The 115,343-nt window shown below is 45.1% G+C and carries 101 protein-coding genes, 4 tRNA genes and 1 other RNA gene (2 of these 106 cut by a window edge); 54 read left to right on the forward strand and 52 right to left on the reverse strand.

Going from position 1 to position 115,343, the window contains the following annotated elements; all coding sequences use genetic code 11:
• On the forward strand, positions 1–298 hold the 3' portion of the coding sequence (locus tag N4A56_RS03300; protein ID WP_295545039.1) for a hypothetical protein. Its footprint begins 5 nt before the window's first position; the window shows 298 of its 303 coding nt (coding positions 6–303); its start codon lies off the left edge, out of view; its stop codon occupies positions 296–298.
• A gap of 119 nt (positions 299–417) precedes the next feature.
• Here the strand turns inward: N4A56_RS03300 and N4A56_RS03305 are convergent, their stop codons facing one another.
• Complete coding sequence (locus N4A56_RS03305; RefSeq protein WP_293668954.1) at positions 418–930, reverse strand: hypothetical protein; 513 nt, start codon at positions 928–930, stop codon at positions 418–420.
• A 404-nt stretch (positions 931–1,334) separates the two neighbouring features.
• On the opposite strand from N4A56_RS03305, the gene N4A56_RS03310 reads away from it, so the two are divergent.
• Positions 1,335–2,237: a hypothetical protein gene (locus N4A56_RS03310; RefSeq protein WP_295545040.1), complete on the forward strand. Its 903-nt coding sequence runs from the start codon at positions 1,335–1,337 to the stop codon at positions 2,235–2,237.
• 69 nt (positions 2,238–2,306) lie between these two features.
• Here the strand turns inward: N4A56_RS03310 and N4A56_RS03315 are convergent, their stop codons facing one another.
• The 4 genes from N4A56_RS03315 to N4A56_RS03330 form a co-directional block, all read right to left on the reverse strand.
• Positions 2,307–2,786 carry a CBS domain-containing protein gene (locus N4A56_RS03315; protein WP_293668957.1) on the reverse strand — a complete coding sequence of 160 codons (480 nt, stop codon included), beginning with the start codon at positions 2,784–2,786 and terminating at the stop codon, positions 2,307–2,309.
• Between the two features lie 318 nt (positions 2,787–3,104).
• Positions 3,105–3,542, reverse strand: a complete 438-nt coding sequence (locus N4A56_RS03320) for a hypothetical protein (protein WP_293668958.1) — start codon at positions 3,540–3,542, stop codon at positions 3,105–3,107.
• A gap of 360 nt (positions 3,543–3,902) precedes the next feature.
• The gene (locus N4A56_RS03325) at positions 3,903–4,295 is read right to left on the reverse strand and encodes a hypothetical protein (protein WP_295545043.1); all 393 of its coding nucleotides are present in this window, start codon (positions 4,293–4,295) and stop codon (positions 3,903–3,905) included.
• Between the two features lie 332 nt (positions 4,296–4,627).
• Complete coding sequence (locus tag N4A56_RS03330; protein WP_295545045.1) at positions 4,628–5,869, reverse strand: HD domain-containing protein; 1,242 nt, start codon at positions 5,867–5,869, stop codon at positions 4,628–4,630.
• 224 nt (positions 5,870–6,093) lie between these two features.
• Here N4A56_RS03330 and rplM point away from each other — a divergent pair, with 224 nt between their 5' ends.
• From rplM to N4A56_RS03350, 4 genes are all read left to right on the forward strand, one after another.
• Positions 6,094–6,528, forward strand: a complete 435-nt coding sequence (gene rplM / locus N4A56_RS03335) for a 50S ribosomal protein L13 (protein WP_293668962.1) — start codon at positions 6,094–6,096, stop codon at positions 6,526–6,528.
• Positions 6,529–6,548: 20 nt separating this feature from the next.
• On the forward strand, positions 6,549–6,941 hold the full coding sequence (rpsI, locus tag N4A56_RS03340) for a 30S ribosomal protein S9 (protein ID WP_290925507.1): 393 nt from the start codon (positions 6,549–6,551) through the stop codon (positions 6,939–6,941).
• Between the two features lie 155 nt (positions 6,942–7,096).
• Complete coding sequence (gene thrB / locus N4A56_RS03345; protein WP_293668964.1) at positions 7,097–7,615, forward strand: homoserine kinase; 519 nt, start codon at positions 7,097–7,099, stop codon at positions 7,613–7,615.
• A 2-nt stretch (positions 7,616–7,617) separates the two neighbouring features.
• Positions 7,618–8,229 carry a hypothetical protein gene (locus N4A56_RS03350; RefSeq protein WP_293668965.1) on the forward strand — a complete coding sequence of 204 codons (612 nt, stop codon included), beginning with the start codon at positions 7,618–7,620 and terminating at the stop codon, positions 8,227–8,229.
• Positions 8,230–8,398: 169 nt separating this feature from the next.
• Here the strand turns inward: N4A56_RS03350 and N4A56_RS03355 are convergent, their stop codons facing one another.
• From N4A56_RS03355 to N4A56_RS03370, 4 genes are all read right to left on the reverse strand, one after another.
• On the reverse strand, positions 8,399–8,797 hold the full coding sequence (locus tag N4A56_RS03355; protein WP_293668966.1) for a MucR family transcriptional regulator: 399 nt from the start codon (positions 8,795–8,797) through the stop codon (positions 8,399–8,401).
• 406 nt (positions 8,798–9,203) lie between these two features.
• Positions 9,204–10,631, reverse strand: coding sequence for an Asp-tRNA(Asn)/Glu-tRNA(Gln) amidotransferase subunit GatB (gatB, locus tag N4A56_RS03360; protein ID WP_293668967.1), 1,428 nt, complete (start codon positions 10,629–10,631; stop codon positions 9,204–9,206).
• 101 nt (positions 10,632–10,732) lie between these two features.
• A complete protein-coding gene (locus N4A56_RS03365; protein WP_295545048.1) occupies positions 10,733–12,481 on the reverse strand; it encodes an ARMT1-like domain-containing protein in 1,749 nt (582 codons plus the stop codon).
• A gap of 194 nt (positions 12,482–12,675) precedes the next feature.
• On the reverse strand, positions 12,676–13,527 hold the full coding sequence (locus N4A56_RS03370) for an NAD(+)/NADH kinase (RefSeq protein ID WP_293668971.1): 852 nt from the start codon (positions 13,525–13,527) through the stop codon (positions 12,676–12,678).
• Positions 13,528–13,825: 298 nt separating this feature from the next.
• On the opposite strand from N4A56_RS03370, the gene N4A56_RS03375 reads away from it, so the two are divergent.
• The 4 genes from N4A56_RS03375 (at position 13,826) to rsgA (ending at position 17,128) form a co-directional block, all read left to right on the forward strand.
• A complete protein-coding gene (locus tag N4A56_RS03375) occupies positions 13,826–14,446 on the forward strand; it encodes a D-sedoheptulose 7-phosphate isomerase (protein ID WP_293668973.1) in 621 nt (206 codons plus the stop codon).
• A gap of 79 nt (positions 14,447–14,525) precedes the next feature.
• Positions 14,526–14,753, forward strand: coding sequence for a zinc ribbon domain-containing protein (locus N4A56_RS03380; RefSeq protein WP_019999761.1), 228 nt, complete (start codon positions 14,526–14,528; stop codon positions 14,751–14,753).
• Between the two features lie 44 nt (positions 14,754–14,797).
• Entirely contained in the window at positions 14,798–15,742 is a 945-nt protein-coding gene (gene hemC / locus N4A56_RS03385; protein WP_295545051.1) for a hydroxymethylbilane synthase, read from the forward strand.
• Between the two features lie 291 nt (positions 15,743–16,033).
• Positions 16,034–17,128, forward strand: coding sequence for a ribosome small subunit-dependent GTPase A (rsgA, locus tag N4A56_RS03390; protein WP_295545053.1), 1,095 nt, complete (start codon positions 16,034–16,036; stop codon positions 17,126–17,128).
• 124 nt (positions 17,129–17,252) lie between these two features.
• On the opposite strand, the gene N4A56_RS03395 is transcribed toward rsgA, so the two are convergent.
• Positions 17,253–18,773: a YifB family Mg chelatase-like AAA ATPase gene (locus N4A56_RS03395; RefSeq protein ID WP_295545056.1), complete on the reverse strand. Its 1,521-nt coding sequence runs from the start codon at positions 18,771–18,773 to the stop codon at positions 17,253–17,255.
• Between the two features lie 288 nt (positions 18,774–19,061).
• Here N4A56_RS03395 and N4A56_RS03400 point away from each other — a divergent pair, with 288 nt between their 5' ends.
• A complete protein-coding gene (locus N4A56_RS03400) occupies positions 19,062–20,795 on the forward strand; it encodes a bacteriohemerythrin (RefSeq protein ID WP_295545058.1) in 1,734 nt (577 codons plus the stop codon).
• Between the two features lie 141 nt (positions 20,796–20,936).
• A complete protein-coding gene (locus N4A56_RS03405) occupies positions 20,937–23,096 on the forward strand; it encodes a methyl-accepting chemotaxis protein (protein ID WP_295545060.1) in 2,160 nt (719 codons plus the stop codon).
• A gap of 297 nt (positions 23,097–23,393) precedes the next feature.
• Here N4A56_RS03405 and lepB read toward each other — a convergent pair whose 3' ends face one another.
• Both lepB and lepA read right to left on the reverse strand, forming a co-directional pair.
• Positions 23,394–24,053: a signal peptidase I gene (gene lepB, locus N4A56_RS03410; protein WP_293668981.1), complete on the reverse strand. Its 660-nt coding sequence runs from the start codon at positions 24,051–24,053 to the stop codon at positions 23,394–23,396.
• A 45-nt stretch (positions 24,054–24,098) separates the two neighbouring features.
• A complete protein-coding gene (gene lepA, locus N4A56_RS03415) occupies positions 24,099–25,904 on the reverse strand; it encodes a translation elongation factor 4 (RefSeq protein ID WP_295545063.1) in 1,806 nt (601 codons plus the stop codon).
• Positions 25,905–26,228: 324 nt separating this feature from the next.
• Here lepA and N4A56_RS03420 point away from each other — a divergent pair, with 324 nt between their 5' ends.
• Positions 26,229–27,194 carry a hypothetical protein gene (locus N4A56_RS03420; protein ID WP_295545065.1) on the forward strand — a complete coding sequence of 322 codons (966 nt, stop codon included), beginning with the start codon at positions 26,229–26,231 and terminating at the stop codon, positions 27,192–27,194.
• A gap of 209 nt (positions 27,195–27,403) precedes the next feature.
• Here N4A56_RS03420 and N4A56_RS03425 read toward each other — a convergent pair whose 3' ends face one another.
• Positions 27,404–28,954 carry a SpoIIE family protein phosphatase gene (locus tag N4A56_RS03425; protein ID WP_295545067.1) on the reverse strand — a complete coding sequence of 517 codons (1,551 nt, stop codon included), beginning with the start codon at positions 28,952–28,954 and terminating at the stop codon, positions 27,404–27,406.
• A gap of 437 nt (positions 28,955–29,391) precedes the next feature.
• Between N4A56_RS03425 and N4A56_RS03430 the strand changes: the two genes are divergently transcribed.
• Genes N4A56_RS03430 through N4A56_RS03440 form a run of 3 tightly spaced genes read left to right on the forward strand, consistent with a single transcriptional unit; the run spans position 29,392 to position 31,629 of the window.
• Positions 29,392–30,300, forward strand: coding sequence for a hypothetical protein (locus tag N4A56_RS03430; protein ID WP_293668986.1), 909 nt, complete (start codon positions 29,392–29,394; stop codon positions 30,298–30,300).
• A gap of 28 nt (positions 30,301–30,328) precedes the next feature.
• Positions 30,329–30,685, forward strand: coding sequence for a PqqD family protein (locus N4A56_RS03435; protein ID WP_295545070.1), 357 nt, complete (start codon positions 30,329–30,331; stop codon positions 30,683–30,685).
• Positions 30,685–31,629 (forward strand): hypothetical protein, encoded by a 945-nt coding sequence (locus N4A56_RS03440; RefSeq protein WP_295545072.1) that lies wholly within the window; start codon positions 30,685–30,687, stop codon positions 31,627–31,629. The genes N4A56_RS03435 and N4A56_RS03440 overlap by 1 nt, the downstream gene beginning before the upstream one ends.
• 117 nt (positions 31,630–31,746) lie before the next feature.
• Here N4A56_RS03440 and N4A56_RS03445 read toward each other — a convergent pair whose 3' ends face one another.
• Positions 31,747–32,808 (reverse strand): hypothetical protein, encoded by a 1,062-nt coding sequence (locus N4A56_RS03445; RefSeq protein WP_295545074.1) that lies wholly within the window; start codon positions 32,806–32,808, stop codon positions 31,747–31,749.
• Positions 32,809–32,998: 190 nt separating this feature from the next.
• Positions 32,999–34,555, reverse strand: a complete 1,557-nt coding sequence (locus N4A56_RS03450) for a cobyric acid synthase (RefSeq protein WP_295545076.1) — start codon at positions 34,553–34,555, stop codon at positions 32,999–33,001.
• A gap of 204 nt (positions 34,556–34,759) precedes the next feature.
• Here N4A56_RS03450 and N4A56_RS03455 point away from each other — a divergent pair, with 204 nt between their 5' ends.
• The 7 genes from N4A56_RS03455 to mnmA all read left to right on the forward strand — a co-directional run bounded on the left by N4A56_RS03455 (position 34,760) and on the right by mnmA (position 45,840).
• Entirely contained in the window at positions 34,760–36,904 is a 2,145-nt protein-coding gene (locus N4A56_RS03455; protein WP_295545078.1) for an AsmA family protein, read from the forward strand.
• 467 nt (positions 36,905–37,371) lie between these two features.
• Positions 37,372–37,929 (forward strand): nucleotide exchange factor GrpE, encoded by a 558-nt coding sequence (locus N4A56_RS03460; protein WP_293668994.1) that lies wholly within the window; start codon positions 37,372–37,374, stop codon positions 37,927–37,929.
• Between the two features lie 386 nt (positions 37,930–38,315).
• Positions 38,316–40,253 (forward strand): molecular chaperone DnaK, encoded by a 1,938-nt coding sequence (dnaK, locus tag N4A56_RS03465; RefSeq protein ID WP_295545080.1) that lies wholly within the window; start codon positions 38,316–38,318, stop codon positions 40,251–40,253.
• 133 nt (positions 40,254–40,386) lie between these two features.
• Positions 40,387–42,582, forward strand: a complete 2,196-nt coding sequence (locus tag N4A56_RS03470; RefSeq protein WP_295545082.1) for a penicillin-binding protein activator — start codon at positions 40,387–40,389, stop codon at positions 42,580–42,582.
• A 15-nt stretch (positions 42,583–42,597) separates the two neighbouring features.
• Positions 42,598–42,882 (forward strand): Asp-tRNA(Asn)/Glu-tRNA(Gln) amidotransferase subunit GatC, encoded by a 285-nt coding sequence (gatC, locus tag N4A56_RS03475; protein WP_293668999.1) that lies wholly within the window; start codon positions 42,598–42,600, stop codon positions 42,880–42,882.
• An 18-nt stretch (positions 42,883–42,900) separates the two neighbouring features.
• Complete coding sequence (gene gatA / locus N4A56_RS03480) at positions 42,901–44,364, forward strand: Asp-tRNA(Asn)/Glu-tRNA(Gln) amidotransferase subunit GatA (RefSeq protein ID WP_295545084.1); 1,464 nt, start codon at positions 42,901–42,903, stop codon at positions 44,362–44,364.
• A 435-nt stretch (positions 44,365–44,799) separates the two neighbouring features.
• Positions 44,800–45,840, forward strand: coding sequence for a tRNA 2-thiouridine(34) synthase MnmA (mnmA, locus tag N4A56_RS03485; RefSeq protein WP_295545086.1), 1,041 nt, complete (start codon positions 44,800–44,802; stop codon positions 45,838–45,840).
• A 125-nt stretch (positions 45,841–45,965) separates the two neighbouring features.
• Here the strand turns inward: mnmA and N4A56_RS03490 are convergent, their stop codons facing one another.
• Positions 45,966–46,253, reverse strand: a complete 288-nt coding sequence (locus N4A56_RS03490) for a phage regulatory CII family protein (RefSeq protein ID WP_293669003.1) — start codon at positions 46,251–46,253, stop codon at positions 45,966–45,968.
• Between the two features lie 527 nt (positions 46,254–46,780).
• A complete protein-coding gene (uvrC, locus tag N4A56_RS03495; protein WP_295545088.1) occupies positions 46,781–48,631 on the reverse strand; it encodes an excinuclease ABC subunit UvrC in 1,851 nt (616 codons plus the stop codon).
• A gap of 145 nt (positions 48,632–48,776) precedes the next feature.
• Between uvrC and N4A56_RS03500 the strand changes: the two genes are divergently transcribed.
• The 9 genes from N4A56_RS03500 (at position 48,777) to N4A56_RS03540 (ending at position 55,564) form a co-directional block, all read left to right on the forward strand.
• On the forward strand, positions 48,777–50,204 hold the full coding sequence (locus N4A56_RS03500; protein WP_295545090.1) for a hypothetical protein: 1,428 nt from the start codon (positions 48,777–48,779) through the stop codon (positions 50,202–50,204).
• A 107-nt stretch (positions 50,205–50,311) separates the two neighbouring features.
• The gene (hisD, locus tag N4A56_RS03505; RefSeq protein WP_295545091.1) at positions 50,312–51,619 is read left to right on the forward strand and encodes a histidinol dehydrogenase; all 1,308 of its coding nucleotides are present in this window, start codon (positions 50,312–50,314) and stop codon (positions 51,617–51,619) included.
• Between the two features lie 20 nt (positions 51,620–51,639).
• The gene (locus tag N4A56_RS03510) at positions 51,640–52,536 is read left to right on the forward strand and encodes a phosphoribosylaminoimidazolesuccinocarboxamide synthase (RefSeq protein WP_295545093.1); all 897 of its coding nucleotides are present in this window, start codon (positions 51,640–51,642) and stop codon (positions 52,534–52,536) included.
• 65 nt (positions 52,537–52,601) lie between these two features.
• Entirely contained in the window at positions 52,602–53,375 is a 774-nt protein-coding gene (locus N4A56_RS03515) for an enoyl-ACP reductase (protein WP_293669011.1), read from the forward strand.
• Between the two features lie 738 nt (positions 53,376–54,113).
• Positions 54,114–54,208, forward strand: a tRNA-Ser gene (locus N4A56_RS03520).
• Positions 54,209–54,229: 21 nt separating this feature from the next.
• Positions 54,230–54,325: signal recognition particle sRNA small type (ffs, locus tag N4A56_RS03525), an RNA gene on the forward strand.
• Between the two features lie 37 nt (positions 54,326–54,362).
• Positions 54,363–54,457 (forward strand) — tRNA-Ser (locus tag N4A56_RS03530).
• A gap of 160 nt (positions 54,458–54,617) precedes the next feature.
• A tRNA-Ser gene (locus N4A56_RS03535) sits at positions 54,618–54,712 on the forward strand.
• Between the two features lie 213 nt (positions 54,713–54,925).
• Complete coding sequence (locus tag N4A56_RS03540; RefSeq protein ID WP_293669012.1) at positions 54,926–55,564, forward strand: TetR/AcrR family transcriptional regulator; 639 nt, start codon at positions 54,926–54,928, stop codon at positions 55,562–55,564.
• Between the two features lie 57 nt (positions 55,565–55,621).
• On the opposite strand, the gene N4A56_RS03545 is transcribed toward N4A56_RS03540, so the two are convergent.
• Positions 55,622–56,374, reverse strand: a complete 753-nt coding sequence (locus tag N4A56_RS03545; protein WP_295545096.1) for a hypothetical protein — start codon at positions 56,372–56,374, stop codon at positions 55,622–55,624.
• Positions 56,375–56,765: 391 nt separating this feature from the next.
• Here N4A56_RS03545 and N4A56_RS03550 point away from each other — a divergent pair, with 391 nt between their 5' ends.
• The 6 genes from N4A56_RS03550 (at position 56,766) to N4A56_RS03575 (ending at position 62,532) form a co-directional block, all read left to right on the forward strand.
• On the forward strand, positions 56,766–57,497 hold the full coding sequence (locus tag N4A56_RS03550; RefSeq protein WP_293669016.1) for an amino acid ABC transporter ATP-binding protein: 732 nt from the start codon (positions 56,766–56,768) through the stop codon (positions 57,495–57,497).
• A 93-nt stretch (positions 57,498–57,590) separates the two neighbouring features.
• The gene (locus N4A56_RS03555; protein ID WP_293669017.1) at positions 57,591–58,415 is read left to right on the forward strand and encodes a transporter substrate-binding domain-containing protein; all 825 of its coding nucleotides are present in this window, start codon (positions 57,591–57,593) and stop codon (positions 58,413–58,415) included.
• A 121-nt stretch (positions 58,416–58,536) separates the two neighbouring features.
• Positions 58,537–60,321 (forward strand): amino acid ABC transporter permease, encoded by a 1,785-nt coding sequence (locus N4A56_RS03560; protein WP_295545097.1) that lies wholly within the window; start codon positions 58,537–58,539, stop codon positions 60,319–60,321.
• A gap of 234 nt (positions 60,322–60,555) precedes the next feature.
• Positions 60,556–61,005, forward strand: coding sequence for a DUF1499 domain-containing protein (locus N4A56_RS03565; RefSeq protein ID WP_295545098.1), 450 nt, complete (start codon positions 60,556–60,558; stop codon positions 61,003–61,005).
• A gap of 34 nt (positions 61,006–61,039) precedes the next feature.
• Positions 61,040–62,035, forward strand: coding sequence for a serine/threonine protein kinase (locus tag N4A56_RS03570; RefSeq protein WP_295545100.1), 996 nt, complete (start codon positions 61,040–61,042; stop codon positions 62,033–62,035).
• Positions 62,032–62,532: a universal stress protein gene (locus N4A56_RS03575; protein ID WP_293669025.1), complete on the forward strand. Its 501-nt coding sequence runs from the start codon at positions 62,032–62,034 to the stop codon at positions 62,530–62,532. The genes N4A56_RS03570 and N4A56_RS03575 overlap by 4 nt, the downstream gene beginning before the upstream one ends.
• A 105-nt stretch (positions 62,533–62,637) precedes the next feature.
• On the opposite strand, the gene purT is transcribed toward N4A56_RS03575, so the two are convergent.
• The 3 genes from purT to N4A56_RS03590 all read right to left on the reverse strand — a co-directional run bounded on the left by purT (position 62,638) and on the right by N4A56_RS03590 (position 66,171).
• Positions 62,638–63,822, reverse strand: coding sequence for a formate-dependent phosphoribosylglycinamide formyltransferase (purT, locus tag N4A56_RS03580; RefSeq protein WP_295545102.1), 1,185 nt, complete (start codon positions 63,820–63,822; stop codon positions 62,638–62,640).
• A 202-nt stretch (positions 63,823–64,024) separates the two neighbouring features.
• Complete coding sequence (locus tag N4A56_RS03585) at positions 64,025–65,473, reverse strand: diguanylate cyclase (protein ID WP_295545104.1); 1,449 nt, start codon at positions 65,471–65,473, stop codon at positions 64,025–64,027.
• 431 nt (positions 65,474–65,904) lie between these two features.
• Positions 65,905–66,171 (reverse strand): hypothetical protein, encoded by a 267-nt coding sequence (locus tag N4A56_RS03590; RefSeq protein ID WP_293669030.1) that lies wholly within the window; start codon positions 66,169–66,171, stop codon positions 65,905–65,907.
• Between the two features lie 262 nt (positions 66,172–66,433).
• Between N4A56_RS03590 and N4A56_RS03595 the strand changes: the two genes are divergently transcribed.
• Positions 66,434–66,607, forward strand: coding sequence for a MarR family transcriptional regulator (locus tag N4A56_RS03595; protein ID WP_290918832.1), 174 nt, complete (start codon positions 66,434–66,436; stop codon positions 66,605–66,607).
• Between the two features lie 119 nt (positions 66,608–66,726).
• On the opposite strand, the gene N4A56_RS03600 is transcribed toward N4A56_RS03595, so the two are convergent.
• From N4A56_RS03600 to N4A56_RS03660, 13 genes are all read right to left on the reverse strand, one after another.
• A complete protein-coding gene (locus tag N4A56_RS03600) occupies positions 66,727–67,455 on the reverse strand; it encodes a TIGR04282 family arsenosugar biosynthesis glycosyltransferase (RefSeq protein ID WP_293669032.1) in 729 nt (242 codons plus the stop codon).
• Between the two features lie 5 nt (positions 67,456–67,460).
• On the reverse strand, positions 67,461–68,189 hold the full coding sequence (locus N4A56_RS03605; protein ID WP_295545108.1) for a TIGR04283 family arsenosugar biosynthesis glycosyltransferase: 729 nt from the start codon (positions 68,187–68,189) through the stop codon (positions 67,461–67,463).
• 90 nt (positions 68,190–68,279) lie between these two features.
• The gene (locus N4A56_RS03610; RefSeq protein WP_295545110.1) at positions 68,280–70,709 is read right to left on the reverse strand and encodes an ATP-binding protein; all 2,430 of its coding nucleotides are present in this window, start codon (positions 70,707–70,709) and stop codon (positions 68,280–68,282) included.
• Between the two features lie 395 nt (positions 70,710–71,104).
• Positions 71,105–73,102 carry a transketolase gene (gene tkt / locus N4A56_RS03615; protein WP_295545112.1) on the reverse strand — a complete coding sequence of 666 codons (1,998 nt, stop codon included), beginning with the start codon at positions 73,100–73,102 and terminating at the stop codon, positions 71,105–71,107.
• Between the two features lie 114 nt (positions 73,103–73,216).
• Positions 73,217–73,873 carry a ribulose-phosphate 3-epimerase gene (rpe, locus tag N4A56_RS03620; RefSeq protein WP_295545114.1) on the reverse strand — a complete coding sequence of 219 codons (657 nt, stop codon included), beginning with the start codon at positions 73,871–73,873 and terminating at the stop codon, positions 73,217–73,219.
• An 87-nt stretch (positions 73,874–73,960) separates the two neighbouring features.
• Positions 73,961–74,368 carry a MerR family transcriptional regulator gene (locus N4A56_RS03625; protein WP_293669041.1) on the reverse strand — a complete coding sequence of 136 codons (408 nt, stop codon included), beginning with the start codon at positions 74,366–74,368 and terminating at the stop codon, positions 73,961–73,963.
• Positions 74,369–74,394: 26 nt separating this feature from the next.
• Positions 74,395–76,803, reverse strand: a complete 2,409-nt coding sequence (pheT, locus tag N4A56_RS03630; RefSeq protein WP_295545117.1) for a phenylalanine--tRNA ligase subunit beta — start codon at positions 76,801–76,803, stop codon at positions 74,395–74,397.
• Between the two features lie 17 nt (positions 76,804–76,820).
• Positions 76,821–77,858: a phenylalanine--tRNA ligase subunit alpha gene (pheS, locus tag N4A56_RS03635; RefSeq protein ID WP_293669044.1), complete on the reverse strand. Its 1,038-nt coding sequence runs from the start codon at positions 77,856–77,858 to the stop codon at positions 76,821–76,823.
• A gap of 15 nt (positions 77,859–77,873) precedes the next feature.
• Positions 77,874–78,227: a 50S ribosomal protein L20 gene (gene rplT / locus N4A56_RS03640; protein ID WP_066856710.1), complete on the reverse strand. Its 354-nt coding sequence runs from the start codon at positions 78,225–78,227 to the stop codon at positions 77,874–77,876.
• Positions 78,228–78,315: 88 nt separating this feature from the next.
• Positions 78,316–78,513 (reverse strand): 50S ribosomal protein L35, encoded by a 198-nt coding sequence (gene rpmI / locus N4A56_RS03645; protein ID WP_290918801.1) that lies wholly within the window; start codon positions 78,511–78,513, stop codon positions 78,316–78,318.
• Positions 78,514–78,698: 185 nt separating this feature from the next.
• Complete coding sequence (gene infC, locus N4A56_RS03650; RefSeq protein ID WP_293669048.1) at positions 78,699–79,205, reverse strand: translation initiation factor IF-3; 507 nt, start codon at positions 79,203–79,205, stop codon at positions 78,699–78,701.
• Between the two features lie 25 nt (positions 79,206–79,230).
• On the reverse strand, positions 79,231–81,165 hold the full coding sequence (gene thrS, locus N4A56_RS03655; protein WP_293669050.1) for a threonine--tRNA ligase: 1,935 nt from the start codon (positions 81,163–81,165) through the stop codon (positions 79,231–79,233).
• Positions 81,166–81,239: 74 nt separating this feature from the next.
• Positions 81,240–81,314: transfer RNA gene (locus N4A56_RS03660), tRNA-Val, on the reverse strand.
• A gap of 445 nt (positions 81,315–81,759) precedes the next feature.
• Here N4A56_RS03660 and hcp point away from each other — a divergent pair.
• Together hcp and N4A56_RS03670 are read left to right on the forward strand one after the other, a co-directional pair.
• Complete coding sequence (hcp, locus tag N4A56_RS03665; RefSeq protein ID WP_293669159.1) at positions 81,760–83,355, forward strand: hydroxylamine reductase; 1,596 nt, start codon at positions 81,760–81,762, stop codon at positions 83,353–83,355.
• 380 nt (positions 83,356–83,735) lie between these two features.
• Positions 83,736–84,398 carry a class I SAM-dependent methyltransferase gene (locus tag N4A56_RS03670; protein ID WP_295545121.1) on the forward strand — a complete coding sequence of 221 codons (663 nt, stop codon included), beginning with the start codon at positions 83,736–83,738 and terminating at the stop codon, positions 84,396–84,398.
• 206 nt (positions 84,399–84,604) lie between these two features.
• Here the strand turns inward: N4A56_RS03670 and N4A56_RS03675 are convergent, their stop codons facing one another.
• The 3 genes from N4A56_RS03675 to N4A56_RS03685 all read right to left on the reverse strand — a co-directional run bounded on the left by N4A56_RS03675 (position 84,605) and on the right by N4A56_RS03685 (position 88,166).
• Positions 84,605–85,399, reverse strand: coding sequence for an AAA family ATPase (locus tag N4A56_RS03675; RefSeq protein ID WP_295545122.1), 795 nt, complete (start codon positions 85,397–85,399; stop codon positions 84,605–84,607).
• A gap of 92 nt (positions 85,400–85,491) precedes the next feature.
• The gene (cooS, locus tag N4A56_RS03680) at positions 85,492–87,381 is read right to left on the reverse strand and encodes an anaerobic carbon-monoxide dehydrogenase catalytic subunit (protein ID WP_293669056.1); all 1,890 of its coding nucleotides are present in this window, start codon (positions 87,379–87,381) and stop codon (positions 85,492–85,494) included.
• 113 nt (positions 87,382–87,494) lie between these two features.
• Entirely contained in the window at positions 87,495–88,166 is a 672-nt protein-coding gene (locus N4A56_RS03685; protein ID WP_293669058.1) for a Crp/Fnr family transcriptional regulator, read from the reverse strand.
• A 392-nt stretch (positions 88,167–88,558) separates the two neighbouring features.
• On the opposite strand from N4A56_RS03685, the gene N4A56_RS03690 reads away from it, so the two are divergent.
• Complete coding sequence (locus N4A56_RS03690; protein WP_293669060.1) at positions 88,559–89,296, forward strand: 4Fe-4S binding protein; 738 nt, start codon at positions 88,559–88,561, stop codon at positions 89,294–89,296.
• Between the two features lie 145 nt (positions 89,297–89,441).
• Here the strand turns inward: N4A56_RS03690 and N4A56_RS03695 are convergent, their stop codons facing one another.
• Both N4A56_RS03695 and N4A56_RS03700 read right to left on the reverse strand, forming a co-directional pair.
• A complete protein-coding gene (locus N4A56_RS03695; RefSeq protein ID WP_293669061.1) occupies positions 89,442–89,837 on the reverse strand; it encodes a hypothetical protein in 396 nt (131 codons plus the stop codon).
• Positions 89,838–90,254: 417 nt separating this feature from the next.
• A complete protein-coding gene (locus tag N4A56_RS03700) occupies positions 90,255–90,938 on the reverse strand; it encodes a Crp/Fnr family transcriptional regulator (protein ID WP_293669062.1) in 684 nt (227 codons plus the stop codon).
• 219 nt (positions 90,939–91,157) lie between these two features.
• Between N4A56_RS03700 and N4A56_RS03705 the strand changes: the two genes are divergently transcribed.
• Positions 91,158–91,412 carry a hypothetical protein gene (locus tag N4A56_RS03705; RefSeq protein WP_293669064.1) on the forward strand — a complete coding sequence of 85 codons (255 nt, stop codon included), beginning with the start codon at positions 91,158–91,160 and terminating at the stop codon, positions 91,410–91,412.
• 187 nt (positions 91,413–91,599) lie between these two features.
• Here N4A56_RS03705 and gltX read toward each other — a convergent pair whose 3' ends face one another.
• The 5 genes from gltX to N4A56_RS03730 form a co-directional block, all read right to left on the reverse strand.
• A complete protein-coding gene (gene gltX / locus N4A56_RS03710; protein WP_293669065.1) occupies positions 91,600–92,991 on the reverse strand; it encodes a glutamate--tRNA ligase in 1,392 nt (463 codons plus the stop codon).
• Positions 92,992–93,165: 174 nt separating this feature from the next.
• Positions 93,166–93,399, reverse strand: coding sequence for a NifU family protein (locus tag N4A56_RS03715; protein ID WP_290922780.1), 234 nt, complete (start codon positions 93,397–93,399; stop codon positions 93,166–93,168).
• Between the two features lie 203 nt (positions 93,400–93,602).
• Complete coding sequence (locus tag N4A56_RS03720; RefSeq protein WP_295545127.1) at positions 93,603–94,505, reverse strand: phosphatidylglycerol lysyltransferase domain-containing protein; 903 nt, start codon at positions 94,503–94,505, stop codon at positions 93,603–93,605.
• A gap of 9 nt (positions 94,506–94,514) precedes the next feature.
• Positions 94,515–95,909: an MATE family efflux transporter gene (locus tag N4A56_RS03725; protein ID WP_293669068.1), complete on the reverse strand. Its 1,395-nt coding sequence runs from the start codon at positions 95,907–95,909 to the stop codon at positions 94,515–94,517.
• A gap of 154 nt (positions 95,910–96,063) precedes the next feature.
• Positions 96,064–97,050: a biotin--[acetyl-CoA-carboxylase] ligase gene (locus tag N4A56_RS03730; protein WP_293669069.1), complete on the reverse strand. Its 987-nt coding sequence runs from the start codon at positions 97,048–97,050 to the stop codon at positions 96,064–96,066.
• A gap of 212 nt (positions 97,051–97,262) precedes the next feature.
• Here N4A56_RS03730 and bioB point away from each other — a divergent pair, with 212 nt between their 5' ends.
• The 9 genes from bioB to bioD all read left to right on the forward strand — a co-directional run bounded on the left by bioB (position 97,263) and on the right by bioD (position 104,852).
• A complete protein-coding gene (gene bioB / locus N4A56_RS03735) occupies positions 97,263–98,243 on the forward strand; it encodes a biotin synthase BioB (protein WP_295545129.1) in 981 nt (326 codons plus the stop codon).
• A gap of 9 nt (positions 98,244–98,252) precedes the next feature.
• Entirely contained in the window at positions 98,253–99,614 is a 1,362-nt protein-coding gene (gene bioA / locus N4A56_RS03740; protein WP_295545131.1) for an adenosylmethionine--8-amino-7-oxononanoate transaminase, read from the forward strand.
• A gap of 323 nt (positions 99,615–99,937) precedes the next feature.
• Positions 99,938–100,249, forward strand: coding sequence for a hypothetical protein (locus tag N4A56_RS03745; protein ID WP_295545133.1), 312 nt, complete (start codon positions 99,938–99,940; stop codon positions 100,247–100,249).
• Entirely contained in the window at positions 100,242–100,991 is a 750-nt protein-coding gene (locus N4A56_RS03750) for an SDR family oxidoreductase (protein ID WP_295545134.1), read from the forward strand. The genes N4A56_RS03745 and N4A56_RS03750 overlap by 8 nt, the downstream gene beginning before the upstream one ends.
• A gap of 9 nt (positions 100,992–101,000) precedes the next feature.
• On the forward strand, positions 101,001–101,372 hold the full coding sequence (locus tag N4A56_RS03755) for a hypothetical protein (protein ID WP_295545136.1): 372 nt from the start codon (positions 101,001–101,003) through the stop codon (positions 101,370–101,372).
• 6 nt (positions 101,373–101,378) lie between these two features.
• Positions 101,379–102,596 (forward strand): beta-ketoacyl-[acyl-carrier-protein] synthase family protein, encoded by a 1,218-nt coding sequence (locus tag N4A56_RS03760; RefSeq protein ID WP_295545158.1) that lies wholly within the window; start codon positions 101,379–101,381, stop codon positions 102,594–102,596.
• A 3-nt stretch (positions 102,597–102,599) separates the two neighbouring features.
• Positions 102,600–103,037, forward strand: coding sequence for a hypothetical protein (locus N4A56_RS03765; protein WP_295545138.1), 438 nt, complete (start codon positions 102,600–102,602; stop codon positions 103,035–103,037).
• Positions 103,019–104,161 carry an aminotransferase class I/II-fold pyridoxal phosphate-dependent enzyme gene (locus N4A56_RS03770; RefSeq protein ID WP_295545140.1) on the forward strand — a complete coding sequence of 381 codons (1,143 nt, stop codon included), beginning with the start codon at positions 103,019–103,021 and terminating at the stop codon, positions 104,159–104,161. Before N4A56_RS03765 ends, N4A56_RS03770 begins: the two co-directional genes overlap by 19 nt.
• On the forward strand, positions 104,148–104,852 hold the full coding sequence (bioD, locus tag N4A56_RS03775) for a dethiobiotin synthase (RefSeq protein ID WP_295545141.1): 705 nt from the start codon (positions 104,148–104,150) through the stop codon (positions 104,850–104,852). Before N4A56_RS03770 ends, bioD begins: the two co-directional genes overlap by 14 nt.
• 125 nt (positions 104,853–104,977) lie before the next feature.
• On the opposite strand, the gene lysA is transcribed toward bioD, so the two are convergent.
• Both lysA and N4A56_RS03785 read right to left on the reverse strand, forming a co-directional pair.
• Positions 104,978–106,276, reverse strand: a complete 1,299-nt coding sequence (lysA, locus tag N4A56_RS03780; protein ID WP_295545143.1) for a diaminopimelate decarboxylase — start codon at positions 106,274–106,276, stop codon at positions 104,978–104,980.
• Between the two features lie 15 nt (positions 106,277–106,291).
• The gene (locus tag N4A56_RS03785) at positions 106,292–106,981 is read right to left on the reverse strand and encodes a TrmB family transcriptional regulator (RefSeq protein WP_295545145.1); all 690 of its coding nucleotides are present in this window, start codon (positions 106,979–106,981) and stop codon (positions 106,292–106,294) included.
• A gap of 433 nt (positions 106,982–107,414) precedes the next feature.
• On the opposite strand from N4A56_RS03785, the gene N4A56_RS03790 reads away from it, so the two are divergent.
• Entirely contained in the window at positions 107,415–107,840 is a 426-nt protein-coding gene (locus N4A56_RS03790) for a peptidylprolyl isomerase (protein ID WP_295545146.1), read from the forward strand.
• A 102-nt stretch (positions 107,841–107,942) separates the two neighbouring features.
• Here N4A56_RS03790 and N4A56_RS03795 read toward each other — a convergent pair whose 3' ends face one another.
• The 5 genes from N4A56_RS03795 to N4A56_RS03815 all read right to left on the reverse strand — a co-directional run bounded on the left by N4A56_RS03795 (position 107,943) and on the right by N4A56_RS03815 (position 113,419).
• Positions 107,943–110,036, reverse strand: a complete 2,094-nt coding sequence (locus tag N4A56_RS03795; protein WP_295545148.1) for a methyl-accepting chemotaxis protein — start codon at positions 110,034–110,036, stop codon at positions 107,943–107,945.
• A gap of 239 nt (positions 110,037–110,275) precedes the next feature.
• Complete coding sequence (gene feoB / locus N4A56_RS03800; protein WP_295545150.1) at positions 110,276–112,462, reverse strand: ferrous iron transport protein B; 2,187 nt, start codon at positions 112,460–112,462, stop codon at positions 110,276–110,278.
• A 44-nt stretch (positions 112,463–112,506) separates the two neighbouring features.
• On the reverse strand, positions 112,507–112,743 hold the full coding sequence (locus tag N4A56_RS03805; RefSeq protein WP_295545152.1) for a FeoA family protein: 237 nt from the start codon (positions 112,741–112,743) through the stop codon (positions 112,507–112,509).
• 91 nt (positions 112,744–112,834) lie between these two features.
• Positions 112,835–113,023, reverse strand: coding sequence for a FeoB-associated Cys-rich membrane protein (locus N4A56_RS03810; protein ID WP_293669098.1), 189 nt, complete (start codon positions 113,021–113,023; stop codon positions 112,835–112,837).
• Positions 113,024–113,134: 111 nt separating this feature from the next.
• Positions 113,135–113,419 (reverse strand): FeoA family protein, encoded by a 285-nt coding sequence (locus tag N4A56_RS03815; protein WP_366519889.1) that lies wholly within the window; start codon positions 113,417–113,419, stop codon positions 113,135–113,137.
• A 433-nt stretch (positions 113,420–113,852) separates the two neighbouring features.
• Here N4A56_RS03815 and N4A56_RS03820 point away from each other — a divergent pair, with 433 nt between their 5' ends.
• Complete coding sequence (locus N4A56_RS03820; protein ID WP_295545154.1) at positions 113,853–114,851, forward strand: ABC transporter ATP-binding protein; 999 nt, start codon at positions 113,853–113,855, stop codon at positions 114,849–114,851.
• A gap of 84 nt (positions 114,852–114,935) precedes the next feature.
• On the opposite strand, the gene N4A56_RS03825 is transcribed toward N4A56_RS03820, so the two are convergent.
• Positions 114,936–115,343: part of a DUF642 domain-containing protein coding region (locus N4A56_RS03825; protein ID WP_295545156.1), annotated on the reverse strand (this coding region is incomplete at its 5' end). Its footprint extends 3,964 nt past the window's final position; the window shows 408 of its 4,372 annotated nt.

Here is a 115,343-nt window from a genome sequence, read left to right on the forward strand (position 1 = left end):
CACGTACGGTTACGACAATGACAATGGCTACAGACCCGAAATAGCACCGGAATACCCACAGATGTTCCAAGCTCCGGCGGGCTTTCCGAACAAATCGGGAGCATCTATTCCAAATGGACAAATAATTCTGGTGGGACTTGCAGCAATCTGCAAGGCGGTGGGCGCTGGTCCAAGTACTATTAAAAAATGGATCAGAGAAGAAGACTTTCCGGTACGCAAGTGCTCTGACGGCATTTATAGAGCTTCGCCGGAATCCATTCGGGACTGGTTTGCAATGTCCCGTCCACACAAAATGTAAACATCAAATTCGAGCTTTGCGGTGAATGCTTCGACCACTCTTAAAAGCCCTCTATTCCAGCCTTTAGACATAAAAAAACGGGGATGAATACATCATCCCCGTTTTTTTACGAAATATACCTACACACGGCAGCGCAAAACTTTAACACCATCTTCGAACAAAACTTCCATTTTGTTCGGCTTGGTTACGGTCTGCACTTCCCCCATACCAAAGGTAGGATGCTGTACAACATCGCCTTTAGTAAAAGTGTCGTTCATGCTGTATGTACGAGCTCCGTCAGAACCCTTAGCGACCATTGCAGTTTTCCATGCAATCATAACAGCTTCTGCTTCCTGTTTTGCACGCTGTGCAGCACGGGTCTGAGCAGCTTTTTTAGCAGCAGCAGAACGAGCAGCGGAAATTGCTTCTTTACGGGAATCGCCATTGCGAACTTTCTTCACAGTGGAAACCTGTGCTTTGCTCTTAGGGGCACGAGCTTCACGGTATTTGTGCACACTACCGCAAGCCTGACATTCCACCTTAACAATTTCGCTTCCAACCATTGCCACAATCACATGCCCTGTAATGTCACTACAGCGCGTACATTTAGTATCAATACGATCACCTGCAGTGAGGCTGCCTGTTTTGCTCATATCTAATCTCTATTTATTGCAACGTTATATCTAATCTTATAATTCAGGAAGAAAAAAGCCACAGGGCTGAGCCTGCGGCGTGTTTTCTGCCAATAGGAAGGTGCGCACCATACAGCTTTGACTATCTGATGGCAAGAACTCAAACAGAACTTCAGCAAGTTTTATCTTTTTTTCACTCAAGTTATTACAAGTTCAACACCTTCATCCCCCCTAAAGGCATGCTGCATAACAAGCCGTAATTCAATAGTAAATCATAAAATTTTTTCTATTTCAATTTTATTCCATACTATATCCATCCAGAATTCGATCCGGTTATTTTTTATCCCTTACAATTCCTACTTGCAGGGAACCGCTTGTCGAGGTAGGCAAGAGCGCACAAACTACTTTGCTATAACGGAGCATCCATGAAAATTACTGTTGAGATTGGAAACAGCAAACAACGTAAAGATATTGTTGATGAACTTGGAATAATCGGTGAAGCTGCAAAGCACGCCACAATGGCGTTTCGCATTCAGGAAGTCATCGTTCCACAAGATTTTGACGCAAAAGTGAACGAGCTTCAGGGCACAAATGACTTCAGGTCTATTCCGGGTGCAGAGCCTGTTGCACGTAGCATCTTTCACGAAAAAGGCTACTACCTGCTGTTCCATCCCAACCTGTTTACAAAGCATTATGACAATCAGGTTCGCTTTTCTATCTACTGGCACGAGTTTACTCTTATCGTAAACAAGGGGCGCTTCCCTGTGCTTACTCGTCATAAACTGGATCGCTACGCGAACTACTTTATGAACCTGTATCAACTGTTCGACCAGTACGACGCAGTACGCAAGTCATTTGAATTCCGTGATGCTATAGTCAAAAATGTACTTCAGTCAGAACTTTCAGACACAGCGCGAACCGATCTTGAAACATCCCTTATGGGCAACCTTGCCCTGATTAATAATAAACCTGAGTACTATGACTGGATTAAATTCCAGCAGCAGGAATTTGCGACACACAAAAATGTTTCTCAGTTCCTTGCTCAGATTCAAGGTAAAATTTCTCAGCTTTCGTTCTCCATTATTTTTGCCTACGCAACAATGGATCATTACGAATACCTGCGCGAAAAAGAACAGCTTATCAGTGAAGCGCCAATGCTGGATAACAATACACGAGTTCTGCTTGAGTACTTCCGCTTGAAGTATGAAGAAGGCAGCCCTGACCTTTCCGACGGCGTTGATATTATGGAAGCATTCTGGGCAAACTTCGGCATTCGTTTTGTTGACGGCAGCCACTCCCTGCAATGCGAAGTCGTTCCACTGGGCTAAGCATATCTTTTGTTTTTCCACAAAAAAAGACCCTCTGTTTTTTGCAGAGGGTCTTTTTTCTATTCTCAATTAACCGCGAGCCAAAATTTGGTCACTGATCTCTTTGTAGATATCGTTAATCATAATTACGCCGATAACATGACCGCCTTCCATCACAACCGCATAGCTGCGACCTTTTTTGACAAAGTCTTCCAGCACAAGCAGTAACGGTTCATCAGGACGTATTACCGTCATTTCCTTATCCATAACGTCTTTTACAGAAATGGAACCAGAAACCTTGCAAGCATTTGTAAACATCTGCTCATAACGGTTTTCATCAAGGCACTTCATGCCGTCGCCATGCAACAACGTATCTTCCATAAAACGCATTGTGTCCCATATTGAAACTGCGCCTTTCACCCGACCGTTTCTATCTTTGACCAAAGCACACAAACACCCTTCGGAAGCACAGGCATTCAATTTCCGAATAGCCTCTGCGAGTGGATCATCTATTTTTACAACAGGATAATCATCACGTAAAATATCCCACGCACGTCTACGTAATAGCATAATCGAAACTCCTAATATTCCAGAGTACGGTTAGTCTCTCACACTGAGCGAATAACTGGCAAGCTGCGATAATTTGCTGCCGCTATTCAACAATGCACTTAATAGGCTGCAATTCAGGTGGTTATGACTGTATTGCGTTAGAGTAACGGTAAACATTTGTGAGCAGGACGTAAAGCTGATTCGAAAACTTTTTGTGAAAAAAATAACAAACGCACTATTCGTACCTGTACAACGCGCTGGTTGTACCATTTTTTTCAATTACGACAACCTATTCCACATACATAAAAAAAGATCATCACTACGAATGCATCGTTATTTTTACAGCAAACTGATAACCAGAGCAGGCATCAAAACTTCAATTTCAACTTTCGGAGTACGCTTGCGCTCAGGGCTATATTTAAGCTTCTTTACATTTCGGGCTAAAATATACCCATACTTATTTCTGCTTGGAATGCGCACCTCGTAAACAACAGCATCGAGATGGTCGAGCATAATTGAACGCATACGAATGACACGTCGCCCTTTTCCTAAATGAGAAATCTGATTGCGACGCATGAAGCGGTTAACTTTTTTGGGGTGATACGCAGCAACTTTAAAAAATTTTTCAAGTGTTCGTAGGTCGGGATAAACCTTGCTTAGTCGCTTTGTAACAAATACATCTTTATAGCGCGTTGCTTCTGCCTTTTTTTCCATTGCCATAGTCACGAGTGCACCAGCCATTACCAGTACTAAAAGTACCTTCGTCAGCGTGTTCATTACTCATCCTCTCTTTCTATGCATGAAATCACATGCGATACGGAATATTACCCTTCACACAGTGCAGCCTCAGCTCCCCCAAAAAGCTACCGTTACAAATCGATAACAATTCGAATGCTAATTGCAGTTGTGCATATCCCTTCGCAACGCACTATCATACTAGCTAGTTAGACATATTTGCCCCCCAAATACTGCCTTTACATATACTTCAAAACCAATTTTTTAACGTGCCGAAAAGAGGCGAGGCATTTCTGCAACTTGCATAGTACATTACCACCCTGTGCAGGCACCGATTCCCCCTTTCCGGCACGACATCACCTAATTTGCAGTCAACTTCTTACACCAAGTATACTTTACGGCTTATTGCTTACCTTCGGAACTCATTCCAACTTTATCACGCAATTCACTTACAGCCTTATCAAATTCCTGCATTTGCGTGGAATCGAGAACTTTTGCCACATCGGCTCGAACTGAATCTTTTAATTTATCTAACTCAGTACGAACTTCCTGCAACGATTCCTCTGTCTTAGTTGGTTCATGAAGGCGAGCCATAAGAAGACTGCGATCCTCCCTAGCTTTAGCCATAATCTTTTTAATTTCAGTATGCTGTGCTTCTGTCAACTGTAGCCGCTTAACAATTTTATTTTCAAGCTGGGCATAGTATCCAGAGCACCCACACACATCTGCAAAAGAAATAGTAAAAAAGCTTAAAAGAATCCCTAACATTACCGTCAAATTAAGTAAACGAGTCATAATAACAACCTTATTTTTATGATGTGCAAAGACCATCAGTTAAAAATGCATCCTATTCAGGACAAAAAATGGTGTAGCAGCTCATATATTACATCGTTTCACAACACTTGGCGGTTACAATTTTTACTATTTACATCCACATAAAAAAACTCCCCTTTTTATCAAGAGGAGTTTTTGAAAATATGATCCGCTCTTAACGGTATCAAAAAAAACAGCGCTTGCGCTCCAAGAGCGCACCCACATTAAGTCTATTCATCTACAAGAACACGTTGCGTTTTAATTTGCAGAAAACAACGCTGTTGCATTACAAATAGCCGCTGAATAATACCCACTTAATCAAAATCAGACATTAAAGCGCCTATATGAATGTTACCAATGGATATTTTGCGGTACTTATCACGCAGCCGCCACATAGCTTGATTTAATTCATTTATAGAAATTCCATTGCGCACTGCTGTATATGCTTCAATATATGCAGCAAGCTCGTCGCATACTTTTAGCATTTCCCCATCTTTAGGATTTACAGAGTTATCATTATATATTGATTGAAGCTCATCAAATGTAACGCGCTGGACTTTACCGTTTTGTTCAATGCAATCATGAAACTCTGAACCTGTTTCTGTTCCTAAGAAATATCCAAGCCTGTCTGCTATGTCGGTGTACCCTTCGTCACGCAACGGCTGAAAGACTCGGCGCTCAAGTTCTTCATCCTCATACGCTTTAATCAGTACATCCAATTCCTTAACAGATTTTTTTACTGGAGAGATAATATCCCGTGTCAGCATCTCCGGTAGGTCATGGAACAGTCCGCAGAAAAAGTTATTCTGTCTACGTGCTGGACAAGCATCCTGCACAACAGAAAAGAAATAGCTGTAGCAACCGACCAAAAACATGTGTCCCATAACGGAGGTTTCTGGAATCCTAGGCATCTGTGACCAACGCTTTTGGAATCGCAGTTGACCGCAAAGATTGGCAAGTTTACCCAGCGCATGGGTTTTCGGGTTCATTAACTCTGGAAATCCTTTAAGAGCCTGAAATTCTTTTTGCTGATCTAAAAACGATTCACGAATTTCATCCAGTTCATCATCAAAGGCATTTAGCCCTTCAATAAGCTTAAATTCCCAGCTGCTGGCGTAACAATGAGCAGCAGCAAGAATATCATCAGCAAGTTCATGCTTTCGATCTGAATCAAAATAGGCAAGAAAACGCATCCAAAAATCAGCACCCAAGGTGCTCAACACTGGCTCCAATTCTCCCTGTACCCATGCAACCAACTGACGGTAGTGCTCCGGATTTTCTTTAATACGATAGTAAACAGGTGGCTTAATATCGGTAATAACAAGTCGGAAAAGATAATCAAAAATTCCCCATTCAACAATTCTATCACCAAGGACAAGCCGCTCTTCAGCAGTCATATCACGCGAGTTTTCCTGTAACAACAACCACGCAATGATCATTTTATGAGCTTGCTTATCTACCTCATATAACTCTGCGGGACGTAATTTATCATTCCAGCGTTTCATATATGCACCAGAGAAAACAGTTTGCAGCAGTCCCTTACGAATACTTGACATAATAAAAAATCCTCATATTTTCAGAAAAATCACTTGGCAACGAAACAGTCATGGTATAAGAACGTTGTTTCCGCACGAAGCCGGAGGTCTTTTCCAGGATTTTTCACGAATCCGGATCCCCCCGTACAACCGCCGACTTTGGGCTGACCGATCTTATTGTTATATTGACATGGAAACAAGAACTCCATAAGAGCCAACGTGTTTCGACACTAGGAGTAATATAGATGAAAACTTTCAGCCCTAAGCCTGAAGATATCACACGCGAGTGGTTTGTAGTTGACGCTGAGGATCAGATCCTCGGTCGCCTCGCTACCCAGATCGCTCACCGCCTTCGTGGCAAACATAAGCCAGAATTCGCACCTCACGTTGACAACGGTGATTTCATCGTAGTCGTGAATTGTGAAAAAATCAAAGTTACCGGTAACAAGATGGCAGACAAAATGTACTACCGTCACACCGGTTTCCCAGGTGGCCTCAAAGAAGCTAACCTTGAGACTATGCTTGAGAAGAAACCTGAAGATGTTATTCGCAAAGCTGTTCAGGGTATGCTTCCTAAGAACCGTCTCGGTCGCGCTATCATGAAGAAGCTCAAAATTTATGTTGGTAACGAGCACCCACATGCTGCTCAGAACCCTCAGGCTCTTGAGCTTAAGTACTAGATTAGAGGTAGGAGATTACTATGTCCAACGAATTTGATTACGGCACAGGCAGAAGAAAGAACGCTACTGCTCGTACCCGCCTCTACGCTGGTAGCGGTCAGATCACTGTTAACGGTCGTCCTTACGATGAGTACTTCCCTCGTAAGACTCTCCAGATGATCATTCGTCAGCCTCTTGAGCTTGTTAAAATGCTCGAGAAATTTGACGTTAAAGTAAACGTAGCTGGTGGCGGTATGTCCGGTCAGGCTCTCGCAGTACGTCACGGTATTTCCCGTGCACTTCTCGAAGTTGATGCAGACATGCGTCCAGCACTCAAAAAAGCAGGCTTCCTGACTCGTGACGCTCGTAAGAAAGAGCGTAAAAAATACGGTCAGCGTGGCGCTCGTGCTCGCTTCCAGTACTCAAAGCGTTAATTTCGCTTCGAGTTTACTGCTCGATCTTCAAGGCAGGTTCTTACGAACCTGCCTTTTTTTGTATCCATGCACTTAGCGCCTGCCCCTCAACATTGACAGTACTTGTCTGTACAGGCAGAACAAAAGGCGATAACCAGATTAGCAAGGAAATACTCATGGCAGATTACCCGAACGAAACTGATTGTATTACCCTTATCGGTATGGCAAGTGCTGGAAAATCCACATTAGGGAAGATTCTTGCTCGTCAGCTGGGCTGGGTGTTTATTGATACCGATCATCTAATCGAAGGTCAGTACGGAACAAACTTGCAGGCTGTAACGGACTCCATGACTAAAGAAGAATTTCTTGATGTGGAGTGTTCCGTTGTAAGTGCAGTACGCGCAAAACGTTGCGTTATTGCCACTGGCGGCAGTGTTGTGTACCGCGAACAAGCCATGGTGCATTTACAATCGTTAGGCCCTGTTTGTCATCTGGATGTCGGTTTACCGAATATCCTCAAGCGCATTGCGGAAAAACCGGATCGTGGACTTGCCATTGCTCCGGGGCAAACTATTGAAGACCTCTACAGCGAGCGTGCTGCGTTATACAAAAAGTATGCAAGCATCAGTGTCCCGTGTGATAATAAAACACCCGACGAATGTGTAACGGCTCTGCTAAAAACGTTGGGATTATAAACATGAAAAAGAAGAACAAACGTACTGCAACAGTCGGCACATTTGGCAAGCTGGCAAAACTTTACAAAAACATGGCAGATGCATACGCAAAAACAGCTGCTGATGCAGGACTCTCCTGTGCAGGCTGCCAAGATAACTGTTGCTACAGCTATTTCCAGCACCACACATATATTGAGTGGGCATACATGTGGAAAGGGCTAAACGCGCTGCCTGAAGAAAAACGTGAATATTTCATCCAGCGAGCTAAAGATGTTGTGGCACAGTATGAAGCTGCCATTGCTAAAAAAGAGCGCCCGCATGTTATGTGTCCACTAAACGAAGATGGTTTATGCGGATTATATGAGCACCGCTTAATGATCTGTCGCATGCATGGCACAAAGAACTTGATGATCTTCCCTAACGGTGAACAACGCTATTTTCAGGGGTGCTATCGCTTCCGCGAAAAAGTTGAAGGCATGGATGAATTCATGATTCCAATGCTCAACCGCACCCCTTTCTATCAGGAGCTGGCACAGCTGGAGATGAAGTACGCCGGGGCTGCATTAAAAAAAGTTCCACGCGTAAACCTGACTCTCGCTGAAATGATAGTTCAAGGTCCTCCTGACCTTTCATAAAATAAAAAAAAACGCCTCATAGAGGCGTTTTTTCGTGTGTCACATAATCCCGCATTTGAGCAGATACTGCGAAGAATGTATCTGCATCATTACAATTACGGACAAAGAGAAAGCGACATAGATGTAGTGTATCTACAGTACGACGTACATACACTAAAAAAGAATATTTCTATTCTTCATTTTTGCGTCTTCTTTCCCATAATTTCATATTGTTCATTTTTTTACGTCGTTCACGTTGTAATGCTTTACAAACCAACGGCGTATTCTTTTTCAGCCCCCACTTCTCGCGGTAAGAGATTGCATCAAGGTCATGCAGTGCGAGATGCCTTTTAGTTAAAATCTTAAAAGTCTTACCACATTCAAGACATGTAACAGTCTTTTCTTTAATAGACTTTTTAGGATCAACTGCAGCTTCTTGCGTTTCTTCAGCAAGAGCATCTTCTTCACTAATAACTCTGATTCCAGACGCAAGTGTTTTTACCATTGAGGTAATTTCTTCCTCTGCCATGGTCCGCACACTAGCTTGCGCCTTCACAATTTCCAACGCTTCTTTTAAGTAGTCTTCCATTTAATGCACCTCATGAAATACTATTGCTCAACGACTAGGCACAACTCTTTTGCGTTATGTAAAAGCTATTCATTAAATGAATACATGTTCTTTTAACCCTCGTCAAATAAAGCACTTTTTATTTTTGCTACTTTTTTTCTGAGTCTATTTTACTATGCCACTACAGAGATGAAAGGACATTCTTATTTAATTAATATTCCCTTATTTACAAAATGAATATCATCATGTTCCTTTCATATATTTTTTTTTTATTTTTACTTAGCATGTTGTATTGTGCTACTTACAATCATTTTTCATGCAATATAGAAGCACCTACACCGTATTTTGCTTGTCTAATCGATTTTTTCTTTTGAACAAAAAAAAGGACGCCGGTTCCGGCGTCCTTACTTATACTTTTCTGTATGTGCTACAATTTCTTCTGTAGTAACTGATTTACAAGAGCAGGGTTGGCTTTTCCGCGTGTTTTACGCATAACTTGACCAACGAAAAAGCTTTGTAATTTATGCTTACCACCGCGATAAGCTTCTGCTTCTGAAGGGTTTTCTGCAATAACTTCATCCACAACTGATTCCAGTTCGGACGAATCAGAAATCTGAACCATGCCTTTGGCTTTTACATACGCTTCAGCAGAGCCACCCTGCTCCATAAGTTCAGGTAAAACATCATTCCCGATCTTGGTAGATATTATTCCTTCTTCAACTATGCGAACAAGTTCTGCAAAGTGCTGTGGCTCAAGTGCAACATCTGCAACTGTAATATTGCGCTCATTCAGTTCACGCATGAACTGACCCATCATAAAGTTACTTAATTTTTTAGGGTTATTAAAGGCAGCAACAGCAGCTTCATAGTATTCAGCAATAGCTCTATCTTGCGTCAGCAAGTTAGCATCATATTCAGGCAACCCGAATTCTGATTCAAAACGAGCACGTTTTTCAAGCGGCAGTTCCGGTAACTCACTCTTCCATTGTGCAACCTGATCTTCAGACAACATAACCGGAATCAGGTCAGGATCAGGGAAGTAGCGGTAGTCATGTGCCTCTTCTTTTCCGCGCATAGAAGCAGTAATATTTTTTTCCGCATTATACAAACGGGTTTCCTGAACTACCTTTTCACCATCAAGAATAAGATCTTCCTGACGTGCAATTTCGTATTCAATACCGCGCTGAACATTGCGGAAGGAGTTCATGTTCTTCAACTCAACACGAGTGCCGAATTCTTCCTGCCCACGAGGACGCAGAGAAACGTTTGCATCACAACGGAAGCTGCCTTCCTCCATGTTGCCATCGCAGATATCAAGGTACAGCAAAATAGAGTGTAATGTTTTTAGGTAGGAAACAGCCTCTTCCGCGCTACGCATATCAGGATCGGATACAATCTCAATAAGCGGCACACCTGTCCTGTTAAAATCTACGTATGAAAGATTTTCTGCCTGAGAATGAATAGATTTACCGGCATCGTTTTCAAGCTGGATACGGGTAATGCCCACACGCTTTGTAGACTCACCAACAGGAATTTCAATGTGCCCAGTCTGGCAGATTGCATTATCCAGCTGTGATATCTGATAGCCATTAGGAGAATCTGGGTAGAAGTAGTTTTTGCGCTCAAAAATAGAATCAAGACTCACAGTGCAATTCATTGCAAGTCCCATTTTAGCAGCAAATTCAACAGCTTTAGCATTTAATACCGGCAGTGCACCCGGCATACCGGAACAAACTTCACAAACGTTTTCATTCGGCTCAGACCCGAAACGGGTTGAACAGGAACAGAATAATTTTGATTCCGTCTTGAGCTGAGCATGAACCTCAAGCCCGATGACAACTTCAAAATCAGCCATAACACTCTCCTTGCATCTATCTTCCGGAAAAACACCGAAGAACAGCTACCCTGTCCAACAGACACAAGGTAGCCTTTGATTTTTATTTATTACAATTTTACTTACATAGAGGTAATACCGGCATCGTAATATTTACCGACACCATATTCCGCTCTACGGAAAAACTTCTCTGAACTCGGTCCAATAATCTGCAATTCCGGATTTCTCTTCTGCACATCCAGGGCAATACGCATTTCCTTTGTGCAGCCAGTTGAGAATGTGGAATCTTTACCAGACCAGATTGATGGAACTTTGCGGTCAAGCAAAGCAAAGCTTGTTTCTATATCTTCAACTGTCTGAAAACGCCAGACGTCCAGCATGCCGCTTCGCTGCACCTGTTCCCACATAAACATCAAGTCATCCCCGTCCATGCCCTCTTCAAAGTGCTCAGCGGGGTTAATAATAAAGGTACTGTCGAGCCGCGACCGTAAATGCGCCACAAAGGTATTCACAACTTTAATGGCAGTGTCTGTTTCACCCGGAATAGAGCCGATGATCGCGCTATAGAACATAACACTGCGACCCTTTTCTTTTTCCTTGCGCATACTTTCAATAATTCTGCTTGCCATAGCATTAATGGCTTCTTCACTAAATTTACGCACACTTCCAGCTCTCGGTTTTGCTTCCAAAACAAAAGTGCCATCCTTTTTCCTGTAGAAACCGATGACATCGCGAGTAAAGCTGTGTCCGCAATTTAATAAATTATCATAGTTTGCTGCGCCCTTTGCAAAAACAATATCGCACTCTTTCCACGCACGGGAGAACGTTACATTTGTTTTATACAGATTCAACTTCTCACGCATGCCGTCCGAAATAATTAAGAAGCGATGGGAACGCAGCAGCGCAAGTAAAAGATTTTTAGATATAGTGTCGTTTGCCACCATCTTGGCACTTTTGCACAACTCCACCAAAACAGGATCTTGCATAGCATCCCAGTAGGTCGGGGAATCGAACAAAAAGCCTTCTTTCAGTGCCAGAATTACTTTATGCCCCTGCCTGAGTAACGCCCGAATAAAGTAGAGGTCAAATACAATTCCACCACTGCTTTCAGGAAGGAACAAAATTGTTTTTCTATCATCTTTTTCCGAACCCAAAAGCACATCCAGCGAATGGGCTGTCGGGCACGGCTTGTTGATCTCCGCTTCGACATCAAGATACGAAGGAGTACTGCTGCTCCACAATTCGGGAATAGTGGACAGATACATAAGCCGCACCAGTTCAATAGAATCAAGCTCGGAACGTAAATTCCGCAAATCAGGATTATACATGCATTCTGACGGTGTTGCGAACAACAACCTGTCGATGGATGGTGTGTTGAAATAATCAAATGCGCGACGGTTCGCAGCAACTTTATCACCGCTAGACGGGTCTACCAGAGAGCACTGTGTAAGAACAATGCTGTTCATGCGTTTCAACAAACGGGAAGGAATCATGATTCGTGAGGACAAATGAGTCTGGAACCGTAAGCGGCAAAACCCCATTACTTTACGTTCATGATATTTGTTGAATGCATGTTTGCGAATCAAGCGCACAGTATGAAGCCAGATTCGACCATACTCACGCATCAAATCGCCCGAAGGCTTTTCTTCCATCAAGCAAATCAAAGTTTCATCTGAACAAGGGATAAAAACTTGCTGGTCATCCAGCGCAACCATGAATCTAAGTTGCTCATCCGAAGCAACATTTTCAGGATTCATGAGGTGCTCAATATTATTTTCTGTCTTAAAGTGATGCAACCATGCGTCCATAGCGGCATCTTGTCCCCAGCAAACATCTCTGGCAGACACAATCTCAGGCAGTTCTTTTCCCATTTCTGTTCTCCCTCATTCAAAATCACTGGTCTAGGGTGTCTGCATGCACAACAAGTTGAGACAACGTATTCTTCTTACAAAGCAACAGTAAAATATGTTGAAGAGCAACGCTTCAGTGAAACACGTTTTTTGCTGATAGCGTAGTAAGAAGAACGAAATAGCAGCAGCACAAAGTTACAATGCAGAAACAGACCCTAACAATTTTCGCGAATAAAACCTCTTTTTAGAAGTTTATCGTAGTACGAATTATCATCAAATTCAGCGTACAGCAGTCCACCTTCGGCTTTGGAAATGGAAACTACATCATCAGATTCCAGCAGTATGCCTTCCTGACCATCCTGAGTCAGAAATAGATCAGCGTCATGGCTCCGCACAGCAGCAGAAAAGACATGCGCACCCGGCAGCACCATTGGATATAAACTGCGTAAAAAGGCACAGACAGGCGTTACAGAATATGCATCCATATCAGGATGGACTAATGGTCCCCCAGCAGAAATAGCGTATCCGGTTGAGCCTGAAGGTGAAGCAATAATAACACCATCAGCACGCACTATTCCCATAGGGCTGCCATTCACAGAAAGCTCTAGGCGAACAACACGGGCAAGCGCCCCTCTGTTGATAACAAAATCATTAGCAGCTACTCCGCTGAAAACAATTTCATCCCCGCGAGTTACAGTGCAGGACAAGGCAAGTCTTCTGCGAAACTGTACTTCACCGTCAATAATAGCCTGTAGGCGCTCTTCCCATGCATCACTAGGAATTTCGGCAAGAAAACCGACTTTCCCCATATTGATACCCACAAGCGGCACTTCGCAGCCCACCAGCCTTCTGGCAACGCTGAGCAAAGTGCCATCACCACCCAGCACAATCACAAGATCGCATTTGGCAGCCTCACGGATATGTGACCATTCCGGAGTGCCGTTCTCACAAATAACTCCCTGAATATCGCGCGCAGCAAACCAGTCGAGCAACTTCTGCCCGAGAGTGGCGGCATCGCCATAGGAAGCCTTTGTTACAATACAAATAGTAGAAATTTTATGGTGCATTGCAGTTCTCTAGTAAAAAGCGGCTATGACTTCAAGAAATGGATGATAAAACGTCGCATAATTCCAACTGTACCACCAGCTTTTTTCGGACAATATGAATCTCGCCGACTAAGTATTTTTTCCTTTACGGGAATACAAAGACTCATCGAATTTGACACTTATTATACCCAAATAACATATCCTTTTGTGTATATTTTCTCACATTGTCACTCCTGCGTATATAGTGTACTTCCATTCCGTCAGGTGGTACCTGACCTGTATACATTATCGTACGCAAAACACTGCGTCTGGAGAATTGATGACCCAACAAGCAATAGACACTATTTTAGAACATGCACGTGAAGGTGCACGCCTGCGTGAAGAATATTTTGCGGCTCACGCTGAAGATGTAGACGCCGTTGCTCGTAAGTTTGCCGTTTGTCTGGCAAAAGGTGGCAAAATTTTATTTTGTGGTAACGGTGGCAGCGCCGCAGATGCGCAACATCTCGCAGCAGAATTTGTAAATCGCTTTCTTATCGAACGCCCTCCGCTTCCGTCCATTGCCCTGACAACTGACACTTCCATTCTCACAGCCATCGGCAACGACTATGGCTATGATCTTGTATTCTCAAAACAGGTTCAAGCATTGGGTAATAAAAACGACATTCTCGTCGGCATATCCACTTCCGGTAATTCAACCAACATTATCAATGCTTGTAACGCCGCCCGCGAACGCGGACTGGTTACTGTTGGGTTCACCGGCAACGGCGGTGGAAAAATGACTGAACTGTGCGACTTTTTATTAGATGTACCACACACTCACACGCCGCTCATTCAGGAAGTACAACTTACTATCGGTCATCTTCTCTGCCAGCTTACTGACTACTACCTGTTTGAAGATGCAGCCGCTCTTCAGGCAGATTTAGAAGCAGCAGAATAAAAATTTTCATCTGGTTATATTGACCTTTTTCAATTTCGCACTATCTATTCGCCAAATAGATAGTTAAGGAGCAACGGCTATGCCTTTGTATGAATACGCATGCGAAGATTGCGGCAAAGAGTTTGAAGAACTCGTTTTTGGTGACGAAACTCCAGAATGCCCAGAGTGTAAATCTTCCAACACCCACAAGTTACTTTCTGCAACCAAATTTAAAATGTCCGGAGGCAGCATCTCCGCCCCTACCGGTTCTTCCGGCGGCTCAAGCTGTTCCGGCTGCTCCGGCGGCAATTGTTCTACCTGCGGCTAACCCGTAGACTCACACTCGAACTACCAAGCACTTTCGGACACGACATGAAGAAAATCGTTATTGCTACCCGCGGTTCCAAGCTTGCTTTATGGCAGGCTAACCATATCAAAGACTGTATTGAAAAAGAGCACGAAGGCACTACTGTCGAGCTTTTAATTCTCAAAACAAAAGGCGACATCATCCTTGATGTTCCGCTTGCCAAAGTTGGCGGCAAAGGACTTTTTGTTAAAGAAATTGAAGAAGCACTACTCGACGGACGCGCAGACATTGCAGTTCATTCCATGAAAGACGTTCCTATGGAACTTCCGGAAGGATTAATTCTCGGCTGTATTCCTGAGCGTGAAAACCCTTCAGATACGTTCCTCTCCGTTCAGTACGATTCTCTTGATGACCTTCCAGAAGGTGCTACCGTAGGAACAAGTTCCCTGCGTCGTCAGTCACAGTTGCTGGCTCTTCGCTCCGATCTTAATATTGTTTCCCTGCGCGGTAACGTTGACACCCGTTTACGTAAGCTCATTGATGGAGAGTTTGACGCTATCATCATGGCTACTTCCGGTCTCAAGCGTCTCGGTCTTTCTGCACCAAAAAATGAAATTCTCGGCGCACCACGCTTCCTACCTGCTGTAGGTCAGGGTGCACTCGGTATTGAGTTCCGTGAAGACCGCAAAGACCTGCACGAAATGCTCGCTTTCCTTGAACACCGCCCAACCCGTATCTGTGTTGAAGCAGAACGTGGTTTCCTTTTTGGCTTACAGGGTGGCTGTCAGGTTCCTATCGCCGGTTTTGCAACCATGAAAGACGACGACAATTTCGAAATGGTAGGCTTTGTTGCTGACCTTGAAGGTGTCCGTCAAATCCGTGAAGAAGCTGCCGGTTCCGAAGCAAATGCGCGTCAGGTAGGTCTTGATCTCGCAGAAGTTGTAAAAGAAAAAGGCGCAGACGCCATTCTCGAAGAGGTATACGCTTCTGAAAACGCTGTTAAAAACTAGACAGTGTAGTATTAGTAAATCAAATAGCGGATGAACCACTTGGCTCATCCGCTATTTTTATGCCGTACAGCTACAAGCTGTTGGGTGTTGGCGCTTGCTCTGCTATACTGCAAGCACAACCAACTATATGGCAACTCTGATTTCACTTGCGAATATACTATAAATTGACCGTACCCTACGCTCTTAACGCCAACATTTTTCCAAGTGTTTTGACAGAACCTTTTTTCGCAATATCAAAACACATAAAAACGTATTGTAACTATGGAGACACCCCACTTGCAGCCTGAAGACATGCAAAAAAAAGATATTCTCAGCACTCTCGGCTGGTCTGACAATTTCAGCCAGCAGCTTTCCGAAGACGAAACCACAGAACATATTGGTCGCGTCTGTAGTATTCATGCTGTTCTCATGAACGTGTGGGGTTCATTCGGCAAAGTCCAAATGCCATTACCGGGGAACTGGCTGGGCGGCAAAGCAGAAGCTAAGCCGACAGTCGGAGATTGGCTCGTTCTTGATAAAAATAAGCAGTACCCAGTACGTATGCTTGAACGTAAAACAGTATTTGTCCGCCGTTCTCCACAAAATGAAAAGACTGTCCAGCTGGTTGCGGCAAACCTAGATACTGTCTTCATTGTCTCTTCTTTGAACCATGACTTCAGCTTATCCCGCCTTGAACGTTACTTAGCACTCGCGCTTCAATGCGGCGCAGAGCCTGTTATTATTCTGACTAAAGCTGATGAGGCAGATACCTCTTTTGTTGAAGGCTGTGTAGCGGATGCAAAAAAGCTCTACAAAAACGTTCCCGTTATTGCTATAGATGGGCGAAAAGAACAGACAGCGGCGCTTTTGAAAGACTGGTGCGGGCATGGTCATTCTATTGCTCTTGTAGGTTCATCCGGTGTCGGTAAATCCACATTGATTAACACTATGATGGAAGAAGAGGTAACGCTCACAGGTGCAATTCGCGATGCCGACAGCAAGGGACGACACACCACCTCAAGCCGAACACTGTACGTAATGCCGTGCGGCGGCACTATCATGGATGTTCCGGGTTTTAGAGAACTTCAGCTTCCCGCGTGTGAAGACGCAGTAAAACAGGTCTTCCACGATATAGAGGAACTCATCGATCAATGTGCATTTGTAGACTGTCAGCACGATCAGGAGCCGGATTGCGCTGTCCAACAGGCAATCGCAGCGGGCAAACTGACTCAGCGAAGGCTGGACAACTACCATAAGCTTATTGAAGAGCAAGCACGTACAGGCACTGAGCGAACCTATACGAAACGTCAGGAACGCCAGATGGCACCGCGTCCTAAAACGGGTGGAAGACCTCGTCGCCGCTCTGGTGGAGGGAAAAAGGGTGGCAAGAAGAAAAAGAAAAAATAGTGGCTAGTAACGCTCTGCTTCTATCAAGCAGAGCGATGACCATCATACTATCTTCAAAAAAGCTGGATTCAGGCAGAATCTATCTCGAAAAGCGATAGATATACCATCTAGATAAACATCAAAGTTACGACCTGTCCAAGGTTCTACAGTTAATAGCCTCTGCAATATGCGGAACAGCTATATACTCTGCCCCTTCCAGATCGGCAATAGTTCGCGAAATTCGAAGCACACGGGTGTACGCTCTGGCAGAAAGCCCGAGGGCGTCTACTGCATTCCGCAGAAACGTACTCTCTGCATCTGTTATGGATATAAATTTTTCAAGCCAGCGTCCGGAAAGGTCTGCATTCGTTTTGAGCGGAGTCCCTCTATAACGCTCACTCTGAATGTTTCGTGCAGCCTCAATCCTATCGCGCATTTCTTCAGAACTGACACCTTCTGTTGACTGTAGGTCTTCATACTTTACAGCGGGAACTTCTACATGCAGGTCAATTCTATCCAACAATGGACCGGATAGCTTCGACCTGTAATTTGCTACCTGCCTGCTGTTGCAAATGCATGGGTGTCTGTCGTCAGTCAGATAGCCGCATGGACACGGATTCATAGCTGCCACCAGCATAAAGTCTGAAGGAAAAGACAATGAGATGCTGGAACGGCTGATTGTGACATTGCCGTCCTCAAGAGGTTGGCGCATAACTTCCAGCACGGACTTTTTGAATTCAGGAAGCTCATCCAAAAAAAGAACACCACGGTGGGCTAATGAAACCTCACCAGGTTTGGGGTATGTACCACCACCAACAAGTCCGACATCGGAAATAGTATGATGTGGAGATCGATATGGACGCTCTGTTATGAGTGATCGTTTTTTGCTGAGTAAGCCGGACACTGAATAAATTTTGGTTACTTCGAGAGTTTCATCGAAAGTCAATTGGGGCAGCACTGTTGGGATTCGCTTTGCAAGCATGGTCTTGCCGCTTCCCGGAGGTCCCACAAATAACAAGTTGTGATTACCCGCAGCGGCAATTTCAATCGCACGCTTTGCATGCTCCTGCCCTTTCACTTCGGAAAAATCATGCATCCATTCTGATGCAACGCTTCTTCCTGCCTGCGGCGGACTTGCTGGTTCAAAAATTGTCGTGCCTGCAAGATGCTCTAACACCTCTCCAAGCGTTGCCATAGAGTATACAGGAAGCCCTTCGACAACCGCAGCTTCTGCTGCATTATCCGGCGCAACAATGAGTCCTTTTGCGCCCATCTCCCGCGCATGAATAGCTATGGGCAACACACCAGAAACAGGTTTTAATTCTCCAGAAAGTGACAGCTCTCCTACAAAGAACCACCCCTGCAAAGATTCTGGTGCAAGCGCACCTGAAGCCCCAAGCAACCCTAAAGCAAGTGCCAAGTCATACCCGCTCCCTGCTTTCCGCTTATCAGCTGGCGCAAGGTTAACTGTTATGCGCGACGGAGGCAGCTTATGCCCCGTATTTTTTAATGCAGCCATCACACGTTCCTTTGCTTCGCGCACGGCTCCTTCTGCAAGACCAACCATAGTAAACGCTGGTAACCCTGCTCGGGTTAAGTCTACTTCCATCTCAACAGTAAACGCATCAATTCCTGCCAAAGCAGCACAGGAAACAACAGTAATCACAGCCACCCCGCATTTTCGTTCAAAATATATCTTTTTTTCAATATCCTTAGATAAAAGAGTATAGATTTTTAAAGAGCAACGCAATATTGCCGATTTACTACTCTAAGCACACTTTTATGTTTTGACCTCCTCCTATTATTTACGGTAACACCACCCTCCCGTGTGGGAGAAATGGGAACACCATGTCACACAGAAGAGTTGCTTTAAAAAAAAATTTACTTTATCTGCATAAATACGGTGCATAGAAGTAATTCAAAGAATTATGAATGCTCTACAGAGGAAGTGCATATGACAATACGGAATAGATTACTGCTATCTGTTACTTTGCTTTTCATCAGTACTGTTTTAATTTTATTTTCAAACAGTATATTTTCTGGTTCAGAAGATGATTTCATACGGCATATTATTCAAGGAATTCTCCTTGTTTTTTCTTTTTCTATTGTAGTTACGACTACAATAATGCTGCAAAAGCTTTTTTCTGATCCACTTAGTAGTATTCATGCCTATGCACAGCAGATTAAAAAAGGAAATTTTGAAGCACAGCTCAATGGTACATTCAGTTATGAATTGAATGATCTACATAATTCATTGTTAGACATTGTTTCTAGCTTCAAACACTATGCTTCTGAAGCGCAAAAGAATAATGACTACAATAAAATTGCAGAAGAGCAGGCACAGCGCGCATTAGACAACGCTAAAAAGCAAGAAGAAAAAGTGCAGAACATGCTCGAATCTATGCGCGAAGTCGCAAGCAGAGCGCACAATCTTTCAAATAATGCTTTCAAGGCAGTCCATGAATTATCAGCGCAAATTGAACAAGTGAATAACGGTGTAGATGTTCAGCATGAACGCATGACGGAAACTGCCACCGCCATGGAAGAAATGAACTGCACTGTTATTGAAGTTGCGCATAGCGCTTCCAGCACAGCAAATTCTGCGGCAAGTTCCAAAGAAAATGCCAAGACTGGTGCAGACGGAGTCCGCAGCGCTGTAGGATCCATCCTGCAAATGGAAAAACGTATTTTAAATCTGAAAGAAACGATGGGACAGCTTGGAATGCAGGCTGATGCCATCAGTCAGATTATGACTACCATCTCTGACATTGCAGATCAGACAAACCTGCTTGCTTTGAACGCAGCGATTGAAGCTGCCCGTGCTGGTGAAGCAGGACGAGGATTTGCAGTAGTTGCAGATGAAGTCCGTAAGCTTGCCGAAAAGACCATGCATGCCACCCAAGACGTGGGCGGTGCAATAACCCGCATCCAAACGCACGCCCAACAAAACGTGGAAGCTGTTGAACTTGCTGCACATGATATTGCGCTTTCAACGAAGGCGGCGACAGAATCCGGACATTTCATGGAAGAAATTGTTACCATTATTGACGAAACAGCAATTCAGGTAACTTCCATTGCTACAGCTTCTGAAGAACAATCCGCTGTATCCGAAGAAATTAACCGTGCAATTTCTGACGTAACTCGTATTGCTTCCGAAACTGCTACAGGAATGACCAGCGCAGCAAACGCTGTTGTAGAACTGTCGAGCCTTGTTGAAGAGCTGGACTCCATGATCTCCAGCCTTGCGCAGGGAGATGTCGATAGTGCAGCCGCCAGTGATGGTCCTTTATTCATTTGGAGCGATGATCTATCCGTAGGGCTCAACTCCATTGATAAGCAGCATAAGATGCTGGTCTCGTTAATTAACGAACTCCATGCCGCTATGAAATCACGCCGGAGCCAAAACGAGCTTCTTAGCGTAATCGATAATTTGAAAAACTACACTGTTACACATTTCGGATACGAAGAAGAACTCTTTGCAAAACACGGATATCCCGACACTATTGCACACAAAGAACAGCATCGGAAATTTGTAGCAGAAGTTGTTGATTTTGAAGCTGGAGTTCGCTCTGGCAAGCTGACAGTAACTATGGACGTTATGAAATTCCTCAAAGACTGGCTCACTCATCACATTAAGGGGACAGATAAGCAGTATAGTAAATTCCTTTCATCAAAAGGTGTTAACTAGCTGCACCAGCGCAGCTGAAAACACCGCATCAGTTTGTGACCTTCGGGGGAAGTGTCCCTTTTTTGCAACACCACGACTACTAATTTCAGTCAAAAGCCCAACACTAACTCGTTACTAAACGAGTTACAGGAGTAGAGACAAGTGTCACTCACCATCAAGCAAAAACTCATTCTACTCATCGCATCTGGATTGCTTGCTATCACTATCATTAGCGGCATCGGGGGGAGAACAGCGTCCAACATTTTCTCTTCCGTAGAGTCGGTAAACACTTACCAGGACATAACAAAAGGTCTTGCAGATTTTAAGTCCATTGCAAACGAATCGCTCTATCTTGCAATGAACTCATTTATCGATAAAGACCAAGGCGACATTTCTGCTGACCGCCTTAGAAGAATCGAAGAACTTTTCGACGCCAATGACGCTGCCTACGACTTTTTATTACCTTTCGTCGGCAACGTTAACTGGCTCCCACAAACGAAGCAGTCTATCGCGACTCTTCTTCAAATGACTAAGACTGACTTACGCAACATTATTGTCAATCTCACAACAACACAGAAGCGCCTGAATAGCGAACTTAAAACAGTTCAAGATAGAATTAACCAGCGCGCCATGCTTCTTATGAAGCTAGCTGATGATGTTTCTGTAAAATTTGCAAAGCGTGATGCACTCCCAAGCATTCAGCGCAAAGTTGCCCAGTTAAAGCTTGCAACCAACAAGTACACCCTTACCACTATGGAAATACTTCTCCATAAGGATAAAGGGGTATCTCCAGAAGAAAAAGCAGTGCTGACAGCACAGCTCAAGATTATTAATTCAAACATTGCATTCATTTCAGAGCGCTGCGCCCTTTTAAGTGAGCGTAAAGCTTGTTCCGCCATGAAGGACACTGCAAAGCAATTAAATACTGATGGAGCAAAAGAACTTACTGCACTTGTTACGGAATGGACAACAACGCTGCAAAATCTTGAACAACAGTTCCAAAATATTGGTGGCAAGCTGGACAATAGAGGAAACGAAGTCTTAACCCTCATTCAGCAACATATTGATGACATAACAGAAAAGGCAACCATCCTGACGCTGGAATCGCAAGAAGTATACGAAAGTAGCTTATGGGGTTACGGTATTACTTTTGGCGTTACTACTCTGCTTATTCTTGGACTTGGCATTATCGTAATTAAAGGCATTACAAAGCCAATGTTGCGTACTATTAACTACGCAAACTCCATTTCACGCGGTAATCTGGATGCAACTATCGACTATGCGCAGAACGACGAAATCGGCGAAGTTGTATCCGCAATCCAGCACATGGTTTCCATGCTCAAAAAGCTGATTGCCGAAGCAGATGAAATGAAACAGCAAGCAGATGAGAAAACAAACCTTGCAGAAAAAGCCTTGAATCAAGCTCAAGCTGCAAACGAGCAGGCAGAAAAAGCTAAGCGCGAGGGTATTGCAGAAGCAGCGTCTCGTCTTGCAAATGTTGTTTCATACGTGACAGGCTCTGCTAACGATCTGCAACAGTTGGTTCAAAAAACTTCTGAGCAGATTGAAGTACAGAACTCCCGTCTCACCGAGACTGCTATTTCAATGGAGCAAATGCACTCTACCGTCTTTGATGTTTCACAGAATGCTGCAAGCACTGCCCAGCACACTCAAGATGCTAAAGATACAGCCACACACGGGGCAGATACTGTTCACAAAGTAACCGATGGTGTTGCGACAGTTCAGAATAACTTTAACATCATGCAAAAAGAACTGGATGAGCTTAACACGCACGCTGACGGAATTGATGAAATCATGGGCGTGATTACAGACATTGCAGATCAGACAAACTTGCTGGCTCTGAACGCAGCTATTGAAGCTGCTCGTGCTGGTGAGGCTGGACGTGGATTTGCAGTAGTAGCAGACGAAGTCCGTAAGTTGGCTGAAAAAACTATGCAGGCAACACACGAAGTAGGCAGTGCAGTTAACGCTATTCAATCTGGAACTCACAGCACTGTTCGAGGCATGCACAATACAACCTCAGCTGTTTCTGAAGTAACTGTACTTGCGAATGAAGCTGGAGAAAACCTGAACAGCATTGTATCCCTTGTTCAAACCTCCAGCGAACAGGTTGCCTCTATCGCAGCCGCAGCAGAAGAACAGTCGACTGCCAGCGAAGAGATCAACGGCGCTGTTGCAAATGTTTCCCGTATTTCACAGGAAGTATTTGAAGCAATGCAGGCGGCACAAAGCACTCTCGGTACGCTGGCAAATCAGGCAAATGAACTTCAGGATATTATTACTGATCTGCAAAACAGCTAATCCTTTGTGCACCTGAGTATAAGAACGGTATTTGTATCAAGAAATTGCATATCGAGTTTCATAAAAAACATGAAACCATTGCAGGTTATTAATCACTATATCAGCCCCGAAAGTGACATAACACTAAATGCTGCAAGCAAGTGTTTTTATACATTTGCACAATACGGTACAGATACAATACAAAGATAACGACAGCTCTGCTTGTAACACGCACAACTACTTGCTGCGTGTTACGGCAGAGCATAAAAAAAATCTCCTGCCAGTTTCCTGACAGGAGATTTTTTTTATTAGCTTCCTTTACTGCTGAACTAACATGCCTAATCTATCCCAACGAATAGATCGCATACCGTCCATCGACCAGTAAATAATCAAAGCATTGCCGACTATTGCATCACGGTCAACAAATCCCCAAAAGCGGGAATCGTATGATTCGTCACGGTTATCGCCAAGCATGAGGTACTTACCTTTCGGGACAATTACAGGACCGTAGTTGTCACCGGGACCCGGCATCATTTTTGTGTGCTGCACATATGGTTCGTTAATTTTTCGACCATTTCTGTATAGCACCTTGTTGCGAATTTCGATGGTGTCACCCGGAATACCAATGACACGCTTTATGTAGTGAACGGAAGGATTTTTCGGGTATTCAAATACCACAATATCTTCTCGTTCAGGGTCGCCTACTGAGATCATCTCTCCACCCTGCACTACAGAGTAGCGTGCCCACATAGACGGTGCATCCGGATTCGTTTCTTTGATTGAAAACGGAAAACGGACACCGTACGCAAACTTATTAACCAGCAGATAGTCACCAATCTGCAATGTCTGGAGCATGGAGCCGGACGGAATAGTAAAAGCCTGCACAACAAAAGAGCGGATAATCAATGCCAGAATAAGTGCTACCCCGAGGGCTTCAATATATTCCCGCAATCCACTTTTACTTGATGTATTACCCATGTATTCAATACCTGCTTAGTTAGCCCGCAGCGCGGGCAGTCACATCTAATCGTCGCCAATTTTGAGAGCCGCAAGGAACGCTTCCTGAGGTAACTCAATATTACCCATGCGTTTCATGCGCTTTTTACCCTCTTTCTGCTTCTCAAGCAGCTTACGCTTACGTGAAATATCACCACCGTAACATTTAGCAGTAACGTTTTTACGTAACGGCGCATTACGTTCTCGTGCAATAATCTTCTGCCCGATGGCAGCCTGCACAACAACTTCATATAACTGACGCGGAATGCTGCGTTTTAATTTAAGCGCTACCGCACGACCATGATAGTATGCTTTATCTTTATGAACGATAGTCGCGAGAGCATCTACCGGATCACCGTTGATAAGCATATCGAGCTTAACAAGATTGGCTTCGCGATAGTCGACAATCTCGTAGTCCATGGAGGCGTAGCCTTTAGTGTATGATTTTAATTTATCGAAGAAGTCATACACAATCTCTGCAAACGGCAGTTCATATGTAATGATAACACGGTTTGTTGTTAGATACTTCATATCTTTTTGAATACCGCGTTTTTCTTCGCAAAGTTTTAATACGTTTCCGACATATTCGTCTGGAACGTGAATTTCGCAACGTACAAATGGCTCGAACAACGCTTCTGTCTTACTTGGATCAGGAAGCTTTGCAGGGTTATCCACTTCGTGCGTTATGCCATCTGCTGTTTGAACCTTGTAGATAACAGATGGAGCCGTTGCGATAAGATCAATATTAAATTCTCGCTCAATGCGCTCTTGAATAATTTCCATGTGCAACAGCCCAAGGAAACCACAACGGAAACCGAAACCCAGCGCTTGCGAAGTTTCTGCTTCATACTGGAACGCAGCGTCATTCAGCTGCAATTTTTCAAGCGCATATTTCAGGTTCTCATAATCCTGAGAATCTGAAGGATACAAGCCGCAGTACACCATTGGCTGTACTTCTTTAAAACCCGGGATGGCTTCTTCCGAAGGGTTGCTTGCAAGAGTAATGGTATCACCGACTTTCGCATCGCCCAGCTCTTTAATAGTCGCACAAAGGAAACCTACCTCACCGGCAGACATTTCCTTCATTTCAACCATCTCAGGACTAAACACACCAAGACGGGTAATATCGTATTCTTTCTCGGTAGCCATAAGGCGAATTTTATCACCCTTCTTAACGGTACCGTCAACAATACGGAACATGACAATAACACCCTGATATGAATCATACCAAGAGTCAAAGATAAGTGCTTTGAGAGGTGCGTCTTTATCACCTTTAGGAGCAGGCAGACGCTCTACGATTGCTTCAAGAACCTGATCGACGTTCAGACCGGTTTTTGCGCTGACGCCGACAGCCTCAGTAGCATCAAGACCGATACTTTCTTCAATCTCAGATCCAACACGGTCTACATCTGCACTTGGAAGATCGATTTTGTTCAGCACAGGAACAATCTCGTGATCGTGATCCAGTGCAAGATACACGTTGGCTAGTGTCTGCGCTTCTACGCCCTGTGTGGAATCCACAACAAGCAATGCGCCTTCACATGCAGCAAGAGAGCGGGATACTTCGTACCCGAAGTCAACGTGACCCGGAGTATCAATAAGGTTCAAAACGTATTCTTCACCGTTTTTTGCCTTGTACGGAATACGTACCGCCTGTGCCTTAATGGTAATACCGCGCTCGCGTTCAAGCTCCATGCGGTCGAGATACTGCTCACGCTGGTCTCTCTCACTTACCAGACCGGTAATTTCAAGAATACGGTCCGCAAGAGTTGATTTACCATGATCGATGTGTGCAATAATGCTGAAATTTCGAATATTATCCAGTTTCGCCATATAGTCTCGGACGGCCGTTTCCGGCACTCCTCCTGTAAAAAGCTAATACATGAAAAAGCTACAACCGCTATAACGCTTGCAACTCCATTGTTTTCGTAACTTGTTGAACGTACTTACATACGCCATTCTGTCTGTAAAGTCTAACTCTGACAAGCAGGAAAAACCGGACTGCTGACAAGGTAACGTTACTTTTGTGAGCCACTGTATTTAATAGCGCAACAGTAGATACGTGAGCCGATAATACTGTAATACATACCGCAAATGCGTTTTACTTTCTCTAGGGTCTTAGATTTGAAACACACACAACCATGAGGAGTTTCTACCATGAGAATGGTAAAGATTTGCATGTTCATATTCTGCGCAGCTATGCTCTTTGCACCACAGGCTGCCCAGTCTGAAGAAATGTCGCAACATAGCAGCATCATGAGACACCAGAATCCACAACACCAGACAATCATGCGGCATGGCACAAATCAGCCGCATATGATGCATCACGATACGATGACACAACCAAAGTCACATGATCCCGAAATGATGGGACAGGAAATGCCGAAGCAGCATCAGCACATGATGCAGGACCCTGAAATGGGGTCTATGCCTCGTCATTACACATCTCCAAACGGCGTAACAAAACACCGTAACCCTCCAGTACAGCGTATGAGTTCCGAATCAATACGTATGCGTCAGCAAATGATGCAACCAAGCACCATGAATCATCAAATGGGTATGTATCAAGGGACGGTATATCGCAGCCAGACAGGTCATCCAGCCCTTAAAGGCGGTTGCCCTATGTGCGCAAAAATAAATGCTGCCAGCCTTACCCCGCAGCAGCGCGCTAATCTGCTTCGCACACTTACTGAATTTTCTTCAGAAACTGATCCTATGTACAACAAACTGCTTATGCTGAAGCAAGAAAAGCTCAACTTGCAGCGCTCAGCATTCGACTCCCCTGCTAAACGTGCAAACATTGAGGTACAGCGTGAGCAAGTCCGCAAGGCTCTGATGGGAAAGCTCAAAAGACAACAAAAAGTGCTCAACAGTGAGTACGGACTAAATGTTACATCCCGCGATATGCTGTTACACAGAATCCATCGTATGAAAATGCAGTCTCCGGGAACCATGCAAGTTATGCACAGCCAGCCTGTGCAAACCCAAGTTGTACCCGTAAGTGCTCCACAGGGAACTCCACACGGTTACCGCTCACCGCAGGAAATGAATCCTAATTATAATCAAGAATACCTCATGAACGCTCCTATGCGTGAAGCATACACCGGACAAACATACCAGTAACATTCTGCGATCAAAAAGCCCCATGCTGGCGCATAAAAACGCTTGGCATGGGGTTTATTTGTGTCGGCATCTATTAATCATCTATCACAATATATGGAGCAACTCATGCTGCACTAAACATATTTAGCAAGCCGCATTCTATCTACACATATCGAACAGTAAGCCCGCATAAATTGCATTGCAATTCCCGACAGCTCACTCACCAGATATTATTCAGCTTTCAGCACAACTATTGTAATATCATCAAGCTGTGGCTCTTCGCCTCTGAAGTCCTTTACAGCATTTGCTACTGCATGCAGAATTCCAGCCGAGGTCTGATTATAATTTTTGCGAATCACTGCTTTCAACCTCTCCTTACCGAACATATTTTGTTCAGAGTCTGTAGCTTCCCATATACCATCAGTTCCTATGAGCATCACTTCTCCTGAACGTAAGGAATCACAACAAACCTCTTCATATTTTGTATCCGGCAGGACTCCCAATGGTAAACCATGCGCCTTTAGCTCTCTAAACTCCTGTGTATTCGCATCAAAAACAAGAGCAGGGTCATGTCCGGCACTTGCCCATTTTATTTGCCGTTGCTCACCGGAAAGTTGTAGGCAGAACAATGTGACAAAACGCCCAGTTCCGTAGCAGTCCCTCGCTAACAATGCATTTGTGTTGGAAAGAAGATGTGCCGGAGAGTGTTCATACTCCGCTTGCATTCGCAAATACGCCCGTGTTGTTGCCATAAGCAATGCAGCACCTATACCGTGCCCTGTCACATCCCCTAACACAACGACAGTCTCGTCCTGAGCATCGCCTAGCCCTTCAAGAAAATCAAAAAAATCACCACCGGTTTCGTCACTGAATATCGACGTTGCCGCAATATCCAATCCTTCGTATTCAACACGCTTTTTCGGAAAAAATGTCTGCTGCATTTCCCCTGCAACCTTCAAGCCTTCCATCATACGAATACGGTCACGCAGCCCTGTAATCATAGTATTAGTATGTCCAGCGATGACGCCGAATTCATCCGATGTCATCACCGGCACAAATTCATCCATATCACCCTCTGTCACTCGCTCTAAAATGCCAGTCTGCGCTTTAAACAACATGCGTAAATTTAGAGAATAAGAATAGAGAAGGTTCACTATGAAACCAAGAAGCACCAACATGATGAACGCAATATCAATAATTATGGACTTACGAGTAAGCATAATGTGCAGCTGACTAATCCGCACAGGCATAGAGCTGAGAAGAAATAAATCCCGGGTAACTACTGCAATAATCAGCGTAGCAAAAAGCACTATAGTAACTGTACCAAAAAAGAAGAATTTCGTTGTAATTGGATAGTATACCTGCGGCAACGAGTACGTCCACTTCATCGAGTCAGACATTTGCATGACATTACGGTTATGTTGCAATGCAAGGTCAATCGCTACAAAAAAACCGACAGTAAACGTCCCCATAAATACCTTGAGACCACTTTCGACGAACGGAAATCCGTACACTATTGTGTTGAATGCAAGCATTCCCAATCCGGCAACAATAAAAATACTGAAATCAATCCAGCCAACAAAGCTCGCTTGTACTGTTAATTTCTGCTTCAACACTAATTGTGCAAAAAGTATTGTGCGCGCCATATACCCAACTGCAAGTGGAATAAAAACAATAAATCCAATCTGCCATGCAGGAAGATCAGAAACAAAAGGACAAATCCTTCCATTATATATATAAATAATCAAAAAACCGACAAAATAGAGCACAAACGCACGCATAAATTCTCCGGTATTAAAGTATGATACAGCTTTATTTCACAAAAATTAGGTAGCGCAACCTCTTCATAAATTTGTTTTTTAACTGGAACATTACATACTAACACTACTAACAATTTCGTTTAAAAAACTATTATAAGCACACTATACAAGCACTGCACAAACAACACAGACTAACCACTTGTAATCCATTAATATTACACAAAGATTATTTAGCATAACAAATATGCTTGACCACACGGTAAAAGTAGTTCAAGCATATAAGTAGTCCTCAAAAAGTGATATTGATACCATTGTAGTATTCTCACGTTGAGTGACACACTTTTTATATTCACGGTACCCGCATTGCGGGAAGATGCGATACAGACAACATATAATATATTCCCTTGCGGGATCTGCGCTGTATGCATCGTTGTGCAACTATAACTAAGGACAAATGCATGGACCCCCAATCGGAGATATCCGGTAGTCCCACCGCATGGAACGGCATTACGCTGACCATGCCTGATAACTGGATTCCTGCTGCAATTGAGCAGCGTTATCTTCTTTTTTCTCGTAATTCACATCCTGCGCTGGAAATCAAATGGCATAGAGTTTCCAACTCTAGTTCCATGCCTAAAAAAGAAGGCGAAATAATTCGGCAACTCAAACGAATGAGAGGGTTCAGCACTGAACACAGTGCTATCACAGATCGTTGGCTTTCTATTACCAACGCATTACAACCCTTACTCAACGTTCAGCCATTTTCGCACGCGCAAGGCAGCGGTGCTATCTGCACGCATGCTGCATCCAAAACGATTCTGGTTCTTCAAGTTCACGCGCCTGTCGATCAATATACCGACGTTATCCGGCAAATTCTTGCTTCTCTTACAGTAACTAAAGCCGACGAGCCTGTAACATTTAGTATGTTCGGACTCCGTTGCGCCCTTCCTGCCGGTTCCACTCTGGTTCGCCACTCTTTTAAACCGGGCGAATTTGTTCTTGAACTGCAATCAGGCTCTTCAACTATCTGCATAACGCGGCTAGGTCCTGCCAACGTCGTGTTGGAAGGGAAACCATTCCGCAGATGGTTGCACGCAAAATATGACTTACCATTAGAAAACTTCAGCAAAGACAAATCCATACTCCCCACGGGAGCAAAAAAACGGTATCATTGGGAGCATGTAGAGGCACCCTCTTTTATGAAACGCTTATTCCGATCCTCCAAGCTGGGAAGCCAGCAACAGATTAGGGGAGCAGCGTGGATTGTTGAGGGGCAAAACAAGCTCGTCACTGTAGAAATACGGTCGAACAGCCCAATATCAGACTCGTTTTTGGAATCTATTTGCGATCATGTGGAAGTCGACTAACAAAAAAAATCAACAGGTCACACAGTCATTGTCGCTTCAAAAGGCAATGGCTTGTGTGCCTGTCCGAAATTTACTGGTTGAAGAAACCAACCGTACTGCAAAAAACATAACCCTGTCCTTCCCTCTCCGAATGCGTCCTTGGTTCAGCAAATTCACATCAGCATTCGGGCATGAACCTCCTGTACAAAAAAAACGCCTCGAGCTTGATGAGCTTGGGACATTCTGCTGGTCGTTAATCAATGACAAGCGTTCCGTACAAGGTATTGCAACAGAGCTTTCAAAAACCTATCAACTGCATCCGGAAGAAGCCCGTGTTGCGGTCAGCCAGTTCATTCGTCAATTGGGCAAGCGAGGAATCATAGGTTTGAAAGATGGAGACAGCTAATGCAAGCAGCCCGTGTATCTGATGATGTCCCACCCCCTACTGAAAATTCAGGCGCACTCCTATGTACTAAGGAACAAGCCGCCACGCTCAATGATGTTCTGACAGATAAAAATATTGTTATCGGGGCATATTTCACCCAAAAAGTTCACCCTCAGCACGGCGTTTCTGTCCAGCCAGCCTCATTCGATTATATTGCAGACTGGTTTCACAGCGCTGTCCGGCTTGGTCTCAACATGATTATATTGCATGACGGCCTACCGGAAAAATTTATGGACAAATGCCGCTTCTTTTTTTCCATGCACTCCCGAAAGGACACGCATGGAAGCCTGCACTTTGTTCCGTACTCACCGGGGAGATTTACCATCGCAGATGAACGGTTCTTTGCTGCACGGGATATACTTGCAGCGCTCTCCCACTGCCATACTGCTTTTATTGTAGATATTTCTGATGCATGGTTTAACAGAAATCCAGCTCACCTTGTGCTGCGTCGCACCATGTGGGACTACTTTGACGCATCCCGCCTGCTTACGGCGGCAAAGCATCCTGCCTCATGGCGAGAAGCATTAGTGCAGCAATATTCAGTATGGAAGACACGTAATTCGTACTCGATATTTATCGGAGGAGAAATAAACACCATTGGAGAAAATCCGTGGATGATGAACCACCTTCAATCTGTCTACGAACAGAAATTTCCTGAATTTTCCTCTAAGCCTGTTCTCAACTGCGGTATTATTGGAGGAAAACGTGCCAATGTCCTTGCATTGCTCAGAAATGCCTGTGCAGAAATGGAGCGTGTTAACAAAACCGACCGATTAAATGATATGGCAGTATTCAACTACCTCCTCCATCGAAATGACAATTTCACGGTCTACTCAAACGGCACACTTAACAGCCCATGGAAAACATGGAGTAAAAGTGGAACCCACGCAATTTTCCACAAATAGTAAAAGCGGAGCAGGAGATATTATCTCTTACTCCGCTTTAAACGTTTAGCGCGCGTTGTTTTATCTACAACTGCATTAAATGCCACAGGCTTTCTACCCTGCCTAAAGACTCAGCAACTACAATTTCATCATATATGCCAAGGCATAGTAAGGAGGGCGGTTTTCATGTGCCTGCGAGCCACCTGTTTGAGAAGTAGAGCGCTCTGCTGTAGTTGTTCGGTTAGATGCCATCAAATCGTCAAACGTATACGATCCACCAGAATCATGGGCACGAATCAAATGGGAATGCGCAGGCATTTCTGTAATCGTCAGCTTGACTGTATCTGCACCGCCTGTTGCTCCCTGTGCATACTTATTGCCTGCACCTGCAATAAATTTGTCGCGCAAGTCCGGTGTAGTTACGCCTACCCCATCCGGAGCTGTATATGTTCGACCATCGCATAGCGCATATTTAGCATCTGCCTGCCCTGTCATTCTATTCACAGGATATCCGTCGCTGTTCACAGTCCCCTTGAACGGCAACACCATGCCGCTCAAAAGCTCATCAACTGCTGGTGCACTGGAACCACCCATGCCTTCTTTTATCAAAGCCTGAGCACTAGTAATCAACTTTTGAGCATCAGAAACCAGCTTCACTGCATCAGAAACGACAGTCTTTGCCTTTTCTGCTTCAACAGCGCTCTCTTGTTTCAGCTCCAATGTTTCCTGCTTAATAGTTATAAGGTCGTCTTTAGCACTTTTTGCAATGGCAGCGGACTCATTCAAATCCTTCATAACTTGCTGAGGGTTGGAGTCCGATGAGGGCGGAACCTGAACACATCGTTTTATGTCATCCCGCTGCTGCTGCAACGCAAGAGTAAGTTTATCAGACATCCTTTCAATAACTTCTGCACTCAATTTTCCGGCATTACGCAAATCAGTCTCCTGCGTTAATGGAACATCAAGAAACAGTGTAATTTTTTCATCCTTTGCCAGCGGCGCGGTACATCGCCCACCTCCGCCGTCCACAACTTCCACCGTATAATCTGAGCCATACATAAGAGAAGTATCCACACCCTCCACAGATGTTTTTACGGCTTTTACATGCTCCGGTTTTAAAAAAGTAAACAGAACCGGCCATGCATTCTGGACACCGTCCCCGACATATCTATGGACAGTAAGCTGGCTTGAAATAGTCATACACCCTCCGTTCGGAAATAAAGTAGATATTTACTGGCATAATACACACAACCCACTTCAAACTGAGGCGTACCACGCAGGGCTGAGAACACCTTCTTGCAGAATTACCAACCACAAGAAAAAAGCTGCCTCCCGTTGGGGAAACAGCTTTTTTCCTGAAATAACATTTTTTAAATACAGGCTATGCAGATTATAATCCAAGCACCTCGTATACTTTATCCATAGCAAGAGCATCACGCACCGTATCTGCCAGTCGATCCAGCGCAGGGTCGATAGAAAAAGAAGCCTGAACACCGTCTAATGGTAGCAACCCTTTTCGAGTTCGGAGGTCATTAATAAATGCTCTTCGGAACGCATCATCATCAAAAACACCATGAAGATATGTTCCCCATATAGTATGGAATGCACTTGAAGCAGCTGTCCCGTGCCCGATAATGCTGCCATCTTCACGCACAATAGCTTGGTGCATTTCAGAGCCAGAATCAATCAGCTCTGTAACACCATGGTGGATTTCATATCCTGTTACAGCCTGACCTGTCGGAACATGCGTGCCAGTAACTCTGGTAAGCACTTTTTCTTCACCCATAACAGTTCGAAGTGCTAGTAAACCAAGCCCTTGCTGTGTCGCTGAAGATTGAATATCTTTTGCCGCCACCTGCGAAACATACTCAATTGAAGAAGGGTCAGAAACTGTTTCACCAAGCATCTGGAACCCACCGCAAATACCAGTAACAACACCGCCAGCTTCTGCAAACGCGAGTATCTCTTTTGCCAGACCGCTCTCATGCAGCCATTGCAAATCGCCTGGTGTATTTTTCGAACCGGGCAGGATAATGCAATCCGGCGTACCAAGTTGCGCTGCGGAATTAACAACACGCAACGCTACATCCGGCTCAATACCGAAAGCATCTACATCAGTAAAATTAGCGATGTGTGGTAAATCCACCAAAACGATATCAAGAGCATCATCCCGCAGAGGCAACTGCCTGCCGATAGATTCTTTAAATGTCACAGAATCTTCTTCAGGCAGCCCAAGCTGCATAAGATATGGAACAACACCAAAAAACGGCTTTTCAGTCCTGTCTGTAGTAAACTCAAGAGCAGGGTCAAGCAACGTCACGTCACCACGAAAACGATTGAGCACAAACCCTGCGACCAAATCCTTTTCCCATGCATCCAGTAACTCCATAGTCCCAACAAGTGACGCAAACACTCCGCCGCGGTCAATATCACCTACAAGCAGTACCTTTGCTTTAGCATACTGTGCCATTCGCATATTCACGATATCGTGCGCTTTCAAATTGATTTCAGCAGGGCTTCCCGCTCCTTCCAGCACCATTACATCATGCTCTGCGGCTAAGGAATCATAGGCAGTCTGCACATGAGCAAACGCTGTTGATTTGTACGTAACATATTCCCGCACACGCATATTTGCCACAGGCTTACCCAACACGATTACCTGTGAACCAGTATCGGATGATGGTTTCAACAATACCGGATTCATGCGAACATCCGGTTCAAGTCGGCATGCAGCAGCCTGTACAGCCTGTGCACGCCCTATCTCTTCACCATTCGGGGTTACAAAAGAGTTAAGCGCCATATTCTGCGCTTTAAAAGGGGCAACAGATAATCCGTCCTGCAAAAGAATTCGACAAAGAGCCGCAGTGAGAACGCTTTTTCCAGCATTTGAACTGGTTCCCTGCAACATAAGAGATGGCGTGGTGGAAGTGGTGACAGTGTTGTTCATGCCGAATTTGTACCTGCTTTTCTTTCTACCTGCCAGTCTGAAAAAATATATAACAGACTCGGCAAGTTGCAGAAATTTGACATCCAGCTATGATACATATCATATAGTATATTCACATAGCTTATGGAAAAAACAGCCTACCATGTTTACTATAGTATCAATGGCTAATTCTGCTATCTTCTCCCTCAACAAGAGAGCTTTTATATGAATCCGATAGCTAAAATTGTTCTGGCGGTCATAAGTACTATTGCTGCATTACTGATTATTGCCGCAGTTTCCCTTACAACATTAGTTGACCCCAATGATTACAAACAAGAAATTACCAGCGCGGTTTACGATGCCACAGGCAGAGAAATTACCTTCAGCGGAGACATCTCTCTCACGTTCTTCCCGTGGTTCGGCATAAGCCTTGGCGAAGTTTCCATGACAAACCCGCAAGGGTTCCCGACGGAAACTTTCGCGTCAGTAAAAAAGGCACAAGCCAGCATCAAAGTGATGCCGCTTTTTTATCGTGAGTTAGAATTTTCTGACGTCATCCTCAGCGGCGTCACACTTAATCTCATTGAAAACAAATCTGGTAAAAATAACTGGACATTCACACCACCTAAAGAAGCTTCAAGCAAACCTAAGCGCCGCGGCTCTATTATTGAATCGCCAAAGCCGAAAGCAGCCCCTACAGACTCTGTCGCACTTGCTGCGTTATTTATTGAATCTCTTTCTATTACTGACACCAACATTACGTACGAAAACTTACGTAACGGGAAAAAATATTCTGTTATCGCCCTTTCGCTTTCGTCTTCTGCATTCCGTGCAGGGGAACCTTTTGAACTCAAAGTAAGCGGGGTGGCTGAGTCAACAGCACCAGCAGTAATCTCACCCTTCCAATTGACTGTAGAAGCAACACCTTCCGCAGACTTAACTGTCGTTGATATTACTGATCTCCATGTTGTTCTTGAACCGGAAGGTACAGTAATCCCAGGTGGCGAAGCTAGCATCCGTATGCACTCTTCCCTTACTGCTCATATTAAAGATAATTATATTGCTATCCGCAAAGGAGAGCTTTCCACATACAACACAACAATGAATCTTGATGGCAAGGTGGCATACGCCAAGGATTTGAATGTGCAGGCAAATGTCGCTGTAAATGCAGACTACAGAGAAGTTGCCAAAGCGCTTGGTGTTTCTGCTCCACAGCCGGAAAATGACAATTCAGAACTTACAGTATCCACACAGCTCAAGCTGTTTCCTGACAACATTGCACTCAACGATATTCAGGGAAGCCTGAGCGGGCATCCTCTCAATGGCGATTTCCTGTACTTTTTTGGAAAAGACCCGCAGTTACGCCTGCGATTTAATGCAGAATACCTGAATCTCGATCCATATATCGCGCTCGCAGACCTACTTAGCAAAGAAGACAACACGAGCAAGAAAGGCAAAAAGCCTGCTAAGAAGAAAGCTAAAGCAAAATCCGCAGTCAAAGGTCGAAACACAAACGTAGAGCAAAATGCTCAAAAGAACATCGAAAAAGCCTTTGCGCCAGAAACATTAGCAAAACTGGATGCAGCAGTTGATATCGCTATCAACAAATTAGTTGTAAAAGAGCTTGCAGTTTCCGACATTAAAATCATGGGAAAAGGCAAAGACGGTATTGTGACTGTAGACCCGCTGCATTTTACCGTCTTTAACGGTAAGGTGAACAGCACGGTCAAAACCGATCTGCGTGGAGCACTACCTATTTCATCAATCACAGTCACGACTGATAAAATGGATTTAGGTAATATCACTAAAACACTTGCAGGAACCGAGTACATCAGCGGTTCACTTTTCCTGAACGCCTCAATGTCTGCCTACGGCATGACTAAAGAAACAGTCGGCAGAACGCTTAACGGTAAAGCAACGTTCAATGCTACAAACGGCACATTGCAAGGGTTAGATATTTTACCGAAAGGCTCCCTTGAGTTGTTCCAAGGAAAGACACGAGAGAAAATCGAAAGCTCCCTTACGGCTCAGCCATATGAAGTAATCCGTGGAACCCTGTTCGCAAAAAATGGACGTGTTTCTAACAATGACTTCATGGTGAAAGCAGCAGAGATGGACGCTAAAGGAAGCGGCTTTGCAAACCTTGCATCCGACTCCGTTCACTATAAAGCCGAAATCAAATTCGATAACGTGCCGATGATTCCGGTTGTTGTCAGCGGCAAGCTGTCCAAGCCTAAATACGGTGTTGATCTAAAACGCTTCCTTGGGTCTTCTATCGAAGATGTCACTAAAACATTACTCGATAAAGACGATGAGGGAAAAGACCCGCTCAAGCGGCTTGAAAAAGGGTTAAAAAACCTTTTCAAATAACCTCTGTCGAAATCAAAAAAAACACATACTACACATACGGCTGCCATTCACCAGAAAGGCAGCCGTTTTTTTGCCACAATTGCCATCTTCACCAGAACAAAACGCAAGCAACGTCACACAGTTCGTATAAATGTCATATACACTTGCTCCAAAAAGCGGCTGGCAATTGAAAATATTGCGCAAACACGCACCTCAATAACATATTTACTTTCAATAGGTTACATCACTCATTCAAAACCAATCTTACCTCGACATCTTGACAGGTGGATACCTCGTTGTTACCCGTCTGTACACGATGTGCTAGGATAAGCAGGAGCTTGCATCACACAGCTTTCTGCATCCAAGCAGATAGCGTTGTACTGAAAATCTGAACTACGGATGTTCAGAAAAAATATATTTGCACTAAAAATTCGCTGCTGTTTTTACTGATAGAGTAAGCAGCATAAGAATATAAGGAGCTAGCCAGAATGGGTGAAGACACTGTGAAACCGGAAGAAACAGCAGAAGCAGTAGAACAGGAAGAGCACACTGAAATTGTAATCTCTGACGATGAGTTACAGAAGCTTGCTAAAGACCGTGTTTGTCCTGACTGCGATACCATGCAGGATGCTGAAGAAGTGCGTATCCGCTGCCTTGCAGAAATGGAAAATTTCAAAAAACGCTTGCAGCGCGAACGTGAAGAACAGTTCAAATATGCAACAGAATCCGTTCTTGGCGACCTGCTCCCGACTCTCGACAACCTCCAGCTTGCAATCGATTATGGTCGCAACCTTGAAGGCTGTGAGAACATGCTCATCGGTGTTGAAATGACTCAGAAGCTTCTTATTGAAGCTATTGAGCGTCATGGTCTTTGCCAGCTTGGCGAAAAACACGACGAATTCAACCCTGAAGTGCACGAAGCAGTAGGACAGGAAAACTGTGATGAAGTGCCGGAAGGGCATGTTAAACAGGTCATGCAGCGTGGTTACAAACTGAAAGACCGTCTGCTGCGCCCTGCAAAAGTTATCGTTTCCGGCGGAAAATAATCCCCTGCAAACGACCGCGCACCTTTGCGCATGATTAAGTCACGAACGGCTGCTGATTTCTATCAGCAGCCGTTTTTTATACCATGAAAACATGATATAATCTCATCGATAGCCCCTGTTTTAGATTGAAACGGCAACTTTTCTAACTTTTTTTGCTCTTGACCTAAAAACACAGAACATACTGATACAAATGATTTTTTTATTAAAAACAACATTCCGCAAACAGCACTTGTGCGGCTTTGTTGCAAAAAAAATAACAAGTGCCCCTTGCCCGACAAAAAAACGTGCTTAAATTTTGGAACATCAAAGACTAAAAGCCAGACCATTCTGGTTCTTTATAATTCAAGATTACATTCGTGAGAGTTTTCTCATGAGGAGGTTTAAACATGGGTAAAATTATTGGTATCGACCTTGGCACAACTAACTCTTGTGTCTACATCATGGAAGGTAAAGATCCTAAGTGCGTAACCAACCCTGAGGGTGGTCGTACTACGCCTTCTATTGTAGGTTTCACCGATAAGGAACGCCTCGTTGGCGATATTGCTAAACGTCAGGCTGTAACAAACCCAGAGCGTACTATCTTTGCAGTTAAACGCCTTGTTGGTCGTCAGTTTAACTCCCCTGAAGTACAGCGTTGGGCTGAACACTCTCCTTACAAAATCGTAGAAGGTAAAAACGGCGAAGCTTACGTTGAAGTGGAAGGCCGTAGCTACTCCCCTGCTGAAGTATCTGCAATGGTACTTGGTAAACTTAAATCTGATGCTGAAGCATACCTTGGCGAAGAAGTAACTGAAGCAGTTATTACTGTTCCTGCATACTTCAACGACTCCCAGCGTCAGGCTACTAAAGACGCAGGTAAAATTGCCGGTCTTGAAGTAAAACGTATCATTAACGAACCTACCGCAGCTTCTCTTGCGTACGGTCTCGATAAAAAAGCAAACGAAAAAATCGCTGTATTTGACCTTGGCGGCGGTACTTTCGATATTTCTATCCTCGAAGTTGGCGACAACGTTGTTGAAGTACTCGCAACTAACGGTGACACCTTCCTCGGTGGTGAGGACTTTGACCTCGCTATCATCAACTACCTCGTTGAAGAGTTTAAAAACGAAAACGGCGGTCTTGATCTCTCTACAGATCGTATGGCTCTCCAGCGCCTCAAAGAAGCTGCTGAAAAAGCTAAAAAAGACCTTTCCACTTCCATGGAAACCGAAATCAACCTGCCGTTCATCACAGCTGACCAGACAGGTCCTAAGCACCTTATGCTTAAACTTTCTCGTGCTAAGCTTGAAACCCTCGTTGGCGATCTCGTAAAACGCACAGAAGGTCCTTGTCAGAAAGCTCTTACTGATGCAGGTCTCAAACCTGGTGACATCGACGAAGTTATCCTCGTTGGTGGTATGACCCGTATGCCTCTCGTACAGAAAGTTGTTGCTGACTTCTTTGGTAAAGAGTCCAACCGTTCTGTAAACCCTGACGAAGTTGTATCCATGGGTGCAGCAATTCAGGGCGGCATCCTTGCTGGTGACGTTAAGGACGTTCTTCTCCTCGACGTTTCCCCGCTTTCCCTTGGTATTGAAACTCTTGGCGGCGTGGCAACTAAGCTCATCGAGCGTAACACCACTATCCCAACCAAGAAGTCTCAGACCTTTACCACCGCTGCTGACAACCAGCCTTCAGTATCTATTCACGTACTGCAGGGTGAACGTCCAATGGCTGGCGACAACATGACTCTCGGTCGTTTCGAACTGACTGGTATCCCAGCAGCTCCACGTGGTGTTCCACAGATCGAAGTTACTTTCGACATCGATGCTAACGGTATCGTAAGCGTATCCGCTAAAGACCTTGGCACCGGTAAAGAACAGTCTATCCGCATCACCGCTTCTTCCGGTCTCTCTGACGAGGAAATTGATAAACTCGTTAAAGAAGCAGAAGCACATGCTGATGAAGATAAGAAAAAGCAGGAAACTATCGAAGTTCGCAACCATGCAGACACACTCATCTACACCACTGAGAAATCAATTGGTGAGCTTGGTGATAAACTTGACGCTGACCTGAAAGCTGAACTTGAAACTAAAACCGAAGCACTTAAAAAACTTCTCGAAGCTGAAGAAATCGACGTTGAAGCTGTAAAAGCAGCTAGCGAAGAGCTTTCTCAGGCTTCCCACAAACTTGCTGAACAGCTTTACGCTCAGCAGGCACAGGGTGCAGAAGGCGGCTGTCCTGGCGGCGACTGCGGCGCAGGCGCAAGTGCTGGCGCAGCAGGCGCTCAGCAGAAAAAAGACGACGAAGACGTTGTTGACGCAGACTACACAGAAGTAAAATAGCTATAATTCAGCTAGCATGGGGTAATAACACCACTTACCCACATCATGCTCTTGCAATTGACGGTTGATATGATTACCTTGGCCTGATTCGCGCTTATGCGGATCAGGCCATTTTTTTATACGGTATTATTATATGAAAGATACATTTTCTCTATCATTACGCAGTGTAATAATTACACTCCTGGTTATGGCACTTACGGTGGCTTCTCTTACTGGGTGTGGGAAAAAAGTCATTGTAACTCCGCAAGCTTCTCCTTCTAAAGGCGCAGAGCAGCAGCTGTCTGAGCAAGCTCTTGCCGCCTACAATAGCGGGGACTACACTGCTGCCAGCTCGCTCTATGACAGAATTCTGCAAAAGCAGAACCTGACACGAGCACAAAAGCGCAGTGCTTGGCGCTATTACGCACTTAGCACTATTAAAAGCGGTAGAGCTACCCTCGGCTTGCAAGCTCTGGACAAATGGGAATCAAATCAACCCGGTGTAATTGATAGCACCGAATGGCAAGACATGTGGATGATGGCGGTTAAACAACTTCCAGCACACAAATCGCTTGCAATCCTTGAATCCACATATGCAAAAACTTCTAACCCTTGGGGACTGCGCGCTAACGCTGCCCTCCTTCTTGCCGGAGTAGAATGGCGAAAAGGAAACACTGGCGCAGCTCTCACATCACTCGAAGATCTTTACGCGAAAGCTCCTAGCAAAAAATACAAAGCTGCTCTGGAGCGCAGTCTTTTCGCAGAACTTAACGCTATTGATGCACAGTTACTCGCAACCATTTCCGGCTTTCTGACTCCAGAAAATGAGATTACCTACCCGTACTCTCTTGTTCTGCTGGAAAAAGCCCGTCGTGCTGCGGGAGATGAGCAAAACTGGCCGTCCGCATGGGCAGCTATTGAGCGTCTCCGCTCTTTAGGTAAACTTGCAGACCCGACAATCATCGACGCTGTGCTTGCCCCACTCAAAAAAGAATTCGGTGAGCCAACGCACGGCATTGCCCTTACTCTTCCTCTCACAGGTCCTTACGGTTCCATCGGGTGGAAAATTGTACGTGGCGCAGGTATTGCGCATTGGCAGTTAACAAACAATGGATACAACTTTGCCCTGAAAGTTATTAACACCGAATCTGCAACTTGGGAGCAGGAACTCGCGGCTCTCCCAAAAGGTTTCACCATTGTTGGCGGCCCACTGCGTAAAGATGTTTTCCGTAAAATCTACGATAAAGACCTTACAGAAAAACATGCTTTCTTCACCTTCCTTTCTTCACTCCCTGCGGGAACAGAAGGCGAGGATGCATGGAGATTCTTCTCAAGTCCTAAAGATCAAATTCAAACATTGCTGAACTTCGCACAGTTCAACCTTGGCATTAACAACTTTGCAGCATTATACCCTGATGAAAATTACGGTAAGCATATGTCGCAACTGTTTGTAGAACGTGCCAGTCAGCAAACTGAATACCCTGTGCTCACAGCAAGCTATACTCCAAACCAGCCTCAGGGTTGGTCAAAAGACGTAAAAAAACTTCTTGTCCAAAGCGATCAGGAAAATCAAGAACTGCACGCTGCTGACGGAAGTTTCACAAATGCCTCAAGTCAAGAACAGTACAAAGACTTGCCGTACAAACCGGCATTTCAGGCTGTTTTCCTTCCCGATAGCTGGAAGAACATGGAATCTATTATTCCGCACTTCTTCTTCCATCAGGAAGACCGTGCTGTATTCCTCGGCCCTACACTGTGGGAACAGGGATTATCTGCCGGTAGAAAGCTGGAATCACGCTATTTCAAGCTTGCTATCTTCCCGGGTATCTGGAATCCATTCACCCCGACCAATGCCTCCAAGCAGTTGGTTCAGGCAATGGATGATGCAGGACTCGGTAAACCGGATGCATGGGTAGGACTTGGGTACGACTTTATCCGCCTCGCCGCAGGAATGGGTTCCATGCCTGCTGACTGGGATGACGACACTGTGAACGAAGAGCTTGCATCTGCACAGAGCATGGACTGGAGTATCGCTCCAATTTCATGGGATGCAGACGGTCTTGCTTCTGAAAATCTGTTCCTGTTCCGCCCTTCCAGAAACGGTTTTGTACCAATTAATCCAGAATCATTTGCTAACCGTCTCAACGCAGTGCGTGTGCGCCACGATGAGCGTATCCAGATGATGAAGGACGAGGCAGACACTGACAAAGCAAAAGAACTCGGACTGACTATTGAAGAATACCGTATGCAGCGTAATGAAGCTGCTAACGATGTTCATACAACAGAAACAGCCGAGGCTGAAAATTCCGGCCTGTTCTCTTTTGAAACTACGCCAGCCACTTCTCAATAACCGGAGACCACCTCGATGAGCATTACTCCTGAACGGGTAGCACAAATTGCCAAGCTGGCCCGACTTGAACTCGACGATGAAAAACAACGCCTGTTCGCAGGTCAGTTTGAAGATATTCTGAAATACATGGACACATTGAACGAACTCGACACAGCTGGAACCGAACCGTTGTACAGCCCTGTTGAACAGCCTACTCCGCTACGTGAAGACAAAGTTGAAAAAGACTTTACACGCGAAGAGATTGTTTCCAACGCACCGGAAACAGACGGCAAATTCTTTATTGTTCCTAAGATTGTTTAACGGCGGAGTTTATTCCACATGTCATTTTTGTACGATAAATCCCTAAGTGAAATCCGCTCGCTGCTGCTTGCTAAAGAGCTCACCGTTACTGAAGTTGTTGAAGCGTGCCTTGCACGTATTGAAGAAACTGAACCTTCCATTCAGGCTCTTATTTCTGTTCAGGCTGAGGAAGCTCGTGAACAGGCGCGCGCCATGGATGAAGCTGGTCCTGACGAAAGCAAGCCTCTTTGGGGTATTCCGCTTACCGTTAAAGACTTGCTTTGTACCAAAGGCACTAAGACCACTTGCGGTTCTAAAATTCTTGAAAACTTCGAACCATTTTACGATGCATTTGCCATTGCAAAATTGAAGGAAGCCGGAGCCATCCTCATTGGTAAAGCCAATATGGATGAATTTGCTATGGGTTCCTCCACAGAAAACTCTGCATACAAAGCCACTAAAAACCCTTGGGATCTCAACAAAGTTCCGGGTGGTTCTTCCGGTGGTTCCGCAGCATCCGTAACAGCATCGCAGGCATTTGGTACGTTGGGCACAGACACAGGTGGTTCTATCCGCCAGCCTGCAAGCCTTTGTGGTTGTGTCGGTCTCAAACCGACCTATGGTCGTGTTTCACGCCGTGGTATGGTTGCGTATGGCTCTTCTCTGGATCAGATTGGTCCTATGACACGCTCTGTTGAAGACAACGCGCGTATGCTTCAGGTTATTGCTGGTCACGATGCAAAAGATTCTACCAGCGTCGATGTACCTGTTGATGACTACCTTGCAGCACTTGATCGCAAAGACTTACAAGGTCTCAAAATTGGTTTGCCTAAAGAATTCTGGGCAGAAGGTCTTGATGCTGAAGTTGAGTCTTCATGCCGAGCTGCTGTTGCTAAGTTAGAAGAACTCGGTGCTGAACTTGTAGAAGTTGAGCTTCCGCATTCTTCTTTCGCGATTGCAACCTACTACATTATCGCTATGGCTGAAGCCAGTTCAAACCTCGCCCGTTTTGATGGCGTACGGTACGGCTACCGCAGTGACAAAGCAGAAGATCTGCTTGATATCTACGTAAAATCCCGCTCTGAAGGCTTCGGGGATGAAGTACAGCGCCGCATTATGCTCGGTACTTATGTACTTTCTTCCGGCTATTACGATGCCTACTACAAAAAAGCTGCACAGGTTCGTCGCCTTATTCGCGAAGATTACTTGAAAGCACTTGAGCAATGCGACGTACTCGTAGGTCCTGCATCTCCTGTAACAGCGTGGAATGTTGGTGAGCTGACAAGCGACCCGCTAAAAATGTACCTCATGGATATTTACACTATTTCCCTTAACCTTGCAGGGCTTCCGGGCTTATCTCTTCCTGTTGGTTTAGGTGCAGATAGCAATATGCCTGTTGGTCTACAGCTTCTTGGTAAAGAGTTCGACGAAGCCACACTCTACAGCGTGGCATCTCTTCTTGAAAAAAATACTGAAAAGCTCGGTGTTCCAGCAGGATTATAACATAAACTAGCCTGACTCATAATTGTGATATATCGAAAGGAAGCTTGCTTGCAGGCTTCCTTTTTTTAATGAATAAATCCGATTCTTAAATAAGTTCACAAGCTATCAGAGACGTTCCCTGAGAATATATGCTTGCAGCTCCTACGGTAGGCAAGACCCGTAAGAACTCTTTCTTGACCCAGCTCAAGTGGGAAGTGTATCCCTTCTAGACAAATTCAGTATTCATATCTTTGACAGATTTTGAATATATCCAGCAACCGCAATATCAGCTAACCTAACCAATCAATACGCTGCGGTTCTTACAATTTTTGGTATTATTATAGAAACATTCTGCTGTAGTAAGTCAAAAACAGCCTTTTATTGTGACTACAAGAAAAACATCTGGCTATGAAGACTTGCCAGCGGCATATACTAATAAACGCTCAGGACGACCCTATGACTATTGCAGTTGCAGTCAGCGGCGGAACAGATTCGCTTTACGCCTTGCTCACATTGAAAGAACAAGGACACAATATTTTTGCACTTCATGCGCACTTTCTTGCCCCCTGCAAAGAGCGCGAAGAAGCTATTGGCGCCATGTGTGCTTCCTTGGATATCCCGTTTCACGCAGTAGACTTGCACGAAGAGTTCGAACAATGCGTCGTTGAACCTTTCATGAACGAATATGTACAGGGTCGCACTCCGAATCCTTGTGCAATCTGCAATGCAACTATGAAATTCGGTGCACTGCTGCGTGAAGCAGAACGATTAGGGGCGGACACAATTGCAACAGGTCACTACGCAGTATTAGAAGATCACCCAGTATACGGCCGCACATTATCCCGTGGTCATGACCCAAAAAAAGATCAAAGCTACTTTCTGTCACTTGTTCCTAAGTCACAATTGGAAAAAGCACTCTTTCCTCTGGGAAAAATGAAAAAAGAAGACATCAAAGCAGAGTTGGCTGAACGAGGTATTGTACCAGCATACCCAAGTGAAAGTCAGGAAATCTGTTTTGTTCCCAATGATGACTATCGCGCTTTTTTGCTTCAAAAAGGTGCTGAACTTGGTACAGCTGGAAACATGGAACTTGCCGATGGCACAATTGTCGGCAAGCACAACGGGCTGTGGCAATATACAGAAGGGCAACGTAAAGGTCTTGGCATTGCTTGGAAAGAGCCGCTCTACGTTATTAAAAAAGACCTTGAAAAAAATGTGCTTGTTGTGGGGCCTAAGCAGGAACTCTTTTCCACAGGCTGTACCGTAAGCCATATGAACTATCTTGTTGCCCCGGAGCATTGGGGAACCAAGCTTCTGGCTCGAACTCGCTACCGGCAGCAACCTATCTCCGTAACACTGCATGAACAGAATGATATTTTGATTGTTACGTATACTGAACCACAATCACCTCCCGCAAGCGGTCAAGTATTCTGCTTATATGATGAAGACCTGACTGTATTAGGTGGCGGCATTATAGAAAGCTCCTTGTACACATAACGCAAAAAGCTCCTGAAAATCAGGAGCTTTTTTTACATTCAATAAAAAGAGGTTTGCGCAAGGCAAACCTCTTTAGTGTCTGACAGAGGTTGTTGATCTCAACCTAATGCATCGGTAACTGCTTGCTAAGCTATATCAGCCAGAGTTGCAGTTTCATTTGGCTCTGTCATAAGTTTTGGATCTACGATTGCAAATCCCATTTCTTGAGCAATGTACTCTAATGGTTCAACGTTTCCAGTTTTCTTCATTATGTCCATTAATGTTTCGACGCCCAATTTAGCTCCGGCATCATACGGATTCACTTCGCGGAGCAAGGTAGAATACGGCTTGCCGATTTCTTTCGCGAGTGCTTTTGCTGGAATTGGACTGTTTAACACCAGTTCATGGACAATTTTAGTTAACTCAGAACGCATCATAACTCTCCCTACACATTGCTACGAGGAGTCACTATCAGTCTATCACACCCCAATACGCCATTTGAGGTTTTACTATGCGTAACCTGTGAGAAACCAACGTGTTTTATATCATCACACTACGCCTAATGTGATAATACCTCCTCATGTTTCATGTTAAAGCAACACCCTATACAAACTCCCAAATATATAGCTTATTTTCAGAGCATAATTGAGACTGAAATTTTATCTCACCATGCAGTTTTCTGAAAACGTATGACCTCTTTCCTGTAAGTGAGTACTAACGTATACACATATTAGTTAATACTCAACATATTTTATATCTTTTATAGAAAATCTGTTTTTTTAAATTTATGTACTTGATACTAGACATAAATACAACAAATCACTTGTAGCCTTTTTTGACATAATATTGCAACAAATTAAAACATTTTCATAGGATAGCTTACATGAAAGCTGTGATATATAGACGTACTACCGTTAGCATATAAAGTAAGTACTCCTTATCCTGAGTTACACTAACGTAATTAGCTGCGAAAAACAGAAAGCCCTGAATAAATTGCCTCGGCTTTTTTTCTGCCAACACCTTCAATTTTCATTAAATCCTCGACAGATGCTTCTGCCATTTCTTTAACAGAAGAATACTGCGCCCATAGCTTTTTTGCCATGCTTGGTCCAATACCATGAATACGCTGAAGTTCACCCGTTAAAGCTCTTCCTGCTCGCGCTCTTCTATGCCGACCAATAGAGTAGTCATGGCAAAGGTCACGCATATGCTGCAAAAGCAGTAACTCTGGTGCTCCGGCTTTTAGTTGCAAAGGATTAGATCGTCCGGGCAGGAAAATTCTATCTTCAATATTCCCCTTGCGCCTATCTGCTCTGCCGGATTCATCTTTGCGTGCTTTTGCAATAGAAATCACAGTGCATAAACTACTTTGCCCATGCGCTTCGAGCACACTTGTCACAGCGTTCAATTGTCCACGCCCGCCATCAATCAGCAATAAATCAGGCCACGGAGGACCAGACTCAAGGCGACGCTTCATCCATAATGCAAGCACACCGTAGTCATCTCCGCCACTTTCTTCATCAGAAAATGCGTAAGTTCGGTACTGATCTTTTGCAGGTGCATCACCTTCAAAAACAACCATACCTACCCGCGTATCTTTACCAGAGGTATGGGAAACATCGACAATTTCAGTACGGTAAGGTTCTTCTGCCATGCCTAATTTTTTTTGCAGAATAGTAAGCGGACTGACAGCGCGTTTATTTTTGGAATCATCAATTGCGTTCGCTGTTGCCATGGTTACAAGCTTGCTTTCTGTATCATTACGTGGTGGTGCAACACGAACCAACATACCACGAAGCTCTGTCAACGCTTCTGCATGTGCTGCTAACGGCTCGCTGTTTGTCTCATCCCCAAGCACATCATTTCCCCAAGGAACAACCACGCGCGAAGGAACAAAGCTGTTCACGCCATAATACTGAGCAATAAACGATTGAAGTAACTCAGGGGCTTCCTCCAGCCCAAGTCCTGCCCAAAAATAGTATTTTTTGTCGATAAGAATCCCGCCGCGGATAAACAAAATACCAAGAGCCAGTCCTGCATCAGTTTCACCGAGTCCGATAACATCCATATCATGAGCAGTCGGAATAACTGCCGCTTGTTTCTCGACCGTCACCTCTACCGCTTTAATCTGATCTCGCAACTGGGCAGCTGTTTCAAAGTCCATAATTTCCGAAGCCGCATACATCTTCTCCGTCAAAGCTTCGACCAATTCATTAGATTTTCCAGACAGCAACAATTCTACCCGCTGAACTTGTTCAAGATAATCATCGTGCGAAATTTCAAGACAACATGGCGCAAGGCACTGTCCAATATGGTGATACAGACAAGGGCGCACCCTATTTGCGAAAGCTCTGTCTGCACATCTCCGCAACTGAAACACCTTATGAATAGCTTTGAGCGTTTGCCACGCAGAATGGGACGAGGTGAACGGACCAAAATATTTTGAACCATCTTTAAGCACCTTGCGCGTCAATGTCAGCCGAGGCCACTTGTGCTTTTTATTCAGCTTGAAAAGTACATACTGCTTATCATCGCGCAGCAAAATATTATATCGCGGTCTATGCTTCTTAATAAGGCTTGCTTCAAGCAAAAGTGCTTCTTTCTCCGTTGTTGTTATCAACGTAGAAATAGACTGTGCCTGCCGCAACATTGCCCGCGTCTTAGGTGTCTGCGTCTCAGGCGGACGAAAATACGACGCAACTCGCTTTCGCAAGTGCTTCGCCTTCCCCACATAGACAACGCGCCCATGTGCATCTTTATATAAATAGACTCCCGGTGAAACGGGAATAGTCTTCAAATCTATTGGTTCCATAACTACCTGTATCTCATTGTTGTACAGCGTCTTTTACTGCTGCCTTTTAGCATACACGTCACCGAGGGTATAAAATATCATTTCCATCTATAACAGCACTACATACTTTAATTATAGATTTTAATCTCAAAGGGTTAGAAACAGAATGAGAAATGCCTACCCGTTAGCTCAGACAGTATGCTGTGTTGTTTTTACTGCCCTTATCTGCTTTCCCCTCCCAACGTATGCTCTGAAAGTTCGTCCTTCCGGAACATTACAAGTGTTTACCCAGTGGTCAACCGGTTCTACTCTGGGGTTCCAATCTCCATTCTCTGAGCTGGAGATTAACAACAACTTTCGCGCCGCACACTACTTCCAGATTCAATTAGATATTAATCCCAATGAACCCGTTTCAGCTACGGCATTAATGGAAATCGATACCTACTGGGGTGTTGACGACGGTGACAACGGCTACGGTGAGTTTTCCGGTGGGCAAATAAGTTCTGGCGGTGCAAATGTACAGACCTCGCAACTTTTTATGCATGTAGAACCTGAAGATAGTAACTGCATAGGTAGAGCAGGACTTATTTCCGTACATATGCCCAACCAGATCGGCGGTTCGATTATTCTGGATGATACCGTTGGCGCAATAGCGTTAGCATACAGGTTTTCCGACACCCTTAACGGCAGTGTAACATGGGGCAGACCCTATGATCGTCCCAACACCACATTTACTCAGCAGACAATGGATCTGTATGCAACCTCCTTCACATACGCACCAAACGATCAACTTTACACTCTGTATGCTATGTACTCCGATTTCGGGAAAAATGTTGCAGGAACGCCTCCCGGTTCTGCATGGGTTGATGGTGGTAACATCGGCATATGGAACGGGTTTGCGGACTTTTCCGGTGCTCCATGGGCATTCTGGGCTGGTTTTTCCGGTAAATACCACTCTCCCTCTGATCTGGTGTTCAAATCAGATCTTATGTGGGGAACACTATACGGCGGGAATGACCCTGCCAGTCGGCAAGGGGCAGTCTTGCTAGGAGAAATAGATTGGCTGTTGCATAATTACACTGTCGGAATACTGGGCTGGTGGGCGAGTGGGGACAACGCAACAGCATATGAAAACGGCGCAGGGCGCATGCCATTTGTTTCCAACCAATGGGGACTGACTGACTTTGGATACTACCGAACAGCCCTGACCACGGAATCCAGTCTCATACTGCAAGATGCTACAGGTCGTTGGACGTTAGGGCTTCTTGTTGATGATTTAAGCTTAATCGATTTTTTTACATCGTCAATAAAACTTCTCTACATGCGTGGAACAAACAGCCCCTCAATTGTAAAAAATAACCGATTCTCTCCTGCACTTCTCCAAGGTGGCTACCGCAACTACTGGGGAACCTACCTTACCACACAAGACTGGCTTATTGAGCTAGATACAGAATCTACCCTCAAGCTTACAGAACGTCTTAATTTAATTCTGCGTCTGGGATATATTCACATAGAAGTTGACCCTGAAGTATGGGGAACGTCTGACACCCGTGATGCCTACCGTGCTGTTTTTCTTTTTGATTATGAATTCTAGCAACGGCATTTACGTATATTGTAAAGCGACTCGACATTTTTTACGCCCTCTTATAAGGATGGGGCGTCGGATTTAGTTTTATGAACCTTATTTGATTAGGAGCCAGTATGCCCTGTCGTATGATCAGCTACCAGTCCAAAGAGGATTGGAAGGGAATCAGGGATCTTCTCGCTGGACGGGATAACCCTGACAATTCTGTTGAACCTGTGGTGCGTGATATCCTGCATCATGTGCATACAGAAGAGGATAAGGCTCTTGTTCATTACACGCAAAAGTTTGACTGCCCTTCGTTTACGGCGGATATGGTGCGCGTGTCCGAGGCTGCGCTTGAAAAAGCTGCGCAGGACATTCCCGCAGAAGACTTTGATATCATCAAAGAAGCTGCACACAATATCCGTACATTCCACGAGAACCAGAAAGAGAAATCCTGGTTTACTACAAGCGAAGACGGAACAATTTTGGGACAGGTTGTACGCCCCGTTGACCGTGCCGGACTCTACGTACCGGGCGGGCAAGGTGGCGACACTCCGCTTATCTCCAGCATGCTTATGAACGTTATCCCCGCACAGGTTGCAGGTGTGGAAGAAATCTGCGTTGTGTCACCTCCGCGTGAGGATGGATTGCCAAACCAGTATATTCTTGCAGCCGCCCATTATCTAGGGATTACAAATGTATTTGCCTGCGGCAGCGCATGGGCAATCGCCGCTCTTGCGTACGGCACAAAAACCATTCCTGCCGTAGATGTTATTGCAGGTCCTGGAAATATTTTTGTTACTACTGCTAAACGCTTGTTTATCGGCACAGTAGGCATTGATATGGTTGCAGGCCCGAGCGAAATTCTCATCATCGCAGATAAAACCGGAAATCCCGTGCAAATTGCTGCGGATATGCTTTCTCAAGCAGAACATGACCCTCTTGCATCAGCTATTCTTGTTACTGATGATAACGAGCTTGCAAAAGCTGTCTGTGACGAGCTTAAAACGCAAACCGGTCTACTGCCGCGCAATGAGATTGCAGCAACTGCCCTTAAAGATTGGAGCGCAATTGTTGTCACTCCAGATATGGCAGCCGCTGTAGAGCTTTCTAACAATGTTGCACCTGAGCATTTGGAAATAATTGTTGAAGATCCATGGGCGTTATTACCGACCATCCGAAACGCTGGCGCTATTTTTATGGGCGCTAACTCTCCGGAACCTGTCGGTGATTACTTTGCAGGCCCTAACCACGTGCTGCCTACAAACGGTACTGCACGTTTTTCATCAGCATTGTCTGTTGAAACCTTCACAAAAAAATCCAGCATTATTGCTGCGTCTGCTTCCTTCACGCAAAAAAACGCACCGAAAATTGCGCGCCTTGCACGCCTTGAAGGACTGGAAGCACACGCCCGTTCCGCAGAAACCCGCTTAAAGAAATAGCACCTTGCAGGAGTTCTCAAATGAAAGTCGTTACCCAGACAACTATTACAGATTATCCGTTGGTTTCCCGAGGAAAAGTTCGCGATATCTACGAAATTGATGATTCCAGTCTGCTTATTATTACTACCGACCGCATGTCAGCATTTGATGTTATCATGGCAGAACCGATTCCATACAAAGGTGTTATTCTTAACCAGATCACCTTATTCTGGATGAAAAAGTTCGAGCACATCATTGCCAACCATCTCATCGCTTCTGACGTAAAAGATTTCCCAGAGCCGCTGCATAAGTATTCAGATGAGTTAGAAGGTCGCTCCGTGCTTGTTAAAAAAGCTAAGCCCCTTCCTATTGAATGTATTGTTCGTGGTCATATTTCCGGTTCCGGCTGGAAAGACTACAACAAAACCGGCTCCGTGTGTGGCTACGAACTGCCGGAAGGAATGGTGGAATCTGAAAAGTTCCCGAATCCGCTGTTTACCCCTTCCACAAAAGCAGAGCTTGGCGAACACGACGAAAATATTTCTGTTGAACGTGCTACAGAAATGATCGGCAAAGAACTTGCTGAAAAAGTAGCAGATGTGAGTTTACGCATATTCTCCGAGGGTCGCGATTTTGCAGAAGAAAAAGGCATCATCATTGCTGACACAAAATTTGAGTTCGGCATGGTTGATGGAGAACTGACATTGATTGATGAAGTTCTCACTCCGGACTCTTCCCGCTTCTGGCCTAAGTCCAGCTACACTCCGGGTAAAAGCCAGCCTAGTTTTGATAAACAATACCTGCGTGACTGGTTGAGTACACAAGACTGGGACAAAACCCCGCCAGCACCTGCTCTTCCTGCTGAAGTTATTGAAGAAACAGGTAAAAAGTACGCTGAGGCTTACACTATACTTACAGGACAAACACTGCTACTCTAACGAGTGCAACCACAATAATTACCGTAGAAGTCTGCTGCTTGCAGACAAACTGAAATGGAGTTCCTATGCTTCTTGAAGGGAAACGAGCCCTGATTCTGGGTGTTGCCAACAACAAAAGCATTGCATACGGCATTGCCAAAGAATTTAAAGAAAACGGCGCAAAACTTGCGTTCAACTTTCTTGGCGATGCGCTGAAAAAACGTGTTGAACCTATCTGTGAAGAGCTTGACGGCGATTTTATCTTCCAGTGTGATGTAAGCAGCGATGACGAAATTGCTGAAGCAGTAAAATTAGTTGAAGAAAAATGGGGTGGCGTGGATATTATTGTTCATTCCATCGGCTTTGCTGACCGCAAGGATCTTCAGGGACGTTTTATTGAAACTTCCCGTGACGGATTCAAACTTGCCATGGACATCTCTGCATATTCTTTAACAGCTGTCTGTGGTGCATTTGAGCACCTGCTCACCGACAATGCATCAATTATCACCCTCTCCTATTACGGCTCCGAAAAGGTTATTACTAACTATAACGTAATGGGCGTTGCTAAAGCAGCTCTTGAAGCCAGCGTACGCTACCTTGCTGTTGATCTTGGCGAAAAGAATGTTCGCATCAATGCTATTAGCGCAGGTCCAATTAAAACTTTGGCTGCTTCAGGCATTTCCGGATTCCGCAAAATCCTTAACTACATTGAAGACAATGCTCCGCAACAGCGAAATGTAACTACAGAAGATGTAGGACGTTCAGCGCTGTACCTTGCTTCAGACCTTTCATCCGGCGTTACCGGTGAAGTTCTGCATGTTGATTGCGGTTACCATGTAGTAGGTATCGGCATCAAATAGCGGAGCATCCGAAAGGAGGCTTGCATGCTTGAATACATCATCCCACTTGTGGGATTAGTGATTATAGCGCTCGTCTGTATCAAAGTTGTCCCCAAAGGGCATAAGCCTAGCGGGTGAGGCATTAGCTTTGACGGACGGGGAGGCTCCTCGTCAGGATGCGCATGCAGTTCTGCTAAAAAGAAAAAGTACAACTGCAAATAGCTGACAAAAGGGTGGTGTAGTGCCACCCTTTTTTATTTGCGTTCCACTTCACTCTGTTCTACGTATATCAGTAGTGCAGGGTATCTCTACCACTTGCTGGTATCGATTATTCACCAGCCCCTCGCCTCTGCACTTTAGCATACCGGCATACTTGCGTAATATTTTATACCCATTGGAGACATTGAAATGGAAAATATTTTTTCTATTGTGATGCTCATTTTCGTTGTCTTTTTTCTGGCGAAAATGATTCGTAACGGCGGCGGTTGATGTCCGAATCATCATCGAGGAGGCTCCTCGATTTCTAAAGACGATCAGCACACGAAGAAATAGCAGCATCAGGCTGGACGGTATTTCCACGCAAACAAATTTCAATCCCCCAGCCTCGCACAACACACCATACTATTTCTATTCACGTATGGAACTAAGCAAAAAAAGAGCACACACTACAATTGGCGGTATATTTACCGCCTTTTTTTATTTTTTTTGCTTTTTCCCTTGCCAAGCAGTATCCTGTTTGCTAGTTATCCACCTCGACGCGGAGAGGTGTCCGAGCCCGGCCGAAGGAGCACGATTGGAAATCGTGTGTACTAGCAAAACTGGTACCGAGAGTTCGAATCTCTCCCTCTCCGCCAGTCAAAAAGTTACCCTAATTGAGTAGGGAGTCGGACGGCATTTACGCTGTCAACCCGGTCAGGTTCGAGAGAAAGCAGCCGTAGCAGTTGTAGGTGGGTGTCCGACTCCCAGAAGGCGCAAGCAGTCATGTTTGTGCCTTCTTTTTCGCATCGCGGAGAGGTGTCCGAGCCCGGCCGAAGGAGCACGATTGGAAATCGTGTGTACTAGCAAAACTGGTACCGAGAGTTCGAATCTCTCCCTCTCCGCCACATGACGTTAAAAGACGTATACCACATGGTATACGTCTTTTTTTATGTCTATTCCTTCACTATTCTTCCTTGTGATAAAACGCTTTCAATTATCTGCTACATTTTCAAACTTTTTGCTTGCATGGAGCGCACACCTTTGGTAGCTACTTTTTCGCACCGCGGAGAGGTGTCCGAGCCCGGCCGAAGGAGCACGATTGGAAATCGTGTGTACTAGCAAAACTGGTACCGAGAGTTCGAATCTCTCCCTCTCCGCCAGCAATAATCATAAACTTCGAAGTCCTGCTTCGAAGTTTTTTTTATATCTTTTTTTCACTCACAACTGCCTCTCCCCCTATCTATACACACTCCCCGTCCCTTCTCCTTTATGGTATTCTCATACAATTGAGAGTTAACCTTTTGCTTGTTTTTCGAATGCCCCTTGAGCCAATACAATTGTCGGGCTATTAGAATGGCACTAAGGAGCATGACATGAACAATTCGCTACGCACCAAGCCACAACAAGAGCGTGCGATCGCCACAATCAACAGCATATTAAAAGCTTCTAAACGCGTTCTTCTCTCCGAAGGGTACGAAAAATTTACGACCAATCGGGTAGCAGCCGAGTCGGGTTTTAACATTGGAACAGTATACCGGTACTTTCCAGACAAAGAAAACATCATCCTCAAACTCTATACAGAGCGACTTGATGAAGCTTACGTTTTTTTCATAAACCATCTGACAGACAAAAGCATTTGGGACAACCGTACGTGGAATACCATTGAAGAATTCTTCGGCTCTATCCTTGCACGCTTTATTGCAAACCACACCGTAGATGACCACTACCTCGCCGTTGAGCTGACAAAAGCCACTGTTTTGAACCAGCATATCCAACACCCAAGCGGCACATACGAAAAACGCGCCCGCGAAGCCATCCGCAAGACGATACAAAAGCGCTTCAAGCTCAAGGCTGACAACCAACAAATTCAATTTCTTCTCTCTCTCGGAATCCATCTCGCCCTCATGGTCAGCATGCAGCCAGAAAAAAAACGTCACTATACCGCTGAGCAAGTAGCAACCACATTCTCCGCAACCATTCGTACATATTTCAAAAGCCCACTGACTAGCTAATAAAAAAACCCGCTACATAATATAGCGGGCTTTTTGCTAACAGTTGCAAATGAGCAATTACAAAAAATCTCTCCAGTCTTCTTCGTGCTTTTCTGCCATAGTTGCCAGCAGCTGCTTGATCGGGGAATACAGCATAGTACAACCAAGTCCGGTAGCAAGCCCGCTGTACGTAATTGCCGGATCAGGATCAATATTGAGCAGATTGAACGCAGTTCCACCAAGACACGCTATACCGATAATTAACGCTACGTACCAAGCAGCTTGCAGCCCTTCTTCGGCACCATTTGCAAGATTAAGCAAAAAGAGACCGTACAACCCAACAGCGAGCAGATAGGCTGCAATGCGAACAAAAGGCGCAAAAGGCCCTGCATACAAAAAAACACACAGCATTGCTGTAAGCACAGAACCAAGCCACAAACCTGACTGGATATTCATGCCAGTCTCTGTATCAAGACGCTTGAGTAAAAAACATAGCAATAAGCCAGAACTGAGTAAGCACCCTGCGACCACAGTCCATTCAACAGGTACAAAAAAACCTGCGCTAGCCATTACTGCTGCAAAAATAGCGAGTCCAGCGCTTACAACATCAAACTCCCCATTACGGACAAACGCACTCATCTCACCAAGCAGCATAGCCCCTGCACATCCGAGAATTCCCCCGAATGCAATGGCGGCAAACACGCTGCCAGCTGCATAAGAAGCGCTGACAAGCAGCAACAGGCAGACGCTCCACATCATCCAGAAAGAGCGACACTGTGCAGAAAAAATCCCGCATACATCGCTCCACTTTTTTCGCATCGACAGTTTCATTCATTACCCTCTTCTTTCCCGTATGGAGGGGGAACTACCATATAACACTTCCGTGTGCTACTCCCTCTTTTCTGCTTCGCAACTGGCACACAATATATAAAAACCATGTCGATATCATCAACCTTTACAACAGTGTTAAAAATGCAATATAGAATACAAATCAACAATACATTTTGCGCTATTTTTCAATTCTAAGCCTCTTTTTGACACACCTGCTTTTCCTCCTCTTATAGAACTCATTATTTTTCAAGATGTTGACTGTTTACACAGCCCACTCTCAGTTGTTTACAATTTTGTAAATAATCACTTTTTGTTTGCATTTGAAAGCAATTTTCTGATAGCAGCGAAGACGAGACTGGAATATTTTTTGCGTTTTAATCTGGAGTACTCAGTGATTCGTTTCGAACAAGTGAATAAGTGGTACGGCAGTGACCACCATGTGCTTAAAGACATAAATCTTGAAATAAAACAAGGCGAAGTAGTTGTAATATGTGGACCTTCCGGTTCCGGCAAATCGACTCTTATTCGCTGCATAAACAGACTTGAACCCATCCAGCAGGGCAAAATCATCGTAGATGATATGGACTTGCACAACCCTCGCCTCGACCTCACTACGCTTCGTGCTGAAATCGGTTTCGTATTCCAGCAATTCAATCTGTACCCGCATATGACAGTTTTGGAAAACATTACACTCGCTCCTACCATGGTACGAAACATGCCGCGTGCTGAAGCAGATAAACTCGGCATGGAACTTCTTAAAAAAGTTAATATTCCTGATAAAGCTGGGGCATACCCAAGCCAACTTTCCGGCGGACAGCAACAGCGCGTTGCCATTGCACGCGGTCTTGCAATGAAGCCCAAAATCATGCTTTTTGACGAGCCTACGTCTGCTCTTGACCCTGAAATGATTAATGAAGTTCTGGATGTAATGAAAGCGCTTGCCCGTGAAGGAATGACTATGGCGTGTGTTACTCACGAAATGGGATTTGCACGAGAAGTGGCAGACAGAGTTATCTTTATGGATGAAGGTGTATTAGTTGAGGAAAATACACCGAATGAATTTTTCAACAATCCACAGCACGACCGAAGCAAAGAGTTTTTAAGCAAAATTTTGTCACATTAAGGTAGACACTGCTCGTAATTTTGCTTTTTTTGTTATTATGGAGGTATGCCGCAATTGCGGTAGAAGTTACTACACTGAAACTGGGAGTTGACAATGCGTATTAGTAGAGTTCTGGCTTTAACTTTAACTCTTGTAATGATGGCGTCCGTTGCTTTTGCAGGTCCTTCTTATGATCGTATCATGAAGGACAAAAAAATCCGTATAGGTGTCATGACCGACTCAATCCCCGGCGCGTTCTTCAATGACAAAGGTGAATGGGTAGGGTTTGATTACGATATCGCATCTGAAGTTGCCAAACGTCTCGGTGTTGATATTGAGCGCGTAAAAGTGAACAACAAAACCCGCATTGCCTTTATCCAGCAGGGTCGTATTGATGCATCTGTTGCGAACATGACACACACTCGTGAGCGCGAAAAGTCTATCGACTTCTCCATCACCTACTTCTTTGATGGTCAGAAAATTCTCTCAAAAACAGGCAAATACCAGTCTCTTGCTGATATGAAAGACAAAAAAATTGCTACAATGCAGGGTACAACTTCCGAAATCAATGTGAAGCGTGCTCTTAAAGCATTAGGCGTTGCCAATCCTGATGCACATGTTATTTCATTCCAGAAAGAATCCGAATGTTTTCAGGCTCTTCAGATGGGTCGTGTAGCCGGTTGGTCAACAGACGCAACCATTCTGCTTGGCTATGCTTCAAAAACTCCGGGCAAATACGAGCTGGTTGGTGAATTCCTTTCTGACGAACCATACGGCATCGGTCTTCCTCACAACGACTCTGCACTGCGTAATTCTGTAAACGCAGCACTTCAAGATATGTGGCGTGACGGTACCTACATGACTATTTACAACAAATGGTACGGTCCGGACACACCTTTTGCTATGCCTATGACCGGTTCAATCGAACTGTGGCCATAATTATTTGATCTATCGATCATTTCCGTACGTCCGGTTCGCGCCGGACGTACGTTTCACCGCTGCCATCCGGCTCCAGCAAAACAATTATTGCTGTATTTCTTGCTAAAGGGTTTGTTATTTCATGCTACGCTATTGGTTGGAAAAACTTTGGGTTCAAAACACAGTACTCGCTGTGCTCGGCATTATCAGTCTCTACTACTGGGGCTGGGTCTTTGATTTCGGGTATGATTTTCAATGGCCGATTCTCTTTACAGTCAATGAAACCTACCAGTTGAATTTTGGTGTTGAAATCCTGAAAGGGTTACAGCTTACTGTTAAAATTACCATCATCAGTTCGCTTATCGGCATAACCCTCGGTACGGCTCTGGGGCTTGCCCGTCTTTCGGACTTCAAGCCACTTAATTGGACAGCCACCTGCATAGTTGAATTTTTCCGCAACACACCACTGCTTGTAATTTTATTCTTTTTCTATTTTGCATTCCCGCAAGCATTGCCGGAAGCAGGAAGAGAACTTCTATTTGAAACCCAATTTGAATTTTGGACCGCCACCGTTGCTGTAGGCATTTACACCAGTGCTTTCATGGCTGAAGTTATCCGTGCCGGTCTTCAGTCTATCCCTAAGGGACTGCTGGAGGCTGCCTACTCCTCCGGGCTGACCTATGTGCAGGTTCTGCGCAAAATCATTCTTCCATTGGCATTCAGGGAAATCATTCCACCTCTTGGCAGTGAATTTCTTAACAACATGAAGAATACCTCTCTTGCCATGATCGTTGGAGTTGCTGACCTTACATGGCAGGCACAGCAAGTCGAAGCCCTTACTTTTAAAGGCTTTGAAGCAACAACAGCAGCTTCCGTACTGTATCTTGCTTTTTCTCTCGTCATTGCTTTCATCATCAACGGGGTAGATGGGCATATTCGCTCTTCCAGCAACGGAAAACGGAGTCTGCCTGTTATTTTTATAGACATTATTCTCATTCCCATATCGATAATTACTAAAATTTTCTTCAGCCCTGTTGCCCGTCATCTTCGACAGCAACGCCGTAAAAAGGTACATACAGGCGTAAAAGTTAATACAAGCCAGCTTATTCTCAAAAAGCTTTACATTGTCCTTGTACTCATAAGTAAAGGGGCATTTCTCGCTATCCTTGCTGGGCTGCTGTATTCGCTTGCCAAAGGATTCTATAATTTTGACTGGTCTGTCATTTTTAGGGAACTTCCTACAATGCTTGTCTGGCAATTCCCGAATGCAACGGGGGATGATCTCTTTATGGGACTGGGCGGTTTTGCGCTATCCTTTATTATTGCCAGTGTCGCTATTGTTGCCAGCTTTTTCATTGGGCTGATAGTAGGACTCGGTCGAAGCTCAAAAAACCGCATATTCCGTATTCCGAGCCTGCTCTATATCGAACTGATTCGCGGCAACCCGCTTATCATTGTTATCTACTGGGTGTATTTCCTTATCCCTGTGTTGTTCGATAGCTTTATCAACACAGTCTGGTCAGCCTCCATTGCGCTTACACTCTTTACTGCTGCGTACCTTGCAGAAATTGTGCGAGGAGGAATCCAGAATATTCCTGCGGGACAGGTTGAAGCAGCCTTTTCTTCCGGTCTTTCGTACTGGCAGACTATGCGCAAAATTATTCTACCGCAGGCGCTTAAACAGATGATTCCACCTATTGTTGGATTGTTCATTGCCATCTTCAAAGACACCTCCCTTGTGACTGTCCTTGGAGTTATGGAACTCACCTCTGTTACTAAAGCGCTGGATAACCGCCTGATGATTGCTTCGATGGAGTTATGGACGACTGCTGCGGTTCTCTACTTTGTTCCATGTCTGCTTATGTCAAAATATGCAAAACACCTTGAAATGAAACTTTCACCGGAACAGACAAACCTAAAAATGTAATACCAATCACCCGATAACGCGCAAAGCGCCTTGCAACATTATTGCAAGGCGCTTTTTTTGTGTGAGTATACACAGCCGCACAGAGCATTTGGCTAACGATTTTGCAGTTAGCCTCATTCATTCTTTGATTAGTTTACCTACTCTGCCCATTTTTCTCTTCTTTCATTTGCCCTCATCTGTACTCATGGCACAATACACATTCAAATATGTATTTGTTTTACAGGCAGGTAACCAATGAAATTTCTTTCTATTTTTGGCATCACGAGCAAAAGCAGCAACTACACAACCACTACGCTGGACAAAGTGATGGAAGTTGACACTTCCGACGGCGTTCTGTCGCCCTGCCCTGTTTCCCCCAATTGTGTTTGCAGTAAACTTCCACCTGATGACAGCCATTATGTAGAGCCACTTGTTCCCACTGCAAGCACGCTGGCTATCTTTCCTTTGCTTGTCGACTACGTTCAACAACTTCCCGGTGCACAGCTGGAAGAAAAAGCCAGCCATTATGTCCGAGTAAGCATCCGCTCCATGCTTATGGGGTTAACATACGACCTTGAACTCTTTTTTGCCGGAAGCAAAATTCACGTACGTTCTGCATCACGCGCAGGCTGGTACGACTTTGGTGTCAATCGGCGAAGAGTTGAAAACATTCGTCGCTATATGGAAGATGAACTTGAAGGGTGATCTATAACTATTTTTTACGCAAGTAGGACACGGCATGGATAAAAGCGCCTTGGACATTCTCTCTCAGTATCTGCCTTCATTTCCTCGTAAGCATGCAGGAAAAATTATTACAGATACCACTGAATTCATGTCTATTGATTATGGCGACGTCATGTTCCTTGATAACAAGCACTATCTAGTTACAAAAAATTTATCAGAACGAAGATTCGGACTGGAAGACCCGAAATACTGGGTCAAACGATGCAGGGAACTGGAAACAGGTAACCAGCAAATTATTAAACTAGAATTTTATGAAAAATTCGATGTCACCATCGGCTCCATTCAGTCCAGTTGCTATCGAAGCCCGCGCAAAGAATCGAGAATTTTACAGCTTATCAACAATGACATGCGATTTATGCAAGGGAGAACCGTATTAGATACAAAAGGGAATTGCGTCCGCATCCTCGATATCATCTACGGGACAGAGCTTGATGTGGTTCTCGACCGTCTTCAAATTTCGCACGAGGAATATTTTCATACAGTATTTCCGGATTTTTTTGCCAAGTACATTGGAGCAGTAAAAGCCATAGAACATCTTCATACCAATCAAGAACAGCATGGGGATATTCGACGCGATCACCTTCTTGTTGAATCAGAAACAAAAAGCTGGCGCTGGATAGATTTCGACTACACCTTCGGCTTGCGGGAAAACCCGTATGCTCTCGATATCTTCGGTCTGGGCAGTATATTACTGCTACTTGTAGGGCAACGTGAGATTACGGCTCAACAACTTGCCGCAGCAAACACTCAAACCACTACTTCCGGCAACATCGAAAAAGAAGATATGGCGCTTGCTATGCCGTACCGCCTAGCAAATATCCAAAAAAAATACCCATATATCCCTGATGCATTAAACAATGTCTGCATGCATTTTTCAGCTAAAAATAGTGTATTTTATTCATCAGTTACGGATTTTGTTACTGCACTGCTTACATGTTTTCACAAGCTCCCCGTATTTACGGCAGCCCGTGGGAGGTATCCTGAAGTATGAACATCTACAATATTCTTGTGGCTTTTGATTCTTCCAAGCCTTCTTTTGAAGCTGTGGAATACACATCTAGAATGATTCGCTCCATTCCAGACGTGCTTGTGACACTGCTTTTTATTGAACGGCTTCCGGACAAAGACTTATTTGAAACAGATGCATCATGGCGCGCAGAATGTCTGGAGCTGACCACAGATTACAAGCGTACACTGAATAAAGCTCGCGAACTGTTTGTTCGAAACGAAATTCACGAAGGGTCAGTTAATCAGGAATACATAATCAGTTGCAGTTCGCCGTTTGAAGACGCCAAAGTCTGCACAACAGGTGAATCCATCGCGCAGGATATTCTTGCAATACAAAAAGAAGGGAACCACGGAACCGTTGTTGTCGGTCATCGCGGCATAAGCAAAGAAGAAGAATTTCTTTTTGGAAGTGTCTCCTCAGATTTACTCCGCCAATTCTCTGGCTGCGCACTCTGGGTAGTAAACTCTTCAGAAAATTAATACCAATCTGTCTGACCCTGATGCATTTGAGCGTTCAAAACGCATCAGGGTCTATCCCTACCCGCCACATTGTACAACTGGTACGAATAGACCCCAGTCTAATTCTTATTCAAAAGATATTGTTACCGCAGAAGAAGCACGCTGCGCTTTCTCTTTTGCCTTTTCAATATCATCATCAAGTGCCAGCGCTACACCGAGACGACGACGCCCCTGCACCTCTGCTTTACCAAAAAGAAGCAGTTGAGTTTCCGGCTCACTCAATGCTGCATCCAAGCCAGAGAATGTAGCACCGATGCCGTTGCCTTCCGCCAGTACAACACTTGATGCAGCAGCGCCGCGCTGCACAATCTCTGGAATAGGAAGCCCCAGAATAGCGCGTGCATGAAGCGCAAATTCACTCAAATTCTGAGAAATTACAGTCACAAGTCCGGTATCATGTGGGCGTGGTGAAACTTCACTGAAAATCACGTCATCACCTTTGATGAACAGCTCCACACCAAAAATACCAAATCCACCTAACGCGTCGGTCACAGTGCGGGCGATATCCCGTGCACGTTCCAAAGCGATGGCGGACATAGGCTGCGGCTGCCACGACATTCTGTAGTCTCCGTCCTCCTGATAGTGCCCTATCGGTTCGCAAAAACTTGTGCCGCCAACGTGGCGAGCTGTCAGCAATGTAATTTCATAATCAAATTCTACAAACCCTTCGACAATAACTCGTCCGCCGCCAGTGCGACCGCCTTCCTGTGAGTATCTCCATGCGGATGCAATATCAGCTTCTGTTTTGACTGTGCTCTGCCCTTTTCCAGAAGAACTCATGACCGGCTTAACAACACACGGCATGCCCACAGCTTCTACAGCTGCACAGTATTCTTCTTCTGTATCAGCAAAACGGTACGGAGATGTCGGTACGGAAAGCTCTTCAGCAGCGAGCCTGCGAATACCTTCACGGTTCATGGTAAGCCATGTTGCTTTCGCAGTAGGAACAACGGTTACGCCCTCTTTTTCAAGCTCAAGCAGCGTATCGGTTGCAATTGCTTCAATCTCAGGAACAATCAAGTCAGGCTGTTCTTTGTTCACTACATCCCGCAATGCGTCACCATCAAGCATATTGATAGTGTAAGAGCGATGAGCAATTTGCATGGCGGGTGCGTTCTCGTAACGATCAACGGCAATAACTTCTGCACCGAGGCGCATTGCCTCAATAGCTACTTCTTTGCCAAGCTCACCCGAGCCGAGTAACAAAATTTTTGTTGCAGAATGCGTTAAAGGGGTTCCAAGAAATGCCATGTCTTGCTCCTGTCATATGTTGGATCACTGTGACTGTGGTAAAAACGCACGATGCGCCTTTTCTGCGGGGATTTGTCATACTTTTCCCCCTGCTGCAAGGGGGTGTCTAAAGTTGTCTCATCACGTAATCGAATTGTATCACATAAAAAAAGGAATAATGATGCAGCAACGCATTCATTATTCCTTTTCCATTTATAACTGCTTAGACAGCAAGTTCATTTTCTAGTTGCGGATACACAGAAACTCTATTCTTACCACCATGTTTTGAATTGTACATGGCAGCGTCAGCACATTTCATTAAATCGTCAGGCCCAGTAACAGCCTTATTCCATCCCGCAATGCCGATGCTTGACTTTATGTACACTTTGCTGCCGCATTCAAGCGTAACGGGTGTTTCAAACGCCTGTAAAATGCCGAAGGCTATTTCTGCCGCCTTGTCACGCTCAGCAAGTCCTTCGAGCAAAATGACATACTCATCACCGCCAATGCGAGCAACAGTATCCGTCAGCCGAACTTTTTTACGTAACACCGATGCAACATGTCGTAGCACAATGTTACCGGCTTCGTGGCCATACCTGTCATTCACGAATTTAAAATCATCTAAATCAATATACATTATGAAGAAACGGACATCACCCATTTCGGCTTTCTTACACGCTTGTTCAAGCTTGGAAAACAAGTGTGGTAAATTCGAAAGTCCCGTTAGCCAATCATGATGTGCTCGCACCTCCAACTCTTCCCTATGCTCTTGGCTTTGCTGTATGGAATGCATGGTAAACCACAATGTTATGGCTGTTATCAAAGATAACACAACCCAAGTCCAGACACAGTTACGAAAAATAGAGTTTTCCATTGCAGCCAGCTTTTCATTACTCACATGCTGCATCACTATCCACTGATAGGGACTAACCTCTACATTCGCAGCCAACCGCTGGGTACTATCTGCATGAGAATTGACGGCAAAAGAGGGAGATACTGTTGTCCATGTAAACAAACCATCCCCGTTACGAACCTGACCGGATGCCCCCTTTTCTGTCAATTTCCAGATAACGGGATATTTTTTAGCAAAGGTTTGTTCTTTCATTGAAGGATCATCGTTTACGAACATGAATGCCCAGCATGCCTCTTTATTATCAGACGCAAGCCAATATCCTTCATCGTTAAGCAACATTGCATTACTCAATGAATCAGAAGCGATATCGCGAAAATGCTCCAACATTTGGGAAGCATAAAAATTGAGAATGACAACTCCCAAGCGCTCACCATACGAGTTGATAACTGGAGTCCCGAACCGAATAACCGGCACATGTGGCACTTCAATTTTCTGATTCTCAATATTTAAATCAAGTGGCGATACATAGACTTCGCCAGCGCGAAGCCGTAATGAGGATTGCACATAGGCACGATGAATTTTGGACTGCAATTTATCATGCGGAACAACATGTAACTGTCCTTTATTTCTATTAATACGAACTATTTCAACGCCGTCAGCGTCAAGAAGCCGTACTTGTCCGTACCCACGCTTATTCTTGGCAAACGTATACAAAATACGTTGCGAAAGGCTGTCGCTCAACAACCGGTTAGCCAATTCATATGAAATGACATCTGCTAAAATTTTAATATCGGCAAATGGCACATTGAAGTCTTCCATCAAACTGGATTTTCGTATGCTCACTGCCCTGTGTTGATCTACCCGCACCAACTGTTCTTTATGGGTCACTTTATCTTGGTATATTGCTGTCAAAAAAAGAAAAATCAAATAACAACATACCCCAAGTATCAGGAAAAACGGTTTAAGCAACCGAGCTTTCAACCTCCATCCCATACTACCCCCGAAATAACGATAAAAATATCATCAGCCTACGCATACAATACCCCCGTAAAATGCGTAGAACACCTAAATGACATAAACACCTGTAACTTTGTAGATTTTTAACACTGTTCCTTATTTGTAAAGTATTTTGATTAGATTACAGTACAGGTAAGCACAATTTGATAACAAAGTAAAATACAATGCAAAAAATACAAAAGAGCTGATTTGCAATGCAAACCAGCTCTTCCACTACTATTAAACATGCTCTTTTATAAAAACCAAAGTAAAAAATCGTTTTTAGAAAAATCTGCAACCAAAAAGAAGAGTGCAAAGAAAAGCTGCATAGCAATAACAAGGCAATATAAAACGACTTCTTCTGAACGTTTTATAGTTTCAATAAAATGAGATTCTCCATCAGCAATATCCCTTATTGCCCAGAACAAGAACATAACACCGACGCCCCACTGCCAATTCAAAATTATACAAATTAACGCAAACACCAGTGCACTTATTGTACGCCACCTCTTTGCAAACATGTTCTGCTCCATTTTCTTCCTGCCGACACCCGCAGGGCTATTGCACAGTTACAGATAATGGAACCATAGTACCCTTCCACACAACTTTCCGGCAACAATATTTCCTATTTTTCCCTTACAGTAAGCATAGTTATACTGCAACTAATGCCACCAATCCTGCTTTGTGCCGCAACATTCCTTTTCTAAAGCAAACTTGTTGACAAGCCCTAACCTTATCGATAATAGGAATATATATTAATAAGAAAACACAGCAGGAGTTCTCATGGAAGCTAAAGTTCTTGAAGCAATGAAAAATGCAGGCAAACCAGTCCGCCCAGGTGAAGTAGCAGAAGTATTAGGTGTTGATAGCAAAGAAGTATCTAAAGCTATCAAAAAGCTTAAAGAAGCAGGCGAGATTCATTCTCCAAAACGCTGTTACTACGCGCCTACAGAATAAATCACCGCTTATTGGTGCAACGGCAAACATCCTTCACCTCTGTTATCCATCTGCACGCAATAAAAGCAAAAAAACAGCCTGTATCTTGCTGATACAGGCTGTTTTTTACATCTTATGTGCTAATCTTCATCAAGTCGGCAATGGGAAGGTAAATCCACATCATACTCACGGATGAGCTTGGAATGTTCCCGTAAAATTGCATAGGTAGATGACTTTCGGAATGAACTGTTGCGATTAGTTCTAAACAGCAGGTTCAAATCCCATATGGTGTCTACATCATTCCAGTCAGGCAGACGAATCAGCTCAAGGTCTGCTGCCATTATCTTAGCAATCGTCGCTCTATACACATCACGGGTAGACCACGGGATGTCGTCAAAAACTTCTGGAATAAATGTATCTTTTCGGAAACCAATCAAATAGTAGCCGCCATCATAGGAAGGTCCTACGGCTGCGTCCTGCATATCGAGATCTAAAAATGCCTTCGTAATCAACTCAGGCGGGAAGTCTGGAATATCACTGCCAACGATGATTACCCGCTGGAAGCCTTCGTCAAATGCAGACTGCATGGCATGCTTCATGCGCTCGCCAAGGTCTTCGCCTTGTTGCTCCCGATATGTATACTGAGAGCCGAGCCAGCTTTTAAACTCTTTTTCAGGATCATCCGTCCCGCACGGCGCATAGCAGATGCGGAGCTGCGACTCTACCTTTTCGAAACCTTTAAGCATATCCTGTACAAAATGACGGTACAATGAGGTAGCAACATCTTCACCAATAACTTTGGCAAGTCGTGTCTTTACATTGCCGAGACTCGGATACTTAATGAAAAAAAGAATACATGTGTCGGTCATTAAAGCTACCCCTTCATGGCGCGATACCAATGCGAAAGTGTTTGAGCAGAAACGCCTGCCCCGTATAATAAACGCAACAGCACGTTGCGTAACGTACACCTATACATACCTTCCGTCTCCCATCTGCGTGCAGATGTAGAAACCGGAGCATCTATTATTGCTAGAGACTCGCCACGCTGGCGAATCCGGCGCATTATTTCCACGTCTTCCATAAGTGGAACTGGTGCATATCCTGAAAGCTCTTCAAAATATGTCCGTAAAAAGAACTGAGCCTGATCGCCGTACGGTGTACGTGTCAGTCTGTTCCGCCAGTTTCCCAATGCGCTTACAAGATATAGAAACCAGTTGTCACTGGCAATGGACAGGCTAAATGCCCCTGCCTTTGCACCACTGCTGGTATTACCAGCCATATGCAACGCTTGATACATATAGTCAAATGCGCCGACAGGAAGCACCGTATCTGCATGTAAAAATAGCAAAACATCGCCTTTAGCACGGGCAGCACCGGCGTTCATTTGAACGGCACGCCCTTGGGGGGCAGCAACGCAGATAACATTATCGTACTCCACTGCTGCTATCGTACTTGCTGTAGGATCACCATCTGCCACAATAATTTCAACAGACAGTAAAGACTCCGCCTCTGCCGCACGCTCAAAAACATGCGCTATACGTTCATTAATGCCAGCAGATTCATACCATACTGGTATAATTACACTTACAGAATACGATTCCATATCCCCTCAAAAACAATACATGTATAAACATACTACATGCACGGCACTGTGCCCGCAAGCCGTGCTTTGCAATACTACTAGATGAAGGCGCTATTTTTTATTCTGCTTGTATGCATGCGTTGCCAATCGACCAAGCTCTTTAAGGCGTCGATCAACAAGATCAAACAAGGAATTAGGCGTAAAGCTTCCGTCTTTGCGTCTGGAGCCGCATTTCATTCCAGTTAACAACTCAAGCGCTTCTTCGATGTGCGTCACAGGGTAAATATTGAAAAGCCCTTCGTCTACTTTGTCGGCAATCTCACGCTTAAGCATCAGCTGATCGACGTTATCTTTCGGCAGAATAACCCCTTGCTGTCCAGTAAGCCCGCGGCGAGAGCAGATATCAAAGTACCCTTCGATTTTTCGTGTCACACCACCAACAGCGAGAATTTCTCCGCTTTGAGATACAGCACCAGTGAAAGCATATGACTGTGACAGCGGAACTTCTGCAAGCGCAGAAAGCAATGCAGCAAGCTCTGCACCGGATGCAGAATCACCTTCAACGCCTGCATAGCCTTGCTCAAAATATAAAGAGCCGGTTAATACCAGAGGTTTATTATGAGCAAACATACCGATGAGATAACTTTTAAGAATCATCATCGCCTTGGTATGAATCGGACCGCTCAGCTCTGCATCACGTTCAAGGTCAATAACTCCGCCATGCCCCACACCTACGGTTGAGGCAATCTGATGCGGCAACCCGAACTCAAAATCCCCGTACATCGATACAGAAAGACCATTTACGCGACCAATTTTCTCACCCTGCGTAGTGACTTTAATCAAGTCTCGGTCATACTCTTCAAAGAATAACTCTTCGTACAAATTATTCCGATAATGCCGTGTAATGAGCGTCTTATGCACTGTCGCACCATCAACAGATTCTTTCTTATCCATAGATGCCAAAGCCGAGGCTTCGATCATGATTTCTCGAAGCAAAGGAAACTTGAGAGAAAGACGAGTCTGGTCTTCCACAATGCGGGAGCCGTAATCAATAACTTCTGCCATCGCATCCTTTGTAAACGGCAATAAGTCGCAGTCATCAATAATACCTGCCATACGATGCAGATAGACGGCATAGCCTTCATCACCGCGTGGCATAGCATCATTCAGGTGCGCTTTTATTTTGAACAGCTTTGGAAAGCGGTCATCCGAAGCAAGCAACTGCTCATAAAAATCTTCAGCACCGATAAGAATCACTTTCAGATCAAGCAAAAGTGGTTCAGGCTCGATACCTTTGGTTTTTGTTGTCTCCTGCCCTTCCTCACTGTCTTCAATGCGCACCAAACCAGAGCGCAGGGCGCGCATAAGCCCTTCCCATGAACCGTTTTGTGATAAAACATCTTCGATATGCAGGAGCAAAAAACCGCCGTTTGCCTGATGCAAGGAACCGGACTTAATCAAAGAAAAGTCCGTAATTAAAGCACCCATCTCTGCTTCACGCTCAATGCAACCCAGCAGATTTGCAATCGTCGGGTGGTCATCCAGAATGATTGGCGCACCCTTTGTTTCGGAGTGATCCACAAACACATTTATATCATATGGTGCAGTTGCATCTTCAGGATGCTGTTGCTGCAAGGCTTCCGGTAGCGAAAGCGGAACACCGGCAGGTTCCTTCGGCAACAGCGCCTCAACATGCTCTAAAATATCTTCACGGGCTGCTTTGAAATACTCACTCAGCCTTTCGCTGTGACAGCACTCTTCGTATTCTTTGACAACTGGCTGCAACAGTTCGTCCAGTACTTCAGTCGTCAGCTCTTTATCTAAATTCTTCTCTTTTGTTCGAAGGCTCTGCTCTGCATTATTCATATTACGCAGCAACGTATTGAGCGCCTGCAAAAGCTTATCACCCTTCGCTTTTAAACTTTTCTTTAACTCTTCATCAATCCGTTCAAATTCTTCTTCTGAAAGACGCTTGCCATCAATCAGAGGATACAAGGTAATGCTACCCTGCTCATCCAAATCCATGTGGAAGCCTTCTTTTCCGGCAATAGAATCCATTTCTTTGAACAGCGCATCGCGTTCTTCAGTAAATTGATCCATAATGATGGTGCGTTTCTTCAGGTAACTGTCACCCTCAAAGCGCTTCGGCAACTCTTTACGGATGTTGGATATAGCCTGAGAAAAATCCTGTTTAAGCGCACGTCCTTTCCCTGCTGGAACAGTAAGCAGAATAGGCGCATCCGGATCTTCAAAATTATTCACGTACAGCATATCTGGTGGAACCGGCAGCGCTTTTGCCCGTTCTTTCAAATACTCCTGCAACATATAATTTCGACCCAAATTGGCACTACCTGCTAAAAAAATATTATAACCGTTGTCTTTAATATGCAGGGCAAGCTCAAGCGCCTGCATTGCCCGTGGCTGAGGGGCATGAACACAGGTAGCATCCAGTTTTATATCAGAGCTGCTTTTGTAGGGAATATGGGACAGCGCAAGCTTAGCGCGCAGTTTTTTGGCAGGAAGAGGCCGAATCTTGCTCATGGTGCTCCAGTTAATATCTGTAACTGATTGATGTAGTATAAATAACAAGCCGATACTGAGGCATAGCACGTCTCGCCTAAAATGTCGCGTGCAGTACCAATTGTAAACATACCTGTTTGATTTTCGAATGTCACTACAACGAGTTTCTAAAAGTTCTTTTGCATAGCAATATCCGCGCTATCTGTAGATGCAAACAGTATGAAAACTATGCCGGAATTATACGCAAAACAACCACACAAAAGAAAGACCCAGACACGCAATGCGCATCTGGGTCATCATTTCTATAAGCTACCTGTTTACGAGCGATGCATCATTACAGAACATACCTTCTGTGAGCAGCACAATCGGCAAACAGGAGTGAATAATGCCGGAAGTAGTCCCGACACATTCAAATCTTAGCGCATAGTTTCTTCAGCAGCTTCTACAACATGTTCTACGGTGAAACCGAAGTGTTTGAAGAGTTCGCCAGCTGGTGCAGATTCGCCAAAGCTGGTCATGCCGATTACACGACCTGCCAGTCCAACATATTTGTACCAGAAGTCTGCTGCAGCTGCTTCAACAGCAACACGAGCAGTAACGGAAGAAGGAAGTACGCTTTCTTTGTATTCTGCATCCTGTGCATCAAATACGTTCGTACAAGGCATGGATACAACGCGAACCTTACGACCTGCGGTTGTAAGACGATCATATGCTTCTGCAACAAGACCAACTTCAGAACCGGAAGCGATAAGGATACACTCAGGAGTGCCTTCACAATCGCGCAGAATGTAACCACCACGTTTGATATTGGAAAGTGCTTCTTCAGTACGTTCCATGAATGGCAGAGTCTGACGGGACATGGAGAAACATGAAGGAGCGTTCTTGGTTTCGATACCGGACTTCCACGCTTCGAGGGATTCGACAGTATCGCAAGGACGCCATACGTGGCAGTTAGGGATCAAACGCAGACCAGCAAGATGTTCTACAGGCTGGTGAGTTGGGCCATCTTCGCCAAGACCGATGGAATCGTGAGTCAGTACCCAAAGAGTACGGATGCCCATAAGCGCGGAAAGACGGATAGCGTTTTTAGCATAATCAGAGAATACGAGGAAGGTGCCAGCGTAAGGAATGATACCGCCATGCAGTGCCATACCGTTCATCATAGCGCCCATACCGAATTCACGAACACCGTAGGACATGTAGTTGCCGTTCCACTGTTCTTTGCAGAGCAGCTCGTACTGTGCCCATTTAGTACCTACAGAACCTGTAAGGTCTGCGGAACCACCAAGCAGTTCCGGCATTGCAGGACCAAACGCATTAAGAGCAACCGGAGAATCTTTACGTGTTGCAGCAGATTTAGCAGCAGTATTAGCTGCATCAATTGCATTCTGTGCAAGATCTTCAAAAGATTCTGGAAGATCGCCAGCCATACGGCGAATAAATTCTTTAGAAAGTTCAGGATGTGCTATCTGGTAGCTTGCAAACATGCCGTCCCATTCTTTTTCTGCAGCTGCACCACGCTCGCGCGCGTCCCATGCTTCAGCAACATCAGCAGGGATTTCGAATGCAGGATGATCCCAACCGATTTCTTTACGGGTAGCTGCAATTTCTTCATCACCAAGTGGTGCACCGTGAGTAGCAGAAGTACCCTGCTTGTGTGGAGCACCGAAGCCGATGATGGTACGGCAGCAGATGAGAGAAGGCTTCTCGGTTTCTGCTTTAGCTTCTTCAACAGCTTTTTTGATTGCTTCGGGATTATGACCGTCCACATCACGGATTACATGCCAGCCATACGCTTCGTAACGTGCTGCGGTATCTTCGTCGAACCAGTGGTCAACTTTACCGTCGATGGAAATACCGTTGTCATCCCAGAATGCGATAAGTTTGCCGAGACCTAATGTGCCAGCAAAAGAACATGCTTCGTGGGAAATACCTTCCATCAAACAGCCATCACCCATGAATACGTAGGTGAAGTGGTCAACAACATCAAAACCGTCACGGTTAAAGTGAGCAGCAAGCGCTTTTTCAGCAACTGCCATACCTACCGCTGTAGCGATGCCCTGACCAAGAGGACCAGTTGTAAGCTCAACCCCCGGAGTCATACCGTATTCTGGGTGACCCGGAGTTTTTGAACCCATCTGACGGAAATTTTTAATCTCTTCGATGCTCAGGTCGTAACCGGAGAGGTGCAGCAAAGAGTAAATGAGCATAGAAGCGTGTCCGTTAGAGAGTACAAAACGGTCACGGTTAGCCCATGCAGGGTTGCTCGGGTTATGCTTAAGAAAATCGTTCCAGAGAACTTCAGCAATATCTGCCATACCCATTGGCGCGCCCGGGTGGCCAGAATTTGCTTTCTGCACAGCGTCCATGCTTAAAGCGCGGACTGCGTTGGCGAGGTCTTTACGAGAAGGCATCGTTTCCTCCTAAAAGAATGATGCTATAAAATTTTTTCCAGCTGGTTGCTGTGGCAGTCGATAGACATTAATTGCCGACATGACAACCGTTGATAACAATTTTCAAAAACGCTGCTATGCTTTGCTGGCGATTTCTTCAAATGTTTTCAAGCGTTCCGCGTACGGAGGAAAACCAAAAAATGCAGAACCGGACACCAGTACATCTGCACCGTTGCGTACCAATTCCGCAGTATTATCAGGATCAACCCCACCATCAACCTGAATGAGAGTTGAAAGACCACGTTCTTTAATCATTGCAGAAAGTTCTGCAACTTTGCGCATGCTGAACGGAATAAACTTCTGTCCACCGAATCCAGGGTTAACACTCATAATGAGTACCATATCCAGCTCATCAAGGACATAATCAAGAACAGAAAGCGGTGTGTGCGGGTTAAGTGCTACACCTGCTTTAGCGCCCTTGCGTTTAATTTCAGCAATGGTGCGTTCAATGTGATTGGTTGATTCGGCATGAATAACAACCATATCAGCACCTGCGTCCACAAAGTCGTCTACGTAACGCTCTGGCTGCTGAACCATTAAATGAACATCAAAAAAGAGATTACTCTCTTTGCGGAGACGCTTGATAATAGGTGCTCCAAGAGTAATATTAGGTACAAACATGCCGTCCATGACATCCCAGTGTACCCATTTAAGTCCTGCCTGTTCGAGTGCCTGCAATTCTTCAGCAAGTCTGCCGAAGTCAGAAGACAATAACGAAGGTGAAAGGATCATAGTTTCTTCTCTGTGGCTTTCGCCGGTTATGGTGCTGTGCTGGCGTGCTCGCCCCCTACGGGCAAATCACACAAAAATACGGGCACATCAGCGACGACCCGTTATAAGCATATCACGAAGCGATGTGAGTTCGGTTATAATCTCCTCAACATCAATAGCGGCAGAATCCTCTTTTCTATGCAAAGTGTTCTCACCGCTCCCCGCGCAAAAAGCTTCTATCTCCGGCCCGGGTTGATCCGGACCGGTGATAGAGCCATATATATCTTCATATTGACCAAGCACCTTTCGGGCGCCTTCAATAGTCAATCCGCGTTCGTAAAGCAAATGTCGTATCGTCCGCAGCAAAAGTACATTCTGCTCCGAGTACATGCGCTGCCCTTTACGGGTGCGTATGGGGATAAGCTGTTTGAATTCTGTTTCCCAAAACCGCAACACATACGGTTTCAAGTTAAGCAGGGTAGCAGCCTCTCCAATACGATATATCTTTGCTTTCATACATCTCCCTGCAATGCCTTGTGTGCTTAGATGCGAACAGGCAATGCGTTTTCGAGAGAGTAAACCACCTTTTTACGTTCTTTGTCCACATCCTTGTCTTTCAACGTCTTAGAACTATGACGGAAGGTAAGACGGAAGGTCAAATTGCGTGTAGGCTCAGCATCTTCAGATGCTTCCGGTACGAACTCGTCGATCAGTTCCATTTTCTCAAGAAGCGGCAACTTGGTTGCAGCAACCTGATCGAAGATAGCCTGAACATTTAATGTAATTGGAGCGATTACAGTGATGTCGTTCCAAGCAGACTGGTGCACAGGAAGGCTTGAGAATTTAACGCATGCAGCAACATACAATTTTCTCAATGCGTCTGTATCGATGTCTGCAAACCAAACATCTTTTTTCGCGTTGTAGGCGTTAGCAATTACAGGATTGATTCTGCCGATAACGCCAACTTTCTGACCGCTCACTTCAACGCTGACTGCCGGAGACATCCATGCATGCTCTTCTACAAGAGTAAAGCTTGGTGTGCCTACATGCAGGTGCGCAAGCAAGTGCTCTACGCAGCCTTTAATGTCAGCATATTCTGCTTCAGAAGCCATACGCGGGTACGCAGAATCATAACGGTCACCGTAGAACAAAATGCTCAAACGACCAGATTCGCGAACTGTAGTGTCACTGGTTTCATCAGCTTCAAAGATATGTGCAAGTTCGAACAAGCGCATACCTGTGTTGCCATGTCCCAAGTTGTGACGAAGGTTCTGCAACAGTCCCGGAGCAAGCTCAGTACGCATCGCGTCCTGCTCTGAAGAGAGCGGGTTCATGATGGTAATGCGATTGTCTTTCGGCAGATTGAACAGATCAAGATCATCGTGACCAACGAAAGAGTAGTTGATCGCTTCATTAAGACCGAGACCGCAGCCCCATGCTTTAATGAGAGACCAGAACTCGTATTCATTACAATCATCATTACGTGCTTCAAGAGTACGCTTAACCTGTGGAAGAACAGGTTCGATGCGGTCCATGCCGTATACGCGCGCTACTTCTTCAATAAAGTCTACTTCACGCTCGTAATCAAGACGGTTGCTAGGCGGAATTACTGTCCAGTTTTCTGTATCTGCACCGGAAATAGTACAGCCGAGTTTCTCAAGAGTAGCTTTGCAGAAAGAATCATCAATTTCTACGCCGAGAAGATCGCGGCAGCGCTGCGGACGGAACTGAAGCTCAGGAGCAACCCAAGGTTTCGGTTCAGCTTTGCAAATGCCTTTACGAACAGTAGCACCTGTAAGATCTGCGAGCATTGCTGCTGCGCGATCCATCGCCTCTGGGCAATTCAGCTGATCTACACCGCGTTCAAAACGGAACGATGCATCAGAAGAAAGAGCAAGGCGGCGTGCAGTACGACGTACGGTTGCTGGATGGAACACAGCAGATTCAAGGAAAATGCGTGTTGAACCGTCATGGATTTCGCTATTAGCGCCACCCATCACACCAGCAAGCGCAACGCTTTTGTTGCCGTCTTTAATCATAAGGTCAGTTGCTTTCAGGGTACGTTCCTGCTCATCAAGAGTAGTGAACTTTTCACCTTCAGCAGCAGTATCCACAACAATCTTTGCACCTTCAAGGCGGTCAAGATCGAATGCATGGAGAGGCTGACCAAAGCTCATCATGATATAGTTGGTTACGTCCACAATATTAGAGATAGGACGCAAGCCCACAGCTACAAGGCGGTAACGCATCCACGCTGGTGACTGCCCGATAGCAGCGCCTTCGAGGATACGACCGTAGTAGCAGTAACATTTATCTGCATCGGCAATTTCGATTGCTACTTCTTCAGAGCAATCTTCGCCGGACTCAACAAGATTGTATTCAGGCACTGTGAGCGGCAGATCAAAAGCCAAAGCAACTTCGCGAGCAATACCAAGAACGCTCAAGGAATCTGCACGGTTTGGAGTGATGGAAATGTCCAGCACTTCCTCATCGAGCTTGAGCGCTTCGACAAGGTTAGAACCCGGTACGAGGTCTTCTGCAAGCTCCATAATTCCATCATGCTCATCTGAAAGTCCAAGCTCACGCTCAGAACAGATCATACCCATGGATGGAATACCGCGAAGTTTGGTCTTTTTAATCTTAGTGCCGTCAGGCATTACAGAGCCAACTTTAACTACAGCAACCTTCAGCCCTTTACGAACGTTCGGTGCACCGCAGACAATGTTTAATGGCTCATCTTCGCCGACATCAACCTTACACACAGAAAGTTTTTCTGCTTCAGGATGTTTTTCACACTCAACAACATGACCGATAACCATCGGCTTAATGCCTTCAAATGGACGAATAACTTCTTCCACTTCAAGACCAAGCATGGTCAGCGCGTCATCAAGTTCCTGAATTGTTCCGGTAAACGGAACAAACTCTTTCAACCAGTTGATACTTAAAAGCATGGTACTATTCTCCCCTGCTAGATGAACTGGTTAAGGAAACGCACATCGTTCTCGAAGAACATGCGGAGGTCGCCGATGCCATATTTGAGCATTGCAACACGTTCCACACCAAGACCGAAGGCAAAGCCGGTGTATTTTTCCGGATCATAGCCAACTTTCTTGAACACTTCTGGATCGACCATACCGCAACCGAGAATTTCTACCCAGCCTGTCTGCTTACAAACACGGCAAGGCTTGCAATCTACCACACCATCACCACCACACATGCAGCAAGAAATATCTACTTCTACGCTAGGCTCTGTGAACGGGAAGAAGCTAGGGCGGAAACGAACTTTTGTTTCCGGTCCAAACACTTCCTGAAGGAAAGCAGTAAGAGTGCCACGAAGCTCAGCAAGGCTAACTTTTTCGCCAACCAGCAGACCTTCAATCTGATGGAACATAGGTGTGTGTGTAAGGTCGGAATCTCGACGGTACACTTTACCCGGAGCGATAATAGCAAGCGGCGGCTTCTGCTTGAGCATAGTACGTGCCTGCATTGGGGATGTGTGTGTACGCAGAAGAATATTATCTGTTACGTACAGGGTATCCTGCATGTCACGCGCTGGATGCTCTGGTGGCAGGTTGAGCGCTTCAAAGTTATAAAAATCGTTTTCAACTTCAGGACCAGTTACAATGTCGTAACCAAGACCTTTAAAGATGTCACAGATTTCTGTCATCACCTTAGTTACAGGGTGTAAAGAACCCTGCCAAGGCATGCGTCCCGGCATAGTAGGGTCAAACTTAGCAAGTTTGTCCGCTTCTTCTGCTGCTTCAAGCTTGGTTTTGCATTCATCAAGAAGACCAGTAAGTTTGTTCTTAACGATGTTTGCAGTTTTACCAACTTCAGGACGCTCTTCTGGAGATAATTCCGGAAGACGTTGCATGATCTGCGCGAGTTTACCCTTACGGCCCAAGAAGGCTACACGCAAATCTTCCACTACGCTTAATGAAAAAGCCTGATCCAGGCCGCTGTTAAGCTCCTGAATCAGGCTTTCTAATTCGTGAATCAGGCTCATACCTGAAAGCGCTTCTTAGCTCAGCTTAGCTTTTGCGATTTCGCAAAGCTGGGCAAAGTGCTCTTTTTCGCGAACTGCAAGGTCAGCAAGGACCTTACGGTTCAGTTCGATGCCAGCCAGGGCCAGGCCGTGCATGAACTTGCTGTAGGAGAGACCGTTCAAACGGGCGCCTGCGTTGATACGCAGAATCCAAAGACGACGGAACTCACGTTTCTTTGTCTTACGGTCACGGTAAGAATATACTAATGCATTTTCTACAGCTTCGCGTGCTGTGCGGTACAGTTTAGAACGACCGCCACGGAAGCCTTTAGCCATCTTCAAATATTTCTTATGACGACGATGAGCCGCCAAGCCTCTCTTGACTCGCATGGATACCCTCCAGGGTCTTTGTCACTCCGTGAGGCGAGAGATGTGCCAACGGAGCGCGAAAAAAAGTTATATACTAAGTTGATACGTCTTATGCGTTTGGAAGCATACGACGAACAGCTTTCTCGTTGCTTTTATCAACAATAGCAGACTGACCGAGGTTCATTTTACGTTTAGCACTTTTCTTAGTCAGAATGTGACGAAGGTTCTGCTTACGACGTTTGAACTTGCCGGTACCAGTCAAAGAAAAACGCTTTGCAGCGCCACGTCTGGTTTTAATTTTTGGCATGTTAATCTCCTTACCATTATTGCTGCACTGCCATTCTACAGCGTAATGACAGCACGCGAGAGAAAACCCCCTGCAATACAGGGAGTTTTCAGAAAAATTCCTCTGAGCAAAGCGCAGAATAACAAGTATGACTACGCGAAACGGGGATATTGCTCCAAATCAATCACAAAATCAAGCCAGAATGCTTATTTTTTCGCAGTCGGTACCAGCAACATGTGCAGGGTACGTCCTTCGGAACGTGGCATCTGGTCCACTTTTGCGATATCTTTGGTATCCTCCATAGCCCGTTCCAGAATTGTAAGACCGCGATCTTTATGAACGATTTCACGCCCACGGAAGAACACAGTAACCTTACAACGGTCACCGGCTTCGAGGAAACGACGAATGTGCTTAAGTTTGGTCTGGTAGTCATGTTCGTCAGTTTTAGGACGAACTTTAATCTCTTTAACCTGAACTACAGCAGCATTTTTCTTTGCTTCCTGTTTCTTCTTTTTCTGCTCGAACTTGTACTTACCATAGTCCATGATCTTGCAGACAGGTGGCTCAGCATTAGCAGCCACCTCAACGAGGTCGAGTCCTTTATCTTTAGCGATGTCGATGGCCTGATTTCTGTTAAGAATACCAAGCTGTTCACCTGTTTCACTAATAACGCGAACCTCACGCGCACGAATCTGTTCGTTGCGCTTTGTCATATCCTGCGGCTCTTGCCGACGATACTTAGGAAAAGCGATAGCTTAACCCTCCGCTTTTAAACGGTTCTTCACAATCAGCTTTAATAAGCTCTGCCACTTCCGAAATGGATTTAAGACCAAGATTTTCGCCCTTACGCATACGTACGTTGACACCTTGTTCTTCAATCTCTTTATCCCCGATAACTAGCATGTACGGGATCTTAGAAACCTGAGCTTCACGAACTTTGAAGCCCAGCTTTTCATTACGAGTATCTGCTTCAATGCGAATACCTTCTTTCAGAAGTTCCGCTTTGACTTTTTCTGCAAATTCGTTGTGTGCATCGGTAACGGTCAATACGCGTGCCTGAACAGGTGCAAGCCAAGTTGGGAAAGCACCTGCGTAGTGTTCTGTAAGAATACCGATAAAACGTTCAACCGAACCAAGGATAACGCGATGAACCATTACAGGACGGTGACGTTCACCATCTTCGCCCACGTACCCTAAGTCAAAGCGTTCTGGCAAGGTAAAATCACACTGAACGGTAGCACATTGCCATTCTCTGTCAAGGCAGTCGCGAAGTTTTACGTCAATCTTCGGCCCGTAAAACGCACCGTCACCTTCATTTATCTCGTAAGGAAGATCAATGGCTTTAAGCGCTTTAATCAGAGAATCTGTTGCCAGTTCCCAATCTGCGTCTTCGCCAATGGATTTTTCAGGACGGGTGGAAAGCTCAAGAGAGTATTCAAAACCGAAAACATTCATAATGTCTTTAACAAAGTTAAGAACACCAACAATCTCTTCCTGAAGCTGGTCAGGACGGCAAATGATGTGAGCATCATCCTGAGTGAACTGACGTACACGCATAAGACCGTGCAAAACGCCGGACTTTTCGTGACGGTGAACCACACCAAGCTCAAAATAACGCATTGGCAGGTCACGGTAGCTGCGCATATGGGACTTATAAATAAGCATATGTGCAACGCAGTTCATCGGTTTTACACCATATGGAACTTCATCAATTTCAGTGAAGTACATATTTTCGCGGTAGTTATCGTAATGACCGGAACGCTCCCAAAGCTCACGCTTGAGGATCTGCGGTGCCTGTACGATATCGTACCCACGTTTTAAGTGCTCTTTGCGTTCAAAATCTTCAAGGATAGTACGTACCAATGCACCTTTTGGATGCCAGTACGCCATACCTACGCCGCCTTCTTCCTGAAAACTGAAAAGGTCAAGTGCGGTACCGAGTTTACGGTGATCGCGTTTTTTTGCTTCTTCAAGATGGTTAAGGTATTTTTTCAGTGCCTTCGGATCTGCAAACGCAGTTCCGTAGATACGGGAAAGCATAGGGTTCTTTTCATCACCGCGCCAGTACGCACCAGCAACAGACATGAGTTTGAACGCCTTAACGTATCCTGTAGTAGGAAGATGAGGTCCGCGACACAGGTCTGCAAATTCACCGTGGCGGTAGATGGAAACTACATCGTCATCAACAGCGTCGATAAGTTCAAGTTTGTAGTTCTCACCCATGTCTGCGAAGATTTTTTTAGCTTCTTCTTTAGAAACAACTTCACAGGTGAAAGGAGCAGCCTCACGGATGATCTTTGTCATTTCTGCTTCAATGGCTTCAAGATCTTCAGTAGTAAACGGACGCTCTACGTCAAAGTCGTAGTAAAAACCGTTTTGAATAGAAGGACCAATAGTAACCTTAGCAGATGGGAACAGACGTTTTACTGCATCAGCCATAATGTGTGCAGTAGAGTGTCTGAGCAAATCCAGACCTTCCGGCGTGTCAGCGTATACAGGCGTAATTTCTTCACAACCTGCTGGAACAGTTGCAGTAATATCAAGCGTCGTTGTACCGCATTTTGCAGCCAACACAGTCTTGAGTTTTTTACCACTGAGTACTTCTCTCAGGGCATCACGGCAGCTTGCATCTGCTGCTACCTCTACAACTTGTCCTTCAATAGACACGTTCACGATGGCATCTCCTGAAACTTTTCGAGTATATAAAAAAAAAGGGAGGCTTCCGCCTCCCTACAATCCGTCAGTGTTGGTAGGCACGAGCAGTATCGAACTGCTGACCCCTACCATGTCAAGGTAGTGCTCTACCACTGAGCTACGCGCCTACACCGTTACGGCGAAGAAGGTATTTACGCATTCCCCGCTTACCCGTCAAGTATATTTTTTACATTTTTCTCTTTTTTCCTTGCAGGTAGAATAGAAAATCCTCTCTGCCAATGCTGGTTTTATCCTATATAATGTCGCTCCATTTGTGAACGTGAGAAATTCAATACGTCAAAAAGTAAAACATGAAATATATTTTTTATCCTTCCCCTGTTTTTTGACACGCGTCACAGAATTAAATGCATGGGGGAGATAGGTTGCATTCAACGGCGACAGATTTTCTCTTATGTCCACTTCTTCTGCTGAATTGCTTTGATGTTGTCGTTAGATGAGATACACATAAATTTCACATACAATACGAGGTGTACCAGTATGTTAGATTTCTTCAAAAAGCTTTTCCAGTCAGATGAGGCAACGCACGCAAATGATCCAGCAAAGGAGTTAACCATGTTCTGTAACCAGTGTGAACAGACAGCCAAAGGAACCGGCTGCGAAAAAATCGGCGTATGTGGTAAAAAAGCAGACGTAGCATCTCTGCAAGATCTCACCGTGTACGCACTTCGCGGTCTTGCTCTTGCCGCACTGAAAAAAGGGGACAACAGCAACAACCTTGGTCACTTTACATCCAAAATGCTGTTCACCACTCTTACGAATGTAAACTTTACTCCTGAAGATTTCCAAAAATTTATCAACGAAATCGTTGCACACCGCAGAGCGCTTGATACCCACTTCCAGAGCGGACCGGGTGCATTTGAACCTGCCGAAACCCTCGAAGGTCTTATTGCTCAGGGCGAAGCACATTCAATTAAAAACTTCGATACAGACGAAGACATTCGTTCTGCAAAACAGCTTCTTCTCTACGGCATGAAAGGTCTCTGTGCGTATGTTGACCACGCAGCAGTGCTCGGTCAGCAAGATTCCGCCGTGTACCATTTCGTATACACAGGTCTTGCAGCCGGTTACGACGATACAGAACGCGACCTTCAGGCATGGCTTGGTCTCTGCCTCAAGTGCGGTGAAGTGAACCTTCGCGCAATGGAACTTCTTGATGCAGCAAACACCGGAACCTTCGGTCACCCAGAACCTACTGAAGTTCCTCTTGGTCACGTACCGGGTAAAGCAATCCTCGTTTCCGGTCACGATCTTCAAGACCTCTACCTTCTTCTCAAGCAAACAGAAGGCAAAGGCATCAATATTTACACGCATGGCGAAATGCTTCCATGCCACGCATACCCAGAGCTTAAAAAGTTTGAACACTTCTACGGACACTTTGGTACTGCATGGCAGAACCAGCATAAGGAATTCCCAGAGTTTCCGGGCGCTATCCTCTTTACTACAAACTGCATCCAGAAGCCTCAGGATGTATACAAAGATAACGTATTCACAACTGGTCTTGTTGGCTGGCCTGGTCTTACACATATTGGACCGACAAAAGACTTCACACCAGTTATTGATCGCGCTCTCGCACAGCCGGGCTTTACAGATACCGTAGACAACGGAAGTGTACTTTGCGGATTTGGTCGCAACTCCGTAATGAGCGTTGCAGAACAGGTGATTGAAGGTGTTAAAGCTGGCGCAATCCGCCACTTCTTCCTTGTTGGTGGTTGTGACGGCGCAAAACCGGGACGTAACTACTACACCGAGTTTGTTGAGCAGGCTCCACAGGATACCGTAATCCTTACCCTTGCCTGTGGTAAATTCCGCTTCTTTGATAAGAAAATCGGTGACATCGGCGGCATTCCACGTCTGCTTGATGTTGGTCAGTGTAACGATGCATACTCTGCAATTCAGATTGCAATCGCCCTTGCCGGTGCATTTGAATGCGATGTTAACGAGCTTCCACTGTCCTTGATTCTCAGCTGGTACGAGCAGAAAGCTGTGGTAATTCTCCTTACCCTTCTCTCTCTCGGCATTAAAGATATTCGACTTGGACCTTCTCTCCCAGCATTTATCAGCCCGAACATCCTCAACGTTCTGGTAGAGAATTACGGAATTAAGCCTATTTCCACTCCAGAAGAAGACCTTAAAGCTATCCTTGGATAGCTTCATCCTAAGCACGAAGCCTCTCCCGCCTATGCAAACGGGGGAGGCTTTAACTTTTCGACTTACTAAATCCTCGCTTGCATCTCCTTGTGATGTGATTTCAACTTTCGTTCTTTTTAATGATGTTGTACTCACGTCATGGCTATCAATGATAAAGCGCCCTGCGGCAACAACAGGGCGCTTTATCTATATGTCCGCTATACTGCCTGCATCTGCAAAAACAATCGTATTGTATCCTTACCAATCAATTGCTTTTTTTAACTTTTCCTAAACAGCGTTTATACGATACGAATTTCAAATTGTACTTTTTTCACCACCATGCAGACAATACAGACTACAACCCCGAGGCTTATCGTTACGCCTTGCGAGGAGATTATATAATGAAACAATCACTACTTTTTCGCGCTACTGCATCTAATTACGCGCCATCACTACCTTCGCTCTATGACGTATGGGATCTTGGCATTGCAAACTCGTTGATATGGCGTTGCCCTACAAAATTCCTCCGCCAGCATTTCCGTACCCATGTAACACTGAACCATCTTGATGTCGGTGTTGGCTCCGGCTATTTTCTTGATAAATGCTTGCTTGAACAAAAACGACGCCTTGCGTTAATCGATACAGACAACACAACGCTCGAAGCTGCAGCGACTCGTATTGAACGCTTCAAGCCAGAAGTCTATCAGGCAGATGTGCTTTCACCGCTCAACTTGCCATGCAAAAAGTTCGACTCCATCAGTATTAACTATCTTTTCCACAATATTTCCGGTGCGATAAAAGAAAAAGCAGTTCTCATGGATCATTTAAAAGAATATCTCCATGACGGCGGCACTATTTTCGGCTCAACAATCCTGAGCCACGGAGTCTGCCATAGTTTTGCAGCACAAAAGCTTATGGCTTTCTACAATCAAAACGGTAGATTTTCTAATACTCGCGATTACCGCAACGGCTTACGGGAAGAGCTTGAATCCAGATTCACCAGCGTTAAAATTGAAGTAAAAGGGAGCGTCGCGTTATTCTCTGCTCGCAACGGTGAACGGTAGTGCGTATCCCCTAGAGCAGTATAGCTGTGAAGCATATCCAAAAGATAAAAAGCCAGATACCTACCCACATAGCATCTGGCTTTTTCATGCTTTGCCTCAATGTATATGTAAAAGCTCCAAATAAAAAAGGCAGTCATTACGACTGCCTTTACTCAAAATTTTTCTCTGACTTTTTTACAAAGATCACATTCCACACGGTGGATTATCTACATCACTTTGGCTCCAAAACTCGCCAAAACTCGCTGAACTACGGCATCAATTTCATCATCCGGTAGTCCAAGTACATTCCCTGTTGTAAGCTGCCGTGCAGCAAGTGACGCAAGGTACGGCATCGAAACAACCTGAGAAGGAAGTCCTTCAAGGTCAGGTAATTCTGGAGATTCAATATCAGAACGGTTAAGTACCAGCACCTGTTTACTCAAGCCCAATTCGCCTGCCATGGTTCCAACATCTGCGGCAGTCTGCAACCCTCGCATACTTGGTTCAGAGACCACAACAAGACCGTCTACATGCGCTACGGTTCCGCGTCCCAGATGCTCCACTCCTGCTTCTAAATCGACGAGCACCCAGTCGTTTCTTTCGAGAACCAGATGTGCCAAAATTGCTTTAAGAAGTGTATTCGCAGCACATGCACACCCCCCTCCGGCTCCGGTCACTGTCCCCATGACAAGTAAACGCTTTGCACCGACGTCTACGCCCTGCTCAACCTTTCCGACAACAGGAAGTTCAACAGAAAGCGCCTCCGGCAAGTCGCTCACGTCAGGGTTAAGCGTAAACATGGATGTGTTTTCCTGCCTGATACGGTCACGGATTAAATCTTCCCGATGAATAAGCGCTTCTGGCAAGCTACTTCTATCTATACCGCAGGCTTCACCCAACGAAAGAGCTGTGTCGGCATCAACCAGCCATACATTCTGTCCTTTTCGTGCGAGATAATCTGCCATCCATGCAGTGAGGGTTGTTTTGCCTACACCACCTTTGCCTGCAAATGCTAACTTCATTCTATCCATTCTCCCATGCCGTACCAACAAAAAAATCCGGTGCGAAGGTGCGCTCCGCACCGGAATATCACAAACTAGACTAACACTTTTCCCTATTCAGAAAGACCAAGTCCAACGCGCTTCATGCGGATGCGTGCATCCAGAAGCTCCGCTGCTTTAACGTAGTCATCTTCCACAACAAAGTGTGCACCTACGATATCTTCAAGTCCCTCAAGAGCAATATTGGTTACTGTTTCGGAACCAAGAATGTTCGGAGGAAGACCAAGGTGTGTCATAATACCACTGGCAACAGCGTACATACCGATTGCAGCAGCCTTCTCTGAATACCATTCTGGAGAAGATGCGCCCACAGGAAGGTCGGAGATATCCACGCCAAGCTCTTTAGCTACAAGACCGCAAAGCTGCATGATGCGTGCGTTATCTACGCAGCTACCAAGGTGGAGCACTGGTGGAATGCCAAGAGAGCCACAAACTTCTTTCAGCCCTTCACCAGCCATTTCGATACCTTCCGGTACGAGCAGCCCAGCTTTACCGGCAGCAGTTGTAACACAGCCAGTAACCAGAACAAGAATATCACGTTTGATAAGTTCTTTTGCAAGACCGACGTTTGCGGAGTCCTGCTTAATTTTAGGGTTGTTACATCCTACAATCCCGACAACACCGCGAACCTTGCCTGCTTTGATTGCATCAACCAGAGGGGTGAGTGTTCCGCCAAGCGCAGAAAGAATAGCTTCGTTAGAGAAACCTGTCATAATTTCAACAGGCTGTGCTGGAATCTCTACACGTCCAGCATCACGCTCAATGTACGCTTTGATAGACTCTTCAACAATGGCGGTTGCCTGTTCAAGCGCGTTGTGCGGGTGCACTTCAAAGTGCATTGCGCCAGTAAACTTAGCTTTTTCCGCAGTAGTGATGAAGCGGGTATGGTAACACTGTGCAATTGTTACCATGGAAGGCATGATACACTGGTAATCTACAACAACGGATTCTACAGCACCGGTTACAATCGCAAGTTCTGTCATAAGGTGGTTACCAGCCATCGGGATACCCTGACGCATAAGTAACTCGTTACCTGTACAACACAGACCTGCTACGTTGATACCTGTAGCACCAGCAGCTTTTGCTTTTTCAACCAGTTCCGGAAGACGTGCAGCAGCCAAAATCATTTCAGAGACAACTGGGTTGTGCCCGTGAACAAGAATGTTCACCTTGTCTTCTTTAATAACACCAAGGTTGCTTGTAGAGCGTGATGGGGTTGGAACACCGAAAATAATATCGGAGAGTTCTGTACCGATCATAGAACCGCCCCAGCCGTCAGATAGTGCGCAACGTGCTGAGTGGAGCAAAGTATTAGGTGCATCGTTATCACAGCCCATGTGTGTACGGTGCATCATTTCTGCAATTTCACGGTCAACACCACGAGGTGTGATTCCTACGCGATCCCATAAAGCAAGACGCTGCTCTGGAGCACGGGAGAGAAATGCAAGAGAAGAACGGCGCGAACCAAAATCTTTATAACATTCTTCAACAAGGTCGTTCGCGATATCATTCAGTTCACGACCTTCGGTTTCAATACCTATCTCAGCAGCAATACGGGTCAGCTTTTCCGGTTCTGAAATATGGTAATGGTCTGTTTTTCCTTCAACAATCGCTTCGAGAACTTCGATCAAGTCGCGACCATGGTCTGAGTGACCAGCGCTGCCACCCGCAATAAAGCGACCAAAGTTACGTGCAACCACAACGTCTGCGTCGGCACCGCAAACGCCAAGGTTCATTTTCGCACCCGGTTTGGTGCTGATACGACAAGGTCCCATGATACAGTTACGGCATGTTGTGCCAAGATCACAGAATTTACAGTGTGGAGTTTGACGTTCCAATCTATCCCACGCAGTTTCAATACTTTCCGCTTTTGCTTTACGGATCATCGCCTGCGCATCTTCCCAAATCGACATATCTTCAGGTTGTTTCACTTCTTTTGCCATTTGTGCTCTCCTCCATAAAAAAGTTATCTGCCTCCGTTTTTTCACATTCAATATAATAAATCTGTCAGCAAGCTGACAATTGGTTAAAAAAGAAATTCGACAATACCGCTTGATTATTTTTTCAACTCTTCTAATCGGCTTTCATCGACTATTTCGAACACGCCACGTTTAACACGGAGAAGAATTCCTGAACGAACCATATCGTTCAGCAGTGTAGATACCGTCTGCCGTGTAGAGCCAATATGCTGTGCAAGCTGCTCACCAGTCATACCTAATCGGGCTAACCGCTTACCCTCTTCATCTTTTGCAACAGACAAAAGAAAATCTGCAAGGCGCGTTGATGCATCACCAAAAACAAGACCATCAATAATACCAAACGTACTTTTGAGCATATTGCCAAGAATACGCACCATTACTTTGCTAACCTGTGGAATATCGCGCATGTATGTGTGGAATACCGCAATACTCGTTGTCAGCAAAACACCGGAGGTCAATGCCTGAACAAATGTTCCTGTGTGACAGGTGTAGATATCTCCAGCTTCCAGAATAGCAAGCGTAAATTCTTTCCCTTCCGCAGCCAGAAAAACTCTCAGCCTTCCTTCCTTAACAATAAAAACACTACCGGCTGCATAAAAATCCGGCTTCGTCATATCCTCATCCGTAGTGCAGGAAGGATCAGCGATTACTTCCGTAGCAACAAACTTGCGCTCATGCATGGCGGCGCGCAACTCCGCAAATTCCGGCTTCGACAGTTCTGATAGAAGATTTATTTCGGCGAACTTCATGCGTATATCCTCATAATGAGTTCGTGTTACACAATTCATATCCCATTAAGATTGCCCAAGAGGTCAAAAGTTGCAAGAAGTCCCATCAACATTTTAGTATTACCCTGACTGATGACACGCATTTTCCGTGGTATAAAGAAAAGAACCTAAACATCATCAAATGTACAGTTACCTATTCCAACATTTAAGACCATTCATAGCTAATAAATCAGGCATATACGAGGATGCGGTCAGCGAACCTCCTCACTCAGAAGCGCACATTGTGTAATAAAAGTATTGGCAAATTCAAAAAAGTTTCTATTTTTGCTGTATGTCACAATATTAAAATGCCAACCGCGTATAGTGAACTCAACAAATGAGGAATTAAAGCGACTTCGCTAAAAGGAGTTTTTATGAATAAAGTGATGCGTAAAATTATTGAAATTGATGAAGAACGTTGTGATGGCTGCGGCTTGTGCGTTCTCGACTGTGCCGAAGGTGCTATTCAGATCATCGATGGAAAAGCCAAGATTGTTAAAGATGAATACTGTGACGGCTTAGGAGCCTGTCTCGGTGCATGTCCTCAGGACGCATTGCATATTATTGAACGTGAAGCTCCTGAATTTGACGAAGAAGCAGCAATGGCATGGGTAAAAGAACGTGATGCCCAGCAGGCAAAAGAAGCCCCTCAGTCCAGCCCGTGCGGTTGCATGGGGTCTCATGTAAAAAGCATGAAAACAGTCGAGATTGAAGTTCCGGGCAACAAAGTTTCCGGCCCCGGACACTGGCCGTTAAAAATTCGCCTCGTGCCGCCTTCTGCGCCGTTTCTTAAAGATGCAGATGTGCTTGTAGCAGCAGACTGTGCTGCGGCAGCCTCTCCAATTTTCCATAGCGAGTTTGCTAAGGACAAGGTTGTTCTCATCGGCTGCCCAAAATTTGATGATACCAATGAGTATGTGCATAAACTTGCGGACATCATCCGCAACAGCGGCATCCGCTCTATCAGCGTACTCCGCATGGAAGTACCTTGTTGCACCGGTCTCTCACGAGCGCTTGCCGATGCAATTAAGCTTTCCGGTGTTGATGTAGCAGCCAACGAAACCATTATGACATGCGCTGGCGCAAAAGCACAAAAAACTATGTTCGGTTAGCAACTACCCTGCAATCTCCACACGCAACGACATTAGCCTAAAAACGACAACGTAAAAAAGACCGCAGCACATATGTACTGCGGTCTTTTCATATTTCAGCTAGTGCATGCTATGATCTAGCTATGCACTATTCATAAGCAACATGCTATTGCATGTGAGGAGCTTTCCACCATCTGCCGTTAGGCTGAACAAAGCCACAAGGGCCTGCACAAGGGCGTCTTACTTTGCATTCGGATGCATCAGAAAGCACTTTTTTAATTGCCATCTGGTTGCATGGAACTGTAAGCACCGCGCATGGCGGACAAGGTGAACAAGGAACGTCGATTACTTCTACTTTTTCCACTACCACTTCCTCAATCGGACAAGGCTTTGGACAAGCAGGTACGCATGGTTGTGGGCATGGTTGTACACAAGGCTGTACGCATGGCTGCGGTGCAACCCGCGGTGCGCATGTTTGTGCCTGAGCCATAATCGGCAGTGCGAAAACAGCCATAAGAACCAATGCGCCAATATTACAAGCAATAACTTTTGCCTTTACCATAAGGTGCCTCCTATCAAAACGATTTTTTAATCTAAAATAACCTGTTACGTTCAACATTCGTAAATGCAGCTCGCTGCTACACTGATCGCAACAACCTTAAGCAATTACCAACACGCTAGCAGAAAGAACACAAAACAAACATTACTACATTGTAATATTCTTGATAAATCGCAGTAGTCTTTATGTACTATGGATAAAAAGCACTGCATCATTCTTTTATTACAGAAAAAACCGTCTTTGAATTACTTCAAAGACGGCTCAAAAAGATATCGCAACGTGTAATCTAGCAATGCTAACAGGATGTTGCATCCTACTCTACAAACAATAAGACAGGCTCCCCAACAATACCTCTCACGCAACAGTCGAAAATCACATACGAAAAAGCATAATCGTTTTTTTCAAAAAAGAAGTCTCAGGCTACAGAACAATTTCCCCTTCAGCTAAATCTTCGAGTGCTGCCATATCCTCAATGGTTATTTGCCGCCCTTCCACTGAAACAAGCCCTTTGTCTGCCATCTTTGAAAGCGTACGGGACAGTGTTTCGCGAGCAGTTCCAAGCATTCCGGCGAGTAAGCCTTTGGATACGTCCAATTTGAACGTGACAGCACCATTTTTTTCTTCACTGGTGTACAGCAAATACGACGCCAGACGCTGCGGCGCTTCATGCAGGGTCAACGCCTCTACCTGCTTGGTAAACATGCGGAGTTTTTTGGACATGGAACCAAGCATGGCAAGAGCCAGTGCAGGGTCATTAGCAATACACTCCAGCAGCCCTTTTCGCGGAAAAAATGCCAGTGTAGATTTTTCAACAGCTTCAGAATGTGCGGGAAAAGAACTATTCTGAAAAACAGCCACTTCGCCGAAAGTTTCACCGGAACCGTACAGATGAATGATCGCCTCGCGACCATCAGGACCTGTCTTGTAAATCTTCACCCTGCCGGAAAGCACTATGTAGAAACCTTCAGCCGGAGCTGATTCATAAAAGATAATTTGTCCACGCCCTACATTTTTTTTCACTGCAATGTCTGCCAACTCTGCAAGTTGCTCAGTGGAAAGTCCGCTAAAAAATGGCATTCTGGAAAGCACCGTTGTAAGTTCCATAATATTCCTTTTGCATATATGTCAGGTGGATTGCGTAGAAAAAAATTACCATAAAGAACATCTTCAGCTCTTAGTGTAAGTATGGTCATCTTATACAGATGTACAGTCAAGACGTCTTTTTTTCAATTTTACTGTCCCTGCCTGCGTTTCACCCCTTTGCACAATTGCGAACTGTTGGAAACGAGGCTATAGTCCTCACATCATTATGAGGAGAACTCTATGAGCAAAATGTCCCAAAGTGTAGCAGCACGCGTTGAAGAACTGTTGCGTGAACAATTAAGTGAACTCGGAATTGAAATTGCAAAACTAGAACCGCACGTTATCGCAGAGAACATGAAATGTGATGTGTTCTCAGATGATTCCATGATATATTATTGGAAAGGTGAACCTATTCTGCGCGTTGAGCCAGACTCCACTCAGGAAGGTTCCACTAGCTGGCGCATGTTTACTAAAGACGATTTGCCAACGCAGTAGTGCAATTCGTCTGATACTGCACACAGCGCAGACAATACAAGTTTCCAGCTAATTTTTTTCAGAACAGCACAGCGCTCTTATGAAAAATAAAGGGTGATTCTACAGTTACGTAGAATCACCCTTTTTCTATTCATTCCTTGAAAGCTCAATATCGTGTGAGCTTCCAGTGCATATCGAAATTATTTACCTACTGCTGAAGCGCACGGTCGATACGGGCAAGAGTACGTTCTTTGCCAATAATTTCCATAACGTCAGGAAGGTTAGGACCACCCATAGCACCCACAAGTGCTACACGCAGTGGAGGCCCTACAGCCTTAAACTTGAGGCCGTTATCAGATACATAGTTACCCATAACATCGTGAGTTGTATCTTTAGTAAAGGCTTCAAGTGCTGCAAACTGCTCACGCATATTTGCAAGGTGCTGTTTGCCTTCTTCAGTCAGCGCTTTCTTGACTGCTTTTTCTTCAAATTCATATTCAGAATCGGAAAGAAGCATAAAGCGCATTGCATCAACAAGACCGATAAGATCTTTAGCTCTGTCTTTAAAAAGAGGAACCATAACGGTTAAGTCTTCTACAGAAACTTCAAAACCAGCTTCTTTAGCAAACGGAGCTACCAGTGCTGCAAGGTCAGCATCAGCGGTATCTTTCATGTACTGCGCATTAAGCCAAAGCAGTTTGTCTGGATCAAAACCGGCAGCAGAAGAAGAAAGGTTGTCTGTGGAGAATTTTTCGATAAGCTCTTCCAAAGCAAAAATTTCCTGATCGCCGTAAGACCAGCCAAGGCGTACAAGGTAGTTAACCAATGCCTGAGGAAGCAGACCCATTTTTTCATATTCCATAACAGACTTTGCACCGTGACGCTTGGAAAGCTTCTTACGGTCAGAGCCAAGAATCATCGGAACGTGTCCAAATTCAGGAACATCCCAACCAAGTGCTTCATAAATCATGATCTGCTTTGGTGTGTTGTTTACATGGTCGTCACCACGAAGCACATGAGAGATTCCCTGAGAATGGTCATCGACAACCACAGCGAGGTTGTAGGTAGGAGAACCGTCACTGCGGCGGATAATCATGTCGTCTAGCTCTTCATTATCAAAGGCAATATTGCCTTTCACAAGGTCTTTCCAGACGGTACGACCAGTAAGCGGCGCTTTGAAACGCACAACACGACCTTCTGCTTTTTCCAGACCAAGCTCACGACATTTGCCATTGTATTTTGGCTTCTTGCCATTAGCACGTGCTTCTTCACGCATTGCTTCTACTTCTTCCGCAGTGCAGTCACAGTAGTATGCTTTGCCTTCTGCAAGCAGCTGATCGATGTACTGGTTGTAGAGGTCGTCGCGCTGGCTCTGGTATACAGGTTCTGCATCCCAGCTAAGACCAAGCCATTCCATGGAAGCAAGAATTGCGTCTGTGTACTGCTGCTCAGAACGCTCTCTGTCTGTATCTTCAATACGCAGAACAAATTCCCCGCCATTATGACGAGCAAGCAACCAACTAAAAATAGCGGTACGAGCGCCGCCGATATGTAAATGCCCGGTCGGAGACGGAGCAAAACGAGTGACTACTTTAGCCATGTAACTATCTCCTAAATATAAAAAACCTGCTGCCAACGATGCACGCCTGCATTCAGACAATGCATTTCTTAAGTGGAAGACAAGCTCCCTGAACTACGATGTTCTTCTTAGAACTCATGTACTAAAAACATCAAAGCTACGCACATACGCGCCGCAGGTATATAATCAGATAAATTAGTCGTCAGCTGGTTCAACAGCTTTAACTTCAGGTACTGCTTTGAGAACAAAACGCTCAACAGTATTACGCAGTGTCATCTGGGACATCGGGCAACCTTTACAGGCACCAGTAAGACGTACGGTCACAATACCGCGCTCAGTAACATCAACCAGTTCAACGTCGCCGCCGTCATTTTGAAGGTACGGGCGAACTTTATCCAACGCTGCTTCAACTTTTTCTCTAAGAGTCATTGTATCCCTCACAGTTCTGTATATAATGTGTGGCACTTCTATCGCCGTTAAAAAACGGTGTCAAATATAGACAGAACCAAACTGCCTTTTTTTCGTACCCCACAAAAAAACGCCAGTTTCAAACATATTGCTCATCAATTGTCTGAAACTGGCGCAAGTCAATCACATAAAAACTCTATCGGCTGCCTTGCTTAAGAGTTCTGTTACCCCTCAGCAAGTTCAACGATAAATTTTTTCGCAAATGCAACAGGATTATAGCTCATCTTTGCTTTACGCAGCCCCTCATCATCCAAGTCCTGCTCACGGTTGACGAAGGTAAAGCGAGAACCTTCTTCTTTCATGAAGAAATTGTTGATAGCCTGATAGACACCTTTGTAGTCCGTTTTTCCTTTTTCAAAATGGATCACAACCGTGTCACCGTTGATCGCTTCAGCAACAGTATACGCAATAACCTTACCGTCAATCTGAATCGAGCCACCTAAAAGGGAAGGTATTTCATCCCACTGTTCCAATACGCGGCGGATTGCGTCATTTTCGGCGAGTAATGATTGAGAATCTTCGCATTCGCGCCACATGCACCATTCTTCCTGCATTTCAAGCACAGCTTCTACGCAGTCAGCAGTCATAGGCTCATAGGTATACGTGTAGAGCTTCTTGAACTGGTTAACGAGGTTTTTCTTTTTATGGAATTTTTTACCCCGCAGTTCGCTCAATTCTTGAACATCGTAGATATAGTCCCACTGCCCGCGATCTTCTTCAGCACGAACGCGACCGCCAAGTTTTTCATTCCAAATTTCAAGTAACCGTTCTGGCACACGATGGAATGTGCGAGCCTGTTTCATATACGGGCACTGTGTCCAATCTACATTTTCCCAATTACCGATAGGTGCCCAGTAGCGAACCACTGGAATTTCGGAACCAACCGTAGTGGACTGGCGAATCCAGACTAAATTTTTTGTCCATGCCCATTCGAGACCATATTCATCTGCCCAGCCCCAAATATTCGTAAAACTAAAATCAGATGACTTCGTTTTGCTCTGAGCCAGACGTTCCATATATTCGTCTTTACGATCTAACGTAATAGGTTCGAAAATCAGTTCTTCCATCAAAGACTCCTATGCAGCCTGAGCAGTCGTATTTTTTTTGCGTTTAATCATGCTGAAGCGATACCAGTCGCGATACATGAAAATATAAAACATGATTGTAGACTGGAACACTTGCGATATAAGCATAGCAATGTACACGCCCTCGGCATCTTGCAACACAAGATGTCCAAGGACATATGCTACAGGCAAACGCACCAGCCACGACGCACTGCTATAAATCCAAAAGTTATATATAGTTGCACCGGCGCCAGTCATAATCCCGCCAAGGGTCATACTGGCAACGGTAAACGGAATAGAAACAATATTATACTTCAAATACACCGCAGCCTGAATCGTTACATCAGCTTCCGGTGCAAGAAATCTAGCCATCGGGTCAATAAACGGCCAGAAGGCGACAGCGACTATCGACATCAAGCCGCAGGCTGTCCCTAAAATACGCAGCCCAGCCCGCTTTGCTTCTACCTTGTTCCCTGCTCCCAGAAAATGCCCGACAAGAATGCTTGCTGTCATATTAAATGCAAATGCCGGTAGAAACAGTAAGGACTCAATGCGCATGCCTGCCGCAAGCCCTGCCAGAGCATTAACGGCATCAAACGGCAGCGATGCGACAATCGCAAAAAGAACAATATATCCAGTGTGCCAAAGCACTTGAGTACCACCAGCTGGAGCCGCAACTTTAACAAGATACGGCAAGGCAAGGCGTGCCCAGCGCCACGGTGCAAAAGAAGATCGGGCAAGTATCTCCTTTCTACGAAGCACGCTAAGATTATAAATTGTACCACCGGTGACAGAAAGCAACGTTGCCCACGCTACACCCTTGTAGCCAAATTCTGGAAAGCCGAACCACCCAAGACCGAACCCTAAGTCTGCAATGGTATTTACAGTCGCGACCAAAGCAATAGCGCGCATTGGTACAAACACCATCATCTTTGCCCTGAATATTGAGTTCGTAATGACAAACACATAATATATAGGCAACAGTACAAGATAAATTTTCAAGAAATACAGAGCGATGGGATAAATTTCATCCGGCGTCTGTAATATCCCTAAAAAGGCATGCCTAAAGCTTAACCCTGATGCTGAAACAAGAAGCCCGCACGCAAGCCCTACTAGCAATACAAGTCCGATATACCGCGCAGCTCTTCGGTGCAGCCCTGCCCCAATTGATTGGCTAATGGCAGCTACACAGCCGTTACCAATAGCAATAGCGACAACAAGAAAGAACAGAAAGGTCTGGGAAATCATTCCCAACGCAGCCTGAACACTTGAATCAATCTGTCCTGCTACCCATACGTCTACAAAGCCTATCAAAAAATGAAACATCATCATGACAATCTGCGGCCAGGCAAGATTCCAGATGGCTTTATATGACGTTGGATCTACTACTTCTTCTGAATTACTCATTAATGTTAACCAAGTATAAATGTTGAAGTGCAAAGAGTAATACGCATGGAAAAAAAGTACAGTACTGAAAGTACAAAATACTACTTTCTACGTAGGACAGCGATGTCGCATGTTGGACAAGCACGAGTGCCAGCACACCCTATCTGACTACAAATTATAAAATGTCACCTGAGAACAAGCGATGCTCTACTCCGCCTTCACTTTGCAGCACAAGCATTCCATCCGTGGAGACATCCGTAACAATCCCTTTGTATGTTTCTCCGCGAACCTGCACTGTAAGTTCCTTACCGACAACATCCGTAAGTGCCTTCCAGCGGGCAAGAAGTGGTGCAAACCCCTGCTCTTTTGTAAGAAGATACCAGTATTCGTACTGTGTTAAATATGCCTGTAATAACGCAACGCGGGAAAGCTCTTTACCAGCAACTTCGTCAAGAGAGCACGGGACAGTGCGTAAATCCGGCACAAGCTTCTCAGGGAGTGGGCGCACATTGATACCCGCGCCTGAAATCACGTGTCCCACACTGTCGCCGGAAAGAAATATTTCTGTCAGGTTTCCAGCAACTTTACAGCCATCAATCAACACATCGTTAGGCCATTTGCAAACAGGAACGATTCCAGTAACGCTATGCACAGCTTCCGCAGTGACAACATTAGTCAGCAGAGTAATAATCGGCGCTTCATTAGGCGCAATATCCGGTCGCAGTACTACCGACACATACAACCCGCATCCGGCAGGCGAATGCCATGTACGTCCCTGCCTTCCGCGCCCGCCTGTCTGCTCATCAGCAACAACTACGGTTCCTTCCGGTGCATTGGCAAAAGCAAGCTGCATGGCTTCTAAGTTGGTTGAACCAACGCTTGCCATGTAGTGCATCCCGCGCTGTCCGAAAATACGAGTCTCCAGCCCCTGCTGCACAATTACTTCTGTTAGCTTTTCAGCTTTCCGCAATAGGCGATAGCCTTTCCCCGTAACCGACTCTATCTCATGTCCCTGATCGCGCAGCACTTTAACATGCTTTGAAACCGCAGCACGCGAAATAGAAAACACATGGCTTACATCCTCGCCGGATGTGTACCCTTCTGTATTATTTTGCAGCAGTTCGACAATTTTTTTGCGAACCGCATCACCTTTTAACGCCATGTCCACCTCTTGTTGTAAACCAAACACAAACAGCAAAAGTTGACAACAGTACCACTCTCATATACCTACTTCAGAACGTCGCGGCAGCATGCAGTCTTGCTCAATTGTCATCCAAAAACATGCGAAAGCTGCCAGCACAACACCATGTGCACTTGAAAATATCCTTAGCAACCAAGCAACAAATTGTTGCCGTATTTTTTCAGAGAGCTTCTATGCCCAATACAACGTCAACTGTGTACGCCCTGTGCGAAGAGGTTGTCCAGTCAGGAAAGGGAGTCAGCCGCGCAGATGCAGAAACCCTCATCAACCTGCCTGAAAGCGCAACACTGGACTTGCTTGCTGGCGCGCAGCGTATCCGTTCTTCCCTCACTGCATCCCCATCTTTCACATGCGGGATTGTTAATGCCAAATCAGGCAAGTGCAGCGAAAACTGCTCGTTCTGCGCGCAATCAAAATATCATGATACAGGTGCGCCAATCTATCCGCTTCTTGATCCGGAAACACTCCTCACTCGCGCCAAAGAATTAGAGGCAGGCGGAGCAAACCGGTTCGGTATTGTCACAAGCGGCATGGCTCTTTCAGATAACGAACTCGATACAATATGCGAAGCAGCTCTCGCCATTACGACACACACCAGCATCAAAGTCTGCGGCTCTCTAGGACAGCTCTCTCCTGATATGGCTACGCGGTTACGTGAGGCAGGTTTTTCTAGTTATCACCATAACTTGGAAACTGCACGCTCACATTTTTCTGCCATATGTAACACGCACGAATATGACGAAGATATTGCTTCTGTACAAAACGCCCTCAAAGCAGGGTTCAGGGTTTGCTCCGGCGGCATTTTAGGTCTTGGTGAAAACCGCAACCAGCGTGTTGAACTTGCCTGTACCCTGCGCGACTTGAACGTACCATCTATTCCGTTGAATTTTCTTACTCCTGTAAAAGGGACACGGCTGGAAAATCAGCCACTCCTTGCTGCATCCGAGGCATTACGTGCCATAGCGGTATTCCGCTTTATCCTCCCGACACAGGATATCCTAATTGCTGGCGGACGCGAAAATACACTCCGAGACCTTCAAGCTCTCATCCCTATGGCTGGTGCAAACGGACTTATGATCGGCAATTACCTGACAACAAGCGGACGCAGCATGCATGACGATATCAACATGCTTATCAATCTTGGCGTCTTATAAGGAAGACACATGAGTACTACACAAGAACTGCAAGCAATTGATCGCACAAATGTATGGCATCCGTTCACTCAAATGGCAGAATGGACTCAGCAGGATCAGCTTATTATTGAGAGTGGCAAAGATAACTGGCTCATCGACACCGAGGGGAATCGCTACCTTGACGGTGTTTCTTCACTATGGACAAACGTGCATGGACACTGCGTACCGGAAATCGACGAAGCAGTGCAAAAGCAGCTTACTAAAATAGCCCATACTACCATGCTTGGACTTGCCAGTGTGCCAGCAACCGAGCTTGCAAAGCGGCTTGTCGATCTTCTGCCGGAAGGACTCACGCGGGTATTTTACTCTGACAGTGGCTCCACCGCCGTAGAAGTTGCACTTAAAATTGCGTTCCAATTTCAGCAGCAGGCAAAAAAAGGTGACCAAAACCGCACCAAATTTATTTCCATGCAGCACGCCTACCACGGCGACACCATTGGTTCTGTTGCTGTTGGCGGTATGGATTTATTCCATGCAACATACAAGCACATGCTGTTTCAAGGTGAAAAGGTCATCAGTCCATACTGTTACCGCTGCCCATTTGAAAAAGAAAAAGCCACCTGTAACCGTGAATGTTTCCAGCACGTAAAAGACGTCTTGACCGAGCATGGAAGTACAGCAGCAGCCTTTGTTATTGAACCGCTCGTTCAAGGAGCAGCGGGACAAATCATGCATCCAGAAGGATATCTGACGCACGTTCGCAACTTGTGCACCCGTCACAATGTTATTCTTATTGCAGATGAAGTTGCAGTCGGCTTCGGCAAAACCGGAACCATGTTTGCCTGCGAACAAGAAAACGTGACACCAGATATTATCTGTCTCGCAAAAGGCATCAGTGCAGGCTACCTGCCGCTGGCAGCAACCGTTGCATCTGAAGAAATTTACAATGGATTCCTAGGAAAACACGAAGAATTTAAAACATTCTTTCATGGACACACCTACACGGGAAATCCTCTTGCATGCGCCGCTGGCATTGCGAATCTTGATTATTTTGAAGCCCACAACGTTATGGAAAAACTCCAGCCAAAGATCGCCCATCTGCAAAAAAAGCTCGCTGAAATGCAGCAGCTTCCGCATGTAGGCGAGATACGTAATCGCGGCATTATGACTGGTATCGAACTCGTGCAAGATGCTGCAACCAAAGAGCCATACGCAGCAGCACAAAAGATAGGACATGCGGTCTGCATGGAAGCACGAAAGCACGGTGTCATTATTCGTAACTTAGGAGACGTGATAGTGCTGATGCCGCCGCTCAGCATCACGATCAGCGAAATTGATCTGCTCTGCGCCGCGACCACAGCAGCAATCAAAACAGTTACGGAACGTGCGTAGTTTTTTTGCCTCTGGCAGCTGGGGGAAACCCTTTTGGAAAAGGGTTATCCCCCAGACCCCCTTCCTAAAACTTTTAACAGCGACGAGATCAAGCCCTAATGCTATTCGCGGCTTATGCACCATGAACTTTGTATCCAGTACACATACTATTTGTCGTTACCTCTTTTATGGCAACGCAATGTAATCATCCAAAAAAATTTCTATCACTCAACTCCGCGGTCAAGGGGGCGTCCCCCTTGCGGGGGTGCAGGGGGCAGCGCCCGCCTGCCCCTCGGAGAGTCGTCGAAGACCCGTCGGAGACCCTTGCGAGTCATCAAAAAATTATGACAAAACCTATCACAGGAACTTTTACATTTCCGGCGAACGAACCAGCGTTGCAAGATCATTTTCCTGACAGCCCTGTTATTCCGGGTACGCTTATCATTCACAGCTTTGTGGATGAAGTACGCAGCCACATGCCAGAGGCAACTTTGGGTATACGCAAATTCCGATTCAAATCGTTCATTACGCCAGATTCGTATGCATATCGCATCGAACCGAAGCCTTTCGGGTATGCTTGCACCTTATTCAAGGGGACGGAAAAAGCTGTGACTGGTCGGATTGTTGTTGAAAGTAACGGAGGTAGTGATGCGTAATATTCCCATGCATTTTTCTGGAAACCATGCCTGTATCCTTGGTGCATCTTCTGGACTGGGAATGGCTGTAGCGCAACTACTCTCTGATGCAGGATTCCGACTAACCCTTTCTGCATGCTCGCACGATGGATTAGAACGCATTGCATCTGCCTTCCCAGAAGCCACTGTTGTTGAACTTAATTTAGAAACTGTAGCTCGAAGTGCTGATACCGAGCAGCAATCACAACTCAGGAATATTGATTCTCCCGACTACCTTGTCGATTGTATGCAAAGCGATTTTGAAGCTTTTATTTCAGGGGCAGAACCTGCACGCATTGCACAGTACATGGAAACTAATATTTCCGGCAGAGCTATTTGTCTCAGACATCTCTCGCGATTGATGCTGGCGAAACGGTTCGGGCGTTGTGTGTTTATATCTTCAACGGCTGCGGCTCTGCCTAACGCAGGGCAAGGTTTTTATGCGGCGGCGAAACTGGCTGGAGAAGCTCTATATCAGAACCTTGGAGTCGAACTTGGCGGGCGCGGTGTCACAAGCTGTTCTTTCCGTATTGGGTATGTTGAGAGCGGCAGAGGCGCGACGTTTCTTGAAAAGAATCCGCAAGCAGTTCAGCGCAGCCCTGCAAAACGAGCAATGACGCCAGATGAAATTTCTCACACGGTTGCTTTTTTACTAAGCGACGCTGCACATATGATTAACGGAACAACCGTCACAATGGACGGCGGACTTACCGCCTGCAAATAAGGATGCACGATGTCTATTTTCACTCAAGTACAGGATATAATCGCAGAGGTTCTGGAAATCGAACCTGAAGAAATCACCATGGAAAGCTATGTCATGCGCGACCTGCCGACAGAATCCATTGACCTGATGGAGTATGGGGTTGGGTTTGCGAGCAAATGCGGAGTGCCTATCCACGATGACATCATCTTTCTACAATCACTTAGAATGCATATAGCAGAAGCTGAAGAAAAAGGTTTAGATACCATTGAACATATCTCTGGTATATACCCACATCTGTCTTCGGAGCGTTTATCCGCAATGTTTGATACTATCGAGGATGGCCCTGTTTTACAGGTACGCGATATTGTCGCCTACATTCAACACGCAAACAGCATGTTATAATTTGTGATGAAGAATAGAGTAGTTATAACCGGATGCGGGTGTATCTCTTCTTTAGGCAATACTCCCGAAAGCATACGGGATACTGTTAGCATGGGGGAAGTAGCCTTTGCCCCAGCGCAAGACTTTGAAGGATACATAGTCTGCCCTGTTTCTTCTTTCGATCTTACAACATACACAGGACGTTGGAAAAACAAAAAATATCTCGCACGCGGTGCACAATTTGCCTTGGCTGCGGCAATTATGGCTGCAAAAAATAGTGAACTTGCTCCCGAACAGTTGGAACAAGCAGGACTTTTTATCGGTGTTGGACCGAATTTTGATATCAGTGCAGATTTTCACTCAATGCAAAACGGAGAGCTGGACAATCCAGACCTTGCGGCGCTGTGGATGCTTAAATATCTGCCGAACACTGCGGCAAGTGCTATAAGCCAATTTCTGCATATCCACGGTGAAAACTCCACTGTAGGGACAGCATGCTCAGCGTCTACTCAGGCGATTGGTGAAGCATTCCGCAAAATAAAGGACGGCTATACAACCATAGCGTTTGCTGGCGGTGGAGATTCCAGAATCTCACAAGGTGGTCTGCTCGCGTATAAAAAGGCACAGGCACTGTGGAGCAAAGGTGGTCATCCTTACGCTGCCTCCAGACCATTTGACGCAGCGCGTAGCGGATTCGTTGCAGGAGAAGGTGGCGCAATATTCGTACTGGAATCTCTAGAGCATGCTCAGGCTCGCGATGCACATATACTCGCAGAAATTTGCGGCTACGGTGCAACTATGGACGCGCATACAATGACAGCACCACATCCTGAAGGAATGTATGCAGAAAAAGCCGTTCGCGCAGCATTAACAGAAGCAAATATGCATCCTGAAGAAATTGAATTAATCGCAGCGCACGGCACATCTACTCTACTCAATGACCAGATGGAAGCTGCTTTGCTAGAACGCATTTTTTATAGCGATGAAACAATCAGTTCTCCGAAGGTTACAGCAATTAAGTCTTGGATTGGGCACTGCTCTGCGGCTTCCGGCGCAGTAGAATTAGGCATTTTGCTTGCGACGCTAGAACAAAAACAAGTTCCCCATGTGCGCAACCTGACAACACCATGCTCAAGCAACATTGAATTTGTTACTGAAAATTCAATATCTTCAGGTACAAATATCATACTTGAGAGTTTTGGTTTTGGCGGTCAAAACAGTGCGCTAGCTTTGCGTCTTTGGTGATTTATGCAACAGAATAAAACTATTCACTTCGGTGTAGAGCGATTCATTCTGCTTGATAGAATCATCAGTCATTCAGCTAAAGAACTAACAACTGAAAAAAATTTTATTGAAGCGCCTGCATATCTTGCGCTTGAAGCTATGGCACAGGCTGGCGGAATGCATTTTAGAAAGTGTATGGATTTTTCCAAGCACGCCTTTTTGCTTTCTATCCAACAGGTTCCACTGCCTTCGGTAGCAACGTTTTCCGGCTGCGGTACAGCAACAGCAATACAAACAGCACGTACGGATTCCACGGCAGCATATACAATTTCTTTTAACTGTGGAGAAATGAAACTGGAAGGCTCCTTTCTTTTTGGAACAACCGAGTTTGGCAAACAGTTTTCAAAAGACTCACTCACAACCCATTACAAAGAGTTATTTCTATGGTTACAGAACGCTTAAAGCGCTCGATTGCACTAAGAAAGTCAGCAGGATTACACCGCTCACCGGTTACTATCGAAAAGCACGTTGGTAGTAGCGCCGTTGTTAATGGGAAGTCGCTTATCAATTTTGCTTCCAACGACTACCTTGGACTCGCTCAAGATACCGACTGGAAAAATACTATCGCCAAATGCTTTCAAGCGTACCCCCCATCAGGAACATCTTCCAGACTGGTTACAGGGCATAGCCAATTCACCGAAGATGTTGAGCAAGAATTTGCAGCGTATTTTGGCTATGATGAAGCCATCTTTTTTCCAAGCGGATATCAAGCGAATCTCGCAGTTCTATGGGGACTATGTTCACCTGCTGAAATGTTGTTCTATGACAAACGAATTCACGCTAGCATGGTGCAAGGTCTTGCTCAAACAGGCGGAACCTTGAAGGGGTTTGCGCATAGCAACCTTGAACAACTCGACAGAAAACTTACCGCTGCCCAAGCAGAAAACCCTGTGGTTCTGACAGAATCCCTTTTCAGTATGGATGGAGATCTACTGGATACCGCAACGTTCGGCGCATTGCGGTCTAAGCATGCATTCTTCAGCATACTTGATGAAGCACATGCTGTTGGCGTGCTGGGAACCAACGGTACAGGAGTCGGAGGCGATTGTGCAGACATCGCTGTTGGAACATTCGGGAAAGCATTAGGTATGTTTGGAGCGTTTGCTCTACTCCCTAAAGGCTTTAAAGAATTTTTCAATAATTTCTCGTCTCCCGCCATATACTCAACCGCCATGCCGGAAGCACATGCTGCTGCCGCGTCTTCTTTGCTACAAAAACTTCCGCAATTAGAAGATAAACGCGAACATATAGCACACCTCAGTGCTTATATGCGTTCAGAACTACAAGATGCCGGTTTCACCATTTTTGGTGATGCACACATTATTTCTATTTTAGTTGGTGATGAAGTGAAGGCGACGAATATTGTTCATAAAATGCAAGAAGACGGTGTTCTTGCATTCGCATCACGGTATCCTACAGTACCAATGAACAAAGCTGTCATACGGATAAGTATGACAGCCTTGCACAGTACTGAGGACGTACACACATTCGTCAACAGTATCAGGGGGTGGTATGACAGAACCTAATCCGTCATTTTTCGTTGTCGGCACAGATACCGACATAGGCAAGACAGTTGCTTCCCTGATGCTTATGCGCTTCCTAATAAGAACGGGGCACACGCCTTACTACTGGAAACCGGTGCAAACAGGCTGTCTTAGCCCGAACGATGCTGGCGCGGACGCCAACTTCGTTCTTAAATATTGTCCGGAACTGCATCAAACTGCTGATGATGCCACCGGAGCCTGCTTTCGCGCTCCCAAGGCTCCATTCTATGCTGCCCGTGATGAACAGAGCAGCATAGAAGTGGAAGACCTTTTACACAAACTGGCATATTTGCATAAAAATAATACCTTGGTGGTGGAAGCTGCCGGAGGATTGCTGGTGCCTTTCAGCCGTACACACATGTTGGCGGACATGGTGCAGCTTGCTGTTGAGCAATTCGGGATTAAGCCTGTACTCGTTGCACGAGCCGGACTTGGTACAATCAACCATACGCTTCTTTCCATTGAGGCGTTACATCGCAGGGGCATTCAACCGGCAGGGATAGTGTTTGTGAACAACAAGGAACACCGAACACCACAAGCGATGTTGCAGGAAAACATGGAAGCAATTTCCACGTTTTCAAACTATTCTGCATGCGGATGTATTCCGCACATTGAAGACTTTTCTAATCCTCCCGAAGAAGCAATTACTCTCTTCGAAAAGATTGTCGGCTAAGTTTGCCGAACAAAAACGACAAACCAGCCAACAGTGTCGTACCTTCGTCATTCTACAAGTGTATTACCTAAATGCCGTCATGCTATTGCATGGCGGCACACTTGCAAAACAACTGCAAGCAAAGCTTATTCACCGAACTCACTGATAAGTGCATCCGCTTCTGGATACATATTCAGCAGATCATTCAACGTCTCACGACGGCGGATAAGACGGGCTTCACCATTTTCCTGAATAAGCACTTCCGCAGGGCGCGGACGCTGGTTATACGGGGAAGCCATTACATACCCGTATGCACCTGCATCAAGCATAGCAATGATGTCGCCCTCAGCAATTTCAGGAAGCTGCCGATCCTTCGCCATTATATCACCTGATTCACAAATGTTACCAACAATAGACTGCTCCATTGTTTCAGTAACCTCGCTACCGCCTTCACGGTAGATTTCCACATCGTGGAAAGAATCGTACATAGCTGGACGCATCAACTGGTTAAAGCCGAGGTCTGTACCAGCGAAGCGTTTTTCGCCGTTGTTTTTCACGCTGTAGCAGGTACCGAGCAACGCACCGCACTCAGCGGCAATGTAACGACCCGGTTCGCACATGAAACGACCTGTATATCCGGTGTCTTCTATAAATTTAGTAATGGTGGCATTAAATGCTTCGCCAAGTTTTGCGAAATCAAGGCGTTCTTCACCTTCGTATTTGTGGTACGGAATACCGAACCCACCGCCGAAATCGATGATTTCAAGTGTGTTATCGTCGGTAAGCCACTCTGAAGCAATAGAAAGCAATACCTGCATGGCTTCAAGATAACCATCCGGTTCCATGAAAAGCGAACCGATATGCATGTTCACACCACACAATGTAAGATTATGACGATCCAAAATCTCACGCACGGTATCAGCAGCTTCCGGGTCAACACCAAATTTAGTTTGCTTTCCGCCTGTTACAACTTTGGCATGGTGACCAGCACCGATACCCGGGTTAAAGCGAATAACAACCTTGCCGCCTGGATTCAATTGTCCGAACAAGTCCAGCTGAGAAAGAGAATCGACACTCACATACACGCCACGATCAATGGCAAACTGGAGTTCTTCAGCAGAGACGTTATTAGAAATAAACAGGATCTGCTCAGGCTTAAATCCGGCGGCAAGGTTCATGACAATCTCACCCGGCGACATGGCGTCCACAACCATGCCTTCTTCCTGTACAACCTTTAGGAGGTGAATATTTGTATTCGCTTTCGCAGAATAGTTAGGTGTAAAGGCTGGATTGTCAGAAAGCGCCTTAACTTCGCGGCAGCGTGTACGCAGTATGTTCTCGTTGTAAACATAAAGCGGGCTACCGAAAGTTTTTACAAGTTCCATCGGGGTGGTATTACCGTAGAATTTTACTGAATCCGTATAGGTGGAGCGAACATTGCTCATGCCGAAATCTCCTGATTACATTCCGCGTATCTTAATAAGTTCAATCTCATTCAAGAGAGCTTCGCGCATCAACGATACGAGGTGCTTGCTTTTTGAATAGAGACACTGCCCTTTATTAACTTCGAGCGTGCCCACTATAACTTCGCTGGTATCAGCGATAATACGCACATTTTCCACCGGAGCTTCATTGTGCATAAATACTGCACCGGAAAGGTGCGGGTCTTCATTGGTTAATATAACAACTTTTAAACCGCGCTCAATACAGTTTTCCAAATCAGACGTAAGTAACTTTACAGTTGAAGATGAAACAGAAAGATATACCCACCCTTTAGCAAGCAAAATCATATTACGCATTTTATCAAGCGTATTGCCGTATCCTGAAATAGTAAGGTACGGCGCTTCCTCTTCTTGCTGCTCCGGCAAATTTTCTTCCAGAAAGTCCAAGGTAGATTCGCAAGAACGGCGTAAATTCAAAATTAATTCTTCACGCGGAATTGCAGTATACTTGCTGGAATCTTCTGAGGAAACAATTGCTCCGCCCTTTTCAACAAGGCTGGACAACGCAGCGTATGCATTGGAACGGGAAATACCGGAAACTTTAGCAGCTTCGTACCCCGTCATGGCTCCCATTTTACAAAGAGTGACATACATTAAAGATTCTTGCTGGGTAAAACCAAATTTCTTCAATGCCTGAATGAGTTCCATCTCTTCTCCTGAGTAGTTCTTCTAAGTACTACTATTTCAGATTTCAATACCGGTCAAGTCTTCGGTACGATTTTTCTATTTTTTGTGCATGTCGAGCTGATATTTTATTCAACATATACCTATTGTTATGAAAGCAACAGAGAGACAGCACACTACATATAACAATAGTAATGCCACAGTCATGAAACAATACAGAATCCAATACTCGCAGTGGAGATATAATTGTGGATGCAACCCCCCCCGTACATCTCACTTGAGCATGTGACATGACTGCCTGCGTAAATGTTTTTTTCGCTCCGTATGCCATGCGCGTGCTGATGTCTATACACAAGATATCATTCCACTGCGCATGCCACTGCTCTTTAAATAAGAATTGACTTTAAAAGGGCTAACAGTCATCCTATCATACCACATTTTTAACAAGGAGACCTCCATGGCACAGGTCAAAAACGGCGATTCAGTAAAAGTTCACTACACAGGCACTCTTGAAGACGGCTCTGTTTTCGATTCCTCCCGCGAACGCGAACCACTTGAGTTCACTCTCGGTTCCGGCATGCTTATTCCAGGTTTTGAAAAAGCTGTTGAAGGTATGGCTGTAGGTGATGCTACTAAAGTTACAATTCCTGCGGACGAAGCATACGGACAGCGCAATGACGAAATGGTTATTGACGTTGCAAACGACCAAGTGCCAGAACACATCACTCCAGAAGTTGGTATGTTGTTGCAGCTTGAATCCGAAGGCGGAGTAATGGAAGTTGTAATTACTGCCGTAAAAGAAGATGGCATTACCCTTGATGCCAACCACCCGCTTGCAGGTAAAGATCTTACCTTTGAAATTGAGCTCGTTGAAATCGTATAAATCCGATTTCATTCGAATAGAAAAAGCCCGCATCCTCAGGAAGCGGGCTTTTCTTATGCTTTTCACTTGTATCTAACAGATACTGGACACACCAGCAGCAATCTAGCGTTGCTGCAATTCAACAACAATGTGTTGCAGACGAGAAGCAGCCGAAGAAAGTTCTGCTACTGCTGCTGACGACTCCTGAATACCAGATGTGGTCTCTGCAACCACAACATTCACTTCCTCAAGAGCTTTGTTAATTTCTTCAGAGGTTGAAGACTGCTGTTCCGCTGCTGTGGCAATACTGCTGATGAGAACAGCTCCCTCAGCAGACATATCAACAATAGATTTGAGTGCATCGCCGGACAGTGTTGACTGCTCTGTGGCACTGGATACATAAGAAACAGTATTTTCAACGTGCTTCATGCTTTCTCTAGCAGCAACCTGCATGGCAGAAATACTTGTTTCTACCTGATTCGTCGCTGTCATTGTTTTCTCAGCAAGCTTGCGAACTTCATCAGCAACAACAGCAAACCCTTTCCCGGCTTCTCCAGCACGGGCAGCTTCGATTGCAGCGTTGAGTGCAAGCAGGTTTGTCTGATCTGCAATGTCATTAATCACAGTAAGCACATCGCCAACAGAATCTGCCTGTTCACCAAGTTTCTTCATGTTGCTTTCAAGGTCTTGTGCTGTAGCGTTCACCTGTTTGATAATCTGAACAACGCCATCAACAAGCTGTGCGCCTTCATTTGCTTTCTCTTGAGCACCAACAGATTGATCTGTTGCGCCCGACGCGTTTTTGGCTACCTCAAGCACCGTACTATTCATTTCTTCCATCGCGACACTTGTTTCTGTAACACGCACTTGCTGCACTTCTGCGCCTGCGGCAATCTGTGCGACTTGCATAGAAAGACGTTCCGAGGAAACAGCCAAGTGTTCTGCCAGTTCATCAGCTTTTGATGCAACTCCGAGCATTGTCCGTTCAGCACTCTTAATATCTGTCTGGTCGATCCAAATTTCAATGGCTCCCACTATCGAACCATCCCGTAAGCGTACAGGAACAGCTGAGTACTGGATATCATAGTCGCCAGAAGGCATTGAAGAAACAGTATCCTGAGTGCAGAAATGCCCACTATCAATGCACTGATCGCCTCCACATAGCTTTGTATTGCAGTGGGATGTTTTTAAAAGTTCATGACATTTTTTTTGGCGGTAATTACTTGCTCCGGTAAACTCTACCGCCTTTGTGTTAAGAAAAATCGTATTGTGTTCATTATCACGGATCATCAACCCAATCGGCAGACTATTAAATGCATCCGCGAACATTTCCACGAGCATATTAAGGTCTTCCATTATCGATGCAAAATCGCCTGTATACTTACCAACGTCGCCGCTGGTTTGTATTTCACCCCGTTCTACTGCACCTGCAAGTGTTGCTACGTCCTTCCCGAACATGGATAATATTCCTGACAGTCGAGCAAGGTTTGCATACACACCATTTTTTGCTTTGGATACGTCGAATGAAAAATTACCATCCGCCAGCATACGTACAACCGTGGCCAGCTCAGCAGGGTCTGCACCGAGCATGGTATGAGTGCTTCGTAAAATCCAGCTGATAATACCAATGGATAAAATAATCGCAAAAACAAGAACACCATATGTAATTTGGACAATCTCTGCTTTCACAGACTCTGCATACCCAGCAAAGGTAGCAGCTTTTCCGTCTGCAAATTCAATGAATTCTTCTATTTCACTATTCAAAACAGCGACACGCCGAACGCCCTCTGTTTTTGTTATTTTCTCAGCAGCTTCTTTATCTCCAGCCTGCATGAGCGCAACAACTCTACTTCGCACAGGTGCCCAACTGGCAAAGTTATCTCTAAGCAATGTAACTTTTTGCGGGTTACCCAAAAAACGCTCTTTTAAAATATCGAAATCTGCATAAATATTAGTTTCTAATTCTTTAATTTCTTGAAGAAACGTATCGACTTGTGCTTGTGAAGAGCTTGAAGCAATGTTTTTCATTGCAACATGAATACGAACAATGTTGTCATCAATTCTAAGTATAGCTGTACTTACCGCATACGGATGACGATACAGCTTTGCAGTGGCAGAAGAAACCTCTTCAATTTCCTTAATAGCCCCGAATCCCATACTCATAATTACGCAAAGTAATATACCAAAACCTAAGACTAGTCGCGCTCGCAGCGTCATACGTCCTCCCTACTAAGGCTCCTACCATGTAAAAAAGCATCACTGCCCGAATTTGATGCTGAAAAAAGCCTACGCTAAAAATTGTACATTAATCATCGCATACTTATCGAACAATAAAGCTTTTTCTTTAAAAGACAAATATCTTTCTCACTTTTTATACCAGAAAACAAATTCTCCAACATAAAAAACCCCGTTCAGCAAATGCTGAACGGGGTTCATAGAGACTATGAGTTATGAAGCTACAGTAGCTTACCTATTTGTACAACTGTCACAGCTACTGCGTAAGCAAGAGCAGTGTTGAATACCACAGAGAACATAGCCCACTTCCATGAGTTTGCTTCCTGTTTAATCGCTACTACTGTTACGAAACACGGTGCGTAAAGGAGTACAAAAAGAAGGAATGCAACTGCTACACTTGGTGTCCAGTTTGGATCCTGTGCAATACGTTCTGCAAGCGGTGCAGCATCTTCAGGGTCTACTTCACCAAGAGAGTATGCAGTACCAAGAGTAGATACGATAACTTCTTTCGCAGCAAAGCCACCTACCAACGCAATGTTTGTACGCCAGTCAAATCCGGCAGGACTCATTACAGGCTCAAGTGCAACACCAATGGATCCAGCGTAGGAATTTTTGAGGGTAGCTTCAGCTTCTTCGTTTTCAATTTTCAACAGATTTTCTTCAAGTTCAGCTACAGGTGCGCCAGAAGCGGTTGCAGCATCAATCTGTTCCTGAACAACGGTTTTCTGTGCATCAAACGCTGCTACCTGGTCTGCTGGGAGATTCGGGAAGGTCATTGCTGCCCAGATAAGAATTGAGATAGCGAGAATTACAGTACCCGCTTTCTTAATGTACTGCCAAGTGCGCTCCCAAGTATGAATCAGCAAACCGCGGAGAGTAGGGAAACGGTACGGAGGCAGTTCCATTACGAATGGAGTAGCTTCACCTTTAATAACTGTATGACGAAGAATTTTTGAAACAATAAGAGCACATGCCCATGCAGCCATGGTGAGCATGAACATAACCATTGCTTGATTTTCTTCAAAGAAAACACCCACAAAAAGAAGGAATACAGGCAGTTTTGCACCACATGCCATGAAAGGAGCAGTGATGAGAGTTGCCAGTTTTTCTTTAGGGCTTCTGAGGGTACGTGCAGCCATAACACCCGGAACAGCACAACCACCAGCAATACCACCGGATACGATGAAAGGCATTACAGAACAGCCATGCAAACCGAAGAAGCGGAACACGCGGTCAAGCATGTATGCAACACGCGCCATGTAACCGGAGTCTTCCAGAATTGCGATCTGAAGGAACATGAACATAATAAGCGGAACAAAGCCCATTACGCCACCAACACCATCGATAACACCGGAAATCACCAGCGATTTAAGCAGACCATCCTGCATATTGGCTTCTGCTGTTTCTCCAAGCCAACCAAAGAATGACTCAAACCAGCCGACAGGGGTTTCACTGAATGTAAATGTTACCTGATAGATGAAGTACATAATCGCCAGCATAATGATTGGACCAAGGAAACGCTGGGTCACAATGCTGTCGATTTTATCAGAAAGCGCTACGCGGTCTGCCGCTGCATCAAGACGAGTAACCACGCCCTGACGAACAATAGAAGTAATGTACCCGTAGCGGTAGTCAGCAATAACAGCTTCAGGGTAGGTAGCAAGAGTGCTTTCAAGGTGTTTAGCTACATCTTGAACAACAGCTTCAAGTTCTGCGGAAACAGGATGGGTTTCGCGACCAAGCTGGATAATTTCTTCATCGCTCTCAAGATATTTCAGAGCAGTCCAGCGGGAAGGATAACGGTCTGTAAGAAGATTATTTTTTTCGATAAGAGCAATCATCTTATCGAGAGCAGGGTCAAGATCTGGACCGTATGAAATGGAAAGCGGCTCCCACTTTTTGCCTTCACTTTCAGCAGCGCACTTAGCGGTAGCTTCCAGCAAAGTCGGGATGCCTTCGCCTGTTCGTGCTACGGTTTCTACAACCGGAACATTCAATTTCTCAGAAAGCTTTTCAACGTCAATCTTCATACCTTGCTTTACGGCTTCGTCCATCATGTTCAATGCAAGAACAATAGGAGCACCCATTTCCATTAACTGGATTGCAAGGTAAAGGTTACGCTCAAGAGCACCAGCGTTAAGAACGTCTACAACAACATCAGGACGCTGGTCAGCGACTACGTTACGCGCAACAATTTCTTCCATTGTATATGCGGTAAGGGAGTACGTACCCGGAAGGTCGATAAGGTGAATTTTTTTGCCACCAACAGAAGCAAAACCTTCTTTTTTATCAACAGTAATACCCGGATAGTTACCTACATGCTGGCGAGCACCAGTAATTGCGTTAAAAGCAGTCGTCTTACCGGAGTTCGGGTTACCGGCGAGAGCAACTTTAATCTCTTTGGACATGAAACATTCCTCGTATACAAAAAATTTTGTGGCAGATTATTGTATTAGCTACGTTCAACAGCGATGTAATCAGCTTCGTTATTTCGCAGCGAAAGAGTAAAACCGGTAAGTCGCAGCGCTACAGGGTCTTGCAATGGAGCACGCCCTACAACTTCAAGCTCAGCACCGGGAACAAGTCCCATATCTCGAATACGACGACCAAGCTCGCCAATAGCCGTAATTGCAACGACCTTAGCCTTTTCCCCTACTTTTAATTCCCGCATTGGTATTGGGTTTGACATCTTAACCACCCTTTGTGAAATTGAAAATCTCTATCAATTAGATTTGGTAAAAAAAGTGTGCTGTGTTTGCACACTATCGGATACCAGCCTTCTATTGCTCTTTATCTATAGAGCAACCGCAGCTTGATGTTGAATTGTGCGAAGATGATTTATTTGAAGAACTACACCCACCGCAATCACTTCCACAACCACAGCCGCCGGATGTACCTTTTTTCATATATCGACGCACAAGATAACCAGCCGCTACAGCAATAATTACCGCAACAATAATAGCATCCATTTGGACACCTCCGATTAGTCGTCATCTACATAATCGCTGCTTGCACGCAACTGCTGGCAAGCAAAAACATAGGGCTTCCCTATGTCAGATTATGACTACCACACAAAATCTCTAGAAACTTCCAGCGACCTGTGCGTTTGTTTGAATTTGTTCATTGTCCAGAGGTTCACATTCCAGCTTGCAAGCAACGTCGTCCCCCAAAGTGAGCAGACAATTCTTCACTTTAAAGCTGCACGGCGAACATACTTCAACCACAGTGCCAGGAGTTAACCCCATTGCGCACAAGCGACCTCTTAATTTAGGTTCACTGCAAAGTGCGTTTATTCGAGCTTTACATCCAGTAGGCAAAGAATTCAACATTCGTGTGCGTCTACGCTTGCGCTTACAACATGGCATTTTGACCCCTCCAAAACTTATGATTAGTGAGTAGTCAAATTGAAAATGATTGTCAAGGGCATTGAGAATGTGATTGAAAATTATTTTCAACTATCGCAACATTTCTTTATACAACTATCCACCATACCTGACAGTTATAGTATAACCCAGCTGACAAAGACTCCTTGCACCAGTGCACATCTCACCGTATCCTAGGTCACTAATGTAACACTTATATATGCCTCTGCTCTTCAGCATAAAGAACAATGCCAAGCGCTACTGTAATGCTTTTTTGCAGCACTCCAGCGTCATATATAGCACTTTAGACACCAGCACATCTGCCGTTGATGTACATTTTGCGCGTGTTACGAAAATTCGACTACCTATGCTGTCTTACGGTACGGCTTCCCGCGTCCATATTTTTGTTCAACTTCCTTTTCAAATAGGACACACAATGCAAACGATATCCTCAAATCCACTACTCTCTGTAGAAGGATTAACAACAGTCTTCACCACCGCTGCACACGGCAAGCTTACAGCTGTGGATGATGTCAGTTTTTCTATCAATTCTGGGCAATCGTTGAGTATTGTTGGGGAATCCGGCTGCGGTAAAAGCGTAACTTCACTGTCGATCATGCGACTTATTCCCACTCCTCCCGGTGAAATTAGTGGCGGAAAAGTTCTTTTCGATGGGCAAGATCTGCTGAAACTTTCCGAACCAGAAATGCAGCGTATACGTGGCAATTCCATCTCAATGATCTTTCAGGAGCCTATGACCTCGCTTAATCCAGTTTTCAAAATTGGTGAGCAAATTGCGGAAGTACTACGCCTGCATGAAGGATTAAACAAAAAAGTAGCGCTGGACAGAGCGGTTGATCTTTTGCATCAAGTCGGCATCCCGTCTCCGGCTCAACGCGCAAAAGAATTTCCACACCAGCTTAGCGGCGGCATGCGCCAACGTGTTGTTATAGCTATGGCTCTTGCTTGTTCACCGCGTTTAATAATCGCAGATGAACCCACAACCGCACTTGATGTAACCATACAGGGACAAATTTTAGATTTAATGCATCAGCTCGCCGAAGATACTGGCACTGCCCTGCTTTTGATAACGCACGACCTTGGCGTAGTAGCAGAAAATGCTGATGACGTTGTCGTTATGTACGGTGGACGAGTAGTAGAACAAGCAAGCACGCTCAACCTTTTTAAAAAGCCGTTGCACCCGTATACACAAGGACTTATGCGCTCTATTCCTGCTATCCCGGAAAAAGGTTCTCCGCTTCAAAAAGGCATGCTTGAAACCATCCCCGGAGTAGTCGCCCCGCTGTATGCACAGCCGAAAGGCTGCCGCTTTAACGAACGATGCAAACACGCTTTTACCAAATGTAAACAAGTTGAACCACCATTGCTTACACCAGAAGCTGGTCGCGAAGTTCGCTGCTGGCTCTATGCATAAGACGCACAACAACTTTTGATATCACGCACTAAAAAGCCCCGTCCTTTCGGACGGGGCTTTGAAATTACAATTACTAACCAGCTACTAGCTACCAGCTTTAATTAAGCTTTCGAAGTAAGCCTGATTCTGATCGGTGTAATCTTCAAGAACGATAGTGTGTGTCAAATGATCTGATGAACCTGCCTGAGAGGCTGTCACTGTGATTGTGGTGTCACCATTCGCAGTGCTGAAACCAGTAATGTCTAATGTCTCAGTGCCTTGCCCAGAAATCACATCGGTAAAGCTCAGTGTATCACTTCCGTTTCCGAAATCCTGAATAAAGGTTGTCTGACCTGATACTCCAAAGTCCTCACCAGTAAAGAGGAAAGTATCATCGCCAGTGCCACCATTCAGAATATCATGATCGCCAGCACCACCATTCAAGGTATCATTACCTTCACCACCAAACAGGTGGTCACCATCTGCTTTTACTACAGAGATGTTATCAAGGTT

The organism is Halodesulfovibrio sp. (assembly GCF_025210605.1).
GTDB lineage: Bacteria > Desulfobacterota > Desulfovibrionia > Desulfovibrionales > Desulfovibrionaceae > Halodesulfovibrio.

Bases quoted from the DNA above. Each gene is read 5' to 3' on its own strand.
- N4A56_RS03305 (WP_293668954.1), bottom strand. From the start codon at position 930: ATGAGCAAAACAGGCAGCCTCACTGCAGGTGATCGTATTGATACTAAA.
- N4A56_RS03310 (WP_295545040.1), top strand. From the start codon at position 1,335: ATGAAAATTACTGTTGAGATTGGAAACAGCAAACAACGTAAAGATATT.
- N4A56_RS03315 (WP_293668957.1), bottom strand. From the start codon at position 2,786: ATGCTATTACGTAGACGTGCGTGGGATATTTTACGTGATGATTATCCT.
- N4A56_RS03320 (WP_293668958.1), bottom strand. From the start codon at position 3,542: ATGAACACGCTGACGAAGGTACTTTTAGTACTGGTAATGGCTGGTGCA.
- N4A56_RS03325 (WP_295545043.1), bottom strand. From the start codon at position 4,295: ATGACTCGTTTACTTAATTTGACGGTAATGTTAGGGATTCTTTTAAGC.
- N4A56_RS03330 (WP_295545045.1), bottom strand. From the start codon at position 5,869: ATGTCAAGTATTCGTAAGGGACTGCTGCAAACTGTTTTCTCTGGTGCA.
- rplM (WP_293668962.1), top strand. From the start codon at position 6,094: ATGAAAACTTTCAGCCCTAAGCCTGAAGATATCACACGCGAGTGGTTT.
- rpsI (WP_290925507.1), top strand. From the start codon at position 6,549: ATGTCCAACGAATTTGATTACGGCACAGGCAGAAGAAAGAACGCTACT.
- thrB (WP_293668964.1), top strand. From the start codon at position 7,097: ATGGCAGATTACCCGAACGAAACTGATTGTATTACCCTTATCGGTATG.
- N4A56_RS03350 (WP_293668965.1), top strand. From the start codon at position 7,618: ATGAAAAAGAAGAACAAACGTACTGCAACAGTCGGCACATTTGGCAAG.
- N4A56_RS03355 (WP_293668966.1), bottom strand. From the start codon at position 8,797: ATGGAAGACTACTTAAAAGAAGCGTTGGAAATTGTGAAGGCGCAAGCT.
- gatB (WP_293668967.1), bottom strand. From the start codon at position 10,631: ATGGCTGATTTTGAAGTTGTCATCGGGCTTGAGGTTCATGCTCAGCTC.
- N4A56_RS03365 (WP_295545048.1), bottom strand. From the start codon at position 12,481: ATGGGAAAAGAACTGCCTGAGATTGTGTCTGCCAGAGATGTTTGCTGG.
- N4A56_RS03370 (WP_293668971.1), bottom strand. From the start codon at position 13,527: ATGCACCATAAAATTTCTACTATTTGTATTGTAACAAAGGCTTCCTAT.
- N4A56_RS03375 (WP_293668973.1), top strand. From the start codon at position 13,826: ATGACCCAACAAGCAATAGACACTATTTTAGAACATGCACGTGAAGGT.
- N4A56_RS03380 (WP_019999761.1), top strand. From the start codon at position 14,526: ATGCCTTTGTATGAATACGCATGCGAAGATTGCGGCAAAGAGTTTGAA.
- hemC (WP_295545051.1), top strand. From the start codon at position 14,798: ATGAAGAAAATCGTTATTGCTACCCGCGGTTCCAAGCTTGCTTTATGG.
- rsgA (WP_295545053.1), top strand. From the start codon at position 16,034: ATGCAAAAAAAAGATATTCTCAGCACTCTCGGCTGGTCTGACAATTTC.
- N4A56_RS03400 (WP_295545058.1), top strand. From the start codon at position 19,062: ATGACAATACGGAATAGATTACTGCTATCTGTTACTTTGCTTTTCATC.
- lepB (WP_293668981.1), bottom strand. From the start codon at position 24,053: ATGGGTAATACATCAAGTAAAAGTGGATTGCGGGAATATATTGAAGCC.
- lepA (WP_295545063.1), bottom strand. From the start codon at position 25,904: ATGGCGAAACTGGATAATATTCGAAATTTCAGCATTATTGCACACATC.
- N4A56_RS03420 (WP_295545065.1), top strand. From the start codon at position 26,229: ATGAGAATGGTAAAGATTTGCATGTTCATATTCTGCGCAGCTATGCTC.
- N4A56_RS03425 (WP_295545067.1), bottom strand. From the start codon at position 28,954: ATGCGTGCGTTTGTGCTCTATTTTGTCGGTTTTTTGATTATTTATATA.
- N4A56_RS03430 (WP_293668986.1), top strand. From the start codon at position 29,392: ATGGACCCCCAATCGGAGATATCCGGTAGTCCCACCGCATGGAACGGC.
- N4A56_RS03440 (WP_295545072.1), top strand. From the start codon at position 30,685: ATGCAAGCAGCCCGTGTATCTGATGATGTCCCACCCCCTACTGAAAAT.
- N4A56_RS03445 (WP_295545074.1), bottom strand. From the start codon at position 32,808: ATGACTATTTCAAGCCAGCTTACTGTCCATAGATATGTCGGGGACGGT.
- N4A56_RS03450 (WP_295545076.1), bottom strand. From the start codon at position 34,555: ATGAACAACACTGTCACCACTTCCACCACGCCATCTCTTATGTTGCAG.
- N4A56_RS03455 (WP_295545078.1), top strand. From the start codon at position 34,760: ATGAATCCGATAGCTAAAATTGTTCTGGCGGTCATAAGTACTATTGCT.
- N4A56_RS03460 (WP_293668994.1), top strand. From the start codon at position 37,372: ATGGGTGAAGACACTGTGAAACCGGAAGAAACAGCAGAAGCAGTAGAA.
- dnaK (WP_295545080.1), top strand. From the start codon at position 38,316: ATGGGTAAAATTATTGGTATCGACCTTGGCACAACTAACTCTTGTGTC.
- N4A56_RS03470 (WP_295545082.1), top strand. From the start codon at position 40,387: ATGAAAGATACATTTTCTCTATCATTACGCAGTGTAATAATTACACTC.
- gatC (WP_293668999.1), top strand. From the start codon at position 42,598: ATGAGCATTACTCCTGAACGGGTAGCACAAATTGCCAAGCTGGCCCGA.
- gatA (WP_295545084.1), top strand. From the start codon at position 42,901: ATGTCATTTTTGTACGATAAATCCCTAAGTGAAATCCGCTCGCTGCTG.
- mnmA (WP_295545086.1), top strand. From the start codon at position 44,800: ATGACTATTGCAGTTGCAGTCAGCGGCGGAACAGATTCGCTTTACGCC.
- N4A56_RS03490 (WP_293669003.1), bottom strand. From the start codon at position 46,253: ATGCGTTCTGAGTTAACTAAAATTGTCCATGAACTGGTGTTAAACAGT.
- uvrC (WP_295545088.1), bottom strand. From the start codon at position 48,631: ATGGAACCAATAGATTTGAAGACTATTCCCGTTTCACCGGGAGTCTAT.
- N4A56_RS03500 (WP_295545090.1), top strand. From the start codon at position 48,777: ATGAGAAATGCCTACCCGTTAGCTCAGACAGTATGCTGTGTTGTTTTT.
- hisD (WP_295545091.1), top strand. From the start codon at position 50,312: ATGCCCTGTCGTATGATCAGCTACCAGTCCAAAGAGGATTGGAAGGGA.
- N4A56_RS03510 (WP_295545093.1), top strand. From the start codon at position 51,640: ATGAAAGTCGTTACCCAGACAACTATTACAGATTATCCGTTGGTTTCC.
- N4A56_RS03515 (WP_293669011.1), top strand. From the start codon at position 52,602: ATGCTTCTTGAAGGGAAACGAGCCCTGATTCTGGGTGTTGCCAACAAC.
- N4A56_RS03540 (WP_293669012.1), top strand. From the start codon at position 54,926: ATGAACAATTCGCTACGCACCAAGCCACAACAAGAGCGTGCGATCGCC.
- N4A56_RS03545 (WP_295545096.1), bottom strand. From the start codon at position 56,374: ATGAAACTGTCGATGCGAAAAAAGTGGAGCGATGTATGCGGGATTTTT.
- N4A56_RS03555 (WP_293669017.1), top strand. From the start codon at position 57,591: ATGCGTATTAGTAGAGTTCTGGCTTTAACTTTAACTCTTGTAATGATG.
- N4A56_RS03560 (WP_295545097.1), top strand. From the start codon at position 58,537: ATGCTACGCTATTGGTTGGAAAAACTTTGGGTTCAAAACACAGTACTC.
- N4A56_RS03565 (WP_295545098.1), top strand. From the start codon at position 60,556: ATGAAATTTCTTTCTATTTTTGGCATCACGAGCAAAAGCAGCAACTAC.
- N4A56_RS03570 (WP_295545100.1), top strand. From the start codon at position 61,040: ATGGATAAAAGCGCCTTGGACATTCTCTCTCAGTATCTGCCTTCATTT.
- N4A56_RS03575 (WP_293669025.1), top strand. From the start codon at position 62,032: ATGAACATCTACAATATTCTTGTGGCTTTTGATTCTTCCAAGCCTTCT.
- purT (WP_295545102.1), bottom strand. From the start codon at position 63,822: ATGGCATTTCTTGGAACCCCTTTAACGCATTCTGCAACAAAAATTTTG.
- N4A56_RS03585 (WP_295545104.1), bottom strand. From the start codon at position 65,473: ATGGAAGACTTCAATGTGCCATTTGCCGATATTAAAATTTTAGCAGAT.
- N4A56_RS03590 (WP_293669030.1), bottom strand. From the start codon at position 66,171: ATGTTTGCAAAGAGGTGGCGTACAATAAGTGCACTGGTGTTTGCGTTA.
- N4A56_RS03595 (WP_290918832.1), top strand. From the start codon at position 66,434: ATGGAAGCTAAAGTTCTTGAAGCAATGAAAAATGCAGGCAAACCAGTC.
- N4A56_RS03600 (WP_293669032.1), bottom strand. From the start codon at position 67,455: ATGACCGACACATGTATTCTTTTTTTCATTAAGTATCCGAGTCTCGGC.
- N4A56_RS03605 (WP_295545108.1), bottom strand. From the start codon at position 68,189: ATGGAATCGTATTCTGTAAGTGTAATTATACCAGTATGGTATGAATCT.
- N4A56_RS03610 (WP_295545110.1), bottom strand. From the start codon at position 70,709: ATGAGCAAGATTCGGCCTCTTCCTGCCAAAAAACTGCGCGCTAAGCTT.
- tkt (WP_295545112.1), bottom strand. From the start codon at position 73,102: ATGCCTTCTCGTAAAGACCTCGCCAACGCAGTCCGCGCTTTAAGCATG.
- rpe (WP_295545114.1), bottom strand. From the start codon at position 73,873: ATGATCCTTTCACCTTCGTTATTGTCTTCTGACTTCGGCAGACTTGCT.
- N4A56_RS03625 (WP_293669041.1), bottom strand. From the start codon at position 74,368: ATGAAAGCAAAGATATATCGTATTGGAGAGGCTGCTACCCTGCTTAAC.
- pheT (WP_295545117.1), bottom strand. From the start codon at position 76,803: ATGCTTTTAAGTATCAACTGGTTGAAAGAGTTTGTTCCGTTTACCGGA.
- pheS (WP_293669044.1), bottom strand. From the start codon at position 77,858: ATGAGCCTGATTCACGAATTAGAAAGCCTGATTCAGGAGCTTAACAGC.
- rplT (WP_066856710.1), bottom strand. From the start codon at position 78,227: ATGCGAGTCAAGAGAGGCTTGGCGGCTCATCGTCGTCATAAGAAATAT.
- rpmI (WP_290918801.1), bottom strand. From the start codon at position 78,513: ATGCCAAAAATTAAAACCAGACGTGGCGCTGCAAAGCGTTTTTCTTTG.
- infC (WP_293669048.1), bottom strand. From the start codon at position 79,205: ATGACAAAGCGCAACGAACAGATTCGTGCGCGTGAGGTTCGCGTTATT.
- hcp (WP_293669159.1), top strand. From the start codon at position 81,760: ATGTTCTGTAACCAGTGTGAACAGACAGCCAAAGGAACCGGCTGCGAA.
- N4A56_RS03670 (WP_295545121.1), top strand. From the start codon at position 83,736: ATGAAACAATCACTACTTTTTCGCGCTACTGCATCTAATTACGCGCCA.
- N4A56_RS03675 (WP_295545122.1), bottom strand. From the start codon at position 85,399: ATGAAGTTAGCATTTGCAGGCAAAGGTGGTGTAGGCAAAACAACCCTC.
- cooS (WP_293669056.1), bottom strand. From the start codon at position 87,381: ATGGCAAAAGAAGTGAAACAACCTGAAGATATGTCGATTTGGGAAGAT.
- N4A56_RS03685 (WP_293669058.1), bottom strand. From the start codon at position 88,166: ATGAAGTTCGCCGAAATAAATCTTCTATCAGAACTGTCGAAGCCGGAA.
- N4A56_RS03690 (WP_293669060.1), top strand. From the start codon at position 88,559: ATGAATAAAGTGATGCGTAAAATTATTGAAATTGATGAAGAACGTTGT.
- N4A56_RS03695 (WP_293669061.1), bottom strand. From the start codon at position 89,837: ATGGTAAAGGCAAAAGTTATTGCTTGTAATATTGGCGCATTGGTTCTT.
- N4A56_RS03700 (WP_293669062.1), bottom strand. From the start codon at position 90,938: ATGGAACTTACAACGGTGCTTTCCAGAATGCCATTTTTTAGCGGACTT.
- N4A56_RS03705 (WP_293669064.1), top strand. From the start codon at position 91,158: ATGAGCAAAATGTCCCAAAGTGTAGCAGCACGCGTTGAAGAACTGTTG.
- gltX (WP_293669065.1), bottom strand. From the start codon at position 92,991: ATGGCTAAAGTAGTCACTCGTTTTGCTCCGTCTCCGACCGGGCATTTA.
- N4A56_RS03715 (WP_290922780.1), bottom strand. From the start codon at position 93,399: ATGACTCTTAGAGAAAAAGTTGAAGCAGCGTTGGATAAAGTTCGCCCG.
- N4A56_RS03720 (WP_295545127.1), bottom strand. From the start codon at position 94,505: ATGGAAGAACTGATTTTCGAACCTATTACGTTAGATCGTAAAGACGAA.
- N4A56_RS03725 (WP_293669068.1), bottom strand. From the start codon at position 95,909: ATGAGTAATTCAGAAGAAGTAGTAGATCCAACGTCATATAAAGCCATC.
- N4A56_RS03730 (WP_293669069.1), bottom strand. From the start codon at position 97,050: ATGGCGTTAAAAGGTGATGCGGTTCGCAAAAAAATTGTCGAACTGCTG.
- bioB (WP_295545129.1), top strand. From the start codon at position 97,263: ATGCCCAATACAACGTCAACTGTGTACGCCCTGTGCGAAGAGGTTGTC.
- bioA (WP_295545131.1), top strand. From the start codon at position 98,253: ATGAGTACTACACAAGAACTGCAAGCAATTGATCGCACAAATGTATGG.
- N4A56_RS03745 (WP_295545133.1), top strand. From the start codon at position 99,938: ATGACAAAACCTATCACAGGAACTTTTACATTTCCGGCGAACGAACCA.
- N4A56_RS03750 (WP_295545134.1), top strand. From the start codon at position 100,242: ATGCGTAATATTCCCATGCATTTTTCTGGAAACCATGCCTGTATCCTT.
- N4A56_RS03755 (WP_295545136.1), top strand. From the start codon at position 101,001: ATGTCTATTTTCACTCAAGTACAGGATATAATCGCAGAGGTTCTGGAA.
- N4A56_RS03760 (WP_295545158.1), top strand. From the start codon at position 101,379: ATGAAGAATAGAGTAGTTATAACCGGATGCGGGTGTATCTCTTCTTTA.
- N4A56_RS03765 (WP_295545138.1), top strand. From the start codon at position 102,600: ATGCAACAGAATAAAACTATTCACTTCGGTGTAGAGCGATTCATTCTG.
- N4A56_RS03770 (WP_295545140.1), top strand. From the start codon at position 103,019: ATGGTTACAGAACGCTTAAAGCGCTCGATTGCACTAAGAAAGTCAGCA.
- bioD (WP_295545141.1), top strand. From the start codon at position 104,148: ATGACAGAACCTAATCCGTCATTTTTCGTTGTCGGCACAGATACCGAC.
- lysA (WP_295545143.1), bottom strand. From the start codon at position 106,276: ATGAGCAATGTTCGCTCCACCTATACGGATTCAGTAAAATTCTACGGT.
- N4A56_RS03785 (WP_295545145.1), bottom strand. From the start codon at position 106,981: ATGGAACTCATTCAGGCATTGAAGAAATTTGGTTTTACCCAGCAAGAA.
- N4A56_RS03790 (WP_295545146.1), top strand. From the start codon at position 107,415: ATGGCACAGGTCAAAAACGGCGATTCAGTAAAAGTTCACTACACAGGC.
- N4A56_RS03795 (WP_295545148.1), bottom strand. From the start codon at position 110,036: ATGACGCTGCGAGCGCGACTAGTCTTAGGTTTTGGTATATTACTTTGC.
- feoB (WP_295545150.1), bottom strand. From the start codon at position 112,462: ATGTCCAAAGAGATTAAAGTTGCTCTCGCCGGTAACCCGAACTCCGGT.
- N4A56_RS03805 (WP_295545152.1), bottom strand. From the start codon at position 112,743: ATGTCAAACCCAATACCAATGCGGGAATTAAAAGTAGGGGAAAAGGCT.
- N4A56_RS03810 (WP_293669098.1), bottom strand. From the start codon at position 113,023: ATGGATGCTATTATTGTTGCGGTAATTATTGCTGTAGCGGCTGGTTAT.
- N4A56_RS03815 (WP_366519889.1), bottom strand. From the start codon at position 113,419: ATGCCATGTTGTAAGCGCAAGCGTAGACGCACACGAATGTTGAATTCT.
- N4A56_RS03820 (WP_295545154.1), top strand. From the start codon at position 113,853: ATGCAAACGATATCCTCAAATCCACTACTCTCTGTAGAAGGATTAACA.